Origin of the sequence: Actinomadura sp. 21ATH, assembly GCF_041951345.1 — a bacterium.
GTDB lineage: Bacteria > Actinomycetota > Actinomycetes > Streptosporangiales > Streptosporangiaceae > Spirillospora.
In genome coordinates, this window is the sequence record NZ_JBGNUR010000013.1 from 1 (window position 1) to 110,044 (window position 110,044).

Below are 110,044 nucleotides of genomic sequence, written 5' to 3' on the forward strand. Positions count from 1 at the left end.
CAAAGAAATCCCCGACCACCAAGAAACACTCGATGGCCACGGGGCGGTCCGGTCACCAATGAACCGAACCGATAAAGGCACTGGCTTTTAACACGCTGTTGAGTTCTCAAGAAACGGACACCCACCGCGCCCGACCCACTCTCGCAGGCCCGGACTCCGGGGCAACCCTTCTAACTTACCAGGATCTTCGTTCCTGTCAACCGGCCCGCTGGGGATCGATCTTCGGGAACCTCGCCCAGTCCACCGTGCGTCATCCCGGGCAGCTTGCGCGGCCCGTGCCGATCGTTCGGTGGAGTCCCTCGGGCCGGCCACCTTGCGGTGTCCTGCATCCCGTCTGGGCTGACCTCTCCAGAGTACCTCGGCCCGAAGCGAGCTTCGAACCGTTTTCTCTGAGGGTCTTCCCCCGGGGCCGTCCGCCTGTCGGCGTCCCGCATCCCCTTGGGGCAGGAAGAACATTAGATAATCAAGGACCGATCGTCAACTCGACTCCCCCGCGTACCTCCGCTCTAAACCCGCAGGTCACGCGCGGTTCACCGGAGCAGCGGTCACCTGCTCCAGGCGGCCGTTCCGGTCGAAGGCGGCGTGGACGTCACCGCCGGTGATGGTGTCGGCGGTCTCCTCGTAAGGGACGTCGCAGCGTTCGAAGTAGCCGCGGACGACCCGGCGGTGGTCGTCGGGAAAGACCTGGACCGCGGCGGGCAGGACGCTCGATGCGGCGGCGGGATCGAAGTCGGAGGTCGGCAGGCCGGGGTCGTCGAGGTGCACGTACGCCGCGCCCTTGCCCTCGTTGATGTCGCAGAACCAGACGCCGTTGCCGTCGAGGAGGTAGCCGGCCGCGATGGCCATGGTGACGGCGGCCTGGTGGGGGTCGGGGAAGCCGGCGAAGTCGAGGTGGCCGGTGGTGAGTTCGGGGATGCCGTGCTGCTCGCCGTACTCGTGGACGGTGCGTAGCGGCGCGACGGCGGGGTGGTCCCAGTCGAAGTTGGGGTTCGCCCAGCTCCACAGCCAGGTCTGGGTCAGGTGGGAGAAGCTGCCCAGCCGGGTCAGGCCGCCGACCGTCGTACCGCCGCCGGTCAGCGTGCGGGTTTCGAGGTCGGGAGTACGGCGCTCGGTGCCCAGGAATGTCCGCAGGACGTCTTGGCGCTGGATCGCGGCGGCGGAGATTTCCGCCCCGAACGCGTCGAATGCCGGACTATAGGCGTTCTGTCGTGACATAGAGCTGCAGCATAGTGGCGGACGGCAACCGTCGTCGGGGTGCGGTACCGCACCGTCTGCGGCCGCGCAGCGTGGTCGGCGGGCCTGGAGGGCCGTCGGCCGGGCACCGATGAGGGATGTGGTCCACGCGGAGCGGCAGCGAAGCGGCCTGAAGGGCTTCGGCGCAGCATGGGGACGGACGATGTCGCCGTATAGCGGAGGTCCCTGTGCCAGGCCCTGAAGCCGAACGGCCGGCGGAAGTCGACCACCAGGTGGGGACGGACGTTGCCGCCGCGAGGCGTCGAAGGTCGACGGCCTCTCTGCCGATCGGGTCGCGTCCCTCTGGAGGCGATAGGGGCAGGGCAGCCCGTCGTTTGTGCCGGTGCACCCGCCACAGCCGGGCCCAACGTCCCGTCTCACGCGTCTCGGCCTCGCGGGCGCGGTTCAAGCGTCGTTCGTGCAGGTGCACTCGCCGGCGGTCGGGCAAGCCTCCTCGTCGCGCGTATCTCGACGTTTCGCGAGCTCGCTTAGGGCCTTGTTCGTGCGGGCGCGCTCGCCGGCAGTCGGGGGCAGCGATCTTGTCCCGCCTGTCTCGACGTGGCGGACTTGGCTGGGACCCTCGTTCGCGGGGCGGTACTCGCCGGCGCCGGGGCCAGCGTTCTCGTCCCGCGCATCTCGACGCCAAGGACTCGGCTGGGAGCCTGGTCGAAGGCGGCTACCCCCGTGCGCACCTGAGTCGAGGCGGTATGCGCGCCGGCGGTCGGGCGGGCCGGTTGTACGGCCACGTCTCAGCCGCGTCCGGAGCACGTCCGAGGTGGGCGGCTCGGGCGTGCGGTCGCGTTCGTTCCGGCACGGGCCGTGGCAGTACGGCCGCCGTTCCGGAGGAGGGTCGCTACTCGTCCTCGGTCCAGGAGGACATCCTCGCGCCCGCCCGGAAGCGGAGCGCCGGGTCGGCGTAGCGGGCCTCCGGGACGGCGTAGAGGAGGTCGATCCCCGCCCGCTGCATGTCGAAGGCGGCGGCGAAGGCGGCCAGTTCGGCGTCGGTGGGGGTCAGGCCGGAGCGCGCCATCAGCCGGCGGGTCTCTTCGACGTCCATGGTCGGCTCCTCAGGGGGTGGGCGGCACGCGCAGGTGCCAGTCGGTGGCGGTCTGGTACGCGTCGGCGGCGCGCAGGATCGCGGCCTCGCCCCAGGCGGGGCCGGCGAACTGGATCGAGAGCGGGAGGCCGCCGGCGGTGGCGCCCATGGGGGCGGCCAGGACGGGGTTGCCGACGCAGTCCCAGTGCATGGTGTGGATGTGGGTGAAGACCTCGCCGACGTCGATCGGGCCCTCTTCGGGGACGATGTCGTCGTAGCGGGGCGCGCCGGCCGAGGTGGTCGGGGCGACGATCACGTCGAGGTCGTCGAACAGGCGCTCCACCGCGTCCTGGGCGACCCGGCGGACGCGCTGGGCCTGGACGTAGTCGGCGCCGGTGATCGCGGCGGCGCGGGCGAGGGTCGCGCGGGTGGCATCGCCGTAGTCCTCCCAGCGGGCGGACAGGTCGTTGCGGTGGTACGCCAGCGCCTCGGAGCTGAGCGTGACGACGTTCGCCATGAGCATCTCGTACCAGTACGGCAGCGTGATCTCAGTGAGGGCGGCGCCCTTCGCGGCGAGAACGTCGAGAGCGGTGTCGTACGCGGGGCCGACGGCGGGGTCGTGGCCGTCGGGGAAGTGGTGCTCGCGGACGACGCCGATCCGGACGCCCTCCAGGGAGCCGTCGAGAAGGGGCGGCTCGTACGGCAGGTCGACGCTGTCGGGGTCGCTGGGGTGGGCGCCGGCGATGGCGTCCAGGACGGCGGCGCAGTCGCGGGCGCTGCGGGCCATGGGGCCGACGTGGTCGAGGCTGTAGCCGAGCGGCGCGACGCCCGATTTGGGGACCCGGCCGAACGTGGGCATCAGGCCGGTGATGCCGCAGAACGCGGCGGGGATGCGGATGCTGCCGGCGGTGTCGGTGCCCAGGCCGGCGTAGAACATCCCGGCGGCGACGCCGCTGCCCGTACCGGAGCTGGAGCCGCCCGCCCAGGTTCCGGTGTCCCAGGGGTTGCGCGGCACGGGGAACGGCTTGGCGAAGTCGGGCATGCCGCAGGCGAACTCCATCGTGGTCACCTTGCCGGTGATCACGGCGCCGGCGGCCTTCAGGCGGGCGGTGACGGGCGCGTCGCGGCCGGCGCCCCACCCGGGGTCGAGGACGAGGCTCTGCGCGGTGGTCGGCCCTTCTGCGACGGCAATGATGTCCTTCACGCCGAACGGGACGCCGTGCAGGGGGCCGCGGTCGCGGCCCGCGGCGAGTTCGCGGTCGGCGCGTTCGGCGGCGGCGAGCGCGGCCTCGTCGAACCGGGCGAGGTAGGTGCCGAGCGCGCCGTCCAGGCGGTCGGCGGTCGCGATGGCGCGTTCGGTCAGCGCGACGCTGGTGGCGGCCCCGGTGCGGAGCGCCTCGGCGGCCTCGGTCAGGGTGCGGGGCGTCTCCATCCGAGGTCCTTCCGGGGGCTTGGAACGATCTTCAGCGGAGGCTAGCAACGGGGGGTCGGCGGCGGGAAGAGGGCGGACGGCCGTCCCGTACGTTCGCGTTTGCTGCTGGGTGGGGCGTTCCTGGGAGGGTGGCGTCATGCACGAGAAACCAAGGATCGTTTCCGGCGTCGAAGTCATCCCGCTCTGCGACGCGGTGGGCCCGATGGGCGAGGCGCTGCGGCGCCCCCTGGACGAGACCTTCCCTGGTACGCGGCCCCGGCACTGGGAGCGCATGCGGGCCGAGCAGCCCGCCGCGTTCGGGCCGGAGGGCGAGTGGGTGCTGCACTTCCACTGCTTCCTGCTGCGCGTCCCCGGCGGCCCGACCGTGCTGGTGGACACCGGCATCGGTGCGGAGCACTCCCCCGCCGCGTCCTGGGCGCCGGTGCCCGGGGCGCTGGCCGCCGCGCTGGAGGAGGCGGCGGTCGCGCCGGATGACGTCGACACGGTGGTGCTGACGCACCTGCACAGCGACCACGCGAGCGGCGCGGTCGTGGACGGGAAGCCGGTGTTCCCGAACGCGCGGCACGTCGTCCAGGAGGACGAGGTCCGCTGGATCAGGCGGGAGGGCGGCGCCGTGCTGGAAAAGATCGTCAAGCCGCTGCGCGAGGCGGGCGCCCTGGACATGGTCAAGGGGAACGCGCGGCTGGCCGAGGAGATCGAGGTGGTGCCGACGCCCGGCCACACCCCGGGGCACCAGTCGGTGATGCTCGGCGAGGACCGGCTGGTGGTGGCGGGCGACGTGATCCTGCATCCCGTCCAGCTGGCCGATCCGGAGGTGCGGTACCTGCACGACGAGGACGCCGAGACCGCCGCGCGGACCCGCGCGGCGCTCATCCGCCGGATGCGCGAGAGCGGCGGCGCCATCGCCGCGCCGCACCTGCCGGAGCCGTTCGTCAATGTGTGAAACGGACATGCCGGGTACGGAAACCGTCAAAGGAGGGTTTCACGTATGCCGAGAGCTCAGATCAAGGACGAGAAGAAGTACCAGAAGCTGCGCGACAAGGGCGAGAGCAAGGAGAAGGCCGCGCGCATCGCCAACGCCTCGGCCGGTCAGGGCTCCAAGAAGGTCGGCCGTAAGGGCGGCAAGAGCCCGAGCTACGACGACTGGTCCAAGGACGAGCTGATGCGCCGGGCGCGCGAGATCGGCGTCCAGGGCCGCTCCTCGATGAACAAGTCGGAGCTCGTCAAGGCGCTGCGGAACCACTGATCCGGGAACGGAACGGGCCCCGGGGCGGATCCGTCCCGGGGCCCGTTCCGTTCCCGGATACTCCTCGTCTTCCCGGCTACTCCTCGTCGATCCGCATGGCGCGCTCCTCGGGGTCGTAGCCGCCGCCGTCGTCGCCGGCGTCCATGGCGACCGCTTCGGACTCGGTGTCCGGATGGGCGCCCTCGTCCTCGGCCACCAGCCGCCCGGCGGGGTTCGCGGGCTCGTTCACCGGCGCCGGGACGTCGGGCTCCTCCCGCGCCAGCCGGCCGTCCAGCGACTCGCCCTCGCGGACCTCCTCGGCCGTGGTCCCGAACTGGTCCATGGCCAGCGGCCGGTCGCCCGGGATCGGCGCCTCCTGCGGGTCCTCCGCCCAGTACTGCTCCGGGGTCCCGTCCTGAAGATCGGGGATCCCCTCGTCCTCGGGCCCCGGAGTGCGACGCTCGTTCATCGGTACCCCCTTCCTCCAGGACTGCGTACCCGCCTGGCGCGGATCATTCGCCCGGGGGCCCGTCCGGGGATTCGACCGGGACGAGCGGGTACGAGGCCAGGCATGCGCCTCGTCTTCGTCCTCGACTGCGCCGATCCCGACCGGCTGGCCGACTTCTGGACGGCCGCCCTCGGCTACGACCGGGGGCCGTACGACCCTCCGTACGTCTCCATGACCGACCCGAGCGGCGAGGGGCCGCAAATGCTGCTGCAGCGGGTCCCCGAGCCCAAGACCGCCAAGAACCGGATGCATCCCGATCTGCGCGTGACCGACATGGAGGACGAGCTGGCCCGGCTGACCGGGCTGGGCGCCTCCGTGGTCCGCGGGCCCTTCACCGATGACGGCTGGCCGACCACGGTCATGGCCGATCCGGAGGGCAACGAGTTCTGCCTGATCGTCCCACCGGAAGGAGAGTCGTGAACACCGTCGTCGACACCGCCCGCCGCCAGAAGGAGCAGTACGCGGGGGACTCCGACCGCCCGCTCGGCTCGTACCTGGCCACGCTGGCCGTGTACGGGACGACCACCGCGGCCCTGGCGCTGCTGGCCCGCCGCCGCGGCGCCGCGCCGCGCGCCGTCGGGCTGGGCGACCTGGCGCTGATGACCGTGACGACGCACAAGCTGTCGCGGCTGATGTCCAAGGACCCGGTGACCAGCCCGCTGCGCGCCCCGTTCACCCGGTACGCCGGTACGGGCGGGCCCGCCGAGCTGTCGGAGGAGGTCCGCGGGCACGGCGCCCGGCACGCCGTCGGCGAGCTGATCACCTGCCCGTTCTGCATGGCCCAGTGGGTGGCCACGGCGTACGCGGCGGGGCTGGTGTTCGCGCCCGAGGCGACCCGGCTGGCGGGCGCGACGATGACGGCCGTGGCCGGTTCGGACTGGCTGCAGCTGGCCTACGCCCGGCTCCAGCAATCTGCCGAGGGCTAGGACATTGCAGCCTCTACCTTGACGTTTGGGGCCATTGGGGCGGGTAGGGCCTCCGTATGGATCTGACTTTCCTCAAGCCGCTGTACACCCGGTCCGGTCCGTACGTCTCGGTCTACGCGGACCTGACCCGCACCACCGAGGACGCCGGCAAGGCCGCCGAGCTGAAATGGCGCGCGCTCCGCGAGGAACTGAAGGCGCAGCAGGCCCCCGCCGCCACGCTGCGCGCCGTCGAGGAGATCGTCACCGGGGAGATGGAGCGGCGCCGCTCCGAGGGCCTGGTGATCTTCGCGGCGGACGGCGAGGCCACCTGCGTCGAGCGCCTCGACGGCGCTCCCCGCGCCGACCTCGCCCGGGTCTCGCCCCTCCCCCACATCCTCCCGTTCCTGGCCGAGCGCGGCGAGCGCTTCCCGCACCTGGTCGCGGTCGTGGACCGCCGGGGTGGCGAGATCGACTGCTTCGACCACGACGGCACCCACCGGCACATCGACGTCCCGGGGGACGAGGAGTACCCGATCCGCAAGGTCAAGGCCGGTGACTGGAACCAGTCCCGGTTCCAGCGCTCGGCCGAGAACGTCTGGAAGCACAACGCGAAGAAGGTCGGCCGGGAGGTCGACAAGGCCGCCCGCGGCTGCGGCGCCGAGGCGGTGGTCGTCGCCGGGGAGCCCCGCGCCCGTACCGCCGTGCTGGAGGAGGTGTCCCCGGACGTCCTGGAGTACACGGTCGAGTCGGAGAACAACGGCGCGCTGGACGGCGAGCTGCACCGGATCCTCGACCTGAAGTCCACCGAGCGGATCCTCACCGTCGCCGAGCGCTTCGAGCGCGAGCTGGCCAACGGCGAGCGCGCGGTCGCGGGCCTGCCCGCCGTGGTGGAGGCCGTCCGGCGCGGCCAGATCCAGACGCTGCTCCTGGACGACGACCCGGACTCGCCCGCCCGCCTCTGGGTCGGTCCCGAGCCCAACCACATCGGCATGACGCCGGACGAGGTCCGCCAGCTCGGCGCCGACGAGCCCCGGGAGGAACGGGCCGACGCCGCGCTGATCCGGGCGGTGGCCTGCATGGACGGGGAGCTGGTCGTCCTGCCGTCCGACGGGCCCGGCGCGTCCCTCGGCGTCGGCGCCGTCCTGCGGTACAACGACCCCGCGACGGTGCACTGACGCGCCACAAAGCGAAAGGAGCGAGTCCGTTCGGACTCGCTCCTTTTTCGCGTGGAGCTATGGGGATTCGAACCCCAGACCTCCTCCATGCCATGGAGGCGCGCTACCAACTGCGCCATAGCCCCGGGTGGCCGCCGTTTCCGGCGTCCGGCCAAGGAAGAGCTTAGTGCACTCCGGGAACCGCTCGGGACGGCCAGCCGGTGATCAGCGCCACCCGAGCCGCTCCGCGACCTCGTCGGGCGCGTACCCGCGCTGCCGGGCCTCGCCGATCCACACCATGCCGTCGGCCTCGGTCACGCCTCCGATCGTGTGCTCCTGAGGCAGCCGCGGCTGCGTGGCGAGCCGCACCTCCATGCGCGGATCGAACCGGCCCAGCGCGTCGATGAGGTCGGCGACCGTCACCTCGCGCTTGCTTCCTCTTCGGTGCCTTCCCATAGCTCGCCATGAAACCATCAGCCGAGCACTGGAATGTACGTTCGTCCCCTTTGTCCTACTTCAATCGAACAAGCATCTTGCCCACGTTCCGCCCCCGGAGCATCCCGACGAACGCGTCCACGGCGTTGTCGATCCCGTCGACCACGGTCTCCTCGGTGTGGAGGCAGCCCTGCCGCAGCCAGCCCGAGGCGCGCTGGACGTACTCCCCCATGAGCTTCTGGTGGTCGCCCACGATGAAGCCCCGCAGCGTCAGCCGCTTGCCCACCGCCTGGAACAGGTTGTCGGGCCCCGGCTCGGGCCGGGTCCGGTTGTACTGCGAGACCGCCCCGCACAGGGCGACCCGCCCGAACGTGTTCAGCACGGCGATCGCGGCCCGCAGGTGATCGCCGCCGACATTGTCGAAGTACACGTCGATCCCGTCCGGCGCCGCCGCGGCCAGCTGCCGCTCCAGCTCGCCCTCCCGGTAGTCGATCGCCGCGTCGAACCCGAAGTCGTCCAGCAGTTTCGCGGTCTTCGCCGGCCCGCCCGCGGACCCGATCACCCGCGACGCGCCCAGCCGCCGCGCGATCTGGCCCGCGACGCTGCCCACGGCCCCCGCCGCCCCCGACACGAAGACGACGTCGCCCTCCCGCACCGGCGCGACCTCGGTGAGCCCCGCGTACGCCGTGAGCCCGGTCATCCCCAGCACCCCGAGATAAGCCTGCGGCGGCGCCTTCTCCGCGTCGACGACCCGCACGGACGAGGCGTCCAGCGTCGCGTACTCCCGCCAGCCGAGCCCGTGCAGAACGGTGGCGCCCTCAGGGATCTTCCCCCGCGAGGCCACCACGGTCCCGACCGCGCCGCCCTCCATCGGCTCCCCGAGCCGGAACGGCGGCGTGTACGACTTCACGTCGTTCATCCGCCCCCGCATGTACGGATCGACGGAGATCCAGCCGTTCCGGACGAGGACCTCCCCCTCTCCCGGCTCCCTGGCCTCGACCTCCGCCACCTCGAAGTCGGACGGATCCGGCTCCCCCACGGGCCGGGCCACGAGCCGAACCTCACGACCGATCACGCGCGCCACCTCCACATCAAGCGTTGACACACAGGATACGACCGACCACCGACAGTCACTTGCGCGTCATCCGATAGCGCAGCACAAGAAACGGCATTCCGAACACCGAGAACGCGTGCGAGGCCCGCAGTTCCCCGTCCTCCACGAACACGTCCAGGGTCTCCCCGAACCCGTGCACCGCCAGCGCGGTCAGCTCCCGTGTCTCCGGGTCCACGAACGTCAGATAGTGCCCCGGATGCTCCAGCGAACTCTCACTCGTCAGGACGAGCCCTCCCCCTTCCCGGGCCCGAGGCACCAGGGTCGCCGTGAAACTGGCCTGGGGCAGCGGGAACCCGACGCTCACGTACCCCCGCTCCCCGTCCCGATACGTCGTGTAGATCCCCACGTAGATGGGCTCGTCATCATCGGCGTAGGACCGGATCCACCCGCGCACGGTCTCCTTCTCCCGCACGACCGTGTCGATCCGCCCCACCACGCCCCGCATCACCTCCCGCTGGTTCATCGGCACGCTCGCCTGCCCCAGCGGCTTGGCCAGCAGGTACCGGTAGAGCAGATAGCCGGGCCGGACCCACGTCCGCCACTCGGGAACGATGTCGAGCCGGAACCGGGCCGTGTGCTCGTAGAACTCCCGGACCAGCGGATCGACGCCGTCCGGCGCGAACTCGGGCCCGGCCAGCTCGTCCAGCGACTCGACGATCCCCACGGGCGCGTCGGCCGTGTAGGTGCCGCCCAGGACCTCGGCCAGCTCCCTCACGTACCCGGTCCCCACGTACCGCGAGCGGGCCTCCAGCGGCACCACGAACGGCAGCGACTCCGCGGGGACCTGCTCCGCCAGGAGGCTGACCTGCGCCTCCCGGAAGATCAGCGCGGAAAGCACCCGGAACCCCACGACGGCCCCGGTCGCCGCCACGGCCGGCGGCGCCCCGAGCCCGCCCACCGCGGCTCCCACGACGGGCCCCAGGGCGACCTTCTCGGGCCGCAGCCCCATGCTCCCCGCGACGGCCCCAGCGGCACCGCCCACCACCAGAGAGGAGAACCGCCGCCCGGCCAGCCACCCCGCCGGCGCGGCCAGGGCCCCGCTGACGGCGATGCGCTGCCACAGGGCGGGAATCTCCCCCGGCTTCTGCCGCTTCCGGGCGACGGCCTCCGAGAGACCGAGCCCGACGGCCCCCACCACGGCCCCGATCCCGGCGGCCCGGGCCCCCCGATGCCCCGCCAGGGCCGCCCCCGCCAGCGCACCGACCACACCGGCAAAACCCACAGAAGCGCGCTTTTCGGTCACATGGTCAACCTACTGGGGTTCAGGACGATCGTCTGACAAAGTTGCAGGGGGCCGAGCCCCGACGTCGTCCCCCCAGCGTCTCGAAAGGTTCAGTTGCATGCGCCGCCTGGTCGCCTCGATCCTCCTGCTCCCCGGATCGTTCGCGCTCTCCATGTGGACCGGTGTGGGCCCGGCCGACGACTGGGTGCACAACTGCCAGGTCCGCCAGTCGTACCTGGACCGCCTGGAGGCGATGGACGTCGAGATCAACCGGATGCGCATCCAGGGCCGCTCCGAGCAGGAGATCGCCCGCGCCATGGTCCCCAAGCGCAACGAGGCGAAGGCCCTGGTCCGCAGCAAGATGAAGGTCAAGGACGTCCGCAAGCTGGAAGAGCGGAACAAGGCCCGCTACGGCAGCCCCCAGGGCCCGACGATCGAGTGGATGTACGCCCGCCACGGCGGCAACTGGAACGAGATCGTAGAGGCGAGCACCGACTCGAACGCCTTCTACGACATCACCTGCATCCCCTTCTACGACATTTGAGGTGCGCCCCTCCCGCGCCCCACGTGGATCGCGCACTGAAGACCCGAACGCCCCAGGCTCGCAGAGAAAGATGACCGCCAACCGCAACCCGCACGTGGACCGCGCGTTGAAGACCCGAGCCCTCGTGCCCGCAAACCGCAACCCCGCACGTGGGGGCGGAGCCCCCACACCGGGGGTTCCAGGGGGTCGCCCCCCTGGGCCAACATGACGAGGAGGAGCGGTCCGCGCCTTCCGCGGACACACTCCTCCCACCTCCGAGTGGAGCTATGGGGATTCGAACCCCAGACCTCCTCCATGCCATGGAGGCGCGCTACCAACTGCGCCATAGCCCCGTGCGGCTGCGTGGACTCTCATCCCGCAGCGCTCCGCCAGTGTATAGGAGATGGCGGCGGTACTCGAATCGGTTTGTCGCCGGTCAGGTGCCGTTCTCGGTGCGGTCGTCGCTCATGACGGGCTCGGGGAGGGTGCCGGCGTTGTGCTCGACGAGCCGCCATCCGCCGTCGCGCATCTCGCCGAGTACGGACCAGCAGCAGTTGGAGAGGCCGCCGAGGCGTTCCCAGAGGTCCTCGGGGAGGCCGAGGAGGTGGGACATGCCGAGGCGGAGGGCGGCGCCGTGGGAGGCGACGACGAGGACTCCGGTGGGCGGGAGGGTCTCGAGGGCGCGTTCGAGGGCGGTGCCGACGCGTTTGGCGACCTGGGCGCTGGTCTCGCCGCCGGGGGGCTGCCAGGCTGCGTGCGCGGCGGGGTAGCGCTCGCGGATCTCCTTGCCGGTGAGGCCCTCCCATTCGCCGCCGTCGCGCTCGACCAGGTCGCGGTCGTAGCGGATCTCCAGGCCGGTGATGTCGGCGAGCGCCTGGCCGGTGGCGGCGGCGCGCTGGAGGGGGGAGGCGAGGAGGGCGGTGGGGCTGAGCGCGGCGAGGAGCCGGGCGGCGCGCTGGGCCTGCTGGACGCCGGTCTCGTCCAGGGGGATGTCGGTCTTGCCCTGGAAGCGGTTCTCGACGTTCCAGGAGGTCTGGCCGTGGCGCCAGAGCACGACCCGGCGCTTGCCGGGGACGCGGTCACTCACTGGCGCTCCCGACGGTGCGGCGGCGCTGCGCCGAGTGGGCGTTGACGTCCTCGGGGAGGGCGATGAGGGGGCAGTCCTTCCAGAGCCGTTCGAGGGCGTAGAAGACGCGGTCCTCCTCGTGCTGGATGTGGACGATGACGTCGGCGTAGTCCAGCAGTACCCAGCGGCCGTCGCGCTCGCCTTCGCGGCGGACGGGCTTGGCGCCGGCCTCTTCGCGGAGCCGCCTCTCGATCTCGTCGACGATGGCGCGGACCTGGCGGTCGCTGGGGGCGGAGCAGAGCAGGAAGGCGTCGGTGATGACGAGCTGCTCGCTCACGTCGTAGGCAAGAATGTCGTCGGCCAGCTTGTCGGCCGCCGCTTCGGCGGCGGTGCGGACCAGCTGTACGGCCCTGTCGGTAGCGGTCACGATGCGCTCGCGATCCTCCCTGTAGGGGTCTGTTCCCGGTCCCAGCTTCTCACGGGCTCGGGGAGGCGGCCCCTGTTCGTGGTGTGCGGCCGCCGCGGTCCGGTGCGTCCCGCGCGTCCCTTCCCTTCCAGGGTATGACCCGAACGGCGTTCGGCCGACCGATTATCCGCGCAGGTCAGCCGGGGCGCGGTAGAGGGACCGCTTGTTGATGTACTGGACGATGCCGTCCGGGACCAGATACCAGATGGGCTCGCCCGCCCGGACCCGGTCACGGCATTCGGTCGAGGAGATCGACAGCGCGGGCACCTCCATCAGGCTGACCCGGCCGTTGGGGAGGCCGGGATCGGCCAGCCGGTGGCCGGGCCTGGTGCAGCCGATGAAGTGCGCGAGTTCGAACAGCTCGCCGGTGTCGTGCCAGGTCAGCATCTTGGAGAGGGCGTCGGCACCGGTGATGAAGAAGAACTCGGTGTCGGGGCCGTGCAGCTCGCGCATGTCGCGCAGGGTGTCCACGGTGTACGTGGGGCCGGGGCGGTCGATGTCGATCCGGCTGACCGAGAACCGCGGGTTGGACGCGGTGGCGATCACGGCCATGAGGTAGCGGTCCTCGGCGGCGGCGACCCGCCGCTCGCCCTTGTGCGAGGAGATCCCGGTGGGCACGAAGACCACCTCGTCCAGCGCGAAGACGTGCGCGACCTCGCTGGCGGCCACCAGGTGGCCGTGGTGGATCGGGTCGAACGTGCCGCCCATGATCCCCAGTCGCCGCTTTTGCGTCATGACGACGAGAATAGCCGCGGGGCGCAAGCGGCCTCCGCACCGCCCCCGGGGGTCGCCGCTAGCCGAGGCCGGGCAGTGGCGCGGGGCCGGACTCCCAGGTCACGACGCGGACGGCCTTGCCGATCTCGACGCGCGGCACGGTCCCGGCCGGCAGCACCCGGACGTCGGCGGTCAGGCCCAGCTCGGCCTGGACGGCCTGGACGAGCCGCGCGGCGGCCTCCTCCGCGCCCTCGCCCGCCGCCTCGCAGGCGACCAGGAGGCCCGTGTGCTCGGGCTTCCGGCGGTCCAGCACGAGCTGGTAGTGCGGCGCGACCAGGCCGGTGCCGAGCAGGACGCGCTCGACCTCGCTCGGGTAGACGTTGACGCCGCGGACGACGAGCATGTCGTCCACCCGGCCCATGATCTTGCTCATCCGGACGAGGGTGCGGCCGCAGTTGCACTCGCCGTGAGCGAGCGAGGCGAGGTCGCCGGTCCGGTACCGCAGCAGCGGCAGCGCCTGCTTGGTTGGGGTGCTGAACACCAGCTCGCCCGGCGCGCCCTCGGCGACCGGCTCGCCGGTGGCGGGGTCGACGGCCTCGACGATGAAGTGGTCCTCGTTGACGTGCAGGCCGTTCTGCTCCAGGCACTCGGTGGCCACGCCGGGACCGATGATCTCCGAGAGCCCGTAGATGTCCATCGCCTTGAGCGGCAGCGCGGCCTCGATCGCGGCGCGCAGCTCCTCCGACCAGGGCTCGGCGCCGAACACGCCGGCCTCCAGGGAGGACAGGTCGGCGCCGGCCTCCGCCGCGGCCTCGGCGAGCCGCAGCGCGTACGCGGGCGTGCAGGTCAGCACGTCGGGCCGCAGGTCGGCGATCATCCTGACCTGGCGCTCGGTCATCCCGCCCGACATCGGGACGACGGTGGCGCCCAGCGCGACGGCGCCCTGGTGGATGCCCATGCCGCCGGTGAACAGGCCGTACCCGTAGGCGTTGTGCACGGTGCTCAGCTCGGTCGCGCCCGCGCAGGCCAGGGAGCGGGCGCACATCGCCGCCCACAGGTCGAGGTCGGCCCTGGTGTAGCCGACGAGGGTGGGCCGGCCCCTGGTCCCGGTCGATCCGTGCACGGCGACGACCTGGTCCCGCGGTACGGCAAGCATGCCGAGCGGGTAGTGGTCCCAGAGGTCCTGCTTGGTGGTGAACGGCAGCCTGTGCAGCTCCGCGAGCGTGACGTCGGCGCCGCCCTTGACGCCGGCCTCGCGGAGCCGGCCCGCCTGGAGCCCGCCCGCCACCAGGAGCCGGTCGACCAGCCCCCACAGCCGGTGGCGCTGCAGCGCGGCCCGCTCGTCCCGCGACATCGCCTCGGCCTTCGGATCGAACATCTGCGCCTCCTCGCGCCCCCGCTGATCCCGGTTCTTCCCCGAACACGTGCACGGCAGGCCGGCCCGGCCGGAGCGGTGCGCGTTCCGGGGGGCGCGGACGCCCCCACTCTGCCGCACCCGCCCCGTCCCCGTACGAGGTATTCGCACCAAAGGGCCGTAATAGACCGGTACCTGACGCCAGGGAACCTTGCCCCCGGCCGGATCGTCGGACTTTCTGTGCCGGACTGGATCCGGGAGTATCTCTGTTGAGACAGCGCCACTTCGACCGAAGGGAGGGAGCGGCGATCGCGTTCGGCAGCGGAGCGGCCGGGTACAGCGCGCCGCGTACCCCATGACGACGAGCACACCGGACCGGGCACGCACGCGCTTCCCCGGCATCAGCTCGCGGGCCTACGAGCACCCGGCGGACCGTACGGCGCTGGTCGCCCTGCGCTCCCTCTCCGGCTTCGACGTGGTGCTCAAGCGCCTGTCGGGCCTGTTCAACGAGCGCGCCATCCGCCTCATGTTCCTGGGCGGCGCGGTACGGGTGGGCGAGGACCAGTTCCACCACCTGCACGACATGGTCCGCGACACCTGCTACATCCTGGACCTGCCCGAGGTCCCCGAGGTGTACGTCCGGCAGAACCCCACCCCGAACGCCATGGCGCTCGGCTCCGACCACCCGTTCATCGTGGTCAACACGGGCCTGCTGGACCTGCTGGACGACGAGGAGCTGCGGTTCGTCGTCGGGCACGAGGTCGGCCACATCCTGTCCGGCCACGCCGTCTACCAGACGATGATGCAGATCCTCATCCAGCTCGGCACCCGGCTGGCCTGGCTGCCGCTGGGCAACATCGCGATCTCGGCGATCATCATCGGGCTGCGCGAGTGGTTCCGGAAGGCCGAGCTGTCCTCGGACCGGGCCGGCCTCCTTGCCGGCCAGGATCTGGACGCGGCCAAGCGCACCATGATGAAGCTGGCCGGCGGCGTCCGGCTGCGCGAGATGAGCTCCGAGGCGTTCCTGGCGCAGGCCCGCGAGTACGACGCGGCCGGCGACGTCCGCGACGGGCTGCTGAAGTTCCTCAACCTGCTGCCGCAGAGCCACCCGTACGCGGTGATCCGGTTCGCCGAGATCGACCGCTGGGGCACCGGCCCCGAGTACGAGCGGATCCTGGCGGGGAACTACGAGCGCCGCGACGACGACGGCAACGCCAGCTTCACGCAGGAGGCGCGCAACGCCGCCAACTCCTACAAGGAGTCGTGGGAGCGCAGCGCCGACCCGTTCATCGGCAAGGTGCGGGACGTGGCCGAGGGGGCCGCGTCCGCGGCCGGTGGCCTGTTCGACAGGGTCACCCGGCGCGGGGACGGCGGCCCCACCAACGGCTCGTCCCGCTGATCCGCCGTTCCGGCGGGGGGGCGCCTCAGCCCCTGAGGTGCCCCTCGCCGGTGACGACGTACTTCGTCGAGGTCAGCTCCGGCAGCCCCATCGGGCCGCGGGCGTGCAGCTTCTGGGTGGAGATGCCGATCTCGGCGCCGAACCCGAACTCCTCCCCGTCGGTGAACCGCGTCGACGCGTTCACCATCACCGCGGCCGAGTCGACCAGCGCGACGAACCGCTTCGCCGCCTGCTGCGAGGTGGTCGCGATCGCCTCGGTGTGGCCCGACCCGTACGTGCGGATGTGCGCGACGGCGTCCTCCAGGGAGTCCACGACGCGGGCCGCGATGTCCATCGACAGGTACTCGGCGCGGTAGTCGTCCTCGGTGGCGGCCACGACGTCGTCGCCGTACGCGCGGACCCGCTCGTCGCCGTGCACGGTGACGCCCGCGCCGCGCAGCGCCTCCAGGGCCTTCGGGAGGAACGCGGGCGCGATGTCCGCGTGCACCAGGAACGTCTCGGCGGCGTTGCACACCGACGGCCGCTGCGTCTTGGCGTTGAGCAGGATCTCGACGGCCTGGTCCACGTCGGCGGCGGCGTCCACGTACACCGCGCAGTTGCCCACCCCGGTCTCGATCACCGGCACGGTGGACTCCTCCACCACCGAGTTGATCAGCGACGCGCCGCCGCGCGGGATCAGCACGTCCACCAGGCCGCGGGCGCGCATCAGGTGCTTGACCGACTCGCGGGTGGTGCCCGGGACGAGCTGGACGGCGTCCTGCGGCACGTCGGTGCCCGCGAGCGCGCCCTGCATGACGTTCACCAGCACCGAGTTGGACTCGTACGCCGAGGACGAGCCGCGCAGCATCGCCACGTTCCCGCTCTTGAGGCAGAGCGCGGCGGCGTCGACGGTGACGTTCGGGCGGCCCTCGTAGATGATCCCGACGACGCCGAGCGGGACGCGGATCTGGCGCAGGTCCAGGCCGTTCGGCAGGACGTTGCCGCGGACGGTCTCGCCGACCGGGTCGGGCAGCGCCGCGACCTTGCGGACGGCGTCGGCGATCGCGGCGATCCGCGCCTCCGACAGGCTCAGCCGGTCGATCATGTACTCGGAGGTGCCGGCCTCGCGGGCGCGCGCCACATCGCCCTCGTTGGCCTTGACGATCTCCGGCGCGGCGGCGACCAGCGCGTCGGCGATCGCGTGCAGGGCGGCGTCCTTGGCCGCCCTCGGCAGCGGCGCCAGCCCGGCCGCCGCGTCCCTGGCGCGGCCCGCCACCCGCAGGAACTCCTCGCGTTCCCGGTCCTGCTCGCCCATCACCGGCTCCTTCGTCAGTCGGTCGTCTGGATGGCTCGTGTGCTCGTGCAGATCAGTCGGCCGCGAGCACCACGAGATCGTCGCGGTGGATGATCTCGCGCTCGTATTCGGGTCCCAGCTCCCGGGCCAGCCACCGGGTGGAACGGCCCATCAGGTTGGGGATCTCGCCCGCGTCGTAGTTGACCAGGCCGCGCGCCACCACCCGGCCGTCGGCGCCGCACAGGTCGACGGGGTCGCCGGCCGCGAAGTCGCCCTGGACGCCGGTGACGCCGGCGGGCAGCAGCGACTTGTGCCGCTTCACGACCGCGTCCACCGCGCCCTGGTCGAGCGTCACCCGGCCCTGGCCGGTGGTCGCGTGCGCGAGCCACAGGTGCCGCGTGGAGCGCCGCCGCCCGTCCCCCGGGTGGAAGTACGTGCCCACCGCGTCGCCGGCGAGCGCGTGCGCGGCCGAGGCGGCGTCGGTCAGCACCACCGGGATCCCGGCGATCCGGGCCGCCTCCACCTTGGTGATCATGCCGCCGGTGCCGACCCGGCCGGACCCGCCCAGCTCCACGCCCGCCAGGTCGGCCGGCCCGCGCACGTCGGCGATCCGGCGGGACCCCGGCCGGCTCGGGTCGCCGGTGTAGAGCGCGTCCACGTCCGACAGCAGGACCAGCGCGTCCGCCCTGGTCAGATGGGCGACCAGCGCGGCCAGCCGGTCGTTGTCGCCGAACCTGATCTCGTCGGTGGCGACGGTGTCGTTCTCGTTCACGATCGGCACGATGCCGAGGTGGAGCAGCTGGCCCAGCGCCCGGGAGGCGTTGCGGTGGTGCACCCGGCGGATCATGTCGTCGGCGGTGAGCAGCACCTGGCCCACGGTGAAGCCGTACCGGGCGAACGAGGACGTGTAGCGCGCGACCAGCAGTCCCTGGCCGACGCTGGCGGCGGCCTGCTGGGTGGCGAGGTCGTTCGGGCGGCGGCTCAGCCCCAGGGGGCCGAGGCCGGCCGCGATCGCGCCGGACGACACGAACACGATCTCGGTGCCCGCCCGGCGGCGCGCGGCCAGCACGTCCACCAGCGCGTCGATCCGGTCGGCGTCGATCGTGCCCTGCCGGGTGGTGAGCGAGGACGAGCCCGCCTTGACCACGATCCGGCGCGCGGCGGCGATCTCCGGCCGCGGGGCCGGAGCCAGGGGCGCGGCGGTCACGGTCCGGGTCGCCTGCTCGGCTGCCTGCTCGGCGCTCATGCTCACTCTCGTGTCCTGGGGGTCCTGCGGTCGGTGGCCGGGTGGGTGATCGCTCAGCGGTGGCCGAGGCGGCGGTCGGTGCCGCGCGGGCCCGGGGCGGCCTCGCCCGCGATCAGCTCCGGCTCCCAGTCGAACACGATCGACTCCTCATGGGTGCCGATCATGACGGTGGCGCCGGCGGACGCGCCCGCCTCGGCCAGCGCCTCCTCCACGCCCAGCCGGGCCAGGCGGTCGGCCAGATAGCCCACCGCCTCCTCGTTGGAGAAGTCGGTCTGGCGCAGCCAGCGCACCGGCTTGTCGCCCGTGATCAGGTACGTGTTCTCGCCCGCGGGCCGTACCTCGAAGTCGGCCTTGCCGCCGACCGGCTCCGGCCGGATGACCAGCCGCGTCGGCTCGGGCGCGGGCAGGGAGGCGCGGAACTCGGTGACCATCTCGGCCATCGCGAACGACAGCTCGCGCAGCCCCTCGTGGGTGGCGGCCGACACCTCGAACACGCGCAGCCCGCGCGCCTCGAACTCGGGCCGCACCAGGTCGGCGAGGTCGCGGGCGTCCGGGACGTCCACCTTGTTCAGGACGACGATCCGCGGCCGGTCCGACAGCGGCCGGTCGCCGAGGACCCGGTCGTACGCCTGGAGCTCCCGCTCGATCACCTCGAAGTCGCTGACCGGGTCGCGGCCCGGCTCCGGCGTGGCGCAGTCCAGCACGTGCGCGAGCGTCGAGGACCGCTCGATGTGCCGCAGGAACTCCAGCCCCAGGCCGCGGCCCTCGCTGGCGCCCTCGATCAGGCCCGGCACGTCCGCGACGGTGAACGTGGTGTCGCCCGCGCTGACCACCCCGAGGTTGGGGATCAGCGTGGTGAACGGATAGTCGGCGATCTTGGGCTTGGCCGCGGACAGCGCGGCGATCAGCGACGACTTGCCCGCGCTCGGGAAGCCCACCAGCGCCACGTCCGCGACGCTCTTGAGCTCCAGCACCACGTCGCCCGCGTCGCCCGGCTCGCCCAGCAGCGCGAACCCGGGCGCCTTGCGCTTGGCGGTGGCCAGCGCGGCGTTGCCGAGCCCGCCCTTGCCGCCCTGCGCGACCACGAACCGGGTGCCCTCCCCGACCAGGTCGGCCAGGACCTCCCCGGCGGTGTTCTTGACGACCGTCCCGTCCGGGACGGGCAGCACGACGTCGGCGCCGTCGGCGCCGGTGCGATGCCCGCCCTGGCCCGGCTTGCCGTTCCCCGCCTTGCGGTGCGGGCGGCGGTGGTAGTCCAGCAGGCTCGCGGCGTTGGAGTCGACCTCCAGCACCACGTTCCCGCCGCGGCCGCCGTTGGCGCCGTCCGGGCCGCCCAGCGGCTTGAACTTCTCCCGGTGGACCGAGGCGCAGCCGTTCCCGCCGCTGCCTGCGGCGACGTGCAGCACCACCCGGTCCACGAACTGCGCACCGGATCCGGCTCCTGCGGCCACGGTCACTCCCCACGCTTGTAGAACAGAGAACAGGGGCGGACCAGAAGAGGTCCGCCCCTGTGAAAACGTCTTCCGAAGGCGGATTACTCCGCCGGCGGGACGATGCTGACCGCGTTGCGGCCGCGGTAGCGGCCGAACTCGACCGTGCCCGCGGTGAGCGCGAACAGCGTGTCGTCGCCACCGCGGCCCACGTTCAGGCCCGGGTGGAAGTGGGTGCCGCGCTGCCGGACGATGATCTCGCCGGCGTTGACGAGCTGGCCGCCGAAGCGCTTGACACCCAGGCGCTTGGCGTTGGAGTCGCGGCCGTTACGGCTGGACGACGCGCCCTTCTTGTGTGCCATTTTCTACGCTCCCTACTTCCCGGACTTGATACCGGTGATCTTGACCTCGGTGTACGGCTGGCGGTGACCCATCCGCCGCTTGTACCCGGTCTTGTTCCGGTAGTGCATGATGTTGATCTTCGGACCCTTGACGGCGCCGAGGATCTCGGCCGTCACCTGGTACTTGGCGAGCTCGGCCGCGGAGCTGACGACGTCGTCGCCGTCCACGACGAGAAGGGCCGGGAACGTGACCGTCGAACCGGCCTCGCCCGCCAGCTTGTCGACGGTGAGCACGTCGTCGACGGCCACCTTCTCCTGCCTGCCGCCTGCGCGGACAATCGCGTACACCGCGGAAACCCTTCGTCTGCGCGCGCTTCCGGACTGAACCGGTCCCGCGCGTGGTCTTCACCAGCCCCCGGGCGGGGGCCTACCCCCGGCCGGGGCCGAGGGCGGCACACCGGGCCGTACGGCCCGGCGCTCTCTGCTTGGTCTCGCCTTCTCCGCCGGATCGGCGAGGAACGCACCTGAGGCGGTGCATGTCGAGATGGCGTGCCTGCACACGCCAGAGGACAAGGTTACCGGACGTCCGGACCGGAACGCGAACCCCGCTCCGCGTACCGGACGCCCGGCCCCTCGATCATTCGTTCAGCCGGTCGTTCGTTCGGCGGTCACTCGGTGGCCTCGGCCGCGGCCTCCGCCTTGGCCCGGGGACGGCGGGTGCGGCGCCGGCGCCCGTTGCTCGCGGCGGCGGCGTCATCGGCGTCGCCGGCGTCGCCGCCGGTGTCGTCGTCAGCGGCGGCGTCGGTGGCGGCATCGGACGTGTCGAGCGGCTCGACCGGCTCCGACTCCAGCGTCGCCGGGCCGGTCCCGGCGTTCTCGGCGGCGGCCTCGGCGGCCTCCACCGCGGCCTGCGGCTCGGCCTCCTCGGTCGCCGGCGGCACGGCGGGGGCCTCGTCCGGGTCCTCCGGCGGCGGGCCGGCCGGGCGCTTCGCCGGCTTGGTCGCGCGCGGCTTCACCGCCTCCTTGACCGGCTCGGCCTTGGCCGGCCGCTCCGCCGGGGCGGGCTCCTCGTTCACCGGGGGCCGCTTCGCGGACTCCTGGCTCGCGAGCTTCTCCTCGACCGCCTTCTCCACCTCGCCCTTGCGCTTGCGGCGGCGGCTGCCCTGCGCCCCCTGGGCGCCCTTGTCGGCCTTCGGCTCGACCGGCGTCATGTGGACGTGGATGCCGCGCCCGTTGCAGGACTCGCAGGTCTCCGAGAACGCCTCCAGCAGGCCCTGGCCGACCCGCTTGCGGGTCATCTGGACCAGCCCCAGCGAGGTCACCTCGGCCACCTGGTGCTTGGTACGGTCCCGCGACAGGCACTCCACCAGCCGGCGCAGCACCAGGTCACGGTTGCTCTCCAGCACCATGTCGATGAAGTCGATCACCACGATGCCGCCGATGTCGCGCAGCCGCAGCTGCCGCACGATCTCCTCGGCCGCCTCCAGGTTGTTGCGGGTGACGGTCTCCTCCAGGTTGCCGCCCTGCCCGGTGAACTTCCCGGTGTTGACGTCGATGACCGTCATCGCCTCGGTCTTGTCGATCACCAGCGAGCCGCCGCTGGGCAGCCAGACCTTGCGGTCCAGCGCCTTGGCGATCTGCTCGTCGATCCGGTACGACGACAGCACGTCCTGGCCGTCGGTCCAGCGCTCCACCCGGTCCTTCAGGTGCGGCGCCACGTACTCCACGTACTCCGAGACCGTGTCCCACGCCTCCTGGCCGGACACGACCAGCTTGCTGAAGTCCTCGTTGAAGATGTCGCGGACGACCCGGATGGTCAGGTCGGGCTCGCCGTACAGCAGCGACGGCGCCGACGCGTTCTTGACCTGCTTCTGGATGTTGTCCCACTGGGCCGCCAGCCGCGACACGTCGCGCGCCAGCTCCTCCTCCGTGGCGCCCTCCGCCGCGGTACGCACGATCACGCCCGCGTTGCCGGGCATCACGCGCTTGAGGATCTGCTTGAGGCGGCTGCGCTCCTTGTCGGGCAGCTTCCGGCTGATGCCGGTCATCGAGCCGTCCGGCACGTACACCAGGTAGCGGCCCGGCAGGGAGATCTGGCTGGTCAGCCGGGCGCCCTTGTGGCCCACCGGGTCCTTGGTGACCTGCACCAGCACCGACTGGCCGGACTTCAGCGCCGACTCGATCCGGCGCGGCTGGCCCTCCAGGCCGGCGACGTCCCAGTTGACCTCGCCCGCGTACAGGACGGCGTTGCGGCCCTTGCCGATGTCGACGAACGCCGCCTCCATGGAGGGCAGCACGTTCTGGACCTTGCCGAGGTAGACGTTGCCCACGTACGACTGGTGGGTCGCGCGGTTGACGTAGTGCTCGACCAGCACGTCGTCCTCGAGCACGGCGATCTGGGTGCGCTCGCCCTCCTGGCGGACGACCATCACGCGCTCGACCGACTCGCGGCGGGCCAGGAACTCCGCCTCGGTGATCACCGGCGGCCGGCGGCGGCCCTGCTCGCGGCCCTCGCGGCGGCGCTGCTTCTTGGCCTCCAGCCGGGTCGAGCCCCGGACGGACTGGACCTCGTCCACGGCGTCGCGGGTCTCGCGGACGTGCACGACGGTGTTCGGCGGGTCGTCCGAACCGGTGCCCTCGCCGTCCCCGGCGCCCGAGCGGCGCCGGCGGCGCCTGCGGCGGCGGCTGCCGCCCCCGGCGTCCTCGCCCTCGCCCTCGTCGGCGCTCTCGGCCTCGGCCTCGGGCTCCTCCTTGGCGGCCGCCTTGCCCTTGCCCTTGCCGCCCTTGTCCCTGTCGGCCTTCTCCGCCTTGTCGGCCTTCTCCGGCCTGTCGGCCTGCTGGGCCTTCTCGGGCTCGTCGGCCTCGCCGTCCTCGGCGGTCTCGTCGCCCTCCTCGCGCCCGCCGCGTCCCCGGCCGCGGCCGCCGCGGCGGCGGCGCCGGCGCGAGGGGCGGTCGCCGGACTCGTCGTCCTCGTCGCGCTCCTCGTCCCGCTCGGCCGCGGCCTCCTCGGCCTCTTCGGCCTGCTGGGCCTTCTTGACCTCGTCCTTGGGGTGCGACGGCGTCTGCGCCGCGGGCTCGGGCGCCTGGAACACCACCATCGGCGGCTGGAACGTCACGCCCGGCACGGCCGCGGCCACCGGCTCGGTCTCCGGCGCGGGCTCGCCCGCCGGGGCCTCCGGAACGGGCGGTACGGCGGCGGCACGGCGGCGGCGGGCCGGCTTCTCCGCGGCCCCGGCGGACTCGGCGGACTCGGCGGACTCGGCCTCGGTCCCGGCGGGCGCCGCCGCGCGGCCACGCGTCCGGGTCCGCTTCCTGCCGGTCCCCTCGTCCTCGCCCTCGGCGGTCTCGGCCGGGGCCTCGCCCTCGTCGGCGGCCTTGGCCCGGCGGCGGCTCGTCCCCCGGCCGGCGGCCTTGCGCGCGCCCTCCTCGGCGGCCTCGCCCTCGGCGGCCTGCTCGCCCCCGGCCGCGGCGGCCTCCTGGCCGGCGTCGGCGCCGGTGTCCTCGGCGGCGGTACGCCGCGTGCGCCTGCGCGTGGTGGTCTTCTCACCGGCGTCGGTGGCGGCGGCCCGCCTGGTACGCCGCCGCCCGCTGCCCTGCTCGGCGGCCTCCGCGGCCCCCTGCTGGTCAACGGCGTCCGTGGCGTCCACGGCGTCCTGGCCACCGGCGTCACTCGCCGCGCCCTGCTGGTCCACGACCCCTGCCGTCTCAGCGGCACCCGGCCGTCCAGCGGCATCCGCGGCGCTCGTCTCGGCGGCGGCCTGCGCGCTGCCCTGCTGGTCCACGACATCCGCCGCACCCGGCTCAGCGGCCGCAGCGTCCTGCTCGTCAGCGGCGTCAGCCTCCGCGGCGGGCACGTCAGTGGCAGCGGCGGCGCCCGACCCTCCGGCGGCGCCCTGCCGACCGGCGGCGGACGCGTCCGTCTCAGGGGCGGCGGCCTCCGTGGCGGCGGTGCCGCCCGGCCCTCCGGCGGCGGACGCGCCCGGCTCAGAGGCGGCGGCAGTGGTGGTCTGCTCGTCTGTGGCGGCGGGCTCGGCCTCCGCGGTGGTGGGCTCTTCGTCCTCGTCGGCGGGCTCCTCCGCCGCGGGCGGGGCCGGGGCCGGGGTGTCGTCGATCTCGGGCGGTGGGCCCGCGGGGCGGCTGGCGCGGCGGCGCGCGGGAGCCGTGGTGGTGCCGTCCTGATCGTTATCGGTGGCCGATTCGGCTTCGTTCTCAAGCATGCGGGCAATCTCCCGTCAGGCTCCCGGGCGCGACCCCGTTCCGCCGTTCGGGGCGGGACGGTGCGGTGCGCCGCACGGGAACTCTCCGTCAGTCGTCGGTGCCGTCGCGGCAAAGCCACGGTCGTGGCCCTGCCGTGACGACGAAGTCGTCGGGGGCGCGCCCGTCGTCCCCTGGGAACCGGTTCCGTGTCGCCACGGCTTCGGCTCTACGAACGGGCGCCGGCGACATCCGTGCCCGCGGCCGGCAGCGCAGCGCCGCGCGCCGTCACGGCTTCGTCGCCGGACGGCCGTTCGGCCACCCGACCGGAGGAAAAGTCCCGGTCGGGCTCGAGCGGATCCGTGAGCTCACCGGTGTCCGCGTCGAGGGGCCCCTGCGCCAGCCTGGTCACCAGTGGCGGTGACGGCGGCGCGAGGTCGGCGACCTGGCGCAGTCCGGTGAGGATGTCGTCGGGTCGCACGGCAGGTGTTGTATGCCGTACAACCATTCGAAGTATTGCACAAGGGGCATCCGCCGATCCCTCGGCGCGCCGGTCGGCCTCCACGCGGAGGCTGCCGACGGCGGCGCGCACGTCGAAGCGGCGGCGTCCCTTCTTGGTGAGGCGTTCCACCTCGATCACGCTCGCGTCCAGGAACGCGGCCACGGCCCCGGCGGCGTCGGTCTCAGGGACGCCGTCCAGCCGTATCCGCCACTCGGACGCCGCGAGCCGATCCGCCAGCGCGCTGGTCTTGGCCTGGCCGGCGGCGACGACATCCACGATGTCGAGCCCGGCCGGCAGCGCGGCGTCGAGGTCGGCACGGACCCGCTCAGGGTCGCGGGTCTCGGTGAGCGCGATCTCCAGGTACTCGGCCTCGCTCGCCACCCCGGTCGCCGCCGCACCCGCGTACGAGATCTTCGGGTGCGGAGTGAATCCTGCGCTGAACGCGACGGGAATCCCGGCGCGCCGGACGGCGCGTTCCACGGCCCGGGAAATGTCGCGGTGGCTCGTGAACCGCAGCCTGCCGCGCTTGGCATAGCGAACGCGGAGGCGCTGGATCACGGGGGCCGGCGCGGGACCCTCCGGCATGGGAGCCAGGGCTCTAGTCCTTCCTACTCGTGCCGAGTCGAAAACGTCTCCCTATAGAGTACGGGGCGCCCGAAGCGACCGCGCCCGGCGAGGGGGCGGTGACGCTCCGGACGCCCCGTTCCGACCTGGCTAAACGACCGACAGGGGCAGGAGTTTCTTGCCCGTGGGGCCGATCTGGATCTCGGTGCCCATGGTGGGGCAGACGCCGCAGTCGTAGCAGGGCGTCCAGCGGCAGTCCTCGACCTCGGTCCCGTCGACGGCGTCCTGCCAGTCCTGCCACAGCCACTCGCGGTCGAGGCCGGCGTCGAGGTGGTCCCAGGGCAGGACCTCGACCTCGTCGCGCTCGCGGACGGTGTACCAGGCGAGGTCGACCGGCTCGGCGTCGAGGGCCTTGTCGGCGCAGGCCGTCCAGCGGTCGAAGGAGAAGTGCTCGCTCCAGCCGTCGAAGCGGCCGCCGTCCTCCCACACCGCGCGGATGATCTTGCCGACCCGGCGGTCGCCGCGGGAGAGGAGGCCCTCGACGATCGAGGGCTGGCCGTCGTGGTAGCGCAGGCCGATCGCGCGGCCGTACTCCTTGTCGGAGCGCAGGGCGTCCTTGAGGGCGCGCAGGCGGCGGTCGACGGTCTCGTGGTCGCACTGGGCGGCCCACTGGAACGGGGTGTGCGGCTTGGGCACGAAGCCGCCGATGGAGACCGTGCAGCGGATGTCCTTGCGCCCGGTGGCCTCCCGGCCGGCCTGGATGACGCGCTTGGCCATCCCGGCGATGGCGAGGACGTCCTCGTCCTCCTCGGTGGGCAGGCCGCACATGAAGTACAGCTTGACCTGGCGCCAGCCGTTCTCGTACGCGGTGGTCACGGTGCGGATCAGGTCGTCCTCGGTGACCATCTTGTTGATCACCTTGCGCATCCGCTCGGAGCCGCCCTCGGGCGCGAACGTCAGCCCGGAGCGCCGCCCGCCGCGGGAGAACTCGTTGGCGAGGGTGATGTTGAACGCGTCGACCCGGGTGGACGGCAGCGACAGCGACGTGTTGGTGCCCTCGTAGCGGTCGCCCAGGCCCTTGGCGACGTCGGCGATCTCGCTGTGGTCGGCGCTGGAGAGGCTGAGCAGCCCGACCTCCTGGAAGCCCGACTCCTTGAGGCCGGTGTCGACCATCTCGCCGATGGTGGTGATCGACCGCTCCCGCACCGGCCGGGTGATCATGCCGGCCTGGCAGAACCGGCAGCCGCGGGTGCAGCCGCGGAAGATCTCCACGCTGAACCGCTCGTGGACGGTCTCGGCCAGCGGGACCAGGGGCTTCTTCGGGTACGGCCACTGGTCGAGGTCCATGACGGTGTGCTTGTCGACCCGCCACGGCACGCCGGGCCGGTTGGGCGCGACGCGCTGGATGCGGCCGTCGGGCAGGTAGGTCACGTCGTAGAACTTGGGCACGTACACGCCGCCGGACGCCGCGAGCCGCGCGAGCAGCCCGTCGCGGCCCTCGGGCCACCCCTCGGCCTTCCACTCCCGGATCACCTCGGTGATCGCCAGCGCGATCTCCTCGCCGTCGCCGAGCACGGCGGCGTCCAGGAAGTCGGCGATCGGCTCGGGGTTGAACGCGGCGTGCCCGCCCGCCAGCACGATCGGGTGCTCCTCGCCGCGGTCGGCGGCCTCCAGCGGGATGCCCGCGAGGTCCAGCGCGGTGAGCAGGTTGGTGTAGCCGAGCTCGGTGGAGAACGACACGCCCAGGACGTCGAACGCCCCGACCGGGCGGTGCGCGTCCACGGTGAACTGCGGGATGCCGTGCTCCCGCATGATCGCCTCAAGGTCGGGCCACACGCTGTAGGTGCGTTCGGCGAGGACGCCGTCGCGCTCGTTCAGGATCTCGTAAAGGATCTGGACGCCCTGGTTGGGCAGGCCGACCTCGTAGGCGTCCGGGTACATCAGGGCCCACCGGACGTCGGCCTCGTCCCAGTCCTTGATCTGGGAGTTCAGCTCGCCGCCGACGTACTGAATCGGCTTCTGCACGCGCGGGAGCAGCGGCTCCAGTCGCGGGAAGATCGACTCGACAGGCATGCAAGGTCCTCCGATGGCATGGACGCGGGATGAGTCATCCAGCCTACCGCCGGGCGCGAGCGCGCCCGATCGGTCAGTCGAAGGGGCGTCGCCTCAGGTGGACGGCCTGGAGCAGCCCCAGCGCGATCATGTTGGCGAACGTCGCGGACCCGCCGTACGACACGAACGGCAGCGGCAGCCCGGTGATCGGCATGATCCCCAGCGTCATCCCGATGTTCTCGAACGCCTGGAACGCCATCCAGCACACGATCCCGGACGCGACGAGGGTGCCGAACAGGTCGGCGGCCTGGGTGGCGATCCGCAGCCCGCGCCACATCACGACGCCGAGCAGCAGGACGATCACCGCGGCGCCGAGGAACCCCAGCTCCTCCCCGGCGACGGTGAAGATGAAGTCGGTCTGCTGCTCGGGGACGAAGTGGCCGCCGGTCTGCTCGCCGTTGAACAGGCCCTTGCCGGTCACCCCGCCCGAGCCGACCGCGATCCGGGCCTGCTGGGCGTTGTAGCCGGCGCCGCGCGGGTCGGCGGACGGGTCCATGAACGCGGTGAACCGGGCGATCTGGTACGGCTTGAGCAGCCCGAAGAACCAGACCGCGAACGCCGCGAGCAGCCCGCCGCCGACGAGGCCGCCCAGCCAGCGCTTGCGCGCGCCGGAGACGGCGAGCATGCCGAGCACGACGGCGATGAACACCAGCGTGGTGCCGAGGTCGGGCTGGAGCATGATCAGTACGGCCGGGAAGCCGGCCAGCACCAGCGCCAGCAGCATGTCCTTGTCGCCGGGGCCGACCTCGCCGTCCCGCGGCTCGCCGAGGATCATCGCCAGCAGCACGACCAGGCCGACCTTGGCGAACTCCGACGGCTGGAGCTGGAACCCGCCGCCGATCACGATCCACGAGTGCGAGCCGTTGATCGTGTCGCCGAGCGGGGTGAGCACCGCGACCAGGCCGGCGCAGGCCAGGCCGTACAGGATGGGCGCGTACGCGCGGAGCAGCCGGTAGTCGAGCACGGCGACCAGGCCGCCGACGGCGAACGCCAGCGCGAGGTTGAGCAGGTGCCGCTTGAGGAAGCCCTCGGGGTCCTTGCCCTGCTCGGTGAGCAGCTGCCAGGTGGCCGAGCGGACCAGCAGCGCGCCGATCACCGACAGCGCCAGCACGGTCAGCACCAGCACCCAGTCGAGCCGGGCGAGCACCGCCACGAGGCGCTGCCGCCGGCTGTGGTCGCCGTAGCCGCCGAGCGAGCCGACCCCGGCCCCCGCGTCGCCCCCCAGGATCATGGCGCGGTGCCCTCCCGCCGGGCCTGCGGCAGCTGGGGCAGCTCCGCGGGCAGCCTGCCGTCCTTGAGCGCGGGCTCCTTGCCCTTGGCGCCGTACATGGCCTCGTAGATCGCGCGGACGGCGGGCGCGGCGGTGGAGGCGCCGGTGCCGCCCTGGGAGACCATCGCGACCACGGCGTACCGCGGCTTGTCGGCCGGGGCGTACGAGGCGAACCAGGAGGTGTCGCCCTTGCCCCAGACCTCCGCGGTGCCGGTCTTGCCGGCCACCGTGACGCGCTTGAAGTCGAAGCCGTTGAACGCGCCGCCGGCCGTGCCCTTCTTGGGCACCTCGGCGAGGGCGTCGCGCATGTACTTGAGGACCTTGCCGTCGACCGGCAGCTTCTTCGGCTCGGGCGGCTGGATGCGCCGGGCCACGCTGCCGTCCGGGTTCATCACCGCGAGGCCGACGCGCGGGACGACGAGCTTCCCGCCGTTGGCCAGCGCCGCGTACGCCCGGGTGAGCTGGAGCGGCGTGACCAGGATGTCGCCCTGGCCGACCGAGAAGTTGGCCGCGTCGCCGGCGCGCCACACGTAGCCCTCGGCGCAGTTCTCGGCGGCGACGGCCTTGAGGTAGGCGGCGCGCGCGGGATCGGTCTTGGCGACCTCCGGGTAGCCCTGCTTGGCGCCCTTGCAGTCGGCCTTCTTGGTGGCGTTCCAGTAATCGCGCTTCCAGCCCCGGTCGGGGATCCGGCCGGGCGTCTCGCTGGGCAGGTCGATGCCGCTGCGGGCGCCGAAGCCCCAGTGCCGGGCCATCTCGACCATCGGGTCCTTGGGGTTCTTCCGCGGCTTCATGCCGCCGTCGCGCTGCCACTGCTCGTACGCGAACTTGTAGTAGATCGTGTCGCAGGAGACGACCAGCGCCTTGTGCAGGTCGACGGGCCCGTGCGCGGTGCTCTCGAAGTTGGTGAACGCGCGGCTGCCGACGTTGTACGAGCCCGGGCAGGGATAGATCCCGTTCAGGTCGTAGCCGTCGGCCACCGCCGCCGCGGTCGAGGAGATCTTGAACGTGGAGCCGGGCGCGAACTGCCCGGCGATGGCCCGCGAGATCAGCGGCTCGCCGCGCTTCTTGCCGAGCAGCGCGTCGTAGTCGTCCTGGGAGATCCCGCCGGTCCAGATGGACGGGTCGTAGGTGGGGCGGCTGGCCATCGCCACGATCCGCCCGGTGCCGACCTCCATCACGACCGCGGCCGCGGCGTCGGCCTTCTCGCCCTGCTGCCGGGCCGACTTCATCGCGTCGTCCAGCGCCTTCTCGGCGGCGCCCTGGATCTTGGCGTCGATGCTGGTGACCAGCGTGCCGCCGGGGACGGCCTGCTGCTCGGACTTGGTGCCGGTGACGCGCCCCTGGCTGTCGACCAGGACGCGCCGCAGCCCGGGCTCGCCGCGCAGGTCGGTGTCGTACATCGCCTCCAGGCCGTCCCGGCCGACCAGGTCGACGCCGCTGTAGCCGGTGACCCGGATGCCCTTGCGCTTGTCGACCTCCTCCTGCGTGATCGGCTGGAGGTAGCCGAGCGCCTGGACGGCCGCGGCGCCCTCCGGCCTGGGGTACTCGCGGATGGCCTGGACCGCCGCGGTCACGCCGGGGAACTCCTCCTGCCGCTCCATGATCTGCAGGGCGCGCTTGGGGTCGACCCGGTCGTCCACCGGGATCGGCTGGTACGGGGAGCCGGGCCAGCAGGGCCGCTTGATGCCGGGCCCGCACAGCCGGATCCGCTTGGCCAGCTCGTCGTAGGACGTGCCGAGGACGCCGGCCAGCCGGGTCAGCACGCCCCGGCCGCGGTCCTCCTGCCGCGACAGCGTGGTCCGGTCGACCGACACCACCAGCGCGCTGCGGTTGCGGACCAGCGCCCGGCCGGAGCTGTCGAGGATGGAGCCGCGGACGGCCGGGACGACGATGTCGCGGGTGCGGTTCTGCGCCGCGATCTGCCGGTAGTGCTCGCCGTCCAGGACCTGCATGGTCCACAGCCGGCCCATCAGGACCAGCATCAGCGCGCCGACGAGGACGTACAGGACGACGAGCCGGAAATGGGTGCGCGGGTTCACAGGCCCGGCCCCCGCCCCGACATCGCGCGGTAGCGGGCCGCCGGGACCGACAGCCCGTCGCGCGCCCGCTCGGCGCGCTCCTGGCGTCCGGTGACCTTGAGGACCGACCAGACCACGAAGGGGCTGGCGATGACGTCGTACACGACCTGGAGCGGCACCATCCGGGACACCAGGTCCCAGCTGGATCTCGGATCGCCGAGCATCATGCCGGTCAGCGCGTACAGGATCGTCCCGGCCAGCGCGCCGGCGGCGACCGCCAGGAACGGCACCAGCGTCTGCCGGTCCATCTCGGCGGCGGCCAGCCCGCAGACGGCGCCGATCAGGCAGTAGACCAGCGCGTAGCGGCCGATGGTGTGGTCGGCGGGCGGGATGATGTCGGCGGCCAGCCCGGCGGCGAACCCGGCGACCATCCCGGTCAGCGAGCCCGACACCAGCGCCAGCGCGACCACGGCCAGCAGCACCAGGTCGGGCGTGATCTGGCCGGGCAGCGGCAGCCGGTTGGCCACCGACACCTGCAGGATGAGCGCCACCACGAGAACGGCTCCCGTGACGAGGTTGCGGCCTGCCGGCGACGTCTCCGGTGCGGTCAGCACGTCATTCCCCCGAGGTCGGCTGGGCGGTGGTCGGGCGCGGTTCCCGGCTCGACCGGCCGCGCGGCCGGTCGCCGGACTCGTCGCCGGGTTCCCCGGACGGCTTCGCGGTGGGGGTGGGCGTCGCCGTCGGGCTGGGCTTGGGCCTGGGCGGCAGTACGGCGTCGCGCGGGTCGGCCTTGGGCGGCGCCACCACGACGGCGACCACGTCCAGGGTGGTGAACCGGGTGAACGGGCGGATGTACGCCATCCGGGTGAGGCCGCCCGCCGGGGCGTCAATGCGCTCGACGACGCCGATCGGGACGCCCGGGACGTACGGCCGCTCCCCCTGCGACCCCAGGGTGACGAGCCGCTGGCCCACCTTCATCGGGGCGTGCGCGTTGAGGAGCTGGAACTTCAGCGGGGTCGCGCCGCCGCCGCCGAAGCCGCGGCGGCCGGTGCCCTGGAGGATCCCGATCTCCTTGGAGTCCTCCAGCCGGCTGCCGACCGAGGACGTCACGTCGGTGGCCAGCAGCACGGTCGCGGTGGCGGGGCCGACCCGGGTGACGCGGCCGACGAGCCCGTCGGCGCTCATCACCGTCATGTCGGGCTTGACGCCGCTGCGGCTGCCGACGTCCAGCGTCACGGTGTCCTCGAAGCCCTGGCCCGCGGAGATCACCTGCGCGGCCACGATCTTGTAGCCGCCGATCCCGGCGGTGCCGAGCAGCCGGTCCAGCTGCGCCGACCTGGCCTGGTCGAGGCCGCGCGCCCGCAGCTGCTCGCGGAGGCGCTGGTTCTCGCGTTCGAGCCGGTCCGCGCGGCGGCGCTGGTCCGGCGCGTCGGTCACCGCGTCGAACGTGTTGCCGATCGGCCGCACCACGGCCGCCGACACCCGTTCGACCGGGCCGAAGATCGTCGCGCCCAGGCCGCGCAGTCCGCGCAGCGGGGAGTCGTCCCCGCCCCGGTAGTCGACCGTGATCAGCGTCAGCGCGACGGCGAGCAGCACGCCGAACACCACGCGGGTCCGCCGGGTGTCCTTCACCCACCGACCTCCCGATTCGTCGTCTGTGGGTGGGGGGTCAGTGTCCCCTCCGGGGGCGGTCCCCCGTGCCCCCAGAAAGGCTTCGCCTACCCGTCAATGCCTCGGCTCCGGAACGAGCACCTGCCGCAACGACTCGAAGTCCTCGACGCACTTGCCGGTGCCGAGCACGACCGAGTCGAGCGGGTTGTCGACGAGGTGGATCGGCATCCCGGTCTCCTCGCGGAGCCGCTCGTCGAGGTTCTTGAGGAGCGCGCCGCCGCCGGTGAGGGCGATGCCGCGGTCCATGATGTCGCCCGACAGCTCGGGCGGGCACTTGTCGAGGGTGGTCTTGACCGCGTCCACGATCGCGTTGACCGGCTCCTCGATCGCCCGCCGGACCTCCTCGGCGGAGATCACGACCGTCTTGGGCAGGCCGCTGACCAGGTCGCGGCCGCGGATCTCGGCGTGCGGCTCCTCGTCCCCGGCCGGGAACGCCGAGCCGATCGCCATCTTGATCTCCTCGGCGGTGCGCTCCCCGAGCATCAGGGAGTACTCCTTCTTGGAGAACGAGATGACCGCCTGGTCGAGCTCGTCGCCGCCGACCCGTACCGACTGGCTGGTCACGATGCCGCCCAGCGAGATGATCGCGACCTCGGTGGTGCCGCCGCCGATGTCGACGACCATGTTGCCGGTCGGCTCGTACACCGGGAGCCCGGCGCCGATCGCGGCGGCCATCGGCTCCTCGATGATGTAGACCCGGCGGGCGCCGGCCTGGTAGCCGGCCTCCTTGACGGCGCGCTGCTCCACTCCGGTGATGCCGCTCGGCACCGCCACCACGATCCGCGGCTTGGCGAAGTGCCGGCGCTTGTGGACCTTCTGGATGAAGTAGCGGAGCATCCGTTCGGTGACGTCGAAATCCGCGATGACCCCGTCTTTCAGGGGACGCACGGCGACGATGTTGCCCGGAGTGCGGCCGATCATCCGCTTCGCCTCGATGCCCACCGCGACGATCTTCCCGGTGTTGGTGTTGATCGCCACGACCGAGGGCTCATTGAGGACGATGCCGCGCCCGCGCACGTAGACGAGCGTGTTCGCGGTGCCAAGGTCGACCGCCATGTCACGGCCGAGAAACGACAGCTTGTTACCCATGGAAAAAGGGAGCCCTTCGTACTTGACGGGCGTGCAGAGCGGCGGTCCCATCGTAACGCGACGAAGCCGGGCAGGGCAGGCACCCTTCCTCCGCGCGTTGCCCAAAAAACAGGTGTTGAACAGGTGAGTTTTAGGCCAAAGACAACGCGGGCCGGAAGATCCGGCCCGCGTGTCCGGACGCCGGAGATCAGCCCAGGTCGGGGAAGAAGAGCTTGATCTCGCGCTCGGCGGAGTAGGTGGAGTCGGAGCCGTGCACGATGTTCTCGCCGATCTCCAGGGCGAAGTCGCCGCGGATGGTCCCGGGGGCCGCGCTGACCGGGTCGGTGGCGCCGGCCAGGGCGCGGAACGCCTCGATCGCGCGCGGGCCCTCGACCACCATGGCCACCAGCGGGCCGCCGGTGATGAACTCGACCAGCTCGCCGAAGAACGGCTTGCTCGCGTGCTCCTCGTAGTGCGCCTCGGCGGTCTCGCGGGGCAGCGTCCGCAGCTCCAGCGCGGCGATCTTCAGGCCCTTGCGCTCGATCCGGGAGACGACCTCACCGATGACACCGCGGCGGACGCCGTCGGGCTTGACCAGGACAAGAGTGCGCTCGGACACGAAAGGTTCTCCTTGGAACAGATGGGATGGGTGGGCGCGCCCCTCGCGGGGGCCTGGCCGGACAGGCCGTGCACCACTGCGCGCGAAGCTTACCCGGCCAGCGGCTCGGGCAACGCCTCGCGCGCCGCGGGCTCCGCCGCCGCGGCGGGCCTGCGGCGCCAGGACAGCACGGCGGTCGCCACCGCCAGCGCCCCGGCCGCGACGAGCCAGTCCCGGTAGCCGGCCTCCAGCGCGGCGAGCCGTTCCAGGGGTGTGCCGGGGTCGGCCCGGTGCCACCGCCCGGCCTGGAGCGACAGGGCCACCAGCTGCCCGGTGAGCACGGCGGGGAAGCACAGGCCCAGGCCGAAGAGGGCCGCGCCCGCGCCCGCGTCCCGCAGCGACGCCGCGAGCGCCGCGCCGACGCCGAGCCCGAGCGGCACCATGGCGAGCGGCGACGCGGTGGCGAACCCGATCGCCGCGGCCGCGGCCACCAGCGCGTGGCCCGCCGGCACGGCCCGCCGTACCGCGGGCGGCCACACGGTGAGCAGCGCGCCGAGCAGCGCCGCGGCGCCGCCCGCCAGGAACGCCCCCAGCGGGACGCCGCCGCCCGCCGCTTCGAGCCCCGCCAGCGGCGCGGCCAGCGGGTAGCTGAACAGGCCCGCCGTCACCATAACGGCCGCGCACCCGAGCGGGCCGCCCGCCGGGCTCTCCCGTCCGGCCGCCGCCGCGAGCCCGCCCAGCGCCACCAGCGCGATGCACGCCATCACCAGCAGCGCGCCGGGCGACCAGCCGTACGAGGCGGCCACGGCCAGGAACGCGAGCCCCGCCGCCGGGACGACCGGCAGCACGGTCTGCCCGCGCTCGGCCCGCTTCGGGAGGTCCGGCACGCCCCGCGGCCCGGCCAGGCACAGCAGCAGCGCGCCGCAGGCCACCAGCGCCGGCCACGGGAACGGCGCCAGCCCCGCCCGCCAGTCGGGTTCGCGCGGCACCACCGACAGCGCCAGCGGCATCGCGACCAGCAGGCCCCCCGCGAGCGCCCCCGCCCACAGCGCGATCAGGACGCGGCTGCGGCGCTCCCACACCAGCACGGCGGTCGCCGACAGGGCGATCCCCGCCCCGGCGCCCTGGGCCAGCCGGCCCGCGGCGATCTGCGGCACCGCGTCCGCGAGCCGTACCGTCCCGAGTCCCGCGACCAGGCAGACCAGCCCGGCGCCCAGCACGGCCCGCGCGGGCAGCCGCCGCGCCGCGGCCGCCGCGAGCGGGACCGCGACCAGCAGGGCGGGCAGCCCGAGCCCGGCCGCCCGCAGGAACTCTCGCGCGTCGCCCAGCCCGAGGCCGGCGCGCGCGGCGGCCAGCACCTCAAGGGACGTGTCGGGCGGAACGAGCGCCGCGGCGGCCGGGACGGCGGCCGCGAGCGGGGCGAGCCCCGCGGCGGCGGCTGCGGAACGGATGGACACGGCCCTCTCCTTCGGAGGTCGCCGCCCACCGAGGCATTTGCTCCATTAAAGAAAAATGCCGGAATATTCAGCGGCCATTCGGCGGGCGAATGGTGAAGCCGTCCCCGCGAATTTAGCGCGCCGCCGCGCGCTCCGCCTTGCGTCCCATCCAGATGGCCGTTCCCCACAACGCGCCGAAAAGGACGCCGAGGAAGAACATGGTCGGCACCATGAAGCCGGTCGCCACGATGAGCACCTGCAGCCCGGACCCGACCGGCACCGCCCACGGGAACCGCAGCAAACCGGCCAGCAGCACGCACAGCACCGCCAGCCCCCCGCACACCAGCCCCGCCAGCGCGCCGTCCACCTTCAGCACCGCGACCGCCACCGGGATCGCCAGCGCGATCACCACGGCCTCACTGGCCAGCACGGCGGCCTGAAGGCTACGCACCGGATTCTTGCTCATGGCCTCGCCTCCGCTCGGCGGCCCGCGGCCGCCTCACGCGACGGCTTCCCTCGTCGCTCCGGTCGCAAGCTCCCTACACTCCTCAGTCCAGCCGCCACGCGGCCACGAGCGCTCATGGCCTCGCCTCCGCTCGGCGGCCCGCGGCCGCCTCACGCGACGGCTTCCCTCGTCGCTCCGGTCGCAAGCTCCCTACACTCCTCAGTCCAGCCGCCACGCGGCCACGAGCGCTCATGACCCCGTCTCCCGGTTCATCGCCTCATCGCTTCTCGTCGACGCGGAGCAGGGTGCGGGCGTCGCCGGCCGTCACGACCGAGCCGGTGACCAGCACGCCGGCGCCCTGGTACTCGCCCGTCTCCTCGGCCAGGCCGATCGCGCGGTCGATCGCGTCGTCCAGGCGGGGCGAGAGGTGCACCCGCTCGGAGCCGAAGATCCCCTCGGCCAGCTCCGCCAGCTCCTCGGGCGGCAGCGAGCGGGGCGAGGAGTTGCGGGTGACGACCAGCTCGGCCAGGACCGGCTCCAGCTGGTCGAGCATGCCCGCCACGTCCTTGTCGGCCGCCGCCGCCAGCACGCCGACCAGCCGGGTGAAGCCGAACGACTCGGTCACCGTCTGCACGGTCGCGGCCATCCCGGCCGGGTTGTGCGAGGCGTCCAGCAGGACCGTCGGGCCCGTCCGCACGACCTCCAGGCGGCCCGGGGAGGCGGACTTGGCGAAGCCGCTGCGCACCAGCGCCGGGTCGAGCTGGCCGGCGTCGCCGCCGGTGAACGTCTCGCCCGGCGCGATCCGCGTCACGGCCTCCAGGTTGGCCTCGCCGCGGGTCGGCGCGCCGCCCGCGAACGCCTCCACGGCCGCCAGCGCGGTCGCGGCGTTGCCGGCCTGGTGGTCGCCGAACAGCGGCAGGAAGATCTCGTCGTACACCGCGTGCAGCCCCTGGAGCCGCAGCTGCTGGCCGCCCACGGCGACGTCGCGGCTCAGCACGCCGTACTCGATGCCCTCGCGGGCGGCGGTGGCGCCCACCTCGACGACCCGGCGCAGCAGCACCTCGGCGGCCGCCACCGGCTGCTGGGCCAGTACCGCGACCGCGCCCGGCTTGATGATCCCGGCCTTCTCGCCGGCGATCTCCTCGACCGTGTCGCCCAGGTAGCGGGTGTGGTCCAGCCCGATCGGCGTGATCACCGCGACCGTGCCGTCGGCGACGTTGGTGGCGTCCCAGGACCCGCCCATGCCGGCCTCGACGATCGCCACGTCCACCGGCGCGTCCGCGAACGCCGCGAACGCCATGGCCGTCAGCAGCTCGAAGAACGACAGCCGCACGCCGTGCTTGTCGTCGATCAGTCCCGCGTACGGCAGCACGTCCTCGTAGGCGCGCACGAAGTCCTCTTCGGAGATCGGCTCGCCGTCGATCGCGATCCGCTCGCGGAGCGTGGTCATCTCCGGGCTGGTGTAGAGCCCGGTGCGCAGGCCGCGCTCGCGCAGCAGCGCCTCGATCAGCCGGGCGGTGCTCGACTTGCCGTTGGTGCCGGCGACATGGATCACCGGGTACGCGCGCTGCGGTTCGCCCAGGAGGTCGACCAGATCGCGGACGCGGTCGAGGGTGGGATCGATGTCCCACTCGACCCCACGGCTCATGATCGCGCCAACGGCGGCGCGGTAGTCGGTTCCCTGGTTCACGATGCTCCATCGCTGCGAGAAGTGGCCCTCGCCAGCCTACTTGCCCCCTCCGCGCGCCCCGACCGGACCACTACACTCCCGCTTCATGATCATTTCGGGGCGGATGCCCGGCCTCGTCGCCTTCGGCGCGGCCGTCGACACCCGGTCGCTGCCGCTGCACCAGATCCCGGTGGTCCTCCTGCACCGGAGCGTCATGACCGCGCTCGACCTCCCCGACCACACGCTGGCGGCCGTGGCGCGCGGCCGCACCGCCACGGCGGCCTGGCTGGTCGGCTCCGACGACCGGCGGTGGGAGACCTGCCCGACGCCCTGGCACTCGACCGTACGGCTGTCCGCGCCGGTCTGGAACGCGCTGGGCGGCGGCGCGCCGCCCGCCGCGGGCGAACGGGTGGAGATCACCGTGCGGCGGGAGCGGATGCCGGTGCTGCCCGCCCGGATCGAACGGCTGCTCGCCGGGAACGAGATCGGCCTGCACGCCGACGACGCCCGGCGGCTCGGGGTGCGCCGGTGGGCGTTCGTCAACCACGGCGGGATCCCCGCGCTGTGCCGGGTGCTCCGGACGAGGGAGCCGCGCGACCGCGGCCACGTGCGGCTGTCGTACCAGACCAGGATGCTGCTCGGGATCCCGCCGGGCGAGGGCGGGTTCGCGCCGGAGGTGCTGGTCGCGGCGCCGCCCGCGCGGGGCCGGCGGCGGCTGCGGGTCCGCGAGCCGCGCTGGGGCGACCGGGGGACGCGGTGGCCCGTACGGGTGCTCCGGGCGCCGGGGGCGGCGTTCGAGCACACCGCGCGGGCCGCGCTGCGCGCCCCCGCGCTGACCTTCCGGACGCTGGAGGCGGCGACGCCCGGCGAGGACCAGGCGCCCACGGTACGGCTCGCCGAGGAGCTGTTCCCGCTGCTCGGCACGCAGCCGGGCAAGCAGGTGTACGTCGAGTGGGGGCCGGGCAACCGCACGATCGCCACGGCCCTGCCGCTGGGCGACGTCGGCAGGGACGACTGGCCGGACACCTACGTCGTGGGCCGGGCCGTGACCGCTGACCGGCCGCCCCCGATCGCCGTGGCGGGCGTCGGCGCGATGAGCCGCGCGGCGCTGGGCGTGCCGCGCGTGGCGGTGGTGACGGTGCGGCGCCGGGTCGGGCCGCTGATCGTGGCCAAGCTCAACGAGCTGATCGTTCCCAGTACGGCGCTGATGGTGGCGCTGACCGCCGACATCAAGCTGAAAGCATGGAGCCTGGTGGCCGCCGGGGTGGTGATCACCGCGCTGCTGCTGGCGCCGCTGCGCCTGCGGCGCGATCCGAGGGGACGGAGCCGATGACCGCCGACGAGGTCTTCTTCCGCGAGTGGCGGGAGCGCGGCACGGGCGCGCGCCGCGACCTGGACCGCGCGCGGGCGCTGGCCGCGGTCCTCGGGCTGCCCGACCCGGACCGGCCCGTGCTGGCCGTCGTCGGGTCCAAGGGCAAGGGCACCGCCGCCGCGTACGCGTCCGCCGTGCTCGCGGCCGCGGGCCTGACGGCCGTCACCGTGACCAGCCCCGCCTACCGCGAGGCCCGGGAGCGGATCCGCCTCGCCGGGCAGGCCGTGAGCGAGGAGGAGCTGGCCGGGCTGGCCGGGCGGCTGCGCGCCGCCATGCGGCGCCTCCCCCGCCGCGGCCGCGGCTACCTGTCCCCGTCGGGCCTGTTCCTGCTGGCCGGCGCCCTGCACGGCCGCCTCGCCGGCGCGGACGCGCTGGTCCTGGAGGCGGGCATGGGCGGCCGGTCCGACGAGGTCTCGCTGTTCCCGGCCACCGCGGTGGCGATCACCCCCATCTTCGGCGAGCACCTCGGCGTGCTGGGCGACTCCCCCGCCGAGATCGCCCGCGAGAAGGCCGGCGTGGTCGTGCCGGGCACCACCCGCGCCACCGTCGCGGCGCCGCAGGACACGGAGGTCGCGGAGGCGCTCCCGGAGGCCGAGACCGCCGCACGGGGCGTGCTGCCGTCCGGGCCGGCGCCCGCGGGCCTGTCCCGGGCGGGCGCCGAGACCGGGCATCTGGCGGCCGTACGGCTGCTGGAGGCGCTCGGGCGGGACGTTCCGGGCGCGCCGCGGCTGCGGGCCACGCTGGAGACGATCTCCCTGCCCGGGCGGCTGTCCTGGCATCCCGTCCCCGGCACGGAGAGCGAACTGCTGGCGGACTCGGCCATCGACCGGGCCGGGATCGCCGTGGCGCTGGCCACCGCGCGGGCCCGCTGGGGCGCGGTCGACCACGTCCTGCTGTGCCTGCCCGACCACAAGGACCTGGACGGCGCGATCACCGAGCTCGGCGGCCTGCCGGTGACCTTCGTCCGGCTCCCGTACGGGCACCTGAGCTTCTCCCGGCCCCTCCCGGAGTCCTGGCGGGTGGTCGACGCCGCGGACCTGCGCACGGCCGGCCTGGGCGCCCTGGGACGCCGCCTCGTCGCCCTCGGCACCGTCTACTTCGTCGGCCGCGTTCTCGACCTGGTGGACGCGCCCACCGACCGCCTCTTCGACGCGCCCTAGGCCCGGGCCTTCTCCAGGTCGGCGCGCATGCGCCGGGTCAGCGCGTCCAGGCCGTCGACGCGGCCGTCGGGGGCGGGGGTGTTGGCGGCGACGAAGCCGAAGGAGTTCTCGGTGGCCCAGGCGCAGTAGAGGTGCGTGGCCTCCAGGACGGCGAACGTCCCGCACGAGATCCGGCCGCCGCCCTTGAGCGGGCGCGCCGCGGCCGTCTTGATCACGGTGCTGGGACGGGCCTTCTGGAGGAACGCGGCGGGATCGCCGACCGGGGCCGTACCGCCGAGGAACAGCACGTTCTGCGCTCCCGTCGCGGGATCGCGGTAGACGGCGCCCGCCTTGGCGGCCTTCTCGACCCCGGCCGCGCGGGCGCCCGCCGCGATGAACGGGTACGCGGCGCTCGCGGCGGGCGGTCCGGCGTCCTTGCGGAGGCCGCCGGCCGTGCCCGCGGCGCTGACCTCGCGCGCGGGGACGTCCTCGCCGCCCGCGAGGAAGGCCAGCCCCGCCGCGGCGACGGCCGCCGCCACCAGTCCCGCGCCGATCGCGAGCCCGGCCGCCGGGCCCTTCCCCGACCGCCGCGGCTTCGCGGGAGCCGGTGCCGCCTGCGGCCGAACGGCCCGTGCCTGCACGGGCCGATCCTGGACGGGCTGCGGGCCGGTCCATCCCCCGGCGTGCCGCTGAGGGCCCGTGGTGATGACCTCCTCGACCGCCGGGACGGCCTGCGGCGGCACGGCCGGAGGAGGCGGAGGAGGAGGCGGAGGCGCCGCGACGGCCGCCGACGACGGCTCCGCCTGGACCACGGGGAACCCGTCGGTACGGGTCGCCGGCGGGTCCGCCAGCGACTCCGGCGGGGCGGGTTCCAGGGAGGACGCCGCCCACCAGGGCGCGACCGGCGGCGGCGCGGGCGGCAGCACGAGGGGCCGCCCGGCGTCCGCCGGCGGATCGGCCGGGTCGTCCGCGGGCCGGGGAGGCGATTCGGTCAACTGATCTCCTGAAACGGGGATCCCCCGGCCGGTCGGCCGGGGGATCGTCGGGTCAGGCGGCGGGCAGCGCGCCCAGCTGCGCTTCCAGGCGCTCGATGTCGGCCTCGGCCGCGGCGAGCCGGTCGCGGTTCTTGGCGACCACCTGCTCGGGCGCCTTCGCCATGAACGCCTCGTTGCCGAGCTTGCGGCGAGCCTGGTCGGCCTCCTTGCGGGCGGCGGCCAGGTCCTTCTCCAGCCGCTTGCGCTCGGCGGCCACGTCGATCGTCCCGGCCGTGTCGAGCCGCACGGTGACGCCCTCGACCGGCAGCGACGCCGTCTCGGCGAACCCCTCGCCCGGCTCGGTCAGCCGCAGCAGCGTCCGGATGCCCTCCTCGTGCGCGGCCAGCGGCGACCCGCCGAAGTCGAGGGCGGCCACGACCCGCTGGCCCGGCTTGAGGCCCTGGTCGCTGCGGAACCGGCGGACCTCGGTCACCATCCGCTGGAGCGACTCCACGAGCGCCTCGGCGTCGCCGGCGTGCCGGGACGCGTCCGGGACGGGCCACTCGGCCCGCACCAGCGTCTCCGCGCCGGTGAGGGAGGTCCACAGCTCCTCGGTGACGAACGGGATCACCGGGTGCAGCAGCCGCAGCAGCTTGTCGAGCACCTCGCCCAGCACGCGGCGGGTGGCGCCGGCGCGCTCGTCGGCGAGCTGCACCTTGGCCAGCTCCACGTACCAGTCGCAGACCTCGTCCCACGCGAAGTGGTAGAGGGTCTCGCACGCCTTGGCGAAGTCGTAGCCCTCCAGCTGCGCGTCCACCTCGGCGATCACGCGGTTGAGGCGGGACAGGATCCACGCGTCGACCGTGGTCAGCTCGGCCGCCGCGGGCAGGTCGCCGCGGACGTGCGCGCCGTTCATCAGCGCGAAGCGGGTGGCGTTCCACAGCTTGTTGCAGAAGTTGCGCGAGCCCTGCGCCCATTCCTCGGCGACCGGGACGTCGCCGCCCGGGTTGGCGCCGCGCAGCAGCGTGAAGCGGGTGGCGTCGGCGCCGTAGCGGTCGATCCAGTCCAGCGGGTCGACGACGTTGCCGAACGACTTGGACATCTTCTTGCCGTGCTGGTCGCGGACCATGCCGTGCAGCGCGATGGTCGAGAACGGCTCGGCGCCGTCCATGGCGTAAAGGCCGAACATCATCATCCGGGCGACCCAGAAGAACAGGATGTCGTAGCCCGTGACCAGCACCGACGTCGGGTAGAAGCGCTTGAGGTCGGCGTCGTCGTCCGGCCAGCCGAGGGTGGAGAACGGCCACAGCGCCGAGGAGAACCACGTGTCGAGGACGTCGGTGTCCTGCGTCCAGCCGGCCGGCGGCTCCTCGTCCGGGCCGGGGCAGACGACCTCGCCGCCCGGGCCGTACCAGACGGGGATGCGGTGGCCCCACCACAGCTGGCGGCTGATGCACCAGTCGTGCATGTTGTCGACCCACTCGAAGTAGCGGGCCGACATCTCCGGCGGGTGGATCGCGACCCGGCCGTCGCGGACGGCGTCGCCGGCGGCCTTGGCCAGCGGCTCGACCTTGACGAACCACTGAAGCGACACGCGCGGCTCGACGACCGTGGAGCAGCGCTGGCAGTGCCCGACCGAGTGCTCGTACGGGCGGATCTCCTTGACGATCCGGCCCTGCTCGCGCAGCGCGGCGACCACGGCGGGCCGCGCCTCGAACCGGTCCAGCCCCTCGAACGGGCCGTGCGCGGTGATCACGCCGCGCTCGTCCATGACCGACAGCGACGGCAGGTCGTGGCGGCGGCCGATCTCGAAGTCGTTGGGGTCGTGCGCCGGGGTCACCTTCACGGCGCCGGTGCCGAACTCGGGGTCGACGTGCTCGTCGGCGACCACGGGGATCGTCCGGCCGGTCAGCGGCAGCTCGATCTCGCGGCCGACCAGGTGCGCGTACCGCTCGTCGTCGGGGTGGACGGCCACCGCGGTGTCGCCCAGCATCGTCTCGGCGCGGGTGGTGGCCACCACGATCGCGTCGTCGCCGTCGCCGTACCGGATCGAGACCAGCTCGCCGTCGCGCTCGGCGTGCTCGACCTCGATGTCCGACAGCGCGGTCAGGCAGCGCGGGCACCAGTTGATGATCCGCTCGGCGCGGTAGATGAGGCCGTCGTCGAACAGCCGCTTGAAGATCGTGCGGACGGCGCGGGCGCGGCGGTCGTCCATCGTGAACGCCTCGCGCGTCCAGTCGACGCCGTCGCCGAGCCGGCGCATCTGGCCGAGGATCCGGCCGCCGGACTCGCCCTTCCACTTCCAGACCCGCTCGACGAACGCCTCGCGGCCCAGGTCGTGCCGGGACAGGCCCTCCTTGGCCAGCTCCCGCTCGACGACGTTCTGGGTGGCGATGCCCGCGTGGTCCATGCCCGGCACCCACAGCGCCTCGTGGCCCTGCATCCGGCGCCGCCTGACGAGCGTGTCCTGGATGGAGTGGTCGAGGGCGTGCCCCATGTGGAGCGAGCCCGTCACGTTCGGCGGCGGGATCACGATCGAGTAGGCGGGGGCGTCCGGGCGGCGGGCCGGGTCGGCGGTGAAGTGCCCGGCGGCTACCCAGCGCTCGTAGAGCTTGCCTTCGACGTTCCCAGGCTGATACTGGGTGGGCAGATCGACGTCGGCGGCCGCGGGGCCGCGCTCATGGCTGGGCGTTGTCACGGGACCGGATTCTACGGGTCCGCGAAAAGCGAGAACGCCATGACGTCTCGATGCGTCCAATCGATCGGTACGAACCTCGCATAACCTCCCCCTGACGAAGTCTCCCGGACGAGCCGCCCCTGACAGGGCTCGACGGGCCCTGACCAAGGAGTCCTGAAAATGAGCGGTTGGAACCCCCCGCCGCCGCCCGGCGGCCCTGCTCCCGGCGGCTACGGATACGGCGGCATGCCCGGCCCCGGCGGCCCCGGCGGCCCGTACGCCCCGCCGATGCCCCCGCCCCGGAAGTCGTCGAGCGCGGGCCTGATCATCGGCCTGCTCGTCGGCGGCCTCGCGGTGGTCGTCCTGATCGTCGTCGTGGTCGTCGTGGTGGTCATCGGCGGCAGCCACAGCATCAGCACCCCGCCGACCGCCGGCGGCATGAGCCGGAACACCTCGGCCGAGGCGCAGCTCTCAAGCCAGCTGAGCAGCCAGCGCAGCCTCATGCGGCGGGCCACCGGCTACGAGATCAGCAACGTGCAGACCGCCGTGTACGGCAGCGGCTCCAGCCAGTACCTCTTCGTCGGCGGCGAGGGCGACGTCGACCCCGACACCCTCTACAGCGACTTCCGCAGGGCCATGACCCAGCAGTCCACCAGCAGCATCTCGTCCTACACCATCCCGCTCGCGAACGCCGGCGGCGACGGGAAGGCCGTGTGCTCCACGCTGCGCAGCCGGAGCACGACCGTGTCGTACTCCACCGCGGTCTGTGCCTGGGCCACCAGCAGCACGTTCGGCATGGTCATGCCGGTGCCGCAGACCACCGGGTCGCTGTCCCTCCCGCGCAGCTACAGCTACAGCACGGTGGCGAGCGTGATGCGCAGCATGCGGGACGACATCGAGAGCTGACGGAAGCCCGTCCGCCGGCCGTTCCCCCGGTTCCCGCCAAGGTCGGGACACCGGTCACCTGACGCCGGGCCGCACCACCGGTCAGGCTGGAGTTCGGCGTCCGGCGGCGGAGACGAGGGAACGGCGGGAGGCACCGGATGGGATCGGTAGTGGCGCGCGCCGCCGCGCTGGCGGGGGCCTTCGCCGCCGGTGCGGCGGCCGCGCATCTGGCCGGCCTCCCGTACCTCAACCGGCTCACCGGCGACCTGCAGCGCTCCCGGGAGCGGATCCTCGCCACCCGCGAGGAGGAGCGGCGGCGGCTGCGCAACGACCTGCACGACGGGCTCGGCCCCACCCTGGCGGGGCTGGCGATGTCGCTGGACGCCGCCCGCCTCACGCTGACCGGGGAGCCGGAACGGATCGAGCCGGTGCTCACCGAGCTGCGCGACCGGCTCGCCACCGCCGTCGGGCAGATCCGCGAGATGACGTACGGCCTGCGCCCGCCCGCGCTCGACGACCTCGGCCTGGCCGCGGCGATCGAGTCGCTGGCCGAGGGCTGCTGCGACCGGGTGGACGTGCGGTTCGACGGCGAGCAGGGCGGCCTGCCCGCCGCCGTCGAGGTCGCGGCCTACCGGATCGTCGAGGAGGCGCTGGCCAACGTCCGCAAGCACGCCCGCGCCGGCACCGCGCTGGTGCTGATCAGCCGGGACGCCGACCTGCACATCATGGTCGCCGACTCCGGCGTCGGTCTGCCCGACCAGCCGCGCGGCACCGGCCTGCCGGCCACCGGCGGGCTGGCCCGGATGCGGGAGTGGGCCGCCGAGGTCGGCGGCGCCTGCACCGTCACCACCCGCCCCGGCGTGGGCACGATCGTCTCCTCCCGCCTGCCGCTGGCGGTACCCGGCTACCATCGGGCATTCAGCGGCGAAGGCGGGCGTACATGAGCACGAGCACCGATCCGGGCGCGGGTTCCGGCACGGGCGGCGGGGAGACGATCAGGGTCCTGATCACCGACGACCATCCGGTGTTCCGGCAGGGCCTCAAGGGGCTGCTGCAGGCGCTGGGCGTCGAGGTCGTCGCCGAGGCCGAGTGCGGCCCGGACGCGGTACGGCTCGCCGCCGAGCTCCAGCCCGACGTGGTCGTGATGGACCTGCACATGCCGGGCGGCAACGGCATCGAGGCCACCCGCACGATCACCCGTACCAGCCCCCGGATCGGCGTCCTGGTGCTGACGATGTTCCAGGACGACGACTCGGTCTTCGCCGCGATGCGCGCCGGCGCCCGCGGCTACCTGCTGAAGGAGTCCGGCGCCGAGGAGATCGCCCGCGCGGTGCGGGCGGTCGCGGCCGGCGAGGCCATCTACGGTCCCGAGATCGCCCGCCGCGTGCTGGCGTACTTCACCGAGATGCCCGATCCCAGGCAGACCGCGTTCCCGCAGCTCACCGAGCGGGAGCGGGAGGTGCTGGAGCTGGTCGCCCAGGGCCGCAGCAACCAGGAGATCGCCGGCACGCTCTTCCTGAGCCAGAAGACGGTCCGCAACCACGTCAGCAACATCTTCATGAAGCTGCACGTCGCCGACCGCGCCCAGGCCATCGTGCTGGCCCGGGAGGCGGGACTCGGCGAGTCCGCCGCGCGCGGCCCCGCGACCTGACCGCGGCCCCCCCGGCCCTGGAGCCCCGATGGGGCCCCGGAAACGCCGAACGCCCCTCCGGAGAGGGGCGCCCGAACGTCGATCGCTAGGCCGACTTCTCGCGCGGCTCGCGCTTGGTGCGCTCGCGCGGCACGAGGGTCGGGTTGACGTGTTCGAGGACGGCCTCGCGGGTGATGACGACGCGGGCCACGTCCTGGCGGCTCGGCACCTCGTACATCACCGACTGGAGGACCTCCTCCATGATGGCGCGCAGCCCGCGCGCGCCGGTGCCGCGCAGGATGGCCTGGTCGGCGATCGCCTCCAGGGCGTCGTCGCTGAACTCCAGGTCGACCCCGTCGAGCTCAAGGAGCCGGTGGTACTGGCGTACCAGGGCGTTCTTGGGCTCGGTGAGGATGTTGATCAGCGCGTCCCGGTCCAGGTTGTGCACGCTGGTGATCACCGGCAGCCGGCCGATGAACTCCGGGATCATGCCGAACTTCAGCAGGTCCTCCGGCATGACGTCGCCCAGGAAGGCCGACGACTCGTCGAAGTCGGCCTTGGAGCGGATCACCGCGCCGAAGCCCATGCCCTGCTTCCCGACCCGGGACTCGACGATCTTCTCCAGGCCGGCGAAGGCGCCACCGCAGATGAACAGCACGTTCGTGGTGTCGATCTGGATGAACTCCTGGTGGGGGTGCTTGCGGCCGCCCTGCGGCGGGACGCTCGCGGTGGTGCCCTCCAGGATCTTCAGCAGCGCCTGCTGGACGCCCTCGCCCGAGACGTCGCGGGTGATCGAGGGGTTCTCGCTCTTGCGAGCGATCTTGTCCACCTCGTCGATGTAGATGATCCCCGTCTCGGCCTTCTTGACGTCGTAGTCGGCCGCCTGGATCAGCTTCAGGAGGATGTTCTCGACGTCCTCCCCGACGTAGCCCGCCTCCGTCAGCGCCGTGGCGTCGGCGATCGCGAACGGGACGTTCAGTAGCTTGGCGAGCGTCTGCGCGAGCAGCGTCTTACCCGACCCGGTGGGACCCAGCAGCAGGATGTTCGACTTGGCCAGCTCGACCGCGTCGTCCCGCCCCGTGTCGCCGGACTGGATGCGCTTGTAGTGGTTGTAGACGGCCACCGAGAGCGCCTTCTTGGCCGTGTCCTGCCCGATGACGTAGGAGTCCAGGAACTCGTAGATCTCCCGCGGCTTGGGCAGGCTGTCCCACTTGAGGTCGGAGGTCTCGGAGAGCTCCTCCTCGATGATCTCGTTGCAGAGATCGATGCACTCGTCGCAGATGTACACGCCCGGACCCGCGATGAGCTTTTTGACCTGCTTCTGGCTCTTTCCGCAGAACGAGCACTTGAGCAGGTCACCACCGTCGCCGATGCGTGCCACCCAACTGTCTCCTTTTCGTGGGGCCGCCCGCCTTGGAGGATGCGAAGCAGCTCGGTTGCGTCCCGAAGGCTTTCGACGTTGGACTCGACGTTACCGCCTCCAGCGGACTTGGTAAGCCCCCCGCCCGGAAGTATGACGACCGGGCCGGGGGTCAACCGCGTCCGAATGCCGTCTCAGGACGACACTACCTCGGCCTTGCGCTTCCTGCTGACGAAGACGTCGTCCACCAGACCGTAGTCCTTGGCCTCGTCGGCCGTGAGGATCTTGTCGCGCTCGATGTCGCGGCGCACCTGCTCCAGGTCCTTGCTGGTGTGCCGTGCCAGGATCTCCTCCAGCAGATCGCGGATCCGCATGATCTCGCGGGCCTGGATCTCGATGTCGCTGGACTGCCCGTAGGTGCCCTCGGTGGCCGGCTGGTGGATCAGGATCCGCGAGTGCGGCAGCGCCGCCCGCTTGCCCGGGGTGCCGGCCGCCAGCAGCACGGCCGCGGCCGAGGCGGCCTGGCCGATGCAGACGGTCTGGATGTCCGGCTTGACGAACTGCATCGTGTCGTAGATCGCCGTCATGGCCGTGAACGAGCCGCCGGGCGAGTTGATGTAGATGCTGATGTCGCGGTCGGGGTCGATCGACTCCAGCGTCAGCAGCTGCGCCATCACGTCGTTCGCCGAGGCGTCGTCGATCTGGACGCCCAGGAAGATGATCCGCTCCTCGAAGAGCTTGTTGTACGGGTTCATCTCCTTGACCCCGTACGTGGTGCGCTCGACGAACGACGGAATGATGTAGCGGTTGTCCACGGGCATCGGCGCGCCGCCGCCCACGGCGCCGGGCCGCATCAGATCGCTGAAGCCCGGCCGGATCATGTCGCTCATGGTGGGTGCCTCCGTAAGTCGTTCAGGCCGTCAAGAGACCGTGCCCTCGGAGGGCACCTGGTTCGCGCTGAGCACCACGTGGTCCACGAAACCGTAGTCCTTGGCCTCGTCGGCGGTGAACCAGCGGTCGCGGTCGGAGTCCCGCTCGATCTGGTCGAGCGACTGCCCGGTGTGTTCGGCGATCTTCTCGGCGAGCGTCTTCTTCACGTACAGCATCTGCTCGGCCTGGATCTTGATGTCGGAGGCCGTGCCGCCGATGCCGCCGGACGGCTGGTGCATCATGATCCGGGCGTGCGGGAGCGCGTAGCGCTTGCCGGTCGTGCCGGCGCACAGCAGGAACTGCCCCATCGAGGCGGCCAGACCCATGCCGACCGTCACGATGTCGTTCGGCACGTACTGCATGATGTCGTAGATCGCCATTCCCGCGGTCACCGAGCCGCCGGGCGAGTTGATGTACAGGGTGATGTCGCGGCGGCCGTCCTCGGCCGACAGGAGCAGCAGCTCGGCGCAGATGCGGTTGGCGATGTCGTCGTCGACCTGCTGGCCGAGGAAGACGATCCGCTCGCGCAGCAGCCGCTGGAAGAGCTGGTCGCCCAGGGGCAGCAGCGGCGCCTCAGCGACGCGCGACTGGATCCGGGTCGACTCTTCGAAAGTCGGAGGCATGCTCACCGGGTGTTCCTCCGGTCCTTTTATCGGTTCGGATGATTGGACATTAACGCGCCGCGAGGGCCGGTTAAGCCCGCAGGCCCTGCTTTTCGCTGGCGGCGTACCCGCGCATGAACATCTCATTGACCGGGCACCCGTCCCCGCGGGACCTCCGGCCCCGCGGCCCCCAGGAACGCCGAACGCCCCGTACCCGGATAGGGCACGGGGCGTTCAGAGGCGCGGACGGGCACGGGGCCCAGGACCGCGCGCCGGCACGGCACGCGATCCACCGCCGGACACCGCTCAGGCGTCCTTGGGCTCGTCCTTCTTCGCGTCCTCGGCGGGCTCCTCCGCCTCGGCGGCGGGGGCCTCGGCGGCCTCCCCGGCCTCCGTGGCGTCCGCCTCGTCAGCGGCGTCCTCAGCGTCCTCGGCGTCCTCGGCCTGGACGGTCTCGCCGGTCTCGCCGCTCAGCTCGCGGCGGACGGCCTCGACGTCGATCTCGTTGCCGGACTCGTCCTTGACCGTGACGTGCTCGACCAGGAGATTGAGCGCCTTGCTGCGCAGCACCTCGGAGACGATCGCCGGGAGCTGGTTGTTCTGGGTGAGGTACTCGGCGAGCTGCTGCGGCTGCACGCCCATCTGCATCGCCTGGGTGACGACGTACTCGCTGAGCTCCTCGTTCTCGACCCCGAGCTCCTCCTGGACGGCGAGCTGGTCGAGCACGAAGCCGCCCTTGACCGCCTGGCGGGCGGCCTCGGCGAGCTCGGTCTCGAAGTCCTCCTCGGACTTCTCCTCGTCCTTGAGGTAGTCCTCCTTGGACATCCCGGCCATCTGCAGCTGCTGCTCCAGCTGCTGCTCGCGGCGCTCGATCTCCTCGGTGACGACCTTGTCGGGCAGCGGGATGTCGACCTTCTCCAGGAGGGCCTCCAGGGCCTTGTCCCGGGCGTCGGAGATCTGCTGCAGCCGCACCTGCCGGTCCAGCCGGGTGCGGACGTCCGCGCGCAGCTCCTCGATCGTGTCGAACTCGCTGGCCATCTGGGCGAACTCGTCGTCCAGCTCGGGCAGGTTCTTGACCTTGACGCTCTGCGCGGTGACCGTGATCTCGGCCTCCTCGCCGGCCCGCTCGCCGCCGACCAGCGTGCTGGTGAACGTCTTGCTCTCCTCGGCGGACAGCCCGATCAGCGCCTCGTCCAGGCCCTCGATGGCCGACTCGCTGCCGACCTCGTAGGAGTAGCCGGAGGTGGAGGCGTCCTCCACCTCCTCGCCGTCGATCTTGGCCGACAGGTCGATGGTGGCGAAGTCGCCCCGCTCGATCGGCCGGTTCGCGGCGGTGAGCGAGGCGAAGCGCTCGCGCAGGTTGCCGATGGCCTCGTCGATCTGCTCGTCGCCGACCTCGGCGTCGTCGACGGTCACTTCCAGGCCGTCGTAGTCCGGTACCTCGAACTTCGGCCGGATGTCCACCTCGGCGGTGAACGCGAACTGCTTGCCGTCGTCCAGCTCGGTGACCTCGACCTCGGGCTGGCCGAGAACGAAGATCTCGGTCTCCTCGACGGCGCGGCCGTACAGGTCGGGAAGCGCGTCGTTGACCGCCTCCTGCAGGACCGCACCCCGGCCGACGTACTTGTCGATCAGCGGGGCGGGGACCTTGCCGGGCCGGAAGCCCTTGATCCGCACCTGCTGCGAGATCTCCTTGTACGCCTTGTCGAGGTTCGGCTTGAGCTCGTCGAACGGTACCTCGACGGTGAGCTTGACCCGCGTGGGGGTCAGCTCCTCGACATCGGTCTTCACTGGGGTTGGTCTCCTTGATCGGGCGCTGTCTCGGCCGCGGCGTTCGACGCGTACTCAGCCAGCCGGTATCTCCAGCTCTCATGTGGCGGGCGCGGGCACGCCGAATAAACGGGTCCGCGCGTTCGCGCGCCAAGTCTATGGGGTAGCGGCGAGGACTGCGGACATCCGCCCGTTCCCGGTGGGGGAAGTTCGCTGCGGCGTGAGGCTCCGGTTACAGCGCGCAGCGGGTCGAGAACATGTGTTTTTGGCTAATCTTTGATGATCGACTGTGTGTCGCGGGAGTGTGACATTGCGCATCGCCGCGTTCATAATCGGCAAGGATGAACGGGATAGTTGCGGCCTTCGCGGCCACCGGCCTGTACTACATCGGCTTCGCCGTGTTCAAGCTGGCCGCGGACCGGATGGAGCGGCTCCGCGGCGACCGGGTCTTCCACATCGCCCGGGTCATCCTGTCCAGCGGGGTCTTCCTGGGCGGGCTGGCGCTCGTGCTCGGCGGGCTGGGGCTGCAGATCCTCGCGCTGCGCGAGCTGTCGCTGGGCATCGCCGTGCCGATCTTCATGTCCGGCGTGCTGCCGCTGCTGGTGATCGCGATGGTGTTCTTCGGCGACCGGCTGACCGCCCGCGAGTGGCTCAGCCTGCTGCTCATCGCCGCCGCGGCCGGGCTGATCACCGCGTCGATCGGCAACCCGCCGCCGATCCGGGCCGCGGACGTGCCGGGATGGCAGCTCGCCGTGGTCGTCACGCCCGCGCTGCTGGTGCCGCTGCTCCTGCTGCTCACCGGCGAGTCGCGGCCGGACGGCCGGCACGCCCGGCCGATCACCGGGATCGCGTACGGGCTCGGCGCCGGCGTCCCGATCGGCACCGCCGAGCTCAGCATCAAGGGCTGGAGCGACGCCGGGATCGGCGCGGACAGCCTGGCCACGCCCTACCCGTACGTGACGGTGGTGTCGGCGGTGATCGGGTTCGGCATCCTGATGCTGGCGTTCCAGCGCTGCCGGGTGTCGATCGTGGCGGCCGTGATGACGGTGACCGCGAAGGCGCACCTGCTGGTCACGGGCACGCTGCTGTTCGGCGAGCCGTGGCCGGGGGACGCGCCGCACTTCGCGATGCGGATGGGCGCGCTGCTGCTGGCCGCGCTCGCCCTGCTCCAGTTCCCCCGGCACCGGCCGGTCGCCGGGCCGCCCGAGGCCGGTAGTGGACGGCCGGGTCCGGGCCCGGACCCGTTCGGGCGGCCGGCCCACGAGCGGTTCGCCGCCGGCCGCCCGGCCGTCCCGCAGCCCCTCGCCGCGCCGCCGGACGAGCGGGCGAGCGCGTTCGACCGGCCGCGCGGCCGGACGGCGCCGGGGCGGGGCGGGCCGCCGCGGTCGGCGGCCGGGCATCTCGCCCCCGACCGCGACACCGGCCCGCACGCGCTCTTCGGCCCGGCCTCGCCCGGCCCGTACGAGACGGGCGAGCGGCCGCTGCCCGTACCGCCGCCGCGGCCCGGCCCGTACGCCCGGGACCCGCTGGGGCGCGGCCCGGACGGGCGGCGGGACGTGTTCGACGACGGCACGTACGAGATCGAGGAGCAGTTCGGCACCGGGCCGTTCGGGGTCGTCGGCCCGGAGGCGGAGGCCAGGGCCGAGAACGACCGCCGGCGCCGCAACCGCTGAGAACGGCGCGGCGCCGGGCCCGCCGCGGATGGGGCGGGCCCGGCGCCGTCGCGCGTGAACGGTCCGTCAGCGGCGCTTGCCGCGGTTCTGGTCCGGCAGGCCCTTGTCGAGCCCGGCGCGGCGCAGCGCGTCGGCCATGGCGCCGCCGCCCCCCTGACCGCCGCCGCCGCTCTGGTTGCCCCGGCCTCCCCCGCGGTTGCCGCCGCCCTGGCCGCCGCGGCCGCCCTGGCCACCACGGCCGCCACCGCCACCGCCGCCCTTGCGCTGCTGGCGCGGGCGCGCGTCACCGCGGCCGCCGCCCCGCTCACCGCCGCCGCCCTTCTGGGCGTCGTCGTCGAGCCGCAGCGTCAGCGAGATCCGCTTGCGCTGGAGGTCGACCTCCAGGACCTTGACCCGGACGATGTCGCCCGGCTTGACCACCTCGCGCGGGTCCTCGACGAACTTGTTCGACATCGCGGAGATGTGCACGAGCCCGTCCTGGTGCACGCCGACGTCCACGAACGCGCCGAACGCCGCCACGTTCGTCACCACGCCTTCGAGGACCATGCCGGGCTCCAGGTCCGACAGCTTGTCGACGCCCTCCTTGAACGTCGCCGTCTTGAACGCCGGGCGCGGGTCGCGGCCCGGCTTCTCCAGCTCGGCGATGATGTCGGTGACGGTCGGCAGCCCGAACGTGTCGTCCACGAAGTCGGCCGGCCGCAGCGACCGCAGCGCCGCGGTGTTGCCGATCAGGCCGCGGATGTCGCCGCCGCCCGCCTCGACGATCCGGCGGGCCACCGGGTACGCCTCGGGGTGCACGCTGGAGGCGTCCAGCGGGTCCTCGCCGCCGGGGATGCGCAGGAAGCCCGCGCACTGCTCGAACGCCTTGGGCCCGAGCCGCGGCACCTCCTTGAGCCCCGCCCGGGTCCGGAACGGGCCGTTGGCGTCGCGGTGGGCGACGATGTTCTCCGCCAGCCCCTCGGCGATGCCCGACACGCGGGTGAGCAGCGGCGCGGACGCGGTGTTGACGTCCACGCCGACGGCGTTCACCGCGTCCTCGACGACGGCGTCCAGCGAGCGCGACAGCTTCACCTCGGACACGTCGTGCTGGTACTGGCCGACCCCGATGGACTTGGGGTCGATCTTGACCAGCTCGGCCAGCGGGTCCTGGAGGCGGCGGGCGATCGAGACGGCGCCGCGCAGCGAGACGTCCATGCCGGGCAGCTCGCGGGCGGCGTACGCGGAGGCCGAGTACACCGACGCGCCCGCCTCCGACACCATGATCTTGGTGAGCTTGAGGTCGGGGTGCCGCGCGATCAGGTCGGCGGCCAGCTTGTCGGTCTCCCGCGAGGCGGTGCCGTTGCCGATGCTGACCAGGTCGACCTTGTGCTCCCTGGCGAGCTTCGCCAGCGTCTCGATCGACTCGTCCCAGCGGCGCCGCGGCTCGTGCGGGAAGATCGTGTCGGTGGCGACGACCTTGCCGGTGGGGTCCACGACCGCGACCTTCACGCCGGTGCGCAGGCCCGGGTCCAGGCCCATGGTGGCGCGGGTGCCGGCGGGCGCGGCCAGCAGCAGGTCCTTGAGGTTGGCGGCGAACACCCGGACCGCCTCGTCCTCGGCCTCCTGCCGCAGCCGGGTGCGCAGGTCGATGCCGAGGTGGACCTGGATGCGGGTGCGCCAGGCCCAGCGCACCGCGTCCGCCAGCCACTTGTCACCCGGCCGCCCCTGATCGGAGATCTGGAAGCGGCGGGCGATCTCGACCTCGTACGAGGTCCGCTCGCCCGCCTCGACGCCCTCCTCGGGCTCCAGGTCGAGGTCGAGGACCTCCTCCTTCTCGCCCCGGAAGAGCGCCAGCACGCGGTGCGAGGGCAGCTTCGAGAACGGCTCCGCGAACTCGAAGTAGTCGGAGAACTTGGCCCCCGCCTCCTGCTTGCCCTCCCGCACGCGCGAGACCATCCGGCCCTGGTTCCACATCCGCTCGCGGAGCGTGCCGATCAGGTCGGCGTCCTCGGCGAACCGCTCGACCAGGATCGCGCGGGCGCCCTCCAGCGCGGCGGCCTCGTCGGCGACGCCCTTCTCGGCGTCCACGTACGCCTTCGCGGCGGTCTGCGGGTCGTTGGACGGGTCGTCCAGCAGCAGGACGGCCAGCGGCTCCAGCCCGGCCTCGCGGGCGATCTGCGCCTTGGTGCGGCGCTTGGGCTTGTACGGGAGGTAGATGTCCTCCAGCCGGGCCTTGGACTCGGCCGCGGTGATCTGCGCGCGCAGCTCGTCGGTCAGCTTGCCCTGGGACTCGATCGACTCCAGGATCGCGGCGCGCCGCTCGTCCAGCTCGCGCAGGTAGCGCAGCCGCTCCTCGAGCGCGCGGAGCTGGCCGTCGTCGAGGGCCCCGGTGGCCTCCTTGCGGTAGCGGGCGATGAACGGCACCGTGGCGCCGCCGTCGAGCAGGTCCACGGCGACCCGTACCTGGCCCTCGCGAACGTCGAGCTCCGTCGCGATCCGCTGAGTGATCGGCGCGACGGCGGAACCCGCGTCAGGCCCGGTAGTGGGTGTCTGGCTGATGGATGCGGTCACGATCTGAATTCGCTTTCTCCCCTGAGGTGTAGCCCAAGCATTGTCCAGGGATCGGGCGCAGTTGTCGCGCCGCCCAGGAACCTCGTCCGTAAAGTCGGCTCTCGACCTCCCCGAATGGTGGGCTTAGCACCACTGATCCTGGGGCCCGGTACCGACACAATATGGGCATGGCGGTGCGGACCCTGGAGGCTGCGATGGTGGACGGCGGGGGCGGGGGCGGGGTCGTCCGGGCCGGGCTGCTGACGTGTGTGCGGGGGCTGGTGCAGGCCGTGCTGTCGCAGGCGGCGTGCATTCCGCTGTTCGTGGTGACGGTGCTGTCGATCGCGTTCATCCCGCTCGGGGTGGGGGTGGTGCTGGCGCCGGTGGCGATCGGGGCGATGCGGGGGCTGGCGAACGCGCAGCGGGTGTGGGCGGCGGAGTGGTCGGGGGTGCCGATCCCGGTTCCGTACCGGCCCGCGCCGGTGCGGGGCGGGCCGTTCCGGCGGCTGTGGGGGCTGCTGGGCGATCCGGCGACGTGGCGGGACCTGCTGTGGACGCTGCTGAACGCGCCGGTCGGCCTGCTGCTGGGGCTGCTGCCGGCGTGCCTGCTGGCGTACGGGCTGGAGGGCGTCCTGGTGGCGCCCTGGCTGGGGCAGATCACCTTCTACGGGTGGGGGCCGTTCTGGCCGCTGGACGCCTGGGGCCCGATCGGGATCGTGGGGCCGATGGTGTTGGGCGCGGTGCTCATGGTGGTGGCGTTCCCGGCGGGGCCGCGGATCCTGAAGGGGCACGCGCTGTTCTGCCAGTCGCTGCTGTCCCCCGCGCGGACGGCGCTGGCCGAGCGGGTGCGGGAGCTGACGGAGACGCGGTCGGAGACGGTGGACGCGTCGGCGGCCGAGCTGCGCCGGATCGAGCGGGACCTGCACGACGGGGCGCAGGCGCGGCTGGTGGCGCTGAGCATGAGCATCGGGCTGGCCGAGGAGCTGATGAAGCACGATCCGGAGGCGGCCGGGAAGCTGCTGGCGGAGGCGCGGGCGGACAGCGGGCAGGCGCTGACCGAGCTGCGCGACCTGGTTCGCGGCATCCATCCGCCGGTGCTGGCCGAGCGGGGGCTGGACGGGGCCGTGCGGGCGCTGGCGCTGTCGGTGCCGCTTCCGGTGGACGTCCGGATCGACCTGCCGGGGCGGCCGGACGCGCCGGTGGAGTCGGCGGCGTACTTCGCGGTCGCCGAGATGCTGGCGAACATCGTCAAGCACAGCGGCGCGGGGCGGGCGTGGATCCAGATCGAGCACGGCGGCGGGCGGCTGGTTCTGATCGTCGGCGATGACGGGACGGGCGGTGCCGATCCGGCGGCGGGGAGCGGGATGCGGGGCATCGAACGGCGGCTGGCCGCGTTCGATGGGACGATGGCGGTCACGAGCCCGCCGGGCGGGCCCACCGTCGTGACCATGGAGTTGCCGTGCGCGTTGTCATCGCCGAGGACCTCGCCCTCCTGAGGGACGGGCTGATCCGTCTGCTGGAGGCGTTCGGGTTCGAGGTCGTGGAGGCGGTGGACAACGGGCCGTCGCTGGTGCGGGCGCTGACGGCGCACCGTCCGGACGTGGCGGTGGTGGACGTGCGGCTGCCGCCGACGTTCACCGACGAGGGGCTGAAGGCGGCGCTGGAGGCGCGCAAGGAGATCCCCGGGCTTCCGGTGCTGGTGCTGTCGCAGCATGTGGAGCAGCTGTACGCGCGGGAGCTGCTGTCCGACAGTTCCGGCGGGATCGGCTACCTGCTGAAGGACCGGGTGTCGGAGGTGGGGCAGTTCGTGGACGCGGTGCGGCGGGTGGCGGCGGGCGGCACGGCGCTGGATCCGGACGTGGTGGCGCAGCTGCTCACCCGGCACGCCCGCGAGGAGCCGCTCCAGGCGCTGACTCCCCGCGAGCGGGAGGTGCTGGGGCTGATGGCCGAGGGCCGGTCGAACGCGGCGATCGCGTCGGCGCTGTTCGTGACCGAGAAGGCGATCAGCAAGCACACCAACTCCATCTTCGGCAAGCTGGGCCTGCCGCCGTCCGAGGACGACAACCGGCGGGTGCTGGCGGTGCTCGCCTACCTCGGCACGTGAGCGGTCACCGGACCCACGGCGGGACGAGGCGCTCGCCGTCCTCGGGGGCGATGTCGCAGTCGGAGTCGGCGTCGTAGACGCGGCTGCCGGCGGGGGCGGTGACGACGGCGGTGAAGCCGGTGCCGGGTGCGGTGGTCACCTGGCGGGGGACGTCGGCGGGCATGACGAGGGTGTCGCCGGCGGTGACCTCCAGGGTCTCGCCGCCGAGGACGACGGTGGCGCCGCCGTCCAGGAAGCACCAGATCTGCTCGGTCTCGAAGGCGTGCCGGGGTCCCTGCCTTCCGGCGGGCATGTCCACGTGCCAGACGGCGGTGCCCGCGCCGCCCTGGGTGGGCGAGGCGAGGGTGGTCATGACGGCGATGGGCGTCTCGGTGCGGCGGCGGTCGGCATGGCGGACGAGGGTCATCGGGCGGTCCTTCCCTAGAATGGTCAATCAGGTTGTCCAACTCGGATCAATAGTCAACGAGGTTGTCTTTTATGTCAAGCGAGCCGGGCACCGGCCACGAGCTGCCGCTGCGGATGCTGATGGCGTTCCGCGCGATCGTCGACGAGGTGCACGCCGAGCTGGCGCGCGCCGGCCATCCGGACCTGCGCCCCATGCACGGCTTCGTCTTCCAGGCGATCGGGCCGGACGGCACCACCGCGGCCGAGCTGGGCCAGCGGCTCGGCGTCTCCAAGCAGGCCGCGGGCAAGACCGTCGAGTCGCTGGAGCGGATGGGGTACGTGGAGCGCGCCGCCGATCCCCGGGACGCCCGGCGGAAGATCGTCCGGCTCACCGGGCGGGGGCTGGACTCGCTGGCCCGGTCGGCGGCCGCGTTCGACCGGATCCGCGCCCGCTGGGCCGCCGACCTGGGGGCGGACCGGCTGGGGGCGCTGGAGGACGACCTGCGCCGGCTGACGCCCGCGGACTTCTTCCGCCTGGACACGCCCGGCTGGTTCGGCGGCGCCTGACGGCGGGCCCTTGCCATCCGCACTAATTATTAGGAAACTTTCCTAAGAGCGGGGTTCTGTTGTGAGGTTCGGGGGACGAGCTGAACGGAGAACTCATGTCCAGAGGGAAGCCACGAGCAAGGGCGGCACGCGCCGCCATCGCGCTGGCCGCCGCCGCGGCGACGGCGCTGCTGGGCGCCCAGGCGCCCGCCCGGGCGAAGGCACCGGCCGCACCGCAGGCTCCCGCCGCGGCCGCCGGCGACAAGGTCATCGGCTACTTCGCGCAGTGGGGCGTCTACGGGCGCAACTACCACGTCAAGAACATCGACACCAGCGGCTCGGCCGCCAAGCTCACCCACATCAACTACGCGTTCGGCAACGTCACGAACGGCCAGTGCGCGATCGGCGACTCCTACGCCGACCACGACCGCTTCTACCAGGCGTCCGAGAGCGTCGACGGCCAGGCAGACACCTGGGACGCCGGCGCGCTGCGCGGCAGCTTCAACCAGCTGCGCAAGCTCAAGAGGAAGCACCCGCACCTCAAGGTCATCTGGTCGTTCGGCGGCTGGACCTGGTCGGGCGGCTTCGGGCAGGCGGCGCGGAACCCGGCCGCGTTCGCCGAGTCCTGCCACAGGCTGGTCGAGGACCCGCGCTGGGCGGACGTGTTCGACGGCATCGACATCGACTGGGAGTACCCGAACGCCTGCGGGCTGACCTGCGACACCAGCGGGCCGGCCGCGTTCCCGGCCCTGATGTCGGCGCTGCGCTCCCGGTTCGGCTCCGGCGACCTCGTCACCGCGGCGATCACCGCCGACGGCACCGCCGGCGGCAAGATCGACGCCGCCGACTACGGGGGCGCGGCCCGGTACGTCGACTGGTACCTGCCGATGACGTACGACTACTTCGGCGCCTGGGACGCCGACGGCCCGACCGCGCCGCACTCGCCGCTGCGCTCGTACGACGGCATCCCGATCCAGGGCTTCCACTCCGACGCCGCCGTCCAGAAGCTCAGGGCCAAGGGCGTCCCGGCGGACAAGCTGCTGCTCGGCGTCGGCTTCTACGGCCGCGGCTGGCGCGGCGTCACGCAGAGCGCGCCCGGCGGCGCGGCGGCCGGCGCGGCGCCCGGCACGTACGAGCAGGGCATCGAGGACTACAAGGTCCTCAAGACCCGCTGCCCGGCCACCGGAACGGTCGGCGGCACCGCGTACGCCAAGTGCGGCGACCAGTGGTGGAGCTACGACACCCCCGCCACGATCGGCGGCAAGACGGCGTACGCCCGCGGCCAGGGCCTCGGCGGCGCGTTCTTCTGGGAGCTGAGCGGGGACACCGCCGGAGGGGAGCTGGTCACCGCGCTGCGCGCCGGTCTCGGCTGACACCCCCGGCTGAGATCATGAACGCATGAGCGACTGGAAACTGGACCGCACGTACGACGGCGCCGCCGGCGAGATCCGCTGGACGGCCTTCGGCAGGGAGGACGGCGACCCCGTCGTCCTCCTGCACGGAACCCCGTTCTCGTCGTACGTGTGGCGCCACGTCGGCGCCGCCCTGGCGAGCCGCTACCGCGTGTACGCATGGGACATGCCCGGCTACGGGACGTCGGAGAAGTCCGCCGGGCAGGACGTCTCCCTGGCCGCGCAGGGCCGCGCGTTCGCGGACCTGCTGGAGCACTGGGGGCTGGCCGGCCCGCACGTGGTGGCGCACGACTTCGGCGGCGCGGTCGCTCTGCGCGCGCACCTGCTCCACGGGGCCGGGTACCGGCGGCTGGCACTGGTCGACCCGGTGGCCCTGGCCCCGTGGGGCTCGCCGTTCTTCCGGCTGGTGAACGAGAGCGCGGAGGTGTTCGAGCGGCTCCCGGAGAACCTGCACCGCGCGCTCGTCCGCGAGTACATCACCACGACCGGCGGGCCCGGCCTGCACCCGGCGACGCTGGACGCGCTCGTCGAGCCGTGGCTGGGCGAGGCCGGCCGGCCGGCGTTCTACCGCCAGATCGCGCAGGCCGACCAGCGGTACACCGACGAGATCCAGGGCCGGTACGGGGAGATCGCGATCCCCGTCCTGGTGTGCTGGGGCACCGCGGACGCCTGGATCCCGGTGGCCAAGGCGCACGAGCTGGCCGCCGCGATCCCGGGCGCCCGCCTCCGGCTGATCGAGGGCGCCGGGCACCTCGTGCAGGAGGACGCCCCCGCCGAGCTGACCGCCGCGCTCCTGGGCTTCCTGGACGGCCCGGCGGACGGGCCGGGCGGGCCGGACGCATGATCGAGGCCGTTCTCTTCGACATCGACGACACGCTCGTGGACCATTCGGGCGCCGCCCGGGAGGCGGTGGTGGCGGCGTTCCCGGAGGCCGACGCGGCACGGGTCGCGCGCCGCTGGTTCGAACTGGAGGAGGAGTACTACGAGCGCTACCTGGCGGGCGAGCTGGGGTTCGCCGAGCAGCGCCGGCTGCGGGTGACGACCCTGGCCGCCGAGCTGGGCCTCGGCGAGTGGGCGGCGGCCCGCGCCGACGCCTGGATCGCCGCGTACGCGGAGCGCTACAAGGCCGGCTGGCGGCTCTTCCCGGACGTGGCCGCGTGCCTGGACGCGTGCGGGCTCCCGATGGCCGTCGTCACCAACAGCAACGGCGACTTCCAGCGGACCAAGCTGGCGGCGGTGGGCCTGGACGGCCGGTTCCCGATCGTCGTGGCGTCCGAGGACGTCGGCGTCGCCAAGCCCGACCCGGAGATCTTCCGGGTGGCGTGCCGGCTGCTGGACGTGGAGCCGTCCCGGACGGCCTACGTCGGCGACCGGCTGACGACCGACGCGCTGGGCGCGCGGGCGGCCGGGCTGCGCGGCGTCTGGCTGGACCGCTCGGGCGGCGCGGCGCCGGACGATCCGGGCGTCGTCCGCATCACCACGCTCGCCGACCTGGCGGCCGTCCTCGCCTGACCCGCGCCCGCCCTAGGCGGGCAGGTCGGCGTCGCAGAGCGCGCAGACGTAGTAGGCGTCCTTCACCAGGTTGAGCTCGCCGCACGCCGGGCAGCGGCGGAAGACGAACGCGTCGGTGAAGCCGCCGGGGTGCGCGATCCCGGCGCGGTCGAGGGCCGCGGCGACGGCGGGCCACGACTCGGGGCCGGGGCGGTAGCCGGTCGACTGGTTGGTGACGGCCGCCACTCCCCCGTCCGCGAAGGTGATCTCGCCCGCGGCGCGGACGGGCGCGCCGCCCGCGCAGGCGACGTGCTCGCTGCGGCGCGGCGCGAGCCGCAGCGTGCCGGCGAGGTCGACGACGTAGGTGAACGGCTCGCCGCGCTCGTCGCGGCCGCGGCCCGCCAGCCAGTCCCGCGCGTCGGCCGCCGACCGGATCGGGGCGCCCTCCCGGCCCGGCACGGCGGCGGCCCGGATCTCGGGCGGGCCCGTGTAGTCGTAGCGCATCTACGGATAATGGGCTGCCCGTGGCCGCGGGCGCGAGGTAATTTGGACGGCATGTCCCGTCACGAGGTGGGGCGGCGAGCTAGCCGCGCCGAGCCGGAGAACGCGCAGCCGTGCGCGGCCCGGCTCGGCGGTGTGCGCCGTCGTCCCGTCGACCTCGTGAGGGCTTTCCATGCGTTCGCCTGAAATCCGGCAGACCTTTCTCGACTTCTTCTCCGCGCGCGGACACCGGGTCGTGCCGTCCAGCACGCTCGTCCCGTCCGATCCCACGCTGCTGCTGACCGGCGCGGGGATGGACCAGTTCAAGCCGTACTTCCTCGGCCGGGCCGAGCCCGGCCACCCGCGCGCGGCCTCGGTGCAGAAGTGCGCGCGGACGTCCGACATCGGCAACGTCGGCCGCACGGCGCGGCACTCGACGTTCTTCGAGATGCTCGGCAACTTCTCGTTCGGCGACTACTTCAAGGAGGAGGCGGTCGGCTGGGCGTGGGAGCTGCTCACCGAGGGCTTCGGGCTGGAACCGGAGCGGCTCTGGGCGACCGTCCACCTCGACGACGAGGAGGCGGAGCGGCTGTGGCTGCGGCTCGGCGTCCCCGCGTCCCGGATCCAGCGGCTCGGGATGGCCGACAACTACTGGTCGATGGGCGTGCCGGGGCCGTGCGGGCCGTCGTCGGAGCTGCACTACGACCGGGGCCCGGCGTTCGGGCGCGAGGGCGGCCCGGCGGTGGACGGCGAGCGCTACCTGGAGGTCTGGAACCTCGTCTTCATGCAGAACGTCCGCGGCGAGGGCCCCGCGAAGGAGGGCTACCCGATCGTCGGCGAGCTGCCGGCGCGCAGCATCGACACCGGCCTCGGCCTGGACCGGCTCGCGGCGATCCTCCAGGGCGTCGACACGCTGTGCGAGACCGACCTCGTCGGGCCGGTGCTGCGGCTCGTCCAGGAGATGGCGGGGCGCGAGTACCCGGGGCGGGACGGGTCGGAGGCGTCGCGGTCGTTCCTGGTGGCGGCCGAGCACGCGCGCACGATCGCGTTCCTGGTGGCGGACGGCGTGCTGCCGTCCCAGGACGGGCGCGGGCACGTGCTGCGGCGGCTGATGCGCGGCGCGGTGCGGCACGCGCGGCTGCTCGGCATCGACGGCCCGGTGCTGCCCGCGCTCACCGCCCGCGTCGTGGAGACGCTCGCGCCCGCGTGGCCCGAGCTGGAACGCGGCCGGGAGCTGATCCGGCAGGTCACCGAGGCGGAGGAGGAGGGCTTCGACCGGGCGCTGCGGCAGGGTTCCCGGGTGCTGGACTCGGCGATCGCGAAGGCGCGCTCGGCGGGCTCCCCGGTGCTGCCCGGGCGGACGGCGTTCGACCTGCTCAACATCCACGGGTTCCCGGTCGATCTGACGGTCGACGCGGCGCGGGCGGCGGGGCTGGCCGTGGACGAGGACGCGTTCGCGACGCTGCTGGACGAGCAGCGGCGCCGCGCGCACCGGGACGGGCAGGGCCGCAAGGGCGGCGCGGTCGCGCGGCGCGAGCTCTACGGGCGGGTCGCGGCGCGGCACGGGACGACCGCGTTCACCGGGTACGACGCGACGTCCGGCACCGGCCGCGTGGTGGCGCTGCTGGACGGCGCCGGCCTCACCGGGCACGCGTCCGAGGGCGGCGAGATCGAGGTCGTCCTGGACCGGAGCCCGTTCTACGCGGAGTCGGGCGGGCAGGTCGGCGACACCGGGACGCTCCGTACGGACTCGGCGGTCCTGGAGGTCGTGGACACCCGCCTCGGCGTGGACGGCCTGCACGTCCACACGGCGCGGGTGACCGAGGGCGAGGTCCGTACCGGGCAGGAGGCGGAGGCGGCCGTGGACGGCCGGCGCCGGGCGGCGGTCGCGCGGTCGCACAGCGCGACGCACGTCCTGCACGCGATGCTGCGCCGGTTCCTGGGCGAGCACGCGGCGCAGCGCGGCTCCCGCGTCGAACCCGGGCGGCTGCGCTTCGACTTCGCGCACTTCGCGGGCGTGGACGTCGAGGCGGTGCAGGCGCTCGTGAACGACTACCTGCTCGACGACCCGGACGTGCGGGTCTGGGAGGCGGACCGGGACGAGGCGGTGGCGGCGGGGGCGGTCGCGATGTTCGGCGAGAAGTACGGCGACCGCGTCCGGGTCGTCGACATCGGCGACGCGTCCCGGGAGCTGTGCGTCGGCACGCATGTCGGGCACGGCACGCAGGCGGGGCCGCTGCGCATCGTCGGCGACACGTCCGTCGGCACCGGGCTGCGCCGGATCGAGGCGCTGACCGGCGCGGACGCGCTGCGCCACCACGACCGCGAGCACGCGCTGCTGGCGGAGCTGGCGGCGCTGCTCAAGGTCCCGGCGGACCAGGCGCCCGCGCGGCTGCGGCAGCGCCTGGAGGTGCTCGCGGCGACCCGGCGCGAGCTGGACGCGCTGCGCGCGGCGGAACGCGCCGCGCTCACGTCCCGGCTGGCGGACCGGGCGGAACGCCTGCCGGACGGCTCGTGGCTGGTCGCGGAGGTCGTCCCGGACGACGTCACCGACGGCGACCTGCGCCCGCTCGCGCTGGACGTGCTGGCGCTGCGGCCGGGCACGGTCGTCCTCGGCACCCGCGCGGGCGGCCGGGCGACGCTCGTCGCGGCGCTGTCGGACGGCCGCGGCCCGGCCCGCGAGGTGCTCGCGGAGGCGGCGGCGGAGGTCGGCGGCGGCGCGGGCGGCAAGGGAAGTGTCGCCCACGCGGGCGGCCGCCGCCCCGAGCACCTGGAACGCGCGGTGGCGCGGGCGGCGCGCACCGCGCGCGCCTTGATCTCCTGACGCCCCGGCGTATCGTCCGACATACCGGGCGAAAGGAGACAGCGGTGCTGCGGGTGTTCTGTTTCGGCCATCTCGGCGTGACCGTGGAGGACGTCTACCTGGTGGATCCCGATCCCGTCCGGGGCGGGCGCGAGCGCGGCGTGCGGGTCGAGCTGCGCCTGCTCGCGCCCGAGCCCTGGCGCGGCTCGCGCAGCGCGTCCCAGAAGGTCGTGGCCGACCGCGCGGTCTGGCGCGCCGACTTCCTGGAGACCGCCGCGGGCGGGCCCGGCACCAAGGACCGGATGCACTTCCATCCCGGCATGCGGGACAACGAGCCCGGCCGCCGCACCTTCGTGGAGGAGCTGACCAGCGACCCGATGGGCTGGCTGGAGCAGCAGCTCTCCGACCCCGCCGCCCTCCTGGAGGCCGCCGGGATCGACGCCCCGAAGGCCGGGCCGCCCGCCCCCGCGGACCTCGCCGAGATCGTGCGGACGGTGTCCGCCGTCCTCGACGAGGTCCGCGCCGGGGACCGCGCCACGGTCGCGGTCCCCCCGGGACCGCGCGAGGGCGGCTACTGACCCCCGTACCGCCAGACGGTCGCGGCCCAGGCGCCGCTGTTGTCGCCGTGCAGGAGCCCGGCGGCCAGCAGCGTCCGCGTGCCCGGCACGCGGACGATCGCCCGGACGCTCGCGGCGGTGCCGTCCCCGAGCGGCGCCGGCTCCCTGGTCACCCGCCCCTCCGAGTAGTGCAGCAGGTAGGCGGACCCGTGGACGTTCGTGGACGCGATCCACAGCCCGCCGCGCCCGTCGGACGCCAGCCGTTCCAGGGAGTCCTGCGGCGCGTCGATCCGCACCTGCCGCCAGCGGCGCCCGTTCCAGTGCCAGAGCACCGAACCCGGCCACACGCCCTCGTCCTTGCCCAGGACCGCGCTCGCCCAGATGTCGTCGGGCGCCAGGGCGAGGATGTCGCCCGGCAGCGCGAAGACGTCCGGCGGCAGCTGGGGCTCGGGAAGGCGCACGGTCCGCCACGCCGACCCCGTCCACCGCATCGCGACCACCGACCGGTCCGCGGCCTGCCCGATCGCCCACGGCCGCCCGCCCGGCGGATCGCTGACCGCCTGCGCGGTCGCGGGCATCGGCGCCACCGTCCAGCGCTCCCCGTCCCACCGCCGCGACACCGGCTCGTCCCCCTCGGCGGCCGGCCGGGTTCCGACGACCCAGGCGCTGCGCGGCCCGGTGACGGCGGCGTCGTGGATCCAGGCGTACTCCTCGAACGCGGTCGTCCGCCACGCCGTGCCGTCCCAGCGGTGCCCGTAGGTGAGGCCGTTCCCGTCGATGCCGAACACCCACGCGTTCCGCGGAGAGGACGCGCCGACGTGCGTCAGCGACGCGTAGGACGTCGTGCCCGGCGGCGCGGGCGCCGCGACGTCCCGCCAGGCCGTGCCGTCCCAGCGGCTGATCTTCTGTGGTTCGCCGGGCTCGCCGCAGCACGGCCCGGACCCGACCGCCCAGGCGTCGTCCGGCCCCGTCGCGGCGATGTCGCCGAAGTCGTCCTGCGGGAACCCCGGCGAGGTGTGCGCGACCCGCCAGCCGGTCTCGGCCGCGGCCGGCGCCGCTCCCAGGCCCAGTGCCAGCACCGCGCAGGCCAGCACCGTGAGAATCGTGGACCGCATGCTCCCTCCATCCCGCGCTCGCCGAAGCGGGGATCCGTGAGCACTCGTCGCCTACCCAGAAGGACGGACGATCTTCCGCGCCGGTTTACCGCTAGCCGTTCGGCAGGATCACCGCCCGGCCGTCGACCCTGCCGGCGTGCAGCCGCTCGTACGCCCGCGGCGCCTCGTCGATCGAGTACGTCTCCACATGCACGTCGACCGCCCCGGCCCGCGCCAGCTCCAGTACCTCGATCAGCTCCGACCGGCTCCCCCAGTACGGCGTCCGCACCGCCATGTCGTACGGGTTGACCCCGAACCCGACCCTGGCCGTACCGCCGCCGATCCCGACCAGCATCACCGCCGAGTCCACGCCCGCGACCGCCACCGCGAGATCCACCGTCGCCTGGACGCCCACGAAGTCGAACACCGCCTCCGCGCCGCCGGTCATCTCCCGTACCCGGCCGGCCGCGTGCTCGTCCGACTTCAGCGTCTCGTGCGCGCCGACCTTGCGGGCCAGCTCCAGCTTCTCCTCCGACACGTCCAGCGCGATCACCCGCGCCGGCGACAGCGCCCGGATCAGCTGCACCCCCACATGCCCGAGCCCGCCCGTGCCGATCACCACCGCGGTGCTGCCCGGCACCAGCTTCGGCAGCGCCCCCTTGATCGCGTGGTACGGCGTCAGGCCCGCGTCCGTCAGCGGCACGTTCTGGACCGGGTCGAGTCCCTTCAGCGGCACCAGATGGCGCGGATCGTCGACCAGCATGTACTCGGCGATCGCGCCCGGCGCCCCCAGCCCCGGCGGCCGGATCTCCAGCTCGTCGGCGCGCAGGCAGTAGTTCTCCTTGCCGCGGCTGCACTCCAGGCACGTGCCGCAGCCCCACGGCCCGTACACCGCGACCGACTCGCCGACCTCCAGCCCGGTGACGCCGTCGCCCAGCGCCTCGACCGTCCCCGCGCCCTCGTGCCCCAGCGTCAGCGGCAGCCCGAACGGCACCTCCGGCCAGCTCATCACCGCGATGTCGGAGTGGCACACCCCCGCCGCGGTCACCTTCAGCAGGACCTGCCCCGGCCCCGGTTCCGGCTCGGGCACGTCCACGACCTCGGGAGATCCCCCGACCTCCCGGTACTGAACAGCCTTCATACGTCTCCCCCTCACCTCAGGAGGATCTCTACCCCGGCGGCGGCAGGAACTCCCGCCTGACGGCGTGCAGCCACTCCTCCACGGCCGCCTCGTCGGGCCGCTCCGGCAACGGCGTCCGCGTCGCGTCGAAGTCCGCCTCGGCCTTCGCCAGCACGGCCCTCGCCTCGTCCAGCTCGCCCTGCGCGACGCGCTCGCCGAAGTCCCGGTACCACTGCGGATCGTCCAGCCGCACCCGCAGCGTCCCCGTCCGGTAGAGCCCGAGGCCCTGGTGGATCAGCCGCGCCAGATGCCGGGCGTGCTTGGCCGTCCGCTTCCGCGTGTCCGCCGAGAACGACCCGTCCCCGCGACCCTCCAGCCGCCTGAACTGCGACACCGCGTACCCGTAGTAGGCGTCCCGCACCCGTCCCGCCGAGAGGAACGCCTCCCGGATCCCGACGAGCCGCTCCCCCAGTTCCGTGCGGACCTCGTACTCCTCCAGCCACAGCAGCTCGGTCACCGTGGGATTCACCCCGAGGCACAGGCCGGCGAACTTCCCCGCCTCGTGCTCGGTGACGTCCGGGTCCGTCCTGACCCGCGTGGCCTGCTTCCCCGTCGGCGGCCGCAGCCCATGGAACAGCACCGTCGGCGCCGCGAACACCGCCAGCCGGTCGACATCGGACTCCGGCGTCGCCAGCCCGTACGCCGTCGACCCCACGACCCCTGCCAGCAGCACCTCGGCGATCTCCACGACCCCTCCTCGGACGCGAAGGACCCCGCCTCCCTCTGGAGACAGGGCCCCTCACCTCATGTCGGGCTGGCGGGATTTGAACCCACGGCCCCCGGCACCCAAAGCCGGTGCGCTACCAAGCTGCGCCACAGCCCGTTCCGTCACGGCGACGCGTGAAGTCTAGACCCGATCAGCGGGGAACGCCTCGCCCATTTCCCGCGAGAGCGCGACCACCCTCGAAACCCTGTACCCTACGGAAGGCGATCGGCGCCCCCTCCGGGGCCGCGCCGCATCCGCACGCGGGCGTAGCTCAATGGTAGAGCCCCAGTCTTCCAAACTGGCTACGCGGGTTCGATTCCCGTCGCCCGCTCCCCTGAAGAAGGCCCAGGCCAGAGGCACGTTCCTCAGACCTGGGCCCTCCTGCTTTCAAGATCCTTTCCGCTTCCGTGCCCGCTGCGTGCCCGATCCCTTCTTCGTGCCCTTCTTGGGCTTCCCGCCGTCCCGAGCGATCTGAACGCCTCCCCCAGCGCCGCCGCGATCACCTGGTCACGGTTCTGGCTCGCGTGCTGGTAGATCAGCGCCGCTCGCGTAGAGGCGTGCCCCATCCGAGCCATCAGCTCCCGGAGGCTCGCGCCGGTCGTGGCCGCCAGCGTGTTGCCGACATGCCGGAGGTCATGGGAGTGCAGATCAGGCAGGCCGACCTCTTTCCTGACCTTGTTCCACGTGCGCCGGAAGCCCGACCGCCGCAGAGGCCCGCCCTTGGGGCCGACGAACACCCGCCCGTCCGGCCCCTTCTCAGCGAACTCGTCCAGATGCGCACGCAGGTCCGAGATGATCTCTGGCGGGATCGGCACCACCCGCCGTCCAGCGCGTGACTTGGGGGTGTCCTCCACCAGCTTGCCGCCGTCCAGCTCAGCCACCGAGGCGACAACCCGTACAAAGCCCGCGTCCAAGTCGACGTTCTTGCGCCGCAGCGCCGCCAGCTCCCCCCCAACGCAGGGCTCGCGAACGTACCGAGCAGCACCAGAGCCCTGTACCGCTCAGGCACGGCCGCGAGGATCTCAACCACCTTGGTCAGCGGGATCATCTCCCGCTCCGGGGTGCCGGCCCCTTGATCCGGCACGGGTTCCGCCGGATCAACTCGTCATCCACGGCCGTGCTCAGGACGGACTTGAGGAGCTGGTAAGCCTTCGCCACCGTCGACTGCCCGACCTTCCCGAGCCGCTCCTTGCGCCAACGTCGCACGTCGGCCTCCCGGATGTCGACAAGGTCGAAGTTGCCGAAAGTCGGGATCAGGTGGTTGCGGAGCAGCCCGCGGTAGAGCCCCTCCGTACGAGGCTTGAGCACGCGATCATCGATCCACTGTTTGGCGTAGACCTCGAACGGCACCTTGCCCGCGTCCGGGTCGAGCCACTCGTTCCGGCTGATCTCCGCTTCCTTGAGGACCAGCCACCGCTCGGCATCCGTCTTCGTGGCGAACGTGTTGGGCGCCGGACGGTCAATGCCATCAGGCCCCTGGTAGTGAGCCTGGTAGCGGCCCGAGGGAAGCTTGCGGACCCGTCCGAACCGACGCTTCTTGCCCATCAGGCAGCCCTCCCGATGCCCCGCGACGTGATCGGCTCAACAAGACCGGCCTCAATGAACTCTCTCGAAGTGCGGATTCGGGGATGCGGTTGAACCGGCCGACGCGCACGAAGAGGATGCGCCGCTCCTCCACCAGGCGACGGGGGAATCGCGGACTGGTGTTGAGGATCTGGGCCGCCTGGTCGTAGGTCAGGAGCCGGTCATTGGGGTCCAGGTCCGGAGTGGTCCGGCGCCTGTCGGTCAAGCTGCCTCCCGAGTTGCCGAAAGATCTGGGTCGTTCTGTGCGGTGGCCTGGTCGAGCTGGCGGCGCCGTTGCACCCGTTCGTTGATCAGGAGCATCAGCCGGTGCTCGATCGGCTTGACGTCCGGGTCGCCGGGTCCGGCGCGTTCCCAGACGTGTTGCGCATCGGAGTCGGCCGGGTTGGTGACCGGGATCCCGGCCTCAACCAGGCGAGCCAGCGCCCACGCCGCCCCGGACGCCGGCGAGCTGGACGTCGGCGAGCTGGACGTGGACGAGCTGTTCGACGCCATCGAGGACCTGGCCGCGCTCGACCGGCCGCTGCCGATGCCGCTCGGCCGCCTGCTGAGCAATCTGGTCACCGCCTGGGATCGCGCCTCCGGGACCGGGCCGCTGGACGAGCTGACCGCCGCGGCCGCCGACGTCGTCCAGGAACCGCGCGAGCGCGTCCCCGATGATGTGACCGCCGCCCTGGACCGCCTCGCCGCCGCCGTGACGACGGCACGCCGTGTGACGGCGCCCGGCCCGCCCGACGCCGCGCGGGACGCGCTGCACGGGAGCCGGGGCTTGCGCAGCAACCAAACGGCCAGTCACGTTAAGGAGCCCGGCGGGCTCGTCTTGCCGTGACTGGACGTTCCAATGCGGGTGGGCTTCGAGGACAGGGATGTTGTAACGGTTTGGTAGCTATGGGTGAGCCACTGGTGGGTCGGTCCTACTTTGCGGCGTATCCGGGTGAGTGATCCCGGGCCGGCGGTGGTGTGGCGGTGCGGGTCAGTTGGCCATGCCGGCGAACTGGCCGGGCTGGTAGGAGCCTCCGGGGTTGCGCACGATCACGTTGAGCCGGTTGTTGGCGTTGATCATGGCGATCAGGGAGACGAGCGCGGCGATCTGGTCGTCGTCGTAGTGCTCGCGCACCCGGTCCCAGGTCTCGTCCGACACGGGGTGGCGGGTGTCGGCGATCCGGGTGCCTTCCTCGGTCAGCGCCAGCGCCGCGCGTTCGGCGTCGGTGAACACCGTGGTCTCGTACCAGGCGGCGACCAGGTTGAGGCGGTCTGTGGTCTCTCCGGCGGCGGTGGCGTCCTTGGTGTGGTAGTCGACGCAGAAGCCGCAGCCGTTGATCTGGCTGGCGCGCAGCATCACCAGGTTCTGGGTGGCCTGGGGCAGCGGCGAGTCGACGATCGCCAGGGCGACGTTGTAGATCCGCTTGGCGATCTTGGCGCCGAGATTGTTGTTCATCAGGTCGAAGCGGGCTTCCATGGTCTGCGTCCTTGCTCGTGGGTTGGGGGTGCCGCGCGTATTGCTCGCGCGGCCGATGGCAGGGGGCTTGTTGTTCGCGGGTACCGGTCAGCCGAGATTGCCGGGCTGGTAGTCGCCGCCGGGTTGGCGGACGATGACGCCCATCCGGTTGGTGGCGTTGATCAGGGCGATGAGGACCACCAGGTCGGCCAGCTGGTCGGCGTCGTAGTGCTCGACGGCGGCGGCCCAGGCCTCGTCGCTCACGCCGCCGGCCGCGTCGGCGATGCGGGTGCCCTGCTCGGCGAGGGCCAGGGCGGCGCGTTCGGCGTCGGTGAACACCGTGGACTCGCGCCAGGCGGCGACCAGGTTGATGCGGGTGGCGCTCTCTGCGGCGGCCGCGGCGTTCTTGCTCCACACGTCGGTGGCGTAGCCGTCGCCGTTGATCTGGCTGGTCCGCAGCAGCACCAGCTTCTGGGTCGCGGCCGGCAGGCTCGATTCGGCCAGGATCGTCTTGCTCACCGTGCCGAAGTGGCCGGCGGCCTTGGCCGCGGTGCCGTCGGGGTTCGCGAACAGGCTCAAACGGGCGGTCATGGTGTGCTCCTCGGAAGTCGTCGTCGGGCGAAGTCGGCAAGGAGATGCCGGTAGCCCGGTCGGCGTGACAGCTCCGGCGGTGTGACCTATATCACTGCTGGTGGGCGTCACGAAAAGCGCGGGGTCGGCATCTCGTGCGGGATACAGAAAGATCCAAAACGGAGGGAGCCGGCGATGACCGAGCACGGTGACCGGACTGTGGAAGCGACCAAGCCGTCCGCTCGGGGCACCGGCGCGGATGGCGCCACCGAGGCCTTCGTCGCCCACCGGAACCTGTTGTTCACCGTCGCCTACGAGATGCTCGGCTCGGCGGCCGATGCCGAGGACGTCCTGCAGGAGACCTGGATGCGGTGGGTGAACGTCGACCTGGAAATCGTGGAGGATCCCCGCGCGTATCTGGTCCGCATCACCACCCGCCAGGCGCTGATGCGGCTGCGTTCGCTGCGCCGGCGCAAGGAGTCCTACATCGGCCCCTGGCTGCCCGAGCCGCTGCTGACCGCGCCGGACGTGGCCGAGGACGTCGAGCTGGCCGAGGGCGTATCGATGGCGATGCTGCTGGTGATGGAAACGCTCACGCCGACCGAGCGCGCAGTGTTCGTGCTGCGCGAGGTGTTCGACCTGGACTACAACGAGATCGCCGAGGCCGTCGGCAAGACCCCGGTCACGGTCCGCCAGATCGCGCACCGGGCCCGGAACCACGTCGCCGCCCGCCGCCCGCGCACAGCGGTTGCGCAGGCTGAGAACCGCGCGGCCCTGCTGGCCTTCCAACGGGCCGTCGACACCGGCGACATGAAGAGCCTGCTCGACCAACTCGCCCCGGACGTCGTCTTCCTCAGCGACGGCGGCGGTGTGGTCCAGGCTGCGCTGGAGCCGGTCGTGGGCGCGGAACTGGTCGCCAACCTGTTGACGGCGGGGCTGGGCCGGCTGGCAGGCTCCGCCGCGGTGCAGCCGGCGCAGGTCAACGGCCATCCGGCCCTGATCGTGCGGATCGATGGGCAGATCGAGGGCCTGCTGGCGGTGCGGACCGAACAGAGCCTGATCACCGGCCTGTACTTCGTGCGCAACCCCGAGAAGCTGTCACGCCTCGATCAAGAAACCGCCCTGCATCGCTGAACCGCAGCCTTGCGAAATGAGGAGTTTGGTGATCGACGTGGTCGTGACCGGCGGCCGCCGACCCGTCGTCGACGACGACAAGCGCGCCGCGATCCTGGCCCGCCGCCGGCGCGGGAATCCATCCGCACCATCGCCGCCGGGGTGAAGGTCTCCGTCGGTGTCGTCCACAAGACCCTCAAGACCGCCGAGGGCAACCCCACCGACCAGCCCGGCCTCATCGACTGACCCCCCAGCCACCCGCATCGGAACGGCCAGTCACGGCAAGACGAGCCCGCCGGGCTCCTTTAGTGGGTGTTGTACCAGGCCCCGATAGTGCGCGATCAACAACCCGAGCCAGGCGACCATGCTGATGTAGGGGGCGAGGTTGTGCCACCAGTGCGGGCGCCCGCGCTGAGCGCCACGACGACGATGTCGCAGGCCAGGACTGCCGCGAGCTCGCAGAACACCGCGCGAGGAAACCGCCGCGAAGTGCGAATGCGGCCATCGCGACCGCCAGCCCGGCGGGAGAAGCGATACCGCCCGACCTCTTAAGAACTCACAGTTCTTCAACACGCACTCACGGGTCCGCGCCGAGGCGCCACGGCGGGGCGTGATAGTCACGGCCACGACACTCAGGCCGCTTTTCGGCCTGTCCACGGGTCAACCGCGCCCACTCTGGCCGGATGGCTACAGCATGGTGAGGTGAGCATCAAAGATCAGCATCTACTCTTGCGCAGCCGTGCTGTCGTTCATCGCCAGATGGACACTACGATTCATCAGTAGCTGGCGTAGCGATCGGCCCACGAGAGTGGAGGACCCGAGATTGAGCGGAACGCTTGAAGCAGAGGCTGAGCAGATCAGTTCGGAGTCGGGCGTACCGGTCGACATTCATCTCTCCGAAGGCCGCGGTTTCGACGGCGTGAGCACCGCCTTCGCGATTATTACGGTGGTCGCGGGCGGTATCGGTGGTGGCATCCTGACCGCCGTCGGCGAGGAGGTCTGGTCGCGGATCAAGCGCCTGGTGTCTAAAACGAAGGAAGCCGACTATCAATGCACCCTTGTCGTGGTGCACAAGACCGGGGACACCGAGTTCCGCTTCCGCTGCGCAGTCGATGGCCCTGAGGACGTGGAGCGCGTGGTCAGAGCGCTGCAGGACGGTGACGCGCCGCCCGCTCCTCACAACGCGGCAGGCGAACCGGTCGTGCTGCGGCTAGACGACGACGGTACGTGGAAGCCTGCAGGCTAGGCGCCAATGGCACCGATTAAGGGCGATCCTGCGCTTGTCGAGCAGTTGCGGTTCGGGGTGCGGCAAGGCGACGTCAAGGACCTCATCGGCCGCGCCGCCCGCTGCTGGGATCGGTATGGCCTGCCCGACGGATCCAAGAACCCGGGCAGGCAGCCAGGTCGGCTACCGGATGGCATGAGCGGGACACTGACCCCGTCTGAGAAGGACATCAACGACGCGCTTAATAAGCTGCTGCGTCCGGTGCTGGATCCCGCCGACCGCTGGTTGCTGAACATCCCCAGGGTGCTGGTGCCAGACCGGTCGTCGGCGCACGTCCTGATGTCCCGCAAGGGCGCCGCCCTCGCAATGCCGTGGTCGGCGTTTGGTGGTCTCTTCTTCGTCAATGCGCTGAGATCAATGCTGTCCTTTCCGGTGGAGCACCCGGCTTGCCGAAGCCGACGACAGCGGCGCAAGCTTGCCCGACGGTTACCGCTCGACCTGTGCGCAAAAGCAACTCGCTATTGGCTCACCGGAATCAAGCCGCCAGCCGAGTGCGTGCGTGCTGTCGAACGGCTCGAACACGTCATCACGCTCTGGATGAAATTGACCGAGCCTGCCGTGGGGCAGACGATCTGGGCCATCAGCGTCTTTGAGCAGGCGCTGATGACCCTGCACGAGTTCGGTCATGTCGTTGCCCTCGGCCGAGACCGCCCGACCGGAACCAAGCCAAAGGCCACTCACTGCACGCTCGCCGATGAACTGGGCGCTGACCAGTGGAGCCGTCGCTACGCGCGCCGCCTGGCCGACGGACTGTTCGCCGACCCACAGCACGCCATCATCCCGCTGCTCGCCCTGTACTCGACACTGGACATCGCAGAGATGCCTGATCCGGGCGACCCCCGCCGACAGGATCTGGCTCAACGCTGCGCACTGCTCATCGAGTACGTGACCTCACGACCAATCGATCTGGCCCTGGTCTACGACGATTTCGCTAAGACGCGCGCGCTCTACAGCCGCCCTGAAAGGCTGCTGGGCGACTTCCGGCGCTTGGACGACTTCGTCACGGTCCTGGCGATGGGCGGCATCGAAGCCGATGAGGAATTTCGAGCGTTCGTCGACGACCTCGTCGAACGTTGGACGTGACCGCTGGGGGTCGATGAACCGCCGTTGACCAAGTCCGAGCCTGGCAAGGTGTCTCGACGCGGTGCGGCGGTTGATCGTGAAGCCGATGTCGGCGAGCTCGTCGGTGATGCGCTGCGCGGACCACTCGTGTTCGCGCGGCCAGGTCTCGATCTTCTCGCCAACTCAGGCCAGGGTGGTGTGTGGAGCTGAGGAGCGGCCGTGAAGTCCGGACTCACCGTCCCTGCGCCAGCGGTTGACCCACGTGGAAGCGCAGGCCCGAGGGATGCCCATCTCGGCAGCGACATGGGCGATGGGTCGAGTGCGGCATCAAAGGATCTCCTCGACGGCAGAAGCGAGGCGTGCAGCGTCCTTCTCGTCGTGGGGACCGACGGTGAGTGGGCGCGTCTTGGCGCCGCGGTAGGCGGCTCGACCCGGGGTCGGGGTGTCGATGATGTTGATGATCGGCTGGATCGCATCTTCGGGGCGTTGGCCCAGCAAGGGCCCCAGAACGGCGGCAGCGACCTTCATGCCTGCCCCCACTTCGCCGGTGAAGCTGGAGCGAACCAGCCGGGAGGGTCCCCAGGTGACGTAGCTGAGATCCGAGTTCTGGTCGGTGGCGAGGATTCCGAGTAGTTCGTTTGCTCGACGCTGCTGAGCGTTTGATCGTTTGAAGGTGAACCTGTCGACCATCTCCAGGTCGTCGAACGCGATGGCATCCGGGCGGGCGCCCGGGACCGCGGTGTTCACGATGACCGGCCTGTCGCCGGCGCGCAGAAGGGCGGCAAGTTGCGTGACGAACAGGTACTTGCTGAGAAAGAACAGCGAAAAGGACGCCTCGTGCCCTTCGGGGGTGCGGTGTCGGCGCTGCCGGATGAACGACGCCGCGAGTACCAGCGCGTCGATACGTTCGCTGCTCTCCTTCAGATGGTTGACCACGCGACGACTGTCCTCAACGAGGGAGAGGTCGGCCGCGATGAATTCGGCCCTGGATGGCGCCGAAGGAGATTGGCTCGCCGCGGCCGCAACCAGCGCCTCGAACTTGGCGCGGCTACGTCCGATCACCACCACCCGGTCTCCTGCTATGAGGTAGTGGCGCGCCAGAGCGGCGCCCATCCCGTCAGTGCCTCCCGTGACCACGATCGCCCTCACTACACACTCCATCATTCCGGAACGCATGTTCCGAAACAGCGTAGCATCGATCCGGAACATGCGTTCCGGATCGTTATACTGGGGACATGCCGGAAGAGCGCAAGCAGCGACGCGACGCCGTGGCGAACAAGGAACGGATCCTGAACGCCGCAGAAGACGCGTTTCGACACCACGGCCTATCCGTCGACATGCGTGCGGTCGCGGCAGCTGCCGGAGTTGGCATCGGCACGCTCTATCGCCACTTCCCCACCAGGGAAGACCTCATACAGGCCATCACCGGATCGGACCTCGCCGACCTCGCCGTCGCGCACCTCCCTGATCGAGCATCAGCAATCGACGGACTTCGAGAGTTCTTCACCAGGACGCTGGCCCGACTCACCGCCAACAAGGCCATGATCGACCTACTCGCAGGCGGATCCCCCTCGGACGCGGATCTCGAGCGATGCCTTGCCCACCTGAGAACCGTCGGCCGCGAAGCCATCGAGCGATCCGCCACAGACCGCACCCTCGCCCCGGACGTAACCGCAGACGACATCGCCTACCAGTTACTCGGCCTCATCCGGATCGTTCAACTCATCTCCGAGCCGGCGCCGGGCACGATCGAGCATCAGGTTGAACTCGCGCTGCGCGGACTGGCCTCCTGACACTCGCGATCAACGTGCCCGACGCGTCATCCCTCACCGCTGGCGTCACGAACGTCCGACCCCCGCAACACCAGCCGCACGACGGCGGGCGGCGGGCGGCGGCGAGGGCTTCCGGCGCTGGAGCCCGGCCTAACGGCCGTCCGGCTCGGCGGGTTGGGCGGGCTCTGTGAAGGAGCTGCGTGCCCCGCGGTCAGCGCGCGCACGCCGCAGCGCGCCCCCGCTCGGCGAGGTCGTCAGCCGACGAAGGTGGCCGTGCGTGGTCGTTGCGGGGCGTTTGGCGGGTTCGTGGAGCATGCACGCCGTTACCGCCGCCGATGTGCACGCCGTCGATGTGCACCACCGCCACTTGGCGCCGGCCCCAGCAATCACACTTGAACAAGTTGTTCAACATGATCCGTTGACAACGAACTGTTTGGGCATCAAGGTGAGTGCATGGCTTCCACGGCGCAGACCCCTGACACCCCCTTCACCGCACCCGATCCCGGCCGGACCCGTGCCCAGCGTGAGTTCGCGGCCCTGTTCCACATCCGCGACCGGCACGCGGGCAGCACCCGGATGCGTGCCCGGCAGGTACATCCCGATGTCCCTGGCCCGCATGAGGCCGTGCGGCTCATCGCCTTCCTGCTGTCGGGCGCGGCCACGCTCAACGACGATGAACCGGAAGTGGACCACACCGACCTGGTGGCCGCGCTGACACTGCTGCCACGCGTGCGCGCCGAGTTCGACGACCTGGAGGCCGGCCTGCTCATGATGGCCCGGGGGCGCGGCATGACCTGGCAGGAGATCGCCTTCGGCCTCGGCCTGGGCACCCCGCAGGCCGCCCGCCAACGCTACGAACGGCTCGCCGAACGCGCCACCCCTGATCCCATCGCCGAACCGTAAGCGGGCCGAGGCCGCTCCGCCAAGCGATGGCCACACATCCCTCGACCACACCTCGGCTTCGCCGAAGACCTAGGCCGGGCAGGGCTCTGAGCGGCGGACGCCACAGAGCAACGCACCGCCCACCGACGCCCCTCTCCCAGTCCGTCCGCTCGCCCAGAATTGCGGCTGCCTTGCGGCGTGCCCGTCTGGCAAGGTCGGACGGGTCCTCGGCAGCCCGTCGCGATGTAAGGAGCACTGGTCCAGAAAACGATCAGTCGTCCAAATGAGTGCGGAGTGCCTCGATGAACCACCCGAAGACCGGACGCATGTCCGGGCGCCGCGGCCAGCCGTTGATCGAGCTCAGCAGTTCCCAGTAGCGCGCGGCACGGGGATCGGCCCCGGTCTCGACACGGCGCAGCACCTCGCGCCGGTACTCGGGAGTGTCCTTGGCGCCGAACGTTCGCGCGTACCGTCCGATCAGCTCGGCCACCACCGGGGCCGCCTCGGGGGAGGACGCCCCGATCCCCGGGCTGCGGCGACCCGTTCGATTACCATTTCGGTGAGTTCGTGATGAAGACCGGACTCGCCCTGGTCGGCCTGGTGCTGGGCCATCCGCCGGACCGCCGCGCGAAAGTCCTCGTCCCGTACCAGGTCCGCCAGCTCGATCCACGCTTCGACCTGCGCGGGCTCTGGGTCGTCGGGCAGCTCCGGGAGGGACGCCCGCATCATCTCGACGAGCTGCGGATTGGCGGCGACTTCGCCGAAGGTGGCGTCGATGAACTCGTGGATGATCGTGTTGCGTTCTTCCGCGGAGAGCTTCACCAGGTCGTGCATGATCCTCAACTCCTCCAGAGCCGATCCTTGCCTGGCCACCGCCCGCATCACCGCACGGCGCAGCCGCAGAGTACGGATCTGCGTGTCCAGCGCTTCGGCGTGCACGGTGGCGATCTCCGACAGCGTGGTCCGGCGGTCCAGCAGCCGCCCGATGCTCTGCAAGTCCACGTCCAGATCGCGCAGCGTGCGCACCAGTTCCACGCGGGCCAGCCCGTTCAGGTCGTACAGGCGGTGGCCGGCGGGACTACGTTCAGCCGGCGGCACCAAGCCGGCATCGGAGTAGAACCGTACGGTCTTCACCGTCAGCCCGGCGCGCCGAGCCAGCTCACCGATCGAGAACACGATGCCGTCTGCCATGGCCCCACCATGGATGCTCCCCCTACTGGAGATGCAACCCCGCACCGGACCGTGTCAGCCTGAAGGATGCCCGCCGCCGGCCCCCTGGTGCCGGTGGCCCGGCCACACGGCGAGGTCAAACCGAAAGACCGGTCAGCCGGTCGGCGGACGGCGAGCCCCTTCGGACAGCCGGTCGGCGAGACCGGGGACAAGGGCGCGGAGGTCGTCCGGGCGCTCGATGGCGAAGGGCCGGCCGAGCGAGGCGAGGAGCCCGGGCAACCAGTCGAGCCGTTCGGCCCGCATCTCGACACTGCGCCGGCCCTCGACCGCCGCGTCGGCGGGTCCGTCCAGGGTCGCGATCGACGCGGGGAACTCGGGCACACGCTCTCGTCCACGCAGCCACCGTTCTCGACGCTGAGCGACAAAGGACTGTCAAGGGTCACCTACACAGCCACGGGCCCGTCTGTCGCGCGGCCCGGGCCCGGGGGGCGATCTCCTCGAACGGCAGGCCGAACATGTCGTGCAGGACGAAATCCATCCGTTCGGGCGGGGTCAGTGACTCCAGCACCACCCGCAGCGCCAGCCAGACCGAGTCGGCGATCAGCGCCTGCTGCTCGGGGTCGGTGGCCGGTTCGCTCACGACCGGGTCCGGCAGGCGGGCCTGCAGCGGGGTCTCCGCGCGGTGCGTGCGCGAACGCAGCATGTCCAGGCAGACCCTTCCGACGACGGTGGTCAGCCAGCCGCCGAGGTCGCCGTTCTCGTCGGCCTCGGGGCGGGCGAGCCGCAGCCACGCCTCCTGGACGGCGTCGTCGGCCTCGGCCAGGGAGCCGAGCATCCGGTGGCCACCGCCTTGAGATGCGTGCGGTGCTCTTCGCAACATTCGGCCAGGAAGTCGCGCTCGTCCATGTTCGCCTTTCGTCATCGCCTGTCGGTGTGCCGGTACTCGCGAACTGACGGACCGCACACCGGCGATGTGACGCACTCGACCGGTCACATTCGCCGCGACCCGTTCGTCAGGGCACCGATCAACGATGAACGGAGCGGGAGACGATGAACGAGTCCGAGATTTGCGGAACGGTGGCCGACGGGTTCGAGGCGGTGCGCGAGGAGTTCGCCGCCGCGGTGGCCGCCGAGGACGGTGAGTGCGGCGCGCAGCTCGCGGCGTACGTGGGCGACCGCCAGGTGGTGGATCTGTGGGCCGGGGACGGGGTCACCGGCGACACCCTGACCGGGGTGTACTCCTCGACCAAGGGCGCGGCCACGCTGGTGGTGGCGCTGCTGGTGCAGGACGGTGTCCTCAACCTGGACGAGCCCGTGGCGGGGTGCTGGCCGGAGTTCGCCGCCGCCGGCAAGGGCGGAATCACGCTGCGGGAGGTGCTGGCGCACCGGTCCGGGGTGATCGGTGTCGACGGCGGGCTGACGGCGGACGAGCTCGCCGACGACCGGGTGATCGCGGAACGGCTGGCCGGGCAGCGTCCGTACTGGCGGCCGGGCACCGCCTACGGCTACGGCGGGTTCGTGTCGTTCGCGATCGTGGGCGAGGTGGTCCGCCGGGTCACCGGCCGCTCCTTGCAGGAGGTGTTCGAGGAGCGGGTGCGCGCACCCCACGGGCTGGACGTCCACCTCGGGCTGCCGGAGGCGCTGGAGGACCGGTACCGGGAGGTGCTGCCGGGCCTGGCGGCCCCGGAGGAGCTCGCTGCGTTCTGGGCGAACGTCCCGGGCCCGCACAGCATCACCGGGATCGGGTACGGCCTGAACTCCACCCCGCCGCTGGACCAGGTCGCCTTCATCAACACCCGGCGGGTGCGGGCGCTCGGTCAGGCGTCGGCGGGCGGCGTGGGCAGCGCGCGGGGACTGGCCGCCATGTACGCGGCGGCGGTGTCCGGGCTGGACGGTCACGCCCCGCTGCTCAAGCCCGACACCATCGGCGAGTTCGCCATGCTCCACTCGGTCGGCGGTGACCTGGTCGTCGGTCCGAAGGGCCAGTACGCGCTGGGCTTCCAGGCCATGGGCCTGCGCTACCCGTTCTTGAGCGCCCAGGCGTTCGGCCACGGCGGCTCGGCGGGCTCGGAGGCCTTCGCCGATCCTCGTAGCGGCATCGCCTTCGGCTACACGCGCCGCCGCTTCTCCTTCAACTGGTCCTACCCCGAACACGACCGGCTGGCCGCCGCCGTCCACCGCGCGGCCGCTCGCAATAACCCCAACTAGCCCGGATGAGGGCACTTGCCCCAAAAGCGATCCCCTGCACCGACCACAAGGAGAACCCGCCATGCAAGCACGAATGAGCAACCCCGCCTACCTGGTACCGGCCGCGGGCGAGGCGATCGGTGCCCTCATGCAGGCACTGCAGCACGACATGGACCAAGGCATCGTCCCGGCCGCCACGCTCATGCTGGCCGCCATGCGCGGCAGCCAGATCAACGGCGGCAGCGCCTGCCTGTACGCCGACGCGGCCGAGGCCCGCAAAGCCGGAGTCACCGACGACCAGATGACCGCAGTCGCGGCATGGCGCCAGTCGCCGTTCTTCACCGACGCCGAACGCGCCGCCCTGGCACTGGCCGAGGCCGCCACCCGCATGAACGACCGGTCCGGCGACGCCATCCCCGACCAGGTCTGGGACGACCTCGTCAAGCACTACGACGAGCGACAGCGCGCGACACTGATCCTCTGGATGGCCACCAGCAACCTGTTCAACACCATCAACAACATCATCAACGACCCCGCCGGCACCACCTGGAACTGAACGCCTCTGCCTTGTGCGGCTACCCCGCCGGGGTAGCCGCACAGGGCAGACCTGTTTGGTGGCGAGAGGTGATCTCAGGTCTGCCACAGCGACCATCACCCAACCGCAACAAGAGCTGAACCATCGGCGACACGCCCCGCATCGAACCGGTGACGGCGGTAACACTCACCCGAACCGGCCGGCTATCGCCGTTGGCCGTTCGGGCGCTGCTCACGGGCCTTCACAGATGGGGACTCGGAGGCTCACTCGCGCAGCTCGCCTGAACTTTCTGGGGCGGTGCTGTAAATCCGGCCGCTCGTCCGGGATTACTTCACGACAACCGATCCCGACGGGAGGTCTTCGTGGATGAACGCGAAACACGCTTCACCCGGCTGTACGACGAGTATCACCGGCGCGTGCTGACGTATGCGCTGACGCACGCCGAGCCGCACACGGCGGAGGACATCGCTGGGGAGACGTTCCTGATCGCCTGGCGACGGCTGGACGAGGTGCGCGACCCGGTGCTGCCGTGGCTGCTGGCCGTGGCCCGCAATCTGCTGCACAAGCAGCGCGACCGGGGGCGGCGGGGCCGCGACCTGGCCGCGCGGGTCAGGGCGCTCGCCTCACCCGGCGACCTGGCCGCGTGGGACGTCGCCGAGCACGTCGTGGAGCGCGAGACCGTGCTCGCGGCGGTCGCGGCGCTGCCCGAACGCGACCTGGAGGTGCTGGCGCTGGTCAACTGGCACGGGCTGGACACCCGGCAGGCCGCGCGGGTGATGCGCTGCTCGGGGCCGGCGTTCGCGGTGCGGCTGCACCGCGCCCGCAGGCGCCTGGCCCGCGCGCTGGAGGCGGCGGGCGATCCCCCCGCCCCGCGGGATGTTACGGACGGCTCCGCCCGCGCGTCCCGTCCCTCCGCCGCGCCCGTCGCGGGGAAAGCGGCCCGATGAGCTCCGAAAGGAAAAGGAAGACGACGATGAAGGACGCCGACACCATGTTCCGGGCGCTGCGGCCCACCGCGCTCGACGAGCTGGCCGAGGAGGCGCACCAGCGCCGCCGCGACGTCGAGCTGGAACGGATCCTGCGCACGTCCGCCGAGACGCGGACCGCCCCGCGTGCGGTGATGCGGCCGGGCAGGCGCCCGCTGCTTCTCACGGCCGGTGTCGCGGCCGCGGCGGTGGTCGCCGGGGGAGGCGCCGTCGCCGTCACCGGAGGCGGGGACGGCCCCGCGGGACGGCACGCGCCCGTCACACAGGAGTCGCCCGTCGACGCGCACGCGTTCTTGCTCGCCAGCGCGAAGACGGCCGAGCGCGCCCCGGTCAAGCCGGGCCGCTACTGGTACCAGCGCATCCAGACCCGGGTCGTGCACGAGTACGAGCACGACCTGCCGGGCCACACGCTCCCGCGCCCGGGCACCAGTTCCGGCAAGGACCGGTCGAAGCTGGAGAGGCTTCCGTACACCTTCGTGACCACGGGCCGGCAGGAGATCTGGACGGCGAGTTCGCCCCGCGATCACACCCGGACGATCACCGGGATCGGCGTGCGGGCGAGTTTCCCGACGCCGCGGGACCAGGCGCAGTGGCGCCGCTCCGGGGCGCCGGAGCTGCTGTCCAAGGAGGACCGGACTCGGTCGGTGAACAACTACGACGGGCCGGCCAAGTACCAGATCGGGAACACCCAGGTGTCGATGGAAGGGTTGCGCAGGCTGCCGGTGGACGCGGATGCCCTCGGCCGGGAGCTGCGCCGCCGGTACGAGGCGGTCGTGCGCAAGTCGGGCGGCGCGGCGAACGTCGACCCGTACCCGTACTACATCTGGATGACCGCGCAGGACCTGCTGGCGGGCCCGACCACGCCCCAGACGAAGGCGGCGCTGTACCGGGTGCTTGCCGGGCAGCAGGGGGTCCGCTCGGACGGCGCGGTCGCCGATCTGCTCGGCCGCCGTGGCGTGGCGGTCTCGATGGGCGGCCCGGGCGGCCGCATCCGGCTGGTCATCGACCCGAAGACGGCGGAGCTGCTCGCCTACGAATCCTTCGTGGGCGCGGACGGCGTCCCAGGGCTGTCGGAGACCTACGAGCAGACAGGCTGGGCGGACACGCTGGACAAGCGGCCCTGACCACGAGGCCGCCGCGGAGCACCGCGGTAGTGTGCCGCCCGCCGACGCCGAACGCATCGCAGGCGCCCAGCTCGACGCCGAAGCGGACCGATCCCCAGAGGTGACGGCCTGGTGCCCCCGGGCCGTCACCGAATACCTCGCCCCCGACCCGGTCCCAGCCGGCATCGGCGGGTTCGGCGGAGCCGCCCCTCACAGCACCTGACCGGCAACCGCGAAGGCCCGGAACCCACACGGGTTCCGGGCCTTCCGCGTTTTACAGCACCACGCCGCGCTGTACGCGCTCTGACCGACTGGGCGACCGCCCTACCCGACACCGTCACCGCCCTGGAAGTACGCGAGGGCCCCGACGCTGGCGGCCCGCTGACCGCTCGCCTGGTCCTGGCCACCCACGCCGCCGAACGACTACCCGACGTGGTGATCGGCGTCCCCGACGACGGCAGGTCAGGACATCGCGGCCAGAGTTGGTTCAGAGAAGGGATCCTGCCCACCGGGCACGCCCTGACCATCAGTGTCGGGACCTGACCGCCTCGACTAACGAATGGCCCCACAGTTCCCTGCAAGCCCTGCGAATAGGCGCCGGCGCGTGAACCAAAGATGGTCTGCCCGGGGCGCTTCAAATACACCCTGGCCACCAAGCCGGTAAACGAGCCGGCCGAGGCCGCCGACGACAAGCAGCTCAACAAGACCATCGCCCGCTACGGCCGCGTCGACCTGCTCTGCATCAAACTGCCCCAAGCGCTGCGCGGCCGCACCCACGACCTGAGCGCAGCGCGCATCTGGGGCATCCTGCGTGCGCTGGAACGGGCACAGATCCTCACACTGGCCGACAAGGGATACCAGGGAGCCGGCGGCATGGTCCTCACCCCCTACCGGGGCCGCAACAAGTCCGCCTCACAGAAAGAGGCCAACCGTGCCCACGCCCGGCTCCGCGGACCCGGCGAACGCGCCAACGCCCAACTCAAAAGCTGGCGCATCCCGCGCAAACTCCGCTGCCGCCCCGCCAAGGCCGGACACTTGTGCAAAGCCATCACCGTCCTGCAAAACCACCACGCAGCTCACACAGCCCGCGGATGAAAAAACCTCAGTGCCTCGTCTCGTACCTGTTCAGGGTCACGCCGCCGGGGAACGTCCGCGTCTCCACCAGGTCGAGGTTCACCCTGTTCTCCAGCGCGGTGAAGAACGGTTTGCCGGCGCCCACGAGGACGGGATGGGTGACGATCTCGTACTCGTCGATCAGGCCGGCCCGCATGGCCGCACTGGCGAGCGTCGCGCCGCCGACCCTCATCGGGCCGCCGTCTTCGGCCTTGAGGCGGGTGATCTCGGCGATCGCGTCGCCGGTGACCAGGCGGGCGTTCCAGTCGACCTTGTCGATCGTGGAGGAGAACACTGCTTTGGGCGTGTCCCGCCAGTTCCGCGCGAACTCGATCTCCGCGGGGGTGGCGCCCGGCTGCTGGTCGCCGGTCGGCCAGTAGGCGCTCATGGTCTCCCACAGCCGGCGCCCGTACAGGAAGAGGCTGATCTCCCGCTCCTGATCCAGCCACCACTGGAACAGTTCATCGCTGGGCTCGCTCCAGTCGAGTTCGTCGCCGGGCGCGGAAATGAAGCCGTCCAGGGACAGGTTCATGCCGTAGATCAGTTTCCGCATGGGCCATGCCTTCCGTCGGTCGGTACCGGAAGGCTAGACCCGCCGGGCGGAGGAAATCACCGGTCCGCGATCTGTTCGTACGGACGCGCTTGACCTCGGGTTGGGCTCTGGCCAGGATGCGGAGAGACATCGGGTGAAAAGGGCACTTCAGGGAGTCGCTGCGTGGGGCTGGCGATCAAGCGGGACCAGCGCGCGCTGCTCGCCCACCGCCGGAACTTCGTGGGGCGCTCGGTGTCGTACGGCACCGTCGCCTGGGACTACGACGGCCGGACCTGGGTGGTCGAACGGCCTGAGGACGGAGAACCGGCCCGGTCCTGCCGCGTCGAGTGTCCGGTGTGCGGGAGAACGCTGACCTACGCCGTGCACAGCGTCGCGGCCACGCGGCGCAGGCGTGCCCGCCGCTGGATCGCGGCCCTCGCGTTCCTGGTGGCCGCGGTGCCGCTGTTCGGGCTGATCGCGCTGGACCCGGGCAGCGTCGCCGTGCTGTCGATCGCCTTCGGAGGCGGGAGCCTGGCGTTCGTCACCGGCTGGTCCCTGGCGTTCGTCGCCGGCGGCGAGACCGGTCTCGTCGGCCATGGGGCCGCCCTGCCCGGCTACGCCAAGCACAAGCTGTTCATCCCGAACGCCGAGGACGGCCGCTGGATGTAGCCGGGCGGCCCTCAGCGGCGGCGCAGCGTCCCGATCGCGAAGGCGCCGATGAACGCTGCCAGAGGCAGCACCATGAGCAGCGCCAAGGGGTGGGCCATCATGGCGACGAAGGCGTGGGCGTCGTTCTTGGCGTACATGCCCGTGGCCAGCGCGATGAGGAAGAGCACGGTACCTGCCATGGCCGCGCCCATCATCGCCTTGAACGCGATGTGCACCAGTGGTGTCGGATGCCTGCGCGTGCGCGCGATCGCGTCCGCCACCTTGGGAACGGGCGCCCAATCCTCGCCCCTGTGCAGTGCCCACACCTCGCGCAGGGCCGCCACCTCGCGCGGCAGGTCGACGGTGCCGCGGTCGTTGAGATGAGGCAGGGTGCGGCGGCGGCCGGCCGCGTCGTACAGCACGGCGACCTTGCCCGGCGCCTCCCCCTGGTTCTCCTCTATCTCGATGCCCTGCACGTCCGGCCAGGCCGTGGCGCGGTCGCGGAACGGCCCCCGGACGGTCAGATGGGTCCGGTCGCTGATCGTCGCGGTGACCGTGACCAGGCGCACCACGAACAGGAACAGGGCGGCGAGTGCCGCTCCGACGGCGAGGGGCACGATGATCGGCACCCCGTCCTCCAGGGCGATCCCCACGACCAGCACGACGCCGCCCAGGAAAGGGGAGGCCAAGGCGACCCACAGCCAGCCGTCGCCCGCGTGACGGTACTCGCGGCGGTACGGATCATCGGCGATCACAGCGGCAGGATAACCCGGCTCGCCCGCGCCGTCCGGGTGTGACCTGGTTCGTCAGGTCACTTTGACGATCTTGCATTCGATGCCGGCGGGGCCGATCGGGGCCTGCGCCGCGGTGGTTCCGCCGAAGGACTTCGTGTTCCGGACCTCGAAGGTCTGCGAACCGATGCGCTGGTCGGAGGCCGCGTCCAGGACCTCGACGGTGATCGTGTACTTCGTCGAGTCGCCCGTGATCGTGCCGTTGATCGTCACCGTGCCCTGGGACCCGGTGGTGTTCACCTGGCAGTCGACGCTGGTGCTGTAGTTCTTCGTCCCGAGGGACGGGGCGCCCCCGCCCGGCACGCCGTTCATGTAGAGGAAGGCGAGCAGTCCCAGGAGGCCGGCCAGGGCCAGGGTGATGATCGGTTTCCGGTGCTTGGAGCGCGGACGCGAGCCGTATTCGTCTCCGGCCATGGTCCATTCGTGCGTCGGCATCGCTGTCCTGTCGCTCTGTTCGATCTTGTTAGGCAAATCTGCGCAGATCAGCATATAGCGCACATCGGACACCGACAGGGCCGGAGTTCGCGCCGCCGGCGGTCTCCGGTCAGTCTTCGACGATCCGCGTCTGGGCCGTGATCCGGCAGCCGGGCGGGAGGGTGCGGAAGGCCGGGTAGTGGTCGTTGCCCAGGTCCAGGCCGTTCAGGGTGCGGCGGCAGGTGCGGTCGGCGAGGACCGCCTGCAGGAGGTAGGTGTCGCCGTCTCCGCCCCAGTCCTCCCCTATGCCGGTGGAGCGGATGGTCCAGGGGCCGTTGGACGGGATCTCCTCGGCGCGGTAGTCGGCCAGGTAGTGCAGGTCGCGGTCTTCCGCGTGGATGAAGATGCGCAGGTCGTCGAGGAGGCCGGCGGCGGTTCCGCGGACGGTGAAGTCGCGGTCGTCGCGGAGCCTCTCGCCGGTGCCGGGGGCGGTCAGGACGACCTTGGCGGCGGGCGGTGGGCCGGACGGCCGTTCCCCGGGTGCCGTGCGGGACGGCGGGGGAACGAACGCGGCGGGCGGCGGCTCTTCGCGGGCGCCGGTGGAGATGACCCAGAGGAGGGAGACGACCCCCAGGACGGTCGCGACGCCCAGGGCGGCGAGGGGTCTTCTGTCCGGGGGCCAGCCCGGCGGTTCCGCCGCGTGCTTCGGCACCGTCAACCCGCGCCTTCGGCCGTGAGCGCACGTTCCACGCCGGGCTCCTCATGAGGACGGGTCCGTACACCCTCCGCCTTGGGGGTGTGCGCGTCAAGCGTCCACGCTCGGAGGTCACGAACGGATAACGGTGACCTCGATCCGAAATACCCCCCGGGGGTACTTGGTTGTGGCGGGCACGACGACGAGCGAGCAAGGAGCCGACGATGAACGCGACGCACGGAACCCACGCCGCGCACCACGGGACCGCGACGCCCGGGGGCCTGCTGATCACGGAGGACGGGTACACGCTGGCGCCGGAGGCGAGGGTGCTGCGGCCGGGGCCGGTCGACTTCCGGTTCCGGATCCTGGGACCGGACGGGGAGCCCGTCCGCGAGTACGCGACCATCCACGACCGCGAGCTGCACCTGATCGTGGCGCGCCGGGACCTCACGGCCTTCTGGCACGTGCACCCGGTCGAGGACGGCGGTGTCTGGACGGTACGGCTGGACCTCCCGGAGGCGGGCGCGTACCGGGTGTTCACCGATGTCGCCCCGGCGGCGCTGGGCCGCACGCTGACGCTCGGCGCGGACGTCGAGATCGCCGGCCCGTACGACCCGCGCCCGGTGCCCGCGCCCGGGAGGACCTGGACGGACGGCGCGTACGAGATCGTCCTGGCGGGCGAGCCCGCGGCCGGCGAGGGCCGGGCGATCACCTTCACGGTTCGCGAGGACGGGCGGCCGGTCGGCGACCTGGAGCCGTACCTGGCGGCGTACGGGCACCTGGTGGTGCTCCGCGCCGGGGACCTGGCGTACGTCCACGTGCACCCGGACGGCGAGCCCGGCGACGGGCGCACCGAGCCCGGCCCGGAGATCGGCTTCCACGTCGGGCTGCCGGGGCCCGGCACGTACCGGCTGTTCCTGGACTTCAAGCACGGCGGCGCCGTACGGACCGCCGACTTCACCGTGACCGCGTGACCGCGGCCGCCCCACACCTCAAGGAGTGATCATGTCCGTTCCCTCGGCCCGCCGCTGGTGGGCGCTGGCGCTCATCGCGCTGGCCCAGTTCATGGTCATCATGGACACCTCGATTATCGGGGTGGCGCTGCCCCGGATACAGGAAGACCTCGGGTTCTCCCAGGAAAACCTGTCGTGGGTCTTCAACGCCTACGTCGTCGCGCTGGGCGGGCTGCTGCTGCTCGGCGGCCGGCTCGCGGACCTGTTCGGCGCCCGGAGGATGTTCGGTCTCGGCTGGGCCGTCCTGCTGGCCGGCTCGGCGATGGCCGGCGCGGCGGGCGGTGTCGGCGTGGAGCTGGCCGGGCGCGCCGTGCAGGGCGCGGGCGCCGCGCTCATCGCGCCGGCGGCGCTGACGCTGCTGATGATGCTGTTCGGCGGCGAGCCGCGCGAGCTGACCAGGGCCCTGGCGCTGTACGGCGCGGCGGCCCCGGCCGGCGGCACGGCGGGCGTGTTCCTCGGCGGCGTCATCACCGAGTACGCCTCCTGGCCCTGGGTGTTCTACGTCAACATCCCGATCGCGGTGCTGGCGCTGGCCGCGGCTCCGTTCCTGATGCCCGCCGGCGGCGGGGCCCGCGGCTCGGTGGACGTGGTGGGCGCGCTGACGGTGACCGCCGGGCTGGGCGCGGTGGTGTACGCGATCGTCCGCGCCCCCGAGGCCGGCTGGGCGGCGTTCGAGACCTGGGCGGTGCTGGCGGCCGGGCTGGTGCTGCTGGGAGTGTTCCTGGCGGTGCAGGCCAGGCGGCGCGAGCCGCTGATGCCGCTGTCGATCTTCCGTACGCCGAACCTCGGCGCGGCCAACCTCGCCCAGCTGCTGCTCGGCGCGGCCTGGATCCCGATGTGGTTCTTCCTCAACCTCTACCTGCAGCAGGTGCTCGGCTACAGCGCCTTCCCGTCCGGCGCGGCGCTGGTGCCGATGACCGTGCTCATCATGGCCGGGATGATCGTCCTGGCGCCGCGGGCGATCGGCCGCTTCGGCCCCAAGGCCGTCACCGTGGCGGGGCTGGCGCTGCTGGCCGCCGGGATGGGCTGGCTGTCGCTGGTCCGGCCGGACGGCTCGTTCCTGGTCGACGTGCTGCCCGCCTCGCTGCTCGCGGCGCTGGGCATGTCGCTGGCCTTCATCCCCTCGCTGGGCACCGCGATCTCCGCCGCCCGGCCGGAGGAGGGCGGGCTGGCGTCCGGCATCGTCAACACCGGCTACCAGGTGGGCTCCGCGCTCGGCCTGGCCGCCATGACCGCCGTCGCCGCGGCGAGCGGTGCCGGCGAGGCGGGGAACCTGCCCGCGCTCACCGACGGCTTCTCCGCCGCGTTCGCCGGGGCCGGGCTCATCGCCCTCGCCGGCGCGGCGCTGGCCGCCGCGACGCTGCGTGCGCCGAAGCCCGGGGCCGCCGTCCCGGCGGAACGCGACCGGGTCGCGAGCCGCTGACCGGCGGGTGCGAGGGGGCCGCGTCCGGCGGCCCCCTCTGCGGCGTTCCGAACGCCAGGGTTTAAGGCCGCCGGGATGGTGTGAAGTTCGTACCCGGTGGTAGGTACCTGTGCGCCGACCGGAAAGGCAGGGTAGCCATGGAAATCTCCGGCATCATCTCGGCACTGGTCATCGGTCTGGTCATCGGCGCGCTGGGCCGCCTGGTGCTCCCGGGCCGCCAGTCGATCCCGATCTGGCTGACGGTCGTCATCGGCATCGTCGCCGCGTTCATCGGGACCGCCATCGCGGGCGGCTTCGGCGTGGCCGACACCGCCGGGATCGACTGGATCGAGCTGGCGCTCCAGATCGGGGTCGCGGTGGCGGGCGTGGCGGCGACCGCCGGGCTGTACGCAAGGCGCTCCGGCCGCTGAGCTCGTAAGGCGGCGCCGCTGTCGGTGGCGGCGGTTACGGTGCCCGCCATGGGTACCTGGGACACCGGCCCCTTCGACAACGACGTGGCCGCCGACTTCGCCGGCGGCCTGGACGACGCGGCCGAGCATGAGCGGCCCGCGGCGATCCGGGCCGCCCTGGAGGACGCGGTCGGCGCGGGCGAGGACGAGGGCCTCATGGGGCACGTCGCGGACCGCGCGATCGCCGCCGCGGCGATCGTCGCCGCGCAGTGCCCCGGCGGCGCTCCCACCGACCCGATCTGCGGGCCGGAGGAGGCGGTGCCGCCGCTGCCCGAGGACCTGCGCGAACTCGCAGTCCGGGCTCTCGACCGCGCCGTCGGGCCCGACTCCGATCTGCCCGAACTGTGGGGTGACGGCGACAGCGCCGAGAAGTGGCGCGAGGGTGTCGCCCGCATCCGGGCGGTGCTGGCGGAGGCGCTGCGCGACCCCCGCCAGCTGGAGCTGCCCATCGATTCGTGAGGCGGCCGGACCGGTCAGCCGTTGGACGGGTCGAGGGAGTCGACCGCCTGCTGGGTCAGCCCGGCGAGGCGCTGGCGCTGCGGGAAGTCGCCGACGGGGATGCGGGCCACCTCGCGCGCGGTGGCGTAGTCGACGACGGAGATCTGGTTCTTCTCGGCGAGCGAGACGAAGCAGTGCCGGCCGTTGCCGCTGGTCTGCGTCCAGTACGGGAGGGAGTCGGTGTCGTACCGGACGGTCCCGTCGGTGGTCAGGCCGGGGCGGGACACGATGGACACGTAGTCGCTGATCGTGGCGGCGACGCACAGCTTGCTCTCGGCGCCGTTCATGGCCATGCCGTGGTGCGCCGAGTTCTGCGGGTAGTCGTCGGGGTTCATCGCGGCGGCCTTGTCGCTGAGCGGCATGTTCACGGTGCGCGCGATCCGGCCGGCGGCCAGGTCGTACTCGACGAAGCCGTTCAGGTACGACAGCTGCGCGTACATCGTCCTGTTGTCGCGCGTGAACGCGGCGGGGCGGATGCCGAACTGGAACGAGTACGTCCGCAGCGGCCGGAACGTCTTCGCGTCGACCGCCGTGACGGCCTTGCTGCCCTTGAGCGCGTTGAGCGCCCGCGGCAGGGACGTGATCCCGATGCTGGAGTTGTAGAGGATCGTCCCGTCCGGCGAGTAGTCGTTGGCGTGCGGGTACGTGCCGGTCGCGAACGTGGCCGCGGTCCTGCCGGTGGCGGTGTCGATGACCTCGGACTTGCTCGCGGTCGTCGCCGACACCACGAACCGCGTCCCGTCCGCCGAGAGCGCGGCGTGGTCGGCCTTGAAGCCCTCGGTCTTGTGCCGCCACAGCATCCGCTTGGAGGCGATGTCGAACGCGACGCTGTCGGCGAGGTTGCCGCGCGAGATGTAGAGGGTCCTCCCGTCCGGGGAGACGGCCATGTCGTCGACGAGCTTGCGGTAGCCCTGGGCGGCGTTGACGGCCTCGTACCCGATCCGTTCGACCGGGTTCATTCCGTCGAGGCGTTCCTGGAGGTCGGGGACCACGTTGATGGAGCCGAGGTTCTCCAGGGTGGCGGTGTCGATGAAGCTGACCGTGCCGCCCTGGCCGTTGCCGATCGCCATCACCTCCCGCAGGCCCGGGGCGGCGGCGTTCGCGGTGCCGGTCCCGGCCAGTACGGCGATCACCGCCGCGGCGCTCAGGATGCGTCTGGATGCGCGGGCCATGGTCCACCTCCAGGGTGGGGGGAAATCCGAATACGGGCGTATTCAGATTTGGGTTACTGGAAGGTAACAGCGGTCGGGGCGGGCGGCAAGGCCCACATCCGCGAAACTGTGGGAGTCGAGAGGGAGGGGGCGCGATGGCGGGCAGGCTCAGGCGGCCGACCGGGACGTACGGCGGCCGGACGGCCGAGGAACGGCGGGCCGAGCGGCGGCGGCGCTTCCTGGACGCCGGCCTGGAGCTGTTCGGCGGCGGCCCCGGCTACCGCGCCACCGGGGTCGCCGAGCTGAGCCGGGCCGCCGGGCTGTCGACCCGCCAGTTCTACGAGGAGTTCCGCACCCTCGAAGACCTCCTCGCCGAGCTGCACCTGGAGGTGAACGACCGCGCGGAACGGGCCGTGCTCGCCGCCCTCGCCGGCCTCGACGACCTGCCGCTCCCCGAGCGCGCCACCGCCCTGTTCCACGCGTACGCCACCGACGTCACCGGCGACCCGCGCCGCATCCGGATCGCGTTCGTCGAGATCATCGGCGTGAGCCCGCGGATGGACCACCAGCGCCTCGCGCGCCGCCGCCGCTGGATCGACTTCCTGTGCGCCGAGGCCGCCCGCGCCGTCGAGCGCGGCGAGCTGGCCGACCGCGACTACCGCGTCGCCGCGACCGCGTTCATCGGCGGCATCAACGGCCTCCTGCACGACTGGACGGTCGGCTGGGTCGACGCCACCCTCGACGAGATCATCGACGAGCTGGTCCGCATGCTCCTGGGCGTGATGAGCCCTCCCGGCTGAGGACGGGAACGCGCGCGGCGCGGACCGCGGCCTAGCCCTTCTTCAGCGTCGCCATCGCGCGGTCCGGCTCCCAGTGCGCGCGGAACGAGGTGACCAGGCCGTTCTCGTCCACGTTGTAGACGGTCAGGCAGTCGATCGTCATCGTGATGCCGCCGTCCATCGCGGTCGTGATGGTGACGACGTTGGCGCAGGCGGGGCCGTTCGCGAACGAGTCCTTCACGTGGAAGTGGAACTTCCGCACCCGGGCGATGTTCTCGTCCCAGAACCGCGCGCGCCCTTCCGGCCCCCGGTGCCCCTTCCCCTCGGGGTCGAGCATCGAGGGGCCGACGGGGTCCTCGACCACCGCGTCCGGCGCGAACAGCGCGAGCCACTCCTCCCGGCGCCCGCCGGCGGCGGCCTCCATCGAGGCGCGCGCCGCCCGGCGCGCGGGGTGGTCATCGTCCGGAGCTTCCCAGCTGACCGTCATGGCGCAAACTGTAACGTGTTCTCGTTTCAGGTCAAGAGACCTTGGCGATCACCGACTCGGCGAACCGCTCCAGGTTCTCCACCTTCTTCGCCAGCGGCTCGGTGTCCGGCCCCTTCACGTACGGCAGCCGGAACCCGATGATCACATCGGTCACGCCCTTGTCCTCCAGCCGCTTGACACCGTCCGCCGAGTAGGCGTCCAGCGAGATCGCGTGGATCTCGAACGGCCTGTCCGCGGTCCCCTCCTCCTCCCGCAGCTCCTTCAGCCGCCCCAGCAGCCGGTCGAGCTCCTCGGGCTCGCCTCCCCCGTGCATCCACCCGTCGCCGAGCCGCGCCGCCCGCCGCAGCGCCGGCTCGCTGTGCCCGCCGATCAGGATCGGGATCGGCTCGGTCGGCGCCGGCGCCATCTTCGCCGCGGGCAGGTCGAAGAACTCCCCGTGGTACTCGAAGTACTCCCCGCTCGTGAGCCCCCGGATGATCTCGATGGCCTCGTTCATCCGCCGGCCCCGTCCCTCCCAGGGCACCCCCATGACCTCGAAGTCCTCCGGCCACGGGCTGACCCCCACCCCGAGCCCGAGCCGGTTCCCGGTCAGGTACGCGATCGAGCTCGCCTGCTTTGCCACCAGCACCGGCGGCCGTACCGGCAGCTTCAGCACGAACGGCGTGAACCGGATCCGCTCGGTCACCGCCCCCATCGCCGCGATCAGCGTGAACGTCTCGATGAAGTCCTTGCCCTCAAGGAACGTCCGGTCCCCGTCGGGCGTGTACGGATAGATCGCGTCGGACTCCCGCGGATAGACCAGCGAGTCCGCCACCGCGAAACTCGCGTACCCCGCCTCCTCCGCCGCCTTGGCCAGCGGCAGGTAGTACGCCGGATCCGTCATGGACTCCACATAGGTGAACCTCATGCGGCGAGGATATAGAACACGTTCCACTTTGGGTATGCCCCAACGGCACGGACCGCGGCGCCCGGGATGGCGCCTGTTCTGGCCACGCTGCCGGGTCCCTCTCTTCTCGCCGCGGACCTAGTGTCGTGCGCACGGGCCCATCGCACCGGTACGGCGGCGCCGCCGCGCGTACGTTCCCCGGCGGAAGAGGGAGCGGAAGATGGAGATCTCGACCGAGCAGGAGACCGGCACCACCTACGGGCAGAACGATCCGGACGTCCGCGAAGCGCTCGACGCGCTCGGGCGCCACCTCAAGGACACGACGCCGCGCTTCTACGCCCCGCACGGGGCGGCGTTCGGGCACCAGGCGTCCACCGTGCAGTTCCTCAAGCGGCTCATCGCGCTCGGCGTGGTGCGGAAGGCGGAGCTCGTCTACACCTCGGCGGACGTCCTGGGCAAGCTGCGCGTCCTGCTGCCGCAGATCGAGGCCGAGGACGCGCCGCCCCCGTTCAAGGTGACGAGCGAGGGCAGGACCGCGGACGTCGCGCTCGTGCGGATGTCCGCCGACGGGCTCACCACGCCGACCGAGTTCGCGATCAGCGGCGGCTGGGACTACCGGAACCGGGAGGAGGTCCAGCAGGCCACCGCCCAGCTGCGGGCCGGCATGGTGCTGATCGTCCAGCCGTACGGGTGGGAGAAGGAGCGCAGCGCGCACGAGAGCTGCGTGTACCTCGCACGCACGAAGGAGTTCATCGACCTCAGCGACGCGCTGAGCGCCCAGGAGTTCAGGTGGATGCTCTACAGCCGGCCGAGGCCGCGGGTCCCGGACGACGCGTGGGAGCCGCTCGCCGAGCGGCAGGTGACCGCCGGCACCGTCGAGGCGTGCCGCGCGGTCCTGGACGCGGTGCGCGGGAAGAAGCTGCTGTGCCCGGCGTACGGGGTCAGCGACGTCGGCGCGGGTAGCGCGCTGTACGCGCCGCCGCCCGCGTCGTTCGTGTTCAATCTGGCCGGGACGTTCCGCGTCCTCCAGGGAGGGGACGACCCGCGGTTCCGGAAGGGGGCGGTGATCCTGGTCCTGTGCGCGCTGAAGCCCGCGACCTGGACGATGATCAAGGACAGGTTCGGCGGCGGGAAGATCGCGATGGCCGCCCCGACGGTCGACGCGTTCGTCCAGCGGCATCTCGACTCCGGCGGCACCTCGAAGATCCTCGTCAGGGAGTCGATGCGCGACCCCAAGCAGATCACCGACGCGATCGGCGCCCTCAAGGCCGACGAGGTCCTCATCCTCAACCTGGTCAACGTGCCGCACGAGGTGTTCGACCTCATCTACGCGGAGGCCACGCTGCCGTCGATCTTCGAGGGGGCGGCGACGGCGGGCATGGCGATCCCGCTGGGGAACCCGTTCTTCCGCTTCGTCGATCCGCTGTACATCACCTACCCGGTGCTGCCGCTCGGCGGCGGGGAGACGGCGGAGTCGCGCCGGGCGTCCGAGGCCACCAAGTCGCTGCGGACGCTGCCGAAGGACTGGCCCGAGAAGGACGAGGAGTCCGTCCCGCCGAAGGTCCTGGCCGAGTACGTGCGGGACGCCTACACCCCCGGCCACGCGCAGTACGGATACTTCCGGGACTTCGGCCCGTTCCTGCGGGACAACCCGAAGCAGGAGAAGCTCAACGCGGCGCTCCTGTGGCTGCACGCCAAGAAGCACCTGACGACCTAGTACCCGCGGCGGGGCGCCGTTGCGCGGCGCCGCGGGCCGCTTCGTACACCACCGGCCGGTACCGGCCGCCGGGGGCGGCCGGCGGTCCGGGCGTGCCCGGCGGAACGCCCATGTCGGGGCGGGGGGCGGCGCGCGGCCGGTTGCCGCTCCCGGTCAGGGGCGCTCCGGCCGGGTCTTTCCTGATCGGGACGGAGAGGCATTAATCGGTGTTGACCGGACGGTGCGGCAGGGGGCCGATCAGACCGTTTCCGGGATTCGACAGGGGGCCTCGATGGGCCAGTCATACGCGTACCTGCGGGGTGCGCGGTCATGAGCGAGCAGTCCCAGGAGCGGGCGGGCCGGGGAGCGATCCGGCTGACGTTCGCCTACGAGGGCGACAGCGTACGGTTCGTCAGGCGGCGCAGCGTCGACATGCTCGTGCCGCCGTCCGACGAACTCTCCGGCTTCGAGGGCCAGGAGGGCTACGCCGCCGAGGTGCGGCTGGCCGACGGGAGCCTCGGGTACCGCCGGGTGCTGGCGCGCCCGGTCCCGGACGACGTGGAGGTCTTCTCCGACGACCCGGACGAGCCGATCATGCGCGTCCGGGCGGAGCGGCCGGAGGGGGTGTTCGTGGTCGTCGTCCCCGATCTGGACGAGGCGGACCACGTCGCGCTGACCAGCGCCGCCCCCGGCACCGCCGCGGCGGCCGGTCCCGTCGAGCTCGTCCGCGTGGACCTGGGCGGCGGCACGGACGGGGGTGCGCGATGACCACCGGCGACGGGGCGGTCGTGGGCACCACCCAGATCGTGAACAACGGGCCGCGCACCGGCCGGTGGAACGTGGTCATCATGGGCGACGGCTACACGAGCCACCAGCTCACGCAGTACCGCGACGACGCCCAGCGCACCTGCGAGGCGTTCTTCGACACGGTGCCGTTCGACCAGAAGGCGTCGTTCATCAACGTCTTCCGGGTCGACGTGCGCTCGACCGACAGCGGCGCCGACGACCCCGCGGGTTGCGGCGGGACGGGCGCGACCGCGCGGACGTACTTCGACGCGACGTTCTGCTCCAACAACCTGCGGCGGCTGCTGGTGGTCAACCAGAACACGGCGCTCGCGGTGGCCGACGACGAGGTGCCCGAGTGGCACGCCGTCCTGGTCCTGGTGAACTCGACCGTGTACGGCGGCAGCGGCGGCGCGGTCGCGGTGTCCTCGCTCGCGACCGGCGCGCAGGAGATCGCCCTGCACGAGCTGGGGCACACGGCGTTCGGGCTGGCCGACGAGTACGACCACCTGGCGAGCTGCGAAGAGGAGGGCCACGACGACTACACCGGCGCCGAGCCGATGGAGCCGAACGTCACCAAGGCGTCCACCCGCGCCACGATCAAGTGGCGCGACCAGATCCTCCAGTCGACGACCGTGCCGGCGATGCGGAACCCGGACTGCTCGAAGTGCGACCGGCGTCCCAGCCCCGTCCCGGCCGGAACGGTCAGCGCCTTCGAGGGGGCGCGCTACTTCAAGTGCGGGCTCTTCCGTCCCGAGTACACGTGCAAGATGCTGGAACTCGGCCGGCCGTTCTGCGCGGTCTGCCGCCGCCGCATCCTGCGGACGCTCCCGACGACCGTGCCGAGCGTCCGGGAACGCTCGGCCGCCGCGGCGGGGACCGCGGTGCGCAACGCCGGCCTCAACCCGCGGTTCATCGGCTCCACCGGAAGCAACGCCTGGGTCTTCTCCCAGTCGCCGGCCGCCGGAACCGTCGTGCAGGCGGGCTCGACGGTCACCATGCGAACCCGCACCGGCCCCATCCCCTGACCCGGCCGCGGGCCGGCACGATTCGCGCGTTCATGATCCGTTCGGCATGCCGTCCAGCGGAATCCAACGTTTAAGTCTTGCGTCTTACTTCGGTGCGGCTCAGAATCCGAGGACGTTTTCCGACAGGAGGCACGCATGGTGCGGCTGGGCGGCACGTTCTCTCTGAAGCGGCGGGTACGCGGCGGCAGGATCGCGGTCACGGCGCTGGTGGCGGCGGGGCTGGTGCTCGTGCCGGCCGGGGCGAGTGCGGAGAAGGCGCGGCCCGGTACAGGGCTGGAGGCGCTGGCGGGCAAGCGGATCCTTCTGTCGAACGACGACTCGGTGCAGGCGGCGCAGGAGGACGGCGCGGACGGCCGCGGCCTGTACATCCTGCGCAAGGCGCTGTGCGAGGCCAGGGCCGACGTGATCGTGGTGGGGCCGTGGCGGCAGCAGAGCGGCCGCGGCCGCGCGATCTCCACGGCTCCGCAGGTCAGGCTCGCGCCGCCGGTGAGGATTCCGGCGGAGTACGCGGGCGACTGCGCGACCGCGCCGTCCCGCGGCCTGGTCATGGGCGCCTGCGCGAGCGCCGGGCCGTGCGCGCCGGATTCGGCGTCGGTGACGCCCGCCGACTCGGTCGACCTGGCGCTCGGCGCGTTCCTGCCGCGGCGGCCCGGCTGGTCCGGCGGGCCGGACCTCGTGATGTCGGGCACCAACTCCGGCGCCAACACAGACATCGCGGTGAACATGTCCGGCACCGTGGGCGCCACGACGGCGGCCGCCGAGCGCGGCGTACCGGCGGTCGCGGTCAGCGCCAACGGCCCCGGCGGCCCCATCGCCCCGCCGACCGACCGCACGTACGAGGTCTCCGCCGGCTACGCCGCCAAGGTGGCCGCGCGCCTGCTCGCCCGCCGCGACGCCGCCGAACGCCTCGGCCGCGAGAAGCTGATGCTCAACATCAACGTCCCGCACGTCGCCGAGGGCGGCCGCACGCCGTCGCCGCGCTGGACGCGGATGGGCGACACGCCGCTCGGCCGCATCACCTACGTCCCGGACGGCGCGGGCGGCTACCGCATCGGCTTCACCGCCGCGGACCCGGACACCAGGTTCGACCCCCGCAGTGACACCGCCGCCCTCCGCGACGGCCACATCAGCATCGGCGCGATCTCGGTCGACCGCACCGCCGACCCCAAGTGGCTACGCTCCCTGCACCTGACCCGCTGAACGCTTCGGCGCACACGCGTTCACGGGAGGACGGTACGGCGTCCCGGCGCCCGGCCCCGGCGTCGGCGGGTGGTCAGCGGGCGGCCGGCTGGGATGATGGCGATGTCGGCAGACACGAGTGTTCCTGTGAGAGGTGTCGTCATTGGATTCGGTGGGGCAGGCAGGGCCGGGCCGGTTGGACGGCGCGGGCGGGGCGGTGCTGGCGGGGCGGTACCGGCTGGTCGGGCTGCTGGGGCGCGGCGGGATGGGGGCGGTCTGGCGGGCGCACGACGAGCAGCTCGACCGGGACGTGGCGGTCAAGGAACTGCGCCTGCCCGAGCAGCTGGACGACGCCGGGCGGCGGACGTGGATCGCCCGCGTGGACCGGGAGGCGCGCGCGGCCGCCCGGCTGCGGCATCCGGGGATCGTCACCGTGTACGACCGCGTCCCCGGCGAGGACGGCCGTCCCTGGATCGTCATGGAGCTGGTGCGCGGCCGTTCCCTGGAGGAGCTGCTGAAGGCCGACGGCCCGCTGCCGCCCCAGCAGGCCGCGCGGATCGGGCTCCAGGTGCTGGACGCCCTGCGCGCGGCCCACCGGGCGGGCATCACGCACCGCGACATCAAGCCCGCCAACGTCCTGCTGGAGGACGACCGCGTCATCCTGACCGACTTCGGCATCGCGGCCGTCGAGGGCGACGTGACGCTCACCGGTACGGGCGCGGTCATCGGAACCCCCGCGTACATGTCGCCCGAGCAGGTGCGCGGCCAAGAGGTCACGGCCGCGTCCGACCTGTGGTCGCTCGGCGCGACGCTCTACACGGCCGTGGAGGGGCGCTCCCCGTTCGAGGGCGCGAGCACCGGGGCCGTCTTCATCGCCATCGCCACCGAGGACCCGCCGCCGCCCGCGCAGGCCGGTCCTCTCGAACCGGTCCTCAAGGCGCTGCTGCACCGCGACCCGCTGCGACGCCCGACCGCCGACCATCTGTACGCCCAGCTCGCCGCGCTCGCCCAGGACCGGCCGCCGCCGGCGCCGGTCACCGTGCAGACGCCCACCAAGCAGTACGTTCCGCGGCCGCCCGTACAGCCGACCGATCCGCAGGCGGGCCTCCCGTCCCGGCCGCCGCGCCGCCGGCCTCCCAGGAAGGCCGTCCTCCTCGCGGTCGCGGCCGCCACCCTGGTGCTCGTCATCGCGGGATCGGTGACGCCCTGGCTCCTGCAGATGCGGGAGGACGCGCGCTACGAGGCGAACATGAGCCTCCTCTCCGGGACGATCCCCGGCGAGGCGACCGACCTCGAAAGGGCCGGCGACGGCCGGGTGGACGTGGAGGTGATCCTGTGCGAGAGCATCTCGGCCTCCACCACCGCCCCCGGCAGCGGCTGCGACGCGACCCGCCTGATCAACGAGGCCGCCGCCTGGCTCCGCGGGCTGCCCGGCGTCCGTTCCGTGGTGTTCGAGGACCCCAGATCGAGGTGCACCTCTCTCAGCGGCTGCTCGCTCGAGGTCATCACCCGGGACTCCCTGAAGATCTCGTACGCCCAGATCTCCGCTGAGAGGCGGAACGACCCGAGCGAAGGCAGCGCGAACAGACTCGTCCTCGACTTCACCCTCGGCTGACGCTTCAGAGCGTCCGCGCCCAGCGGCGGAGTTCGGCGGCGGCCTCGTCAGGCGTGAGGTGGCCGCGTTCCACGTACACCTCCTGGAGGTGCCGCATCGCGGCGCGCCGCCTCCCAGGCGTCGTAGTCGGCGGCGTCCAAGGCGCGCAGGCCCGCCTCGCGCCACCCCTCCATGTCGCGCTCCTGCCCGAACCCGATCGTGTCGAAGAGGTCGAACGGCCCCGCCCGGACCGCACCGAGGCGGGCCAGCGCGGCGTTGATCGGCCACGTCTCGGGCCGTCCCGGCGGGTTCCACGCGTTCTCCGGCCCCCAGGTCCGCAGCCCTCCTTCCCACAGGGCCGCGGTCTGCTCGCCGTCGCCGCCGAAGAAGTCCGCCTCCACGTACGCGACCGGGCCGCCGCGCGACCACTCCGCCAGCAGCGCGTCGAGCGCCGGGGACATGAGCACGAACGGCCCCTCCGCCCGCCGCCGCCCTCCGCCGCCGCCCAGCTCATCGAAGATCTCCCCTGTCATCGGCAGCAGTCCCAGACGCTGCCGCAGCGGCACCACAACGGCCCGCGGCAGCCCGGCCGAAAGGCCCCGGAGCCTATCGAAGTCCCCGACGACGGCGTGCAGTTCGTACGACATGCCCGAACCCTAGATCGACCAGCGTCCCGGCTTCGAGGCGGCAACGGCCGGCACAGCGGCTCGCGGCATTCCTGCTCCCCAGAGGGCGAGAGGCGCCGCACGGACGCCCGCGGCCTCTCGCCTCAGGCGGTGTCGTGCGGGAGGGCGCAGGTCAGCAGCGGACCGTGCGCGACCTCCTCGGGAATGCGGACGCCCGCGACGAGCGTCAGGAACGCCAGCATGTGAACGAGTCCGTTGGGGTAGGCGCCCGTACGCCAGTCGTCCGGGCGGGGCATGATGCCCAGTGCGCGCATCTGCTGAGCGAACCGTTCCGGCTCGTCGCCCCGCAGGCTCCACTCCATCATCGGCTCGAACGCCGTCACGCAGCGCCCGTGCTCGTAGAACGCCACCTCGTAGGTGACCTTCGGCGTCCAGGACACGTACGCGGCCTGCGTACCGGCCGACAGCGCCGCGACCGCCCTCATGCCGAGGTCGGTCATGTCCTCCAGAACGAACGTCCACGCTCCGTAACCGCCGAACCGCGCCCAGGGCAGCACCCGGCGCCGCCCGTCCTCACGGCCCGCGAACTCGTCGGCACTCCCGTCCAGCGTCATCGCACGCGCGGTCGCCGGATCCGCCCCGAACGCCGCCATCGCCTGCTCGACGCTCCTGCCACGGACGAACGTCCAGAACCCGCCCAGAGCTCGGCGCCTACCTTCGAGCCACGACCACTCCGCCACGGCCGCCAAGGCATCAGGTGTCATCGCCATGCCCGTCCATCCCCACGCCAAGCCGCCAGCGCCCCGCCCCCCTACGTTGACTCGTGGCGTGTCTGCCTGCTCCGCGGACCCGAACGGTGAGACACGCCACGAGTACCCCTACGCGGAACGCCGCGCAAGCGCCCGGCGGATCCGCGCGACGAAGATTTCGGGGTGGTTGTAGAGGGTGTTCTTGTCCAGGCGGATCACGGTCCAGCCTTCGTCGATCAAGCGCCCGTCGCGCTCGATGTCGTACGCGTACTGGGCGGGGTCCGACTGATGGTGGCCGCCCTCGTACTGGATCGCGATCTTCAGCTCCGGATAGGAGAGGTCGGGGCGTGCGAGCCATATGCCCCACGCGTTCACCACGTCCTGGTTGACCACGGGCCGGGGAAGGCCGGCGTCGGTCAGGAGGATCCGTGCCCGGCTCTCGGGAGGTGAGTCCGCACGGCCGTCCAGCAGCGGCACGGCATCACGCGCCCGCTTGACGCCGCGCCTGCGGTCGCAGCCGTGCAGGAAGCCGGTGAGACGGTCGATCGTGGTGTGCCCACGCCGGAGCATCTGATCACCGGCGGCGATCAGGTCGAAGCGATCGAGAGCGTGCGCGAGTTCCAGGAAGAGCCGCTCGGGCTTGACGACCCGCCAGCCGCCGTAGGTACCGGTCTGCTCGGGCGGGATCGTGTACTGATGAATCCGCAGCTCCTTGATGCGCGGCGCCGTCGGCAGTTTCGCGGGCACCGCAACGTGGACGTCCTGGTCGCGGCGCGGCACGGGAAGCCCGTACAGGCGAGCCGCCGTCGCCCCGCAGAACACGGCGTCATCAGGTAAGACCAGTTCAGCGGCATGACAGCGCAGTTCCAGCGAGTCGCCCGTACTCGCCGGCGCGTACACGTCCTGATGAATCCGCCGGAACCGCGGCCCGGCCAGCTGCGCCCCCGTGATTCCCAGCCGCCGGGCACGAGACCCCCGGAACGGTCCGGACAGCATCCCTTCGGGCACATCGCCCTCACTGTGTGACATACGCCCGTGATGACACACAAGAACACCAACGACACGGCGAACACACCCGAGAGCAACCCCCCGGCTACACAACCGTCCCTAATCCGGCGCGCCACCCCCACGTTGACTCGTGGCGTGTCCGCCGTCCCCGGGCTGCGCGTACGCGAGACACGCCACGAGTCAACCCGGGGGAGCCCGGACGGTCGCCGCTTCAGCCGTGGGCGACCCTCCGAAGCGGAGGACCATCAGGCCACGGCCGAACGCGCCCCCTCCTGCCCTCAGCGGTCGTACGAGGCCCGCTTGATCCCGGCAACCAGTTCGGCGAACTGATCAGACGTCAAGCTCAGGTGTCCGGCCTCGGGACTCTTGGAGTCCCTGACGCCCATGCCCTGCGCAAGTCGTCCCACTTCGACGCAGTGCTCGTCGTTCGCGCCGCCGCTGTGAGAACTCTTGCGCCACTGCTTGCTCATTCCAACCTCTCCAAGTACTGCTTGATGATCTCACGTGAAGCGTCCTCGGAGGCTGCCTTCGCTCCGATGCGGTCGAACATAACCGACAGTTCCCGCACCTCGCCAGGAGATTCGATCAACCTCCCCCCGTTCTGCGCCCCGGAGTATGCGACATTTCGAGCTCCGAGGCTGAGGATCTGGAGCGAGCCGTCCACTCCGACGTGGGCACCCGAGGCGAACGGGATCACGCGCAGGCTGACGTGCGGTAGATCGGCCATCGCCAGCAGATGTTCGAGTTGCTCCGCCATGATCTGCGGGCTGCCGACCGTACGCGCCAGAACCGCTTCGTCGATCACCGCCCAGATCAGCACCGAGCCTTTCCGCTCCAGGGAGAACTCCTTCCTGGCGACCCGGCGAGCCATCGTGGCCTCGAAGTCCTTGAACGCACTCGCTTGCACGTACGTCCAGGTGTAGGCGTCGGTCTGGAACACGAGAGGGATGACTTGACCGTGATACATCTTGACCAGGTCCGCCTCCTCCTCGTATCTGATGAACTGCCGCCCCCAGTCAGGGTCGTGGGCCATGCGGGCATACCAGAGCAAAAGCTGGAAAAGCATGCCCGTTCCATACTTCTCGTCCAGCATTCGCATCTGATCATCGTTCGGCCGCTGCCTACCTGCCTCGATGTTGCAAACAGAGGAACGAGCAGCATGGATGATTTGTCCGCATTGCGTGAGTGACAACCCCTGCTTCTCGCGCCAGAAACGCATGTAGAAGGCAAGGAAGTGCCACAACGAGATCTTGGGATCGAGGGGATCGCGGACGATCGGCATCGCCCCTCCACTGTTTCGCGATTTTTGGAAGACAAGCGAACGTTAGAACGCACGCGCGATTCTTGGACCAGGAAATCGGAAACTGTGTCCGGGAGGCGACAATGCTGGCACCGAAGACAGACGACCTGTTCATGCCCCTGCTAGCCTGTCCGGCCGCAATCGGGCTTGCCCGGACATTGGCTGGACAAAGGCTAAGCAAATGGGACTATTCTCACCTTCTCGATGACGCGATGCTCATCGTCACGGAACTGCTGGCCAACGCCGCCGAGGCGACTCCGCTCCGGGACATCCGGTTCCAGCTCAGCCGGGACGCCGAGGGGATCGTGATCGCCGTCTGGGACTCCAGCCGGCGGCTCCCGATCCCCAAACCCATCGTCGAACTCACCCTCGAAACGCTCGACGTCACGGAGGAGTCGTACGACAGCAACGGCGGCTGGGGCCTCCCCCTCGTACAAGCCCTCTCCACGGCCTGCGGCTACACCCGTGACCCCAGGGGCGGGAAGTGGGTGTGGGCGAGAATGCACCCATAAGCGGCCGTCCTTGGCAGGGGCCTTTTGTGCGCGCCTGTTTGAGGGCTCGCCGGGCGCCGCTCCGTCAGCTCCGGCCGAGCATCTCGGCGGTGAGGATGTCACCGCCGAGACCCCAGCCGCCGTCGGGGACCTCGTCCAGCAGGACCAGGGTGGTGGCGCGGGCGCGCTCCCCGTAGACGCCGGCGAAAGCGTCGGTGACGGCGTCGATGAGCTTCTTCTTGGACTCCGGGGTCAGGGTGTCCGCGGGCACCTTGAGGTTGGCGAAGGGCATGTCGTTCTCCTTTTCGGTGGGACGGTTCGGGGCTTGCGCCGGGCTCGTCAGATGATTCCGCCGTTGGCGCGGAGGACCTGGCCGTTGACCCAGTGCCCGGCCGGGCTCGCCAGGAAGGCGACGACCTCGGCGATGTCCTCGGGGGTGCCGAGCCGCTCCAGCGGGGGCTGCTTGGCGAGCAGTTCGATGGTGGCCTCGTCCTTGCCGTCGAGGAACAGGTCGGTGGCGGTCGGGCCGGGCGCGACCGCGTTGACCGTGATGTCGCGCCCGCGCAGCTCGCGTGCGAGCACGAGCGTCATCGCCTCGACGGCGCCCTTGCTGGCGGCGTACGCCCCGTACTGCGGGAACTGGAGGCCGACCACCGAGGTGGAGAAGGTGACGACCGCACCGCCGTCGCGCACGCGGCGGGCGGCCTCCCGCGCCATGACGAACGTGCCGCGGACGTTGGTGCGGTGCACGGCGTCCAGGTCGTCGAGATCGAGGTCGGCGATCGGGGACAGCGACATCCGCCCGGCAGCGTTGACGACCACGTCGACGCCGCCGAACGCCTCCTCCGCGGCGTCGAACATCGCCGCGACCGCGGCCTCGTCCGCCACGTCCGCCCGGGCCGGGATCGCCCGGCCGCCGGCCGCCGTGACCTCCTGGACGACCTCCGCGGCGGCCGCCGCCGATCCCTGGTACCCGACCACGACCGGGCAGCCCCGTGCCGCGAGGGTCTTCGCGGTCGCTCGGCCGATGCCGCGGGAGCCGCCGCTGACGATGGCCACACGCTGATCGCTCATGGATCCTCCGTTGCGTATCGCTGATACTGGTTTCGAGTATCGACGTTAGCATGCACGGTAGCAGCTTTGTATCGCTGCTACCGCAGGGGGCTATCATTGGTTGCGTGACAGAGACGGACTCGCTCAGAGCGGCGATGATCGAGGCCGCGGAGCGCCAGTTGGCGGACTCCTCCGACCACGAGATCGCCACGCGTGCGGTCTGCGAGGCGGTCGGCGTGAGCCAGCCCGTCCTCTACCGGCTGTTCGGCGACAAGCGCGGCCTCCTCGACGCCGTCGCCGACCACGGGTACGAGCGGTACGCCGCGCTCAAGGCCGCCCAGGAGCGGACGGGCGACCCGGTGGCCGATCTGCACGCCGGCTGGGACGGCCACATGGCGTTCGCGAAGGAGAACCCGGCCCTCTACCAGCTGATGTTCACGCCCCGGCCGTGGTCCCGCTCGACGGCCCGCGACCGCGTGTTCGAGCTGCTGACGGCCACGCTCGTACGGTGCGCGGCGGCGGGCTCGTTGAGAGTGGAACCGCGCGCGGCGGCCGAGCTGATCCTTGCGGCGAACGTCGGGGTCGCCCTCGCCCACATCGCCAGGCCGGAACTGTTCGACGATCCGGCGCCGTCCCACCGCATGCGCGACGCCGCGTTCGCGCACGTGCTCACCGAACCCGGTGCCCGGGACGACGCCGATCCGCTGCACGCCGCCGCGCTGCGCCTCCGGGCGCAGCTCGCCCTCGCCGGCACCGACGCCCTCGAACCGGCCGAGACCGCCCTCCTGCTGCGCTGGCTCGAACGCATCACCCACGCCGGCCCCGCCTGACGGGGTCCGCACCGGACTGCCGCGTACCCCGTGTCCTCGAACCCGGCCCGGCCTAGCGAGCGGTCCAGCGGGTCACGGCCCCGGCGTACTCGGCGGGGAGCTCCATCGGCATCAGGTGGCCCGCGCCCTTGACGACGTGCAGCTCCCAGCCGGGGCGGCGGGCGAGGAGGTGGTCGATCACGGGGCGCTCGATGAGCGGGTCCTGATCGCCCCAGAGGAGCAGGGTGGGGATGTTCAGCGCGTCGATCGCCTCGAAGACCGGGCCGCGGTCGACGTACATGGACTCCACGGCCGAGGCGAAGGCGACGATGGCGTCGGCCAGGCGGTCGGGGCGGGAGCGCATCGCGCCGCGCTCCTCGGCCTGGAGCGCGGCCAGTTCGGGTGACACGCGCGTCAGGTCGCCGCCGGACAGGTCCAGCCCGCCGCCCGGTGAGGTCAGCGGGTCGCCCTTGGCGAGCTTGGCCTCCAGGAGTCTGCGGCCGTACAGGCGAAGCGTGCCGCGCAGGACCGGCACGGCCGTCGCCAGCGCGGCCCGGCCGAGCGTCCGCCAGCCGGCCGCCTCTCCCCTGGTGAGGGGGCCGGGCAGGGTCGGGTTGGCGAGTACCAGGCGTTCCGCCTCGGCGGCGCGGCGCGCGTACAGCAGGGCGACCAGGCCGCCCAGGGACCAGCCGTGGACGTCCAGCCGCTCCAGCCCGAGCGTGCGGGCGAACACCGCCAGGAACCGGGCGTTGACGTGGGCCTTGGCCGCGCGGGGATGCGGCGTGCCGGTGTGGCCCGTGAACGTGCCGGGCAGGTCCGGCGCGATGACCGTCCCGCGGGCGGCGAGCTGCGGGATGACGTCCAGCCACCACGTCCCGGCCGCGCCCATCGGATGGACGAGGAGCCGGACCGGCCCCTCCGGCGGCCCCGGCGCGTGCAGGTAGTGGACCCGCGTTCCCTGGACGTCGGTCATCTCGCTGCGGACGCCCGCCCAGCGCGGCGACCGCTCGCCCCAGTCGTCGTACCGCACGGCGCCCCTCCCTCCGCGTGCCGCCAGCGTAGACAGGACCGGCCCGCGGGCGCGAGAGACTGGGGGGAACGGCGATCAGGCCGGACGACGGAACCGGGTCGAACCCGACCCCCGACCTCAGGAGTGAAGATGACCGGCCCTTCCGTGGACGGGACCGAGACGCGGGCGGGCGAGGCCACCGCCGCCGCCCCGCGGTCGCGCGCCGAGCGCCGCCGCGACTTCGAGCACCGGCTCGCCCACGACGTCGACGTGTGGGTGGCCAGCGCCTCGGCCGGCGGCGCGCCGTACCTGGTGCCGCTGTCGTTCGACTGGGACGGCGAGGCGCTGCTGCTCGCGACCCCGGCGGCGAGCCCGACCGGCCGGAACCTGGCCGCCTCCGGCACCGTCCGGCTGGCCCTCGGCCACACCCGCGACGTGGCCATGATCGACGGCACGGTGGAGGTGCTGGAGATCGGCGCGCTGCCGCCGGAACGGGCCGGCCGGTTCGCCGCGCGGACCGGCTTCGACCCGCGCGCGGCGGACTCGCCGTACCGGTGGTTCCGGGTGCGGCCGCGCCGCGTCCAGGCGTGGCGCGAGGAGAACGAGCTGGCCGGGCGGGACCTGATGCGCGACGGCCGCTGGCTGGCCTGACCGCCGGTCCGCGGGGAGCGGCGGCCGCCCGCCGCTCCCCGCGCGCTGACCCTGGCCGTACCGAATCAGATTCTGTACGGTCGGGTCATGGGCGACGTCTTCGACGATCTGGCGGCGGAGTTCGAGCACCTCGGCGGGGTCCTGGCGGGACTGGACGCCGCGGACTGGGAAGCGCCGTCGGCGGCGGAGGGCTGGTCGGTCGCCGACGTGGTGATCCACCTGGCGCAGACCAACGAACTCGCCATCGCCTCGGCCCACGGCGAGAGCGCGGCGCTCGCCCGCGACGACGGCCTCACGGTGGACGAGGCCGCGGACCGCCTCGTCGCCGCCCAGCGCGGCGCCTCCCCCGGGGAACTGCTCGCCCGCTGGCGGACCTCGGCGCGCGGGACGCTGGACGCCATCCGCGCGGCCCCGCCCGGCACCCGCCTGCCGTGGGTCGCCTCGTCCCTGTCGCCCCGCACGCTCGCCACGACGCGGATCGCCGAGCACTGGGCGCACGCGCTCGACATCACCGTCCCGCTGGGCCTCCCCTACCCCGACACCGCGCGGCTGCGGCACATCGCCTGGCTCGCCCACCGCACCCTGCCGTACGCGCTGGCGGGCGCCGGCGAGCGGGCCGGGCCCGTGCGCTGCGAGCTGACCGGCCCGGACGGCGACCTGTGGACGTTCGGCGACCCGGCGGCCGGGTCGGTCATCAGCGGACCGGCCGCCGAGTTCTGCCGCGTCGGCGCCCGCCGCCTCCCCGCCGAGAAGTCGTCCCTCCGCACCGAGGGCCCGCACGCCGCGACCGCCCTGCGCCACCTCCGCAACTACGCCCTCTGACGTCCACGGCGGGCCGGACCCTGACGATCCGCACCCGCCCGTACGTGAGCGCAGCCGTTACGGTTTGCGGGTGAAGATCACTGGGCGGGGGCTCAACCGAGCGGTTCTGGGGCGGCAGCTGCTGCTCGGGCGGGAGGCGCTCGGGGTCGCGGACGCGGTGCGGCGGGTGGTGGCGTTGCAGGCGCAGGAGCCGGCCTCGCCGTACATCGCCCTGTGGAACCGGGTCGACGGGTTCGACCCGGCCGGGCTGGACGCCGCGTTCGCCGGGGGCCGGGTGGTCCGGACGACGCTGATGCGGGTCACCCTGCATGCCGTCCACGGCGACGACTACCGGGCGTTCCGGGAGGCCATGGAGCCCACGCTGCGGGCCTCCCGGCTCGGGGACCGGCGGTTCGCCGTCTCGGGGCTGAGTGTCGAAGACGTCCAGGCGCTGCTTCCGGACCTGCTGGAGTACGCCGCGCGGCCGCGGACCGGCGAGGAGATCCGGGACCGGCTCGGCGAGCGGCTGGGGGCGCCGGTGGACGGCACGGCGTGGCGGCTGCTGCGGCAGTACGCGCCGCTGCTGCACGCGCCCGCCGGGGGGCCGTGGTCGTTCGGGGCACGGCAGTCGTTCGCGGCGGCGGGCGCGCGGCCGGTCCTGGACGAGCCGGACGCCGCGGACGCGGCGCTGCGGGTGCTGGTGCGCCGCTACCTGGAGGGGTTCGGGCCGGGGACGGTGGCGGACGTCGCGCGGTTCGCGACCGTGCCGCAGACCCGGGTCAGG

The 110,044-nt window shown here is 72.3% G+C and carries 114 protein-coding genes, 4 tRNA genes and 2 pseudogenes (1 of these 120 cut by a window edge); 51 read left to right on the forward strand and 69 right to left on the reverse strand.

Annotated features, from left to right (window positions below; all coding sequences use genetic code 11):
• Window positions 1-519: 519 nt before the first annotated feature.
• From ACA361_RS29890 to ACA361_RS29900, 3 genes are all read right to left on the reverse strand, one after another.
• Window positions 520-1,215: a DUF6882 domain-containing protein gene (locus ACA361_RS29890; RefSeq protein WP_375017453.1), complete on the reverse strand. Its 696-nt coding sequence runs from the start codon at window positions 1,213-1,215 to the stop codon at window positions 520-522.
• Between the two features lie 871 nt (window positions 1,216-2,086).
• Window positions 2,087-2,290, reverse strand: a complete 204-nt coding sequence (locus ACA361_RS29895; protein WP_375017455.1) for a hypothetical protein — start codon at window positions 2,288-2,290, stop codon at window positions 2,087-2,089.
• 10 nt (window positions 2,291-2,300) lie between these two features.
• Window positions 2,301-3,701 carry an amidase gene (locus ACA361_RS29900; protein ID WP_375017457.1) on the reverse strand — a complete coding sequence of 467 codons (1,401 nt, stop codon included), beginning with the start codon at window positions 3,699-3,701 and terminating at the stop codon, window positions 2,301-2,303.
• Window positions 3,702-3,837: 136 nt separating this feature from the next.
• On the opposite strand from ACA361_RS29900, the gene ACA361_RS29905 reads away from it, so the two are divergent.
• Entirely contained in the window at window positions 3,838-4,644 is an 807-nt protein-coding gene (locus tag ACA361_RS29905; protein WP_375017459.1) for an MBL fold metallo-hydrolase, read from the forward strand.
• A 45-nt stretch (window positions 4,645-4,689) separates the two neighbouring features.
• Complete coding sequence (locus tag ACA361_RS29910) at window positions 4,690-4,947, forward strand: Rho termination factor (RefSeq protein ID WP_375017461.1); 258 nt, start codon at window positions 4,690-4,692, stop codon at window positions 4,945-4,947.
• A gap of 76 nt (window positions 4,948-5,023) precedes the next feature.
• Here ACA361_RS29910 and ACA361_RS29915 read toward each other — a convergent pair whose 3' ends face one another.
• A complete protein-coding gene (locus ACA361_RS29915; RefSeq protein ID WP_375017463.1) occupies window positions 5,024-5,395 on the reverse strand; it encodes a DUF5709 domain-containing protein in 372 nt (123 codons plus the stop codon).
• 102 nt (window positions 5,396-5,497) lie between these two features.
• On the opposite strand from ACA361_RS29915, the gene ACA361_RS29920 reads away from it, so the two are divergent.
• Genes ACA361_RS29920 through ACA361_RS29930 form a run of 3 tightly spaced genes read left to right on the forward strand, consistent with a single transcriptional unit; the run spans window position 5,498 to window position 7,514 of the window.
• Complete coding sequence (locus ACA361_RS29920) at window positions 5,498-5,854, forward strand: VOC family protein (RefSeq protein WP_375017465.1); 357 nt, start codon at window positions 5,498-5,500, stop codon at window positions 5,852-5,854.
• Entirely contained in the window at window positions 5,851-6,360 is a 510-nt protein-coding gene (locus ACA361_RS29925) for a DUF1360 domain-containing protein (protein ID WP_375017466.1), read from the forward strand. Before ACA361_RS29920 ends, ACA361_RS29925 begins: the two co-directional genes overlap by 4 nt.
• A 56-nt stretch (window positions 6,361-6,416) precedes the next feature.
• A complete protein-coding gene (locus tag ACA361_RS29930; protein WP_375017467.1) occupies window positions 6,417-7,514 on the forward strand; it encodes a Vms1/Ankzf1 family peptidyl-tRNA hydrolase in 1,098 nt (365 codons plus the stop codon).
• Window positions 7,515-7,566: 52 nt separating this feature from the next.
• Here ACA361_RS29930 and ACA361_RS29935 read toward each other — a convergent pair.
• From ACA361_RS29935 to ACA361_RS29950, 4 genes are all read right to left on the reverse strand, one after another.
• A tRNA-Ala gene (locus ACA361_RS29935) sits at window positions 7,567-7,639 on the reverse strand.
• 79 nt (window positions 7,640-7,718) lie between these two features.
• The gene (locus tag ACA361_RS29940; protein ID WP_375017469.1) at window positions 7,719-7,949 is read right to left on the reverse strand and encodes a hypothetical protein; all 231 of its coding nucleotides are present in this window, start codon (window positions 7,947-7,949) and stop codon (window positions 7,719-7,721) included.
• A 55-nt stretch (window positions 7,950-8,004) separates the two neighbouring features.
• Window positions 8,005-9,003 (reverse strand): NADP-dependent oxidoreductase, encoded by a 999-nt coding sequence (locus ACA361_RS29945; protein ID WP_375017471.1) that lies wholly within the window; start codon window positions 9,001-9,003, stop codon window positions 8,005-8,007.
• Between the two features lie 55 nt (window positions 9,004-9,058).
• Window positions 9,059-10,180, reverse strand: a complete 1,122-nt coding sequence (locus ACA361_RS29950; RefSeq protein WP_375017473.1) for a hypothetical protein — start codon at window positions 10,178-10,180, stop codon at window positions 9,059-9,061.
• Window positions 10,181-10,382: 202 nt separating this feature from the next.
• Between ACA361_RS29950 and ACA361_RS29955 the strand changes: the two genes are divergently transcribed.
• On the forward strand, window positions 10,383-10,808 hold the full coding sequence (locus tag ACA361_RS29955) for a hypothetical protein (protein ID WP_375017475.1): 426 nt from the start codon (window positions 10,383-10,385) through the stop codon (window positions 10,806-10,808).
• 259 nt (window positions 10,809-11,067) lie between these two features.
• Here ACA361_RS29955 and ACA361_RS29960 read toward each other — a convergent pair.
• The 5 genes from ACA361_RS29960 to ACA361_RS29980 form a co-directional block, all read right to left on the reverse strand.
• A tRNA-Ala gene (locus tag ACA361_RS29960) sits at window positions 11,068-11,140 on the reverse strand.
• Between the two features lie 83 nt (window positions 11,141-11,223).
• Window positions 11,224-11,874: a histidine phosphatase family protein gene (locus tag ACA361_RS29965; protein WP_375017477.1), complete on the reverse strand. Its 651-nt coding sequence runs from the start codon at window positions 11,872-11,874 to the stop codon at window positions 11,224-11,226.
• On the reverse strand, window positions 11,867-12,280 hold the full coding sequence (gene rsfS, locus ACA361_RS29970; protein ID WP_375017479.1) for a ribosome silencing factor: 414 nt from the start codon (window positions 12,278-12,280) through the stop codon (window positions 11,867-11,869). Before rsfS ends, ACA361_RS29965 begins: the two co-directional genes overlap by 8 nt.
• Window positions 12,281-12,442: 162 nt before the next feature.
• Window positions 12,443-13,054, reverse strand: coding sequence for a nicotinate-nucleotide adenylyltransferase (nadD, locus tag ACA361_RS29975; protein WP_375017481.1), 612 nt, complete (start codon window positions 13,052-13,054; stop codon window positions 12,443-12,445).
• Window positions 13,055-13,112: 58 nt separating this feature from the next.
• Window positions 13,113-14,411 (reverse strand): phenylacetate--CoA ligase family protein, encoded by a 1,299-nt coding sequence (locus ACA361_RS29980; protein WP_375017483.1) that lies wholly within the window; start codon window positions 14,409-14,411, stop codon window positions 13,113-13,115.
• A 331-nt stretch (window positions 14,412-14,742) separates the two neighbouring features.
• Here ACA361_RS29980 and ACA361_RS29985 point away from each other — a divergent pair, with 331 nt between their 5' ends.
• Entirely contained in the window at window positions 14,743-15,786 is a 1,044-nt protein-coding gene (locus tag ACA361_RS29985; protein ID WP_375017485.1) for a M48 family metallopeptidase, read from the forward strand.
• Window positions 15,787-15,811: 25 nt separating this feature from the next.
• Here ACA361_RS29985 and ACA361_RS29990 read toward each other — a convergent pair whose 3' ends face one another.
• The 17 genes from ACA361_RS29990 to ACA361_RS30070 all read right to left on the reverse strand — a co-directional run bounded on the left by ACA361_RS29990 (window position 15,812) and on the right by ACA361_RS30070 (window position 37,602).
• Window positions 15,812-17,083 (reverse strand): glutamate-5-semialdehyde dehydrogenase, encoded by a 1,272-nt coding sequence (locus ACA361_RS29990; RefSeq protein WP_375017487.1) that lies wholly within the window; start codon window positions 17,081-17,083, stop codon window positions 15,812-15,814.
• Window positions 17,084-17,132: 49 nt separating this feature from the next.
• Window positions 17,133-18,305 carry a glutamate 5-kinase gene (gene proB, locus ACA361_RS29995; protein WP_375017489.1) on the reverse strand — a complete coding sequence of 391 codons (1,173 nt, stop codon included), beginning with the start codon at window positions 18,303-18,305 and terminating at the stop codon, window positions 17,133-17,135.
• A 53-nt stretch (window positions 18,306-18,358) separates the two neighbouring features.
• Window positions 18,359-19,756, reverse strand: a complete 1,398-nt coding sequence (gene obgE, locus ACA361_RS30000; RefSeq protein ID WP_375017491.1) for a GTPase ObgE — start codon at window positions 19,754-19,756, stop codon at window positions 18,359-18,361.
• A gap of 83 nt (window positions 19,757-19,839) precedes the next feature.
• Complete coding sequence (gene rpmA / locus ACA361_RS30005) at window positions 19,840-20,097, reverse strand: 50S ribosomal protein L27 (protein ID WP_366625336.1); 258 nt, start codon at window positions 20,095-20,097, stop codon at window positions 19,840-19,842.
• Window positions 20,098-20,109: 12 nt separating this feature from the next.
• The gene (rplU, locus tag ACA361_RS30010; protein WP_375017494.1) at window positions 20,110-20,424 is read right to left on the reverse strand and encodes a 50S ribosomal protein L21; all 315 of its coding nucleotides are present in this window, start codon (window positions 20,422-20,424) and stop codon (window positions 20,110-20,112) included.
• A gap of 320 nt (window positions 20,425-20,744) precedes the next feature.
• Window positions 20,745-24,293, reverse strand: coding sequence for a ribonuclease E/G (locus ACA361_RS30015; RefSeq protein ID WP_375017496.1), 3,549 nt, complete (start codon window positions 24,291-24,293; stop codon window positions 20,745-20,747).
• Between the two features lie 206 nt (window positions 24,294-24,499).
• Window positions 24,500-25,357, reverse strand: coding sequence for a TIGR03936 family radical SAM-associated protein (locus ACA361_RS30020; RefSeq protein WP_375017498.1), 858 nt, complete (start codon window positions 25,355-25,357; stop codon window positions 24,500-24,502).
• A gap of 129 nt (window positions 25,358-25,486) precedes the next feature.
• Window positions 25,487-27,409 (reverse strand): TIGR03960 family B12-binding radical SAM protein, encoded by a 1,923-nt coding sequence (locus tag ACA361_RS30025; RefSeq protein ID WP_375017500.1) that lies wholly within the window; start codon window positions 27,407-27,409, stop codon window positions 25,487-25,489.
• A 73-nt stretch (window positions 27,410-27,482) separates the two neighbouring features.
• On the reverse strand, window positions 27,483-28,679 hold the full coding sequence (gene rodA, locus ACA361_RS30030) for a rod shape-determining protein RodA (RefSeq protein WP_375017502.1): 1,197 nt from the start codon (window positions 28,677-28,679) through the stop codon (window positions 27,483-27,485).
• On the reverse strand, window positions 28,676-30,757 hold the full coding sequence (mrdA, locus tag ACA361_RS30035) for a penicillin-binding protein 2 (protein WP_375017504.1): 2,082 nt from the start codon (window positions 30,755-30,757) through the stop codon (window positions 28,676-28,678). Before mrdA ends, rodA begins: the two co-directional genes overlap by 4 nt.
• The gene (mreD, locus tag ACA361_RS30040) at window positions 30,754-31,350 is read right to left on the reverse strand and encodes a rod shape-determining protein MreD (protein WP_375017505.1); all 597 of its coding nucleotides are present in this window, start codon (window positions 31,348-31,350) and stop codon (window positions 30,754-30,756) included. The genes mrdA and mreD overlap by 4 nt, the downstream gene beginning before the upstream one ends.
• 1 nt (window position 31,351) lies before the next feature.
• Window positions 31,352-32,368 carry a rod shape-determining protein MreC gene (gene mreC, locus ACA361_RS30045; RefSeq protein ID WP_375017507.1) on the reverse strand — a complete coding sequence of 339 codons (1,017 nt, stop codon included), beginning with the start codon at window positions 32,366-32,368 and terminating at the stop codon, window positions 31,352-31,354.
• 93 nt (window positions 32,369-32,461) lie between these two features.
• Complete coding sequence (locus tag ACA361_RS30050) at window positions 32,462-33,496, reverse strand: rod shape-determining protein (protein WP_366616221.1); 1,035 nt, start codon at window positions 33,494-33,496, stop codon at window positions 32,462-32,464.
• A 187-nt stretch (window positions 33,497-33,683) separates the two neighbouring features.
• Window positions 33,684-34,094, reverse strand: coding sequence for a nucleoside-diphosphate kinase (ndk, locus tag ACA361_RS30055; RefSeq protein ID WP_375017509.1), 411 nt, complete (start codon window positions 34,092-34,094; stop codon window positions 33,684-33,686).
• A gap of 89 nt (window positions 34,095-34,183) precedes the next feature.
• A complete protein-coding gene (locus ACA361_RS30060; protein WP_375017511.1) occupies window positions 34,184-35,530 on the reverse strand; it encodes a hypothetical protein in 1,347 nt (448 codons plus the stop codon).
• Window positions 35,531-35,642: 112 nt separating this feature from the next.
• Entirely contained in the window at window positions 35,643-35,975 is a 333-nt protein-coding gene (locus ACA361_RS30065; protein ID WP_375017513.1) for a DUF4233 domain-containing protein, read from the reverse strand.
• 256 nt (window positions 35,976-36,231) lie between these two features.
• Window positions 36,232-37,602, reverse strand: a complete 1,371-nt coding sequence (locus tag ACA361_RS30070; protein ID WP_375017889.1) for a bifunctional folylpolyglutamate synthase/dihydrofolate synthase — start codon at window positions 37,600-37,602, stop codon at window positions 36,232-36,234.
• Window positions 37,603-37,729: 127 nt separating this feature from the next.
• Between ACA361_RS30070 and ACA361_RS30075 the strand changes: the two genes are divergently transcribed.
• Complete coding sequence (locus ACA361_RS30075; RefSeq protein ID WP_375017515.1) at window positions 37,730-38,956, forward strand: hypothetical protein; 1,227 nt, start codon at window positions 37,730-37,732, stop codon at window positions 38,954-38,956.
• Window positions 38,953-40,155, forward strand: coding sequence for a hypothetical protein (locus tag ACA361_RS30080; RefSeq protein WP_375017517.1), 1,203 nt, complete (start codon window positions 38,953-38,955; stop codon window positions 40,153-40,155). The genes ACA361_RS30075 and ACA361_RS30080 overlap by 4 nt, the downstream gene beginning before the upstream one ends.
• Here ACA361_RS30080 and ACA361_RS30085 read toward each other — a convergent pair.
• Window positions 40,152-41,129: a hypothetical protein gene (locus tag ACA361_RS30085; protein ID WP_375017519.1), complete on the reverse strand. Its 978-nt coding sequence runs from the start codon at window positions 41,127-41,129 to the stop codon at window positions 40,152-40,154. The two genes, ACA361_RS30080 and ACA361_RS30085, sit on opposite strands and share 4 nt — an antisense overlap.
• A 52-nt stretch (window positions 41,130-41,181) precedes the next feature.
• The gene (locus ACA361_RS30090) at window positions 41,182-43,806 is read right to left on the reverse strand and encodes a valine--tRNA ligase (protein ID WP_375017521.1); all 2,625 of its coding nucleotides are present in this window, start codon (window positions 43,804-43,806) and stop codon (window positions 41,182-41,184) included.
• A gap of 159 nt (window positions 43,807-43,965) precedes the next feature.
• Here ACA361_RS30090 and ACA361_RS30095 point away from each other — a divergent pair, with 159 nt between their 5' ends.
• The 3 genes from ACA361_RS30095 (at window position 43,966) to ACA361_RS30105 (ending at window position 46,321) form a co-directional block, all read left to right on the forward strand.
• Window positions 43,966-44,691 carry a hypothetical protein gene (locus ACA361_RS30095; protein ID WP_375017522.1) on the forward strand — a complete coding sequence of 242 codons (726 nt, stop codon included), beginning with the start codon at window positions 43,966-43,968 and terminating at the stop codon, window positions 44,689-44,691.
• Window positions 44,692-44,828: 137 nt separating this feature from the next.
• Window positions 44,829-45,614 (forward strand): sensor histidine kinase, encoded by a 786-nt coding sequence (locus ACA361_RS30100; protein WP_375017525.1) that lies wholly within the window; start codon window positions 44,829-44,831, stop codon window positions 45,612-45,614.
• A complete protein-coding gene (locus tag ACA361_RS30105) occupies window positions 45,611-46,321 on the forward strand; it encodes a response regulator (RefSeq protein WP_375017527.1) in 711 nt (236 codons plus the stop codon). The genes ACA361_RS30100 and ACA361_RS30105 overlap by 4 nt, the downstream gene beginning before the upstream one ends.
• A gap of 85 nt (window positions 46,322-46,406) precedes the next feature.
• On the opposite strand, the gene clpX is transcribed toward ACA361_RS30105, so the two are convergent.
• From clpX to tig, 4 genes are all read right to left on the reverse strand, one after another.
• The gene (clpX, locus tag ACA361_RS30110) at window positions 46,407-47,681 is read right to left on the reverse strand and encodes an ATP-dependent Clp protease ATP-binding subunit ClpX (protein ID WP_375017529.1); all 1,275 of its coding nucleotides are present in this window, start codon (window positions 47,679-47,681) and stop codon (window positions 46,407-46,409) included.
• A gap of 173 nt (window positions 47,682-47,854) precedes the next feature.
• Window positions 47,855-48,514 carry an ATP-dependent Clp protease proteolytic subunit gene (locus ACA361_RS30115; RefSeq protein WP_375017891.1) on the reverse strand — a complete coding sequence of 220 codons (660 nt, stop codon included), beginning with the start codon at window positions 48,512-48,514 and terminating at the stop codon, window positions 47,855-47,857.
• Window positions 48,515-48,580: 66 nt separating this feature from the next.
• Window positions 48,581-49,213 (reverse strand): ClpP family protease, encoded by a 633-nt coding sequence (locus ACA361_RS30120; RefSeq protein WP_375017893.1) that lies wholly within the window; start codon window positions 49,211-49,213, stop codon window positions 48,581-48,583.
• A gap of 285 nt (window positions 49,214-49,498) precedes the next feature.
• Complete coding sequence (gene tig, locus ACA361_RS30125; RefSeq protein WP_375017531.1) at window positions 49,499-50,983, reverse strand: trigger factor; 1,485 nt, start codon at window positions 50,981-50,983, stop codon at window positions 49,499-49,501.
• Between the two features lie 320 nt (window positions 50,984-51,303).
• On the opposite strand from tig, the gene ACA361_RS30130 reads away from it, so the two are divergent.
• Window positions 51,304-52,635 (forward strand): hypothetical protein, encoded by a 1,332-nt coding sequence (locus ACA361_RS30130; protein ID WP_375017533.1) that lies wholly within the window; start codon window positions 51,304-51,306, stop codon window positions 52,633-52,635.
• 66 nt (window positions 52,636-52,701) lie between these two features.
• Here the strand turns inward: ACA361_RS30130 and ACA361_RS30135 are convergent, their stop codons facing one another.
• Complete coding sequence (locus ACA361_RS30135) at window positions 52,702-55,173, reverse strand: Tex family protein (protein WP_375017895.1); 2,472 nt, start codon at window positions 55,171-55,173, stop codon at window positions 52,702-52,704.
• Between the two features lie 179 nt (window positions 55,174-55,352).
• Here ACA361_RS30135 and ACA361_RS30140 point away from each other — a divergent pair, with 179 nt between their 5' ends.
• A complete protein-coding gene (locus ACA361_RS30140; RefSeq protein ID WP_375017535.1) occupies window positions 55,353-56,660 on the forward strand; it encodes a sensor histidine kinase in 1,308 nt (435 codons plus the stop codon).
• Window positions 56,624-57,268: a response regulator gene (locus ACA361_RS30145; RefSeq protein ID WP_375017536.1), complete on the forward strand. Its 645-nt coding sequence runs from the start codon at window positions 56,624-56,626 to the stop codon at window positions 57,266-57,268. The genes ACA361_RS30140 and ACA361_RS30145 overlap by 37 nt, the downstream gene beginning before the upstream one ends.
• 4 nt (window positions 57,269-57,272) lie before the next feature.
• Here the strand turns inward: ACA361_RS30145 and ACA361_RS30150 are convergent, their stop codons facing one another.
• Window positions 57,273-57,674, reverse strand: coding sequence for a cupin domain-containing protein (locus ACA361_RS30150; RefSeq protein WP_375017538.1), 402 nt, complete (start codon window positions 57,672-57,674; stop codon window positions 57,273-57,275).
• A 71-nt stretch (window positions 57,675-57,745) separates the two neighbouring features.
• Here ACA361_RS30150 and ACA361_RS30155 point away from each other — a divergent pair, with 71 nt between their 5' ends.
• The 4 genes from ACA361_RS30155 to ACA361_RS30170 all read left to right on the forward strand — a co-directional run bounded on the left by ACA361_RS30155 (window position 57,746) and on the right by ACA361_RS30170 (window position 61,122).
• Complete coding sequence (locus ACA361_RS30155; RefSeq protein WP_375017540.1) at window positions 57,746-58,219, forward strand: MarR family winged helix-turn-helix transcriptional regulator; 474 nt, start codon at window positions 57,746-57,748, stop codon at window positions 58,217-58,219.
• Window positions 58,220-58,314: 95 nt separating this feature from the next.
• Window positions 58,315-59,571: a glycoside hydrolase family 18 protein gene (locus ACA361_RS30160; RefSeq protein WP_375017542.1), complete on the forward strand. Its 1,257-nt coding sequence runs from the start codon at window positions 58,315-58,317 to the stop codon at window positions 59,569-59,571.
• 25 nt (window positions 59,572-59,596) lie between these two features.
• Window positions 59,597-60,454 (forward strand): alpha/beta fold hydrolase, encoded by an 858-nt coding sequence (locus ACA361_RS30165; protein ID WP_375017544.1) that lies wholly within the window; start codon window positions 59,597-59,599, stop codon window positions 60,452-60,454.
• Complete coding sequence (locus ACA361_RS30170) at window positions 60,451-61,122, forward strand: HAD family hydrolase (RefSeq protein WP_375017546.1); 672 nt, start codon at window positions 60,451-60,453, stop codon at window positions 61,120-61,122. The genes ACA361_RS30165 and ACA361_RS30170 overlap by 4 nt, the downstream gene beginning before the upstream one ends.
• 12 nt (window positions 61,123-61,134) lie before the next feature.
• On the opposite strand, the gene ACA361_RS30175 is transcribed toward ACA361_RS30170, so the two are convergent.
• Entirely contained in the window at window positions 61,135-61,605 is a 471-nt protein-coding gene (locus ACA361_RS30175) for a hypothetical protein (protein WP_375017548.1), read from the reverse strand.
• Between the two features lie 169 nt (window positions 61,606-61,774).
• Here ACA361_RS30175 and alaS point away from each other — a divergent pair, with 169 nt between their 5' ends.
• Window positions 61,775-64,405 carry an alanine--tRNA ligase gene (alaS, locus tag ACA361_RS30180; protein WP_375017550.1) on the forward strand — a complete coding sequence of 877 codons (2,631 nt, stop codon included), beginning with the start codon at window positions 61,775-61,777 and terminating at the stop codon, window positions 64,403-64,405.
• A gap of 44 nt (window positions 64,406-64,449) precedes the next feature.
• Window positions 64,450-64,962 carry a hypothetical protein gene (locus ACA361_RS30185; protein WP_375017552.1) on the forward strand — a complete coding sequence of 171 codons (513 nt, stop codon included), beginning with the start codon at window positions 64,450-64,452 and terminating at the stop codon, window positions 64,960-64,962.
• Here the strand turns inward: ACA361_RS30185 and ACA361_RS30190 are convergent.
• The 4 genes from ACA361_RS30190 to ACA361_RS30205 all read right to left on the reverse strand — a co-directional run bounded on the left by ACA361_RS30190 (window position 64,956) and on the right by ACA361_RS30205 (window position 68,038).
• Window positions 64,956-66,056 (reverse strand): hypothetical protein, encoded by a 1,101-nt coding sequence (locus ACA361_RS30190; RefSeq protein WP_375017554.1) that lies wholly within the window; start codon window positions 66,054-66,056, stop codon window positions 64,956-64,958. The two genes, ACA361_RS30185 and ACA361_RS30190, sit on opposite strands and share 7 nt — an antisense overlap.
• 91 nt (window positions 66,057-66,147) lie before the next feature.
• Window positions 66,148-67,176 (reverse strand): NAD(P)-dependent alcohol dehydrogenase, encoded by a 1,029-nt coding sequence (locus ACA361_RS30195; RefSeq protein WP_375017556.1) that lies wholly within the window; start codon window positions 67,174-67,176, stop codon window positions 66,148-66,150.
• A 28-nt stretch (window positions 67,177-67,204) separates the two neighbouring features.
• Window positions 67,205-67,903: a DNA polymerase beta superfamily protein gene (locus ACA361_RS30200; RefSeq protein WP_375017558.1), complete on the reverse strand. Its 699-nt coding sequence runs from the start codon at window positions 67,901-67,903 to the stop codon at window positions 67,205-67,207.
• Between the two features lie 61 nt (window positions 67,904-67,964).
• Window positions 67,965-68,038 (reverse strand) — tRNA-Pro (locus tag ACA361_RS30205).
• 143 nt (window positions 68,039-68,181) lie between these two features.
• Between ACA361_RS30205 and ACA361_RS30210 the strand changes: the two genes are divergently transcribed.
• Window positions 68,182-68,252, forward strand: a tRNA-Gly gene (locus ACA361_RS30210).
• A 34-nt stretch (window positions 68,253-68,286) separates the two neighbouring features.
• Here the strand turns inward: ACA361_RS30210 and ACA361_RS30215 are convergent.
• From ACA361_RS30215 to ACA361_RS30225, 3 genes are all read right to left on the reverse strand, one after another.
• Entirely contained in the window at window positions 68,287-68,835 is a 549-nt protein-coding gene (locus tag ACA361_RS30215) for a tyrosine-type recombinase/integrase (RefSeq protein WP_375017560.1), read from the reverse strand.
• A 130-nt stretch (window positions 68,836-68,965) separates the two neighbouring features.
• On the reverse strand, window positions 68,966-69,466 hold the full coding sequence (locus ACA361_RS30220) for a hypothetical protein (protein ID WP_375017562.1): 501 nt from the start codon (window positions 69,464-69,466) through the stop codon (window positions 68,966-68,968).
• A complete protein-coding gene (locus ACA361_RS30225; RefSeq protein ID WP_375017564.1) occupies window positions 69,390-69,710 on the reverse strand; it encodes an excisionase family DNA-binding protein in 321 nt (106 codons plus the stop codon). Before ACA361_RS30225 ends, ACA361_RS30220 begins: the two co-directional genes overlap by 77 nt.
• A gap of 180 nt (window positions 69,711-69,890) precedes the next feature.
• On the opposite strand from ACA361_RS30225, the gene ACA361_RS30230 reads away from it, so the two are divergent.
• Window positions 69,891-70,331, forward strand: coding sequence for a hypothetical protein (locus ACA361_RS30230; protein WP_375017566.1), 441 nt, complete (start codon window positions 69,891-69,893; stop codon window positions 70,329-70,331).
• Window positions 70,332-70,475: 144 nt separating this feature from the next.
• Here the strand turns inward: ACA361_RS30230 and ACA361_RS30235 are convergent, their stop codons facing one another.
• Entirely contained in the window at window positions 70,476-70,961 is a 486-nt protein-coding gene (locus ACA361_RS30235) for a carboxymuconolactone decarboxylase family protein (protein ID WP_375017568.1), read from the reverse strand.
• An 87-nt stretch (window positions 70,962-71,048) separates the two neighbouring features.
• Entirely contained in the window at window positions 71,049-71,531 is a 483-nt protein-coding gene (locus ACA361_RS30240) for a carboxymuconolactone decarboxylase family protein (RefSeq protein WP_375017570.1), read from the reverse strand.
• Between the two features lie 174 nt (window positions 71,532-71,705).
• On the opposite strand from ACA361_RS30240, the gene ACA361_RS30245 reads away from it, so the two are divergent.
• The 5 genes from ACA361_RS30245 (at window position 71,706) to ACA361_RS30265 (ending at window position 75,180) form a co-directional block, all read left to right on the forward strand.
• Window positions 71,706-72,644 carry an RNA polymerase sigma-70 factor gene (locus tag ACA361_RS30245; RefSeq protein ID WP_375017572.1) on the forward strand — a complete coding sequence of 313 codons (939 nt, stop codon included), beginning with the start codon at window positions 71,706-71,708 and terminating at the stop codon, window positions 72,642-72,644.
• A gap of 16 nt (window positions 72,645-72,660) precedes the next feature.
• Window positions 72,661-72,789: a hypothetical protein gene (locus tag ACA361_RS30250; protein ID WP_375017574.1), complete on the forward strand. Its 129-nt coding sequence runs from the start codon at window positions 72,661-72,663 to the stop codon at window positions 72,787-72,789.
• Window positions 72,790-73,446: 657 nt separating this feature from the next.
• Window positions 73,447-73,869, forward strand: coding sequence for a hypothetical protein (locus ACA361_RS30255; RefSeq protein WP_375017576.1), 423 nt, complete (start codon window positions 73,447-73,449; stop codon window positions 73,867-73,869).
• 6 nt (window positions 73,870-73,875) lie between these two features.
• Window positions 73,876-74,991: a hypothetical protein gene (locus ACA361_RS30260; RefSeq protein WP_375017578.1), complete on the forward strand. Its 1,116-nt coding sequence runs from the start codon at window positions 73,876-73,878 to the stop codon at window positions 74,989-74,991.
• Between the two features lie 24 nt (window positions 74,992-75,015).
• The gene (locus ACA361_RS30265; RefSeq protein ID WP_375017580.1) at window positions 75,016-75,180 is read left to right on the forward strand and encodes a hypothetical protein; all 165 of its coding nucleotides are present in this window, start codon (window positions 75,016-75,018) and stop codon (window positions 75,178-75,180) included.
• Here the strand turns inward: ACA361_RS30265 and ACA361_RS30270 are convergent.
• Together ACA361_RS30270 and ACA361_RS30275 are read right to left on the reverse strand one after the other, a co-directional pair.
• Window positions 75,163-75,288 (reverse strand): annotated as a pseudogene (locus ACA361_RS30270) (helix-turn-helix domain-containing protein); the annotation flags it as partial. The gene ACA361_RS30265 and the pseudogene ACA361_RS30270 overlap by 18 nt on opposite strands.
• Before the next feature lie 9 nt (window positions 75,289-75,297).
• Window positions 75,298-76,119 (reverse strand): SDR family NAD(P)-dependent oxidoreductase, encoded by an 822-nt coding sequence (locus ACA361_RS30275; protein WP_375017582.1) that lies wholly within the window; start codon window positions 76,117-76,119, stop codon window positions 75,298-75,300.
• A gap of 86 nt (window positions 76,120-76,205) precedes the next feature.
• Between ACA361_RS30275 and ACA361_RS30280 the strand changes: the two genes are divergently transcribed.
• Together ACA361_RS30280 and ACA361_RS30285 are read left to right on the forward strand one after the other, a co-directional pair.
• The gene (locus ACA361_RS30280) at window positions 76,206-76,763 is read left to right on the forward strand and encodes a TetR/AcrR family transcriptional regulator (protein WP_375017584.1); all 558 of its coding nucleotides are present in this window, start codon (window positions 76,206-76,208) and stop codon (window positions 76,761-76,763) included.
• Between the two features lie 432 nt (window positions 76,764-77,195).
• Window positions 77,196-77,645: a DNA-binding protein gene (locus ACA361_RS30285; protein WP_375017586.1), complete on the forward strand. Its 450-nt coding sequence runs from the start codon at window positions 77,196-77,198 to the stop codon at window positions 77,643-77,645.
• 250 nt (window positions 77,646-77,895) lie between these two features.
• Here ACA361_RS30285 and ACA361_RS30290 read toward each other — a convergent pair whose 3' ends face one another.
• From ACA361_RS30290 to ACA361_RS30305, 4 genes are all read right to left on the reverse strand, one after another.
• The gene (locus tag ACA361_RS30290; RefSeq protein ID WP_375017588.1) at window positions 77,896-78,114 is read right to left on the reverse strand and encodes a hypothetical protein; all 219 of its coding nucleotides are present in this window, start codon (window positions 78,112-78,114) and stop codon (window positions 77,896-77,898) included.
• Window positions 78,102-78,815: a MerR family transcriptional regulator gene (locus ACA361_RS30295; RefSeq protein WP_375017590.1), complete on the reverse strand. Its 714-nt coding sequence runs from the start codon at window positions 78,813-78,815 to the stop codon at window positions 78,102-78,104. Before ACA361_RS30295 ends, ACA361_RS30290 begins: the two co-directional genes overlap by 13 nt.
• Before the next feature lie 132 nt (window positions 78,816-78,947).
• Window positions 78,948-79,175: a hypothetical protein gene (locus ACA361_RS30300; RefSeq protein WP_375017592.1), complete on the reverse strand. Its 228-nt coding sequence runs from the start codon at window positions 79,173-79,175 to the stop codon at window positions 78,948-78,950.
• Between the two features lie 58 nt (window positions 79,176-79,233).
• Entirely contained in the window at window positions 79,234-79,629 is a 396-nt protein-coding gene (locus ACA361_RS30305; RefSeq protein WP_375017594.1) for a sigma factor, read from the reverse strand.
• Between the two features lie 215 nt (window positions 79,630-79,844).
• Here ACA361_RS30305 and ACA361_RS30310 point away from each other — a divergent pair, with 215 nt between their 5' ends.
• From ACA361_RS30310 to ACA361_RS30330, 5 genes and pseudogenes are all read left to right on the forward strand, one after another.
• A complete protein-coding gene (locus ACA361_RS30310; protein WP_375017596.1) occupies window positions 79,845-81,002 on the forward strand; it encodes a serine hydrolase domain-containing protein in 1,158 nt (385 codons plus the stop codon).
• Window positions 81,003-81,063: 61 nt separating this feature from the next.
• The gene (locus ACA361_RS30315; protein ID WP_375017598.1) at window positions 81,064-81,537 is read left to right on the forward strand and encodes a carboxymuconolactone decarboxylase family protein; all 474 of its coding nucleotides are present in this window, start codon (window positions 81,064-81,066) and stop codon (window positions 81,535-81,537) included.
• A 341-nt stretch (window positions 81,538-81,878) separates the two neighbouring features.
• Window positions 81,879-82,463 carry an RNA polymerase sigma factor gene (locus ACA361_RS30320; RefSeq protein ID WP_375017600.1) on the forward strand — a complete coding sequence of 195 codons (585 nt, stop codon included), beginning with the start codon at window positions 81,879-81,881 and terminating at the stop codon, window positions 82,461-82,463.
• Window positions 82,464-82,489: 26 nt separating this feature from the next.
• Window positions 82,490-83,626, forward strand: coding sequence for a CU044_5270 family protein (locus tag ACA361_RS30325; RefSeq protein ID WP_375017602.1), 1,137 nt, complete (start codon window positions 82,490-82,492; stop codon window positions 83,624-83,626).
• Window positions 83,627-84,364: 738 nt separating this feature from the next.
• A pseudogene (locus ACA361_RS30330) lies at window positions 84,365-84,700 on the forward strand (transposase family protein); the annotation flags it as partial.
• Window positions 84,701-84,707: 7 nt separating this feature from the next.
• Here ACA361_RS30330 and ACA361_RS30335 read toward each other — a convergent pair.
• Window positions 84,708-85,271, reverse strand: coding sequence for a dihydrofolate reductase family protein (locus ACA361_RS30335; protein ID WP_375017604.1), 564 nt, complete (start codon window positions 85,269-85,271; stop codon window positions 84,708-84,710).
• A 162-nt stretch (window positions 85,272-85,433) separates the two neighbouring features.
• Between ACA361_RS30335 and ACA361_RS30340 the strand changes: the two genes are divergently transcribed.
• Window positions 85,434-85,919 (forward strand): hypothetical protein, encoded by a 486-nt coding sequence (locus tag ACA361_RS30340; protein ID WP_375017606.1) that lies wholly within the window; start codon window positions 85,434-85,436, stop codon window positions 85,917-85,919.
• Between the two features lie 11 nt (window positions 85,920-85,930).
• Here the strand turns inward: ACA361_RS30340 and ACA361_RS30345 are convergent, their stop codons facing one another.
• The 3 genes from ACA361_RS30345 to ACA361_RS30355 are packed head-to-tail and all read right to left on the reverse strand — an operon-like array spanning window position 85,931 to window position 87,821.
• The gene (locus ACA361_RS30345) at window positions 85,931-86,653 is read right to left on the reverse strand and encodes a hypothetical protein (RefSeq protein ID WP_375017608.1); all 723 of its coding nucleotides are present in this window, start codon (window positions 86,651-86,653) and stop codon (window positions 85,931-85,933) included.
• Between the two features lie 51 nt (window positions 86,654-86,704).
• The gene (locus ACA361_RS30350) at window positions 86,705-87,178 is read right to left on the reverse strand and encodes a hypothetical protein (RefSeq protein ID WP_375017610.1); all 474 of its coding nucleotides are present in this window, start codon (window positions 87,176-87,178) and stop codon (window positions 86,705-86,707) included.
• Window positions 87,179-87,233: 55 nt separating this feature from the next.
• Window positions 87,234-87,821, reverse strand: a complete 588-nt coding sequence (locus ACA361_RS30355) for a hypothetical protein (protein ID WP_375017612.1) — start codon at window positions 87,819-87,821, stop codon at window positions 87,234-87,236.
• 200 nt (window positions 87,822-88,021) lie between these two features.
• On the opposite strand from ACA361_RS30355, the gene ACA361_RS30360 reads away from it, so the two are divergent.
• From ACA361_RS30360 to ACA361_RS30375, 4 genes are all read left to right on the forward strand, one after another.
• The gene (locus tag ACA361_RS30360; RefSeq protein ID WP_375017614.1) at window positions 88,022-88,771 is read left to right on the forward strand and encodes a hypothetical protein; all 750 of its coding nucleotides are present in this window, start codon (window positions 88,022-88,024) and stop codon (window positions 88,769-88,771) included.
• A gap of 31 nt (window positions 88,772-88,802) precedes the next feature.
• The gene (locus tag ACA361_RS30365) at window positions 88,803-90,233 is read left to right on the forward strand and encodes an MFS transporter (RefSeq protein ID WP_375017616.1); all 1,431 of its coding nucleotides are present in this window, start codon (window positions 88,803-88,805) and stop codon (window positions 90,231-90,233) included.
• A 137-nt stretch (window positions 90,234-90,370) separates the two neighbouring features.
• Window positions 90,371-90,643: a GlsB/YeaQ/YmgE family stress response membrane protein gene (locus ACA361_RS30370; protein ID WP_375017618.1), complete on the forward strand. Its 273-nt coding sequence runs from the start codon at window positions 90,371-90,373 to the stop codon at window positions 90,641-90,643.
• Window positions 90,644-90,691: 48 nt separating this feature from the next.
• Window positions 90,692-91,141, forward strand: coding sequence for a DUF4259 domain-containing protein (locus ACA361_RS30375; protein ID WP_375017620.1), 450 nt, complete (start codon window positions 90,692-90,694; stop codon window positions 91,139-91,141).
• A 14-nt stretch (window positions 91,142-91,155) separates the two neighbouring features.
• Here ACA361_RS30375 and ACA361_RS30380 read toward each other — a convergent pair whose 3' ends face one another.
• Entirely contained in the window at window positions 91,156-92,352 is a 1,197-nt protein-coding gene (locus ACA361_RS30380; RefSeq protein WP_375017622.1) for a YncE family protein, read from the reverse strand.
• 134 nt (window positions 92,353-92,486) lie between these two features.
• Between ACA361_RS30380 and ACA361_RS30385 the strand changes: the two genes are divergently transcribed.
• Entirely contained in the window at window positions 92,487-93,131 is a 645-nt protein-coding gene (locus tag ACA361_RS30385) for a TetR/AcrR family transcriptional regulator (protein WP_375017624.1), read from the forward strand.
• A 31-nt stretch (window positions 93,132-93,162) separates the two neighbouring features.
• Here ACA361_RS30385 and ACA361_RS30390 read toward each other — a convergent pair whose 3' ends face one another.
• Both ACA361_RS30390 and ACA361_RS30395 read right to left on the reverse strand, forming a co-directional pair.
• On the reverse strand, window positions 93,163-93,597 hold the full coding sequence (locus ACA361_RS30390; protein ID WP_375017626.1) for a nuclear transport factor 2 family protein: 435 nt from the start codon (window positions 93,595-93,597) through the stop codon (window positions 93,163-93,165).
• A 31-nt stretch (window positions 93,598-93,628) separates the two neighbouring features.
• Window positions 93,629-94,504 (reverse strand): TIGR03619 family F420-dependent LLM class oxidoreductase, encoded by an 876-nt coding sequence (locus ACA361_RS30395; RefSeq protein WP_375017628.1) that lies wholly within the window; start codon window positions 94,502-94,504, stop codon window positions 93,629-93,631.
• A gap of 199 nt (window positions 94,505-94,703) precedes the next feature.
• Here ACA361_RS30395 and ACA361_RS30400 point away from each other — a divergent pair, with 199 nt between their 5' ends.
• From ACA361_RS30400 to ACA361_RS30420, 5 genes are all read left to right on the forward strand, one after another.
• Window positions 94,704-96,200 carry a hypothetical protein gene (locus tag ACA361_RS30400; RefSeq protein ID WP_375017630.1) on the forward strand — a complete coding sequence of 499 codons (1,497 nt, stop codon included), beginning with the start codon at window positions 94,704-94,706 and terminating at the stop codon, window positions 96,198-96,200.
• A gap of 309 nt (window positions 96,201-96,509) precedes the next feature.
• Window positions 96,510-96,947, forward strand: a complete 438-nt coding sequence (locus ACA361_RS30405) for a hypothetical protein (protein WP_375017632.1) — start codon at window positions 96,510-96,512, stop codon at window positions 96,945-96,947.
• Complete coding sequence (locus ACA361_RS30410; RefSeq protein ID WP_375017634.1) at window positions 96,944-97,990, forward strand: M64 family metallopeptidase; 1,047 nt, start codon at window positions 96,944-96,946, stop codon at window positions 97,988-97,990. Before ACA361_RS30405 ends, ACA361_RS30410 begins: the two co-directional genes overlap by 4 nt.
• A 135-nt stretch (window positions 97,991-98,125) precedes the next feature.
• Entirely contained in the window at window positions 98,126-99,190 is a 1,065-nt protein-coding gene (gene surE / locus ACA361_RS30415; RefSeq protein WP_375017636.1) for a 5'/3'-nucleotidase SurE, read from the forward strand.
• 151 nt (window positions 99,191-99,341) lie between these two features.
• The gene (locus ACA361_RS30420) at window positions 99,342-100,784 is read left to right on the forward strand and encodes a serine/threonine-protein kinase (RefSeq protein ID WP_375017897.1); all 1,443 of its coding nucleotides are present in this window, start codon (window positions 99,342-99,344) and stop codon (window positions 100,782-100,784) included.
• Between the two features lie 47 nt (window positions 100,785-100,831).
• Here the strand turns inward: ACA361_RS30420 and ACA361_RS30425 are convergent, their stop codons facing one another.
• The 5 genes from ACA361_RS30425 to ACA361_RS30445 all read right to left on the reverse strand — a co-directional run bounded on the left by ACA361_RS30425 (window position 100,832) and on the right by ACA361_RS30445 (window position 104,428).
• Window positions 100,832-101,410: a hypothetical protein gene (locus ACA361_RS30425; RefSeq protein WP_375017638.1), complete on the reverse strand. Its 579-nt coding sequence runs from the start codon at window positions 101,408-101,410 to the stop codon at window positions 100,832-100,834.
• A gap of 122 nt (window positions 101,411-101,532) precedes the next feature.
• Window positions 101,533-102,159, reverse strand: coding sequence for a DUF6461 domain-containing protein (locus ACA361_RS30430; protein ID WP_375017640.1), 627 nt, complete (start codon window positions 102,157-102,159; stop codon window positions 101,533-101,535).
• A gap of 108 nt (window positions 102,160-102,267) precedes the next feature.
• Window positions 102,268-103,167 (reverse strand): hypothetical protein, encoded by a 900-nt coding sequence (locus tag ACA361_RS30435; protein ID WP_375017642.1) that lies wholly within the window; start codon window positions 103,165-103,167, stop codon window positions 102,268-102,270.
• A 257-nt stretch (window positions 103,168-103,424) separates the two neighbouring features.
• A complete protein-coding gene (locus ACA361_RS30440; protein ID WP_375017644.1) occupies window positions 103,425-103,616 on the reverse strand; it encodes a DUF397 domain-containing protein in 192 nt (63 codons plus the stop codon).
• Window positions 103,613-104,428: a Scr1 family TA system antitoxin-like transcriptional regulator gene (locus tag ACA361_RS30445; RefSeq protein WP_375017646.1), complete on the reverse strand. Its 816-nt coding sequence runs from the start codon at window positions 104,426-104,428 to the stop codon at window positions 103,613-103,615. The genes ACA361_RS30440 and ACA361_RS30445 overlap by 4 nt, the downstream gene beginning before the upstream one ends.
• A gap of 101 nt (window positions 104,429-104,529) precedes the next feature.
• On the opposite strand from ACA361_RS30445, the gene ACA361_RS30450 reads away from it, so the two are divergent.
• Window positions 104,530-104,958, forward strand: coding sequence for an ATP-binding protein (locus ACA361_RS30450; protein WP_375017648.1), 429 nt, complete (start codon window positions 104,530-104,532; stop codon window positions 104,956-104,958).
• Between the two features lie 64 nt (window positions 104,959-105,022).
• Here the strand turns inward: ACA361_RS30450 and ACA361_RS30455 are convergent, their stop codons facing one another.
• Both ACA361_RS30455 and ACA361_RS30460 read right to left on the reverse strand, forming a co-directional pair.
• Window positions 105,023-105,229: a tautomerase family protein gene (locus tag ACA361_RS30455; RefSeq protein WP_375017650.1), complete on the reverse strand. Its 207-nt coding sequence runs from the start codon at window positions 105,227-105,229 to the stop codon at window positions 105,023-105,025.
• 47 nt (window positions 105,230-105,276) lie between these two features.
• Window positions 105,277-106,011 (reverse strand): SDR family oxidoreductase, encoded by a 735-nt coding sequence (locus tag ACA361_RS30460; protein WP_375017652.1) that lies wholly within the window; start codon window positions 106,009-106,011, stop codon window positions 105,277-105,279.
• 104 nt (window positions 106,012-106,115) lie between these two features.
• On the opposite strand from ACA361_RS30460, the gene ACA361_RS30465 reads away from it, so the two are divergent.
• Window positions 106,116-106,820: a TetR/AcrR family transcriptional regulator gene (locus ACA361_RS30465; protein ID WP_375017654.1), complete on the forward strand. Its 705-nt coding sequence runs from the start codon at window positions 106,116-106,118 to the stop codon at window positions 106,818-106,820.
• A 52-nt stretch (window positions 106,821-106,872) separates the two neighbouring features.
• Here the strand turns inward: ACA361_RS30465 and ACA361_RS30470 are convergent, their stop codons facing one another.
• Complete coding sequence (locus ACA361_RS30470; protein WP_375017656.1) at window positions 106,873-107,829, reverse strand: alpha/beta fold hydrolase; 957 nt, start codon at window positions 107,827-107,829, stop codon at window positions 106,873-106,875.
• A 129-nt stretch (window positions 107,830-107,958) separates the two neighbouring features.
• Here ACA361_RS30470 and ACA361_RS30475 point away from each other — a divergent pair, with 129 nt between their 5' ends.
• The 3 genes from ACA361_RS30475 to ACA361_RS30485 form a co-directional block, all read left to right on the forward strand.
• Window positions 107,959-108,459, forward strand: a complete 501-nt coding sequence (locus ACA361_RS30475) for a pyridoxamine 5'-phosphate oxidase family protein (RefSeq protein WP_375017658.1) — start codon at window positions 107,959-107,961, stop codon at window positions 108,457-108,459.
• 87 nt (window positions 108,460-108,546) lie between these two features.
• Entirely contained in the window at window positions 108,547-109,281 is a 735-nt protein-coding gene (locus ACA361_RS30480; RefSeq protein ID WP_375017660.1) for a maleylpyruvate isomerase family mycothiol-dependent enzyme, read from the forward strand.
• Window positions 109,282-109,351: 70 nt separating this feature from the next.
• Window positions 109,352-110,044, forward strand: partial view of a winged helix DNA-binding domain-containing protein gene (locus ACA361_RS30485; protein ID WP_375017662.1) — the 5' portion only. The gene runs 453 nt beyond the window's last position; the window shows 693 of its 1,146 coding nt (coding positions 1-693); it begins with the start codon at window positions 109,352-109,354; its stop codon lies off the right edge, out of view.

Excerpts from the sequence above, each read along its gene's own strand:
- ACA361_RS29890 (WP_375017453.1), bottom strand. The coding sequence starts at position 1,215 with ATGTCACGACAGAACGCCTATAGTCCGGCATTCGACGCGTTCGGGGCG.
- ACA361_RS29895 (WP_375017455.1), bottom strand. The coding sequence starts at position 2,290 with ATGGACGTCGAAGAGACCCGCCGGCTGATGGCGCGCTCCGGCCTGACC.
- ACA361_RS29900 (WP_375017457.1), bottom strand. The coding sequence starts at position 3,701 with ATGGAGACGCCCCGCACCCTGACCGAGGCCGCCGAGGCGCTCCGCACC.
- ACA361_RS29905 (WP_375017459.1), top strand. The coding sequence starts at position 3,838 with ATGCACGAGAAACCAAGGATCGTTTCCGGCGTCGAAGTCATCCCGCTC.
- ACA361_RS29910 (WP_375017461.1), top strand. The coding sequence starts at position 4,690 with ATGCCGAGAGCTCAGATCAAGGACGAGAAGAAGTACCAGAAGCTGCGC.
- ACA361_RS29915 (WP_375017463.1), bottom strand. The coding sequence starts at position 5,395 with ATGAACGAGCGTCGCACTCCGGGGCCCGAGGACGAGGGGATCCCCGAT.
- ACA361_RS29920 (WP_375017465.1), top strand. The coding sequence starts at position 5,498 with ATGCGCCTCGTCTTCGTCCTCGACTGCGCCGATCCCGACCGGCTGGCC.
- ACA361_RS29930 (WP_375017467.1), top strand. The coding sequence starts at position 6,417 with ATGGATCTGACTTTCCTCAAGCCGCTGTACACCCGGTCCGGTCCGTAC.
- ACA361_RS29940 (WP_375017469.1), bottom strand. The coding sequence starts at position 7,949 with ATGGGAAGGCACCGAAGAGGAAGCAAGCGCGAGGTGACGGTCGCCGAC.
- ACA361_RS29955 (WP_375017475.1), top strand. The coding sequence starts at position 10,383 with ATGCGCCGCCTGGTCGCCTCGATCCTCCTGCTCCCCGGATCGTTCGCG.
- nadD (WP_375017481.1), bottom strand. The coding sequence starts at position 13,054 with ATGACGCAAAAGCGGCGACTGGGGATCATGGGCGGCACGTTCGACCCG.
- ACA361_RS29980 (WP_375017483.1), bottom strand. The coding sequence starts at position 14,411 with ATGTTCGATCCGAAGGCCGAGGCGATGTCGCGGGACGAGCGGGCCGCG.
- ACA361_RS29985 (WP_375017485.1), top strand. The coding sequence starts at position 14,743 with ATGACGACGAGCACACCGGACCGGGCACGCACGCGCTTCCCCGGCATC.
- proB (WP_375017489.1), bottom strand. The coding sequence starts at position 18,305 with ATGAGCGCCGAGCAGGCAGCCGAGCAGGCGACCCGGACCGTGACCGCC.
- rpmA (WP_366625336.1), bottom strand. The coding sequence starts at position 20,097 with ATGGCACACAAGAAGGGCGCGTCGTCCAGCCGTAACGGCCGCGACTCC.
- ACA361_RS30015 (WP_375017496.1), bottom strand. The coding sequence starts at position 24,293 with ATGCTTGAGAACGAAGCCGAATCGGCCACCGATAACGATCAGGACGGC.
- ACA361_RS30020 (WP_375017498.1), bottom strand. The coding sequence starts at position 25,357 with ATGCCGGAGGGTCCCGCGCCGGCCCCCGTGATCCAGCGCCTCCGCGTT.
- ACA361_RS30025 (WP_375017500.1), bottom strand. The coding sequence starts at position 27,409 with ATGCCTGTCGAGTCGATCTTCCCGCGACTGGAGCCGCTGCTCCCGCGC.
- rodA (WP_375017502.1), bottom strand. The coding sequence starts at position 28,679 with ATGATCCTGGGGGGCGACGCGGGGGCCGGGGTCGGCTCGCTCGGCGGC.
- ACA361_RS30050 (WP_366616221.1), bottom strand. The coding sequence starts at position 33,496 with ATGGGTAACAAGCTGTCGTTTCTCGGCCGTGACATGGCGGTCGACCTT.
- ACA361_RS30065 (WP_375017513.1), bottom strand. The coding sequence starts at position 35,975 with ATGAGCAAGAATCCGGTGCGTAGCCTTCAGGCCGCCGTGCTGGCCAGT.
- ACA361_RS30070 (WP_375017889.1), bottom strand. The coding sequence starts at position 37,602 with ATGAGCCGTGGGGTCGAGTGGGACATCGATCCCACCCTCGACCGCGTC.
- ACA361_RS30075 (WP_375017515.1), top strand. The coding sequence starts at position 37,730 with ATGATCATTTCGGGGCGGATGCCCGGCCTCGTCGCCTTCGGCGCGGCC.
- ACA361_RS30080 (WP_375017517.1), top strand. The coding sequence starts at position 38,953 with ATGACCGCCGACGAGGTCTTCTTCCGCGAGTGGCGGGAGCGCGGCACG.
- ACA361_RS30095 (WP_375017522.1), top strand. The coding sequence starts at position 43,966 with ATGAGCGGTTGGAACCCCCCGCCGCCGCCCGGCGGCCCTGCTCCCGGC.
- ACA361_RS30100 (WP_375017525.1), top strand. The coding sequence starts at position 44,829 with ATGGGATCGGTAGTGGCGCGCGCCGCCGCGCTGGCGGGGGCCTTCGCC.
- ACA361_RS30105 (WP_375017527.1), top strand. The coding sequence starts at position 45,611 with ATGAGCACGAGCACCGATCCGGGCGCGGGTTCCGGCACGGGCGGCGGG.
- ACA361_RS30115 (WP_375017891.1), bottom strand. The coding sequence starts at position 48,514 with ATGCGGCCCGGCGCCGTGGGCGGCGGCGCGCCGATGCCCGTGGACAAC.
- ACA361_RS30120 (WP_375017893.1), bottom strand. The coding sequence starts at position 49,213 with ATGCCTCCGACTTTCGAAGAGTCGACCCGGATCCAGTCGCGCGTCGCT.
- ACA361_RS30130 (WP_375017533.1), top strand. The coding sequence starts at position 51,304 with ATGAACGGGATAGTTGCGGCCTTCGCGGCCACCGGCCTGTACTACATC.
- ACA361_RS30140 (WP_375017535.1), top strand. The coding sequence starts at position 55,353 with ATGGCGGTGCGGACCCTGGAGGCTGCGATGGTGGACGGCGGGGGCGGG.
- ACA361_RS30150 (WP_375017538.1), bottom strand. The coding sequence starts at position 57,674 with ATGACCCTCGTCCGCCATGCCGACCGCCGCCGCACCGAGACGCCCATC.
- ACA361_RS30155 (WP_375017540.1), top strand. The coding sequence starts at position 57,746 with ATGTCAAGCGAGCCGGGCACCGGCCACGAGCTGCCGCTGCGGATGCTG.
- ACA361_RS30160 (WP_375017542.1), top strand. The coding sequence starts at position 58,315 with ATGTCCAGAGGGAAGCCACGAGCAAGGGCGGCACGCGCCGCCATCGCG.
- ACA361_RS30165 (WP_375017544.1), top strand. The coding sequence starts at position 59,597 with ATGAGCGACTGGAAACTGGACCGCACGTACGACGGCGCCGCCGGCGAG.
- ACA361_RS30170 (WP_375017546.1), top strand. The coding sequence starts at position 60,451 with ATGATCGAGGCCGTTCTCTTCGACATCGACGACACGCTCGTGGACCAT.
- ACA361_RS30175 (WP_375017548.1), bottom strand. The coding sequence starts at position 61,605 with ATGCGCTACGACTACACGGGCCCGCCCGAGATCCGGGCCGCCGCCGTG.
- alaS (WP_375017550.1), top strand. The coding sequence starts at position 61,775 with ATGCGTTCGCCTGAAATCCGGCAGACCTTTCTCGACTTCTTCTCCGCG.
- ACA361_RS30190 (WP_375017554.1), bottom strand. The coding sequence starts at position 66,056 with ATGCGGTCCACGATTCTCACGGTGCTGGCCTGCGCGGTGCTGGCACTG.
- ACA361_RS30195 (WP_375017556.1), bottom strand. The coding sequence starts at position 67,176 with ATGAAGGCTGTTCAGTACCGGGAGGTCGGGGGATCTCCCGAGGTCGTG.
- ACA361_RS30220 (WP_375017562.1), bottom strand. The coding sequence starts at position 69,466 with ATGGGCAAGAAGCGTCGGTTCGGACGGGTCCGCAAGCTTCCCTCGGGC.
- ACA361_RS30235 (WP_375017568.1), bottom strand. The coding sequence starts at position 70,961 with ATGGAAGCCCGCTTCGACCTGATGAACAACAATCTCGGCGCCAAGATC.
- ACA361_RS30240 (WP_375017570.1), bottom strand. The coding sequence starts at position 71,531 with ATGACCGCCCGTTTGAGCCTGTTCGCGAACCCCGACGGCACCGCGGCC.
- ACA361_RS30245 (WP_375017572.1), top strand. The coding sequence starts at position 71,706 with ATGACCGAGCACGGTGACCGGACTGTGGAAGCGACCAAGCCGTCCGCT.
- ACA361_RS30250 (WP_375017574.1), top strand. The coding sequence starts at position 72,661 with ATGAGGAGTTTGGTGATCGACGTGGTCGTGACCGGCGGCCGCCGACCC.
- ACA361_RS30260 (WP_375017578.1), top strand. The coding sequence starts at position 73,876 with ATGGCACCGATTAAGGGCGATCCTGCGCTTGTCGAGCAGTTGCGGTTC.
- ACA361_RS30280 (WP_375017584.1), top strand. The coding sequence starts at position 76,206 with ATGCCGGAAGAGCGCAAGCAGCGACGCGACGCCGTGGCGAACAAGGAA.
- ACA361_RS30285 (WP_375017586.1), top strand. The coding sequence starts at position 77,196 with ATGGCTTCCACGGCGCAGACCCCTGACACCCCCTTCACCGCACCCGAT.
- ACA361_RS30295 (WP_375017590.1), bottom strand. The coding sequence starts at position 78,815 with ATGGCAGACGGCATCGTGTTCTCGATCGGTGAGCTGGCTCGGCGCGCC.
- ACA361_RS30305 (WP_375017594.1), bottom strand. The coding sequence starts at position 79,629 with ATGCTCGGCTCCCTGGCCGAGGCCGACGACGCCGTCCAGGAGGCGTGG.
- ACA361_RS30310 (WP_375017596.1), top strand. The coding sequence starts at position 79,845 with ATGAACGAGTCCGAGATTTGCGGAACGGTGGCCGACGGGTTCGAGGCG.
- ACA361_RS30315 (WP_375017598.1), top strand. The coding sequence starts at position 81,064 with ATGCAAGCACGAATGAGCAACCCCGCCTACCTGGTACCGGCCGCGGGC.
- ACA361_RS30325 (WP_375017602.1), top strand. The coding sequence starts at position 82,490 with ATGAAGGACGCCGACACCATGTTCCGGGCGCTGCGGCCCACCGCGCTC.
- ACA361_RS30335 (WP_375017604.1), bottom strand. The coding sequence starts at position 85,271 with ATGCGGAAACTGATCTACGGCATGAACCTGTCCCTGGACGGCTTCATT.
- ACA361_RS30350 (WP_375017610.1), bottom strand. The coding sequence starts at position 87,178 with ATGCTGATCTGCGCAGATTTGCCTAACAAGATCGAACAGAGCGACAGG.
- ACA361_RS30360 (WP_375017614.1), top strand. The coding sequence starts at position 88,022 with ATGAACGCGACGCACGGAACCCACGCCGCGCACCACGGGACCGCGACG.
- ACA361_RS30365 (WP_375017616.1), top strand. The coding sequence starts at position 88,803 with ATGTCCGTTCCCTCGGCCCGCCGCTGGTGGGCGCTGGCGCTCATCGCG.
- ACA361_RS30370 (WP_375017618.1), top strand. The coding sequence starts at position 90,371 with ATGGAAATCTCCGGCATCATCTCGGCACTGGTCATCGGTCTGGTCATC.
- ACA361_RS30375 (WP_375017620.1), top strand. The coding sequence starts at position 90,692 with ATGGGTACCTGGGACACCGGCCCCTTCGACAACGACGTGGCCGCCGAC.
- ACA361_RS30380 (WP_375017622.1), bottom strand. The coding sequence starts at position 92,352 with ATGGCCCGCGCATCCAGACGCATCCTGAGCGCCGCGGCGGTGATCGCC.
- ACA361_RS30385 (WP_375017624.1), top strand. The coding sequence starts at position 92,487 with ATGGCGGGCAGGCTCAGGCGGCCGACCGGGACGTACGGCGGCCGGACG.
- ACA361_RS30390 (WP_375017626.1), bottom strand. The coding sequence starts at position 93,597 with ATGACGGTCAGCTGGGAAGCTCCGGACGATGACCACCCCGCGCGCCGG.
- ACA361_RS30395 (WP_375017628.1), bottom strand. The coding sequence starts at position 94,504 with ATGAGGTTCACCTATGTGGAGTCCATGACGGATCCGGCGTACTACCTG.
- ACA361_RS30400 (WP_375017630.1), top strand. The coding sequence starts at position 94,704 with ATGGAGATCTCGACCGAGCAGGAGACCGGCACCACCTACGGGCAGAAC.
- ACA361_RS30405 (WP_375017632.1), top strand. The coding sequence starts at position 96,510 with ATGAGCGAGCAGTCCCAGGAGCGGGCGGGCCGGGGAGCGATCCGGCTG.
- ACA361_RS30410 (WP_375017634.1), top strand. The coding sequence starts at position 96,944 with ATGACCACCGGCGACGGGGCGGTCGTGGGCACCACCCAGATCGTGAAC.
- surE (WP_375017636.1), top strand. The coding sequence starts at position 98,126 with ATGGTGCGGCTGGGCGGCACGTTCTCTCTGAAGCGGCGGGTACGCGGC.
- ACA361_RS30425 (WP_375017638.1), bottom strand. The coding sequence starts at position 101,410 with ATGTCGTACGAACTGCACGCCGTCGTCGGGGACTTCGATAGGCTCCGG.
- ACA361_RS30430 (WP_375017640.1), bottom strand. The coding sequence starts at position 102,159 with ATGGCGATGACACCTGATGCCTTGGCGGCCGTGGCGGAGTGGTCGTGG.
- ACA361_RS30435 (WP_375017642.1), bottom strand. The coding sequence starts at position 103,167 with ATGTCACACAGTGAGGGCGATGTGCCCGAAGGGATGCTGTCCGGACCG.
- ACA361_RS30440 (WP_375017644.1), bottom strand. The coding sequence starts at position 103,616 with ATGAGCAAGCAGTGGCGCAAGAGTTCTCACAGCGGCGGCGCGAACGAC.
- ACA361_RS30445 (WP_375017646.1), bottom strand. The coding sequence starts at position 104,428 with ATGCCGATCGTCCGCGATCCCCTCGATCCCAAGATCTCGTTGTGGCAC.
- ACA361_RS30450 (WP_375017648.1), top strand. The coding sequence starts at position 104,530 with ATGCTGGCACCGAAGACAGACGACCTGTTCATGCCCCTGCTAGCCTGT.
- ACA361_RS30455 (WP_375017650.1), bottom strand. The coding sequence starts at position 105,229 with ATGCCCTTCGCCAACCTCAAGGTGCCCGCGGACACCCTGACCCCGGAG.
- ACA361_RS30460 (WP_375017652.1), bottom strand. The coding sequence starts at position 106,011 with ATGAGCGATCAGCGTGTGGCCATCGTCAGCGGCGGCTCCCGCGGCATC.
- ACA361_RS30475 (WP_375017658.1), top strand. The coding sequence starts at position 107,959 with ATGACCGGCCCTTCCGTGGACGGGACCGAGACGCGGGCGGGCGAGGCC.
- ACA361_RS30480 (WP_375017660.1), top strand. The coding sequence starts at position 108,547 with ATGGGCGACGTCTTCGACGATCTGGCGGCGGAGTTCGAGCACCTCGGC.